91 protein-coding genes, 3 rRNA genes and 2 pseudogenes (2 of these 96 only partly in view) are annotated in these 115,343 nt (G+C 51.8%); 73 read left to right on the top strand and 23 right to left on the bottom strand.

The features are described from left to right. Window positions 1-196, bottom strand: partial view of a glycosyltransferase gene (locus MKX42_RS06270; protein WP_340751749.1) — the 5' portion only. The gene continues 1,655 nt to the left of window position 1, outside the view; the window shows 196 of its 1,851 coding nt (coding positions 1-196); the start codon lies at window positions 194-196; its stop codon lies beyond the left edge, outside the window. Window positions 197-495: 299 nt separating this feature from the next. Here MKX42_RS06270 and MKX42_RS06275 point away from each other — a divergent pair, with 299 nt between their 5' ends. From MKX42_RS06275 to MKX42_RS06320, 10 genes are all read left to right on the top strand, one after another. Next, entirely contained in the window at window positions 496-798 is a 303-nt protein-coding gene (locus tag MKX42_RS06275; RefSeq protein ID WP_036731138.1) for a LiaF transmembrane domain-containing protein, read from the top strand. Between the two features lie 47 nt (window positions 799-845). Beyond that, on the top strand, window positions 846-1,523 hold the full coding sequence (locus MKX42_RS06280; protein WP_036731140.1) for a PspA/IM30 family protein: 678 nt from the start codon (window positions 846-848) through the stop codon (window positions 1,521-1,523). 4 nt (window positions 1,524-1,527) lie between these two features. Beyond that, entirely contained in the window at window positions 1,528-2,007 is a 480-nt protein-coding gene (locus tag MKX42_RS06285) for a PspC domain-containing protein (RefSeq protein ID WP_340751750.1), read from the top strand. Window positions 2,008-2,010: 3 nt separating this feature from the next. Next, on the top strand, window positions 2,011-2,718 hold the full coding sequence (locus MKX42_RS06290; protein WP_036731144.1) for a PspA/IM30 family protein: 708 nt from the start codon (window positions 2,011-2,013) through the stop codon (window positions 2,716-2,718). Window positions 2,719-2,901: 183 nt separating this feature from the next. Then, window positions 2,902-3,549: a cell wall-active antibiotics response protein LiaF gene (gene liaF / locus MKX42_RS06295; protein WP_340751751.1), complete on the top strand. Its 648-nt coding sequence runs from the start codon at window positions 2,902-2,904 to the stop codon at window positions 3,547-3,549. A gap of 38 nt (window positions 3,550-3,587) precedes the next feature. Further along, on the top strand, window positions 3,588-4,622 hold the full coding sequence (locus tag MKX42_RS06300) for a sensor histidine kinase (protein WP_340751752.1): 1,035 nt from the start codon (window positions 3,588-3,590) through the stop codon (window positions 4,620-4,622). A 15-nt stretch (window positions 4,623-4,637) separates the two neighbouring features. Further along, complete coding sequence (locus MKX42_RS06305) at window positions 4,638-5,297, top strand: response regulator transcription factor (RefSeq protein ID WP_340751753.1); 660 nt, start codon at window positions 4,638-4,640, stop codon at window positions 5,295-5,297. A gap of 146 nt (window positions 5,298-5,443) precedes the next feature. Continuing rightward, window positions 5,444-6,250, top strand: a complete 807-nt coding sequence (locus MKX42_RS06310; RefSeq protein ID WP_340751754.1) for a hypothetical protein — start codon at window positions 5,444-5,446, stop codon at window positions 6,248-6,250. A 209-nt stretch (window positions 6,251-6,459) separates the two neighbouring features. Beyond that, window positions 6,460-8,010 carry a glucose-6-phosphate dehydrogenase gene (gene zwf / locus MKX42_RS06315; protein WP_036731156.1) on the top strand — a complete coding sequence of 517 codons (1,551 nt, stop codon included), beginning with the start codon at window positions 6,460-6,462 and terminating at the stop codon, window positions 8,008-8,010. A gap of 333 nt (window positions 8,011-8,343) precedes the next feature. Continuing rightward, complete coding sequence (locus tag MKX42_RS06320) at window positions 8,344-9,930, top strand: peptide chain release factor 3 (RefSeq protein WP_340751756.1); 1,587 nt, start codon at window positions 8,344-8,346, stop codon at window positions 9,928-9,930. 122 nt (window positions 9,931-10,052) lie between these two features. On the opposite strand, the gene MKX42_RS06325 is transcribed toward MKX42_RS06320, so the two are convergent. Continuing rightward, complete coding sequence (locus MKX42_RS06325) at window positions 10,053-10,289, bottom strand: small acid-soluble spore protein SspI (RefSeq protein ID WP_036700271.1); 237 nt, start codon at window positions 10,287-10,289, stop codon at window positions 10,053-10,055. 194 nt (window positions 10,290-10,483) lie between these two features. Between MKX42_RS06325 and MKX42_RS06330 the strand changes: the two genes are divergently transcribed. The 9 genes from MKX42_RS06330 to MKX42_RS06365 all read left to right on the top strand — a co-directional run bounded on the left by MKX42_RS06330 (window position 10,484) and on the right by MKX42_RS06365 (window position 26,695). Then, window positions 10,484-11,143 (top strand): potassium channel family protein, encoded by a 660-nt coding sequence (locus MKX42_RS06330; RefSeq protein WP_036700269.1) that lies wholly within the window; start codon window positions 10,484-10,486, stop codon window positions 11,141-11,143. A gap of 37 nt (window positions 11,144-11,180) precedes the next feature. Next, window positions 11,181-11,978: a TrmH family RNA methyltransferase gene (locus MKX42_RS06335; RefSeq protein WP_340751757.1), complete on the top strand. Its 798-nt coding sequence runs from the start codon at window positions 11,181-11,183 to the stop codon at window positions 11,976-11,978. 672 nt (window positions 11,979-12,650) lie between these two features. Further along, on the top strand, window positions 12,651-13,037 hold the full coding sequence (locus MKX42_RS06340) for a hypothetical protein (protein WP_340751758.1): 387 nt from the start codon (window positions 12,651-12,653) through the stop codon (window positions 13,035-13,037). Window positions 13,038-13,191: 154 nt separating this feature from the next. Then, window positions 13,192-14,187 carry an FRG domain-containing protein gene (locus tag MKX42_RS06345; protein WP_340751759.1) on the top strand — a complete coding sequence of 332 codons (996 nt, stop codon included), beginning with the start codon at window positions 13,192-13,194 and terminating at the stop codon, window positions 14,185-14,187. A gap of 1,018 nt (window positions 14,188-15,205) precedes the next feature. Next, window positions 15,206-15,634, top strand: coding sequence for a hypothetical protein (locus MKX42_RS06350; RefSeq protein WP_340751760.1), 429 nt, complete (start codon window positions 15,206-15,208; stop codon window positions 15,632-15,634). 15 nt (window positions 15,635-15,649) lie between these two features. After that, the gene (locus tag MKX42_RS06355; RefSeq protein ID WP_340751761.1) at window positions 15,650-16,099 is read left to right on the top strand and encodes an LA2681 family HEPN domain-containing protein; all 450 of its coding nucleotides are present in this window, start codon (window positions 15,650-15,652) and stop codon (window positions 16,097-16,099) included. A 548-nt stretch (window positions 16,100-16,647) separates the two neighbouring features. Further along, a complete protein-coding gene (locus MKX42_RS06360; protein ID WP_340751762.1) occupies window positions 16,648-18,201 on the top strand; it encodes a Cthe_2314 family HEPN domain-containing protein in 1,554 nt (517 codons plus the stop codon). Between the two features lie 923 nt (window positions 18,202-19,124). Next, window positions 19,125-19,352, top strand: a complete 228-nt coding sequence (locus MKX42_RS33385; RefSeq protein ID WP_445669300.1) for a histidine phosphatase family protein — start codon at window positions 19,125-19,127, stop codon at window positions 19,350-19,352. Between the two features lie 1,631 nt (window positions 19,353-20,983). After that, complete coding sequence (locus MKX42_RS06365) at window positions 20,984-26,695, top strand: fibronectin type III domain-containing protein (protein WP_340751763.1); 5,712 nt, start codon at window positions 20,984-20,986, stop codon at window positions 26,693-26,695. Window positions 26,696-26,831: 136 nt separating this feature from the next. On the opposite strand, the gene MKX42_RS06370 is transcribed toward MKX42_RS06365, so the two are convergent. Further along, entirely contained in the window at window positions 26,832-27,383 is a 552-nt protein-coding gene (locus MKX42_RS06370) for a helix-turn-helix domain-containing protein (protein ID WP_340751765.1), read from the bottom strand. 159 nt (window positions 27,384-27,542) lie between these two features. Between MKX42_RS06370 and MKX42_RS06375 the strand changes: the two genes are divergently transcribed. The 16 genes from MKX42_RS06375 (at window position 27,543) to MKX42_RS06450 (ending at window position 43,274) form a co-directional block, all read left to right on the top strand. Next, a complete protein-coding gene (locus MKX42_RS06375; protein ID WP_340751766.1) occupies window positions 27,543-28,202 on the top strand; it encodes an alpha/beta hydrolase in 660 nt (219 codons plus the stop codon). A gap of 6 nt (window positions 28,203-28,208) precedes the next feature. Next, the gene (locus MKX42_RS06380; RefSeq protein WP_340751767.1) at window positions 28,209-28,979 is read left to right on the top strand and encodes a dioxygenase family protein; all 771 of its coding nucleotides are present in this window, start codon (window positions 28,209-28,211) and stop codon (window positions 28,977-28,979) included. A 156-nt stretch (window positions 28,980-29,135) separates the two neighbouring features. Next, window positions 29,136-30,020 (top strand): hypothetical protein, encoded by an 885-nt coding sequence (locus tag MKX42_RS06385; RefSeq protein ID WP_340751768.1) that lies wholly within the window; start codon window positions 29,136-29,138, stop codon window positions 30,018-30,020. A 265-nt stretch (window positions 30,021-30,285) separates the two neighbouring features. Then, window positions 30,286-31,846 (top strand): 16S ribosomal RNA (locus MKX42_RS06390). A gap of 233 nt (window positions 31,847-32,079) precedes the next feature. Continuing rightward, window positions 32,080-35,006: ribosomal RNA gene (locus MKX42_RS06395) — 23S ribosomal RNA — on the top strand. A 158-nt stretch (window positions 35,007-35,164) separates the two neighbouring features. Beyond that, window positions 35,165-35,281 (top strand): 5S ribosomal RNA (gene rrf, locus MKX42_RS06400). The 16S, 23S and 5S rRNA genes sit together here, the layout of an rRNA operon. 156 nt (window positions 35,282-35,437) lie before the next feature. Continuing rightward, window positions 35,438-36,523, top strand: a complete 1,086-nt coding sequence (locus MKX42_RS06405) for a hypothetical protein (protein WP_340751769.1) — start codon at window positions 35,438-35,440, stop codon at window positions 36,521-36,523. A 200-nt stretch (window positions 36,524-36,723) separates the two neighbouring features. Beyond that, window positions 36,724-37,383, top strand: coding sequence for a response regulator transcription factor (locus MKX42_RS06410; protein ID WP_340751770.1), 660 nt, complete (start codon window positions 36,724-36,726; stop codon window positions 37,381-37,383). A gap of 80 nt (window positions 37,384-37,463) precedes the next feature. Then, the gene (locus MKX42_RS06415; RefSeq protein ID WP_340751771.1) at window positions 37,464-38,738 is read left to right on the top strand and encodes a HAMP domain-containing sensor histidine kinase; all 1,275 of its coding nucleotides are present in this window, start codon (window positions 37,464-37,466) and stop codon (window positions 38,736-38,738) included. 103 nt (window positions 38,739-38,841) lie between these two features. Then, window positions 38,842-39,933, top strand: coding sequence for a hypothetical protein (locus MKX42_RS06420; protein ID WP_340751772.1), 1,092 nt, complete (start codon window positions 38,842-38,844; stop codon window positions 39,931-39,933). Between the two features lie 126 nt (window positions 39,934-40,059). Next, window positions 40,060-40,770, top strand: coding sequence for a type 1 glutamine amidotransferase (locus MKX42_RS06425; protein ID WP_340751773.1), 711 nt, complete (start codon window positions 40,060-40,062; stop codon window positions 40,768-40,770). A 29-nt stretch (window positions 40,771-40,799) separates the two neighbouring features. Beyond that, window positions 40,800-41,597: a dihydrodipicolinate synthase family protein gene (locus MKX42_RS06430; protein WP_340751774.1), complete on the top strand. Its 798-nt coding sequence runs from the start codon at window positions 40,800-40,802 to the stop codon at window positions 41,595-41,597. A 72-nt stretch (window positions 41,598-41,669) separates the two neighbouring features. Continuing rightward, window positions 41,670-42,254 carry a DUF421 domain-containing protein gene (locus tag MKX42_RS06435; RefSeq protein ID WP_340751775.1) on the top strand — a complete coding sequence of 195 codons (585 nt, stop codon included), beginning with the start codon at window positions 41,670-41,672 and terminating at the stop codon, window positions 42,252-42,254. A 33-nt stretch (window positions 42,255-42,287) separates the two neighbouring features. Then, complete coding sequence (locus MKX42_RS06440) at window positions 42,288-42,446, top strand: metallophosphoesterase (RefSeq protein ID WP_340751776.1); 159 nt, start codon at window positions 42,288-42,290, stop codon at window positions 42,444-42,446. 81 nt (window positions 42,447-42,527) lie between these two features. After that, complete coding sequence (locus MKX42_RS06445) at window positions 42,528-42,737, top strand: hypothetical protein (RefSeq protein WP_340751777.1); 210 nt, start codon at window positions 42,528-42,530, stop codon at window positions 42,735-42,737. A 63-nt stretch (window positions 42,738-42,800) separates the two neighbouring features. Further along, window positions 42,801-43,274: an OsmC family protein gene (locus MKX42_RS06450; protein ID WP_340751778.1), complete on the top strand. Its 474-nt coding sequence runs from the start codon at window positions 42,801-42,803 to the stop codon at window positions 43,272-43,274. 26 nt (window positions 43,275-43,300) lie between these two features. On the opposite strand, the gene MKX42_RS06455 is transcribed toward MKX42_RS06450, so the two are convergent. The 4 genes from MKX42_RS06455 to MKX42_RS06470 form a co-directional block, all read right to left on the bottom strand. Beyond that, entirely contained in the window at window positions 43,301-44,719 is a 1,419-nt protein-coding gene (locus MKX42_RS06455) for a sensor histidine kinase (RefSeq protein ID WP_340751779.1), read from the bottom strand. A gap of 2 nt (window positions 44,720-44,721) precedes the next feature. Beyond that, window positions 44,722-45,408 (bottom strand): response regulator transcription factor, encoded by a 687-nt coding sequence (locus tag MKX42_RS06460; RefSeq protein ID WP_340751780.1) that lies wholly within the window; start codon window positions 45,406-45,408, stop codon window positions 44,722-44,724. A 15-nt stretch (window positions 45,409-45,423) separates the two neighbouring features. Beyond that, on the bottom strand, window positions 45,424-46,896 hold the full coding sequence (locus tag MKX42_RS06465; RefSeq protein ID WP_340751781.1) for a hypothetical protein: 1,473 nt from the start codon (window positions 46,894-46,896) through the stop codon (window positions 45,424-45,426). Between the two features lie 541 nt (window positions 46,897-47,437). Beyond that, a complete protein-coding gene (locus MKX42_RS06470) occupies window positions 47,438-48,859 on the bottom strand; it encodes a glycoside hydrolase family 1 protein (RefSeq protein ID WP_340751782.1) in 1,422 nt (473 codons plus the stop codon). 139 nt (window positions 48,860-48,998) lie between these two features. On the opposite strand from MKX42_RS06470, the gene MKX42_RS06475 reads away from it, so the two are divergent. Further along, on the top strand, window positions 48,999-49,970 hold the full coding sequence (locus MKX42_RS06475; RefSeq protein WP_340751783.1) for a LacI family DNA-binding transcriptional regulator: 972 nt from the start codon (window positions 48,999-49,001) through the stop codon (window positions 49,968-49,970). 74 nt (window positions 49,971-50,044) lie between these two features. On the opposite strand, the gene MKX42_RS06480 is transcribed toward MKX42_RS06475, so the two are convergent. The 3 genes from MKX42_RS06480 to MKX42_RS06490 all read right to left on the bottom strand — a co-directional run bounded on the left by MKX42_RS06480 (window position 50,045) and on the right by MKX42_RS06490 (window position 52,899). After that, complete coding sequence (locus tag MKX42_RS06480; protein WP_340751784.1) at window positions 50,045-50,743, bottom strand: DUF6710 family protein; 699 nt, start codon at window positions 50,741-50,743, stop codon at window positions 50,045-50,047. Window positions 50,744-50,856: 113 nt separating this feature from the next. Beyond that, complete coding sequence (locus MKX42_RS06485) at window positions 50,857-51,825, bottom strand: carbohydrate kinase family protein (protein ID WP_340751785.1); 969 nt, start codon at window positions 51,823-51,825, stop codon at window positions 50,857-50,859. Between the two features lie 33 nt (window positions 51,826-51,858). Then, window positions 51,859-52,899, bottom strand: a complete 1,041-nt coding sequence (locus tag MKX42_RS06490; protein WP_340751786.1) for a LacI family DNA-binding transcriptional regulator — start codon at window positions 52,897-52,899, stop codon at window positions 51,859-51,861. Between the two features lie 453 nt (window positions 52,900-53,352). Here MKX42_RS06490 and MKX42_RS06495 point away from each other — a divergent pair, with 453 nt between their 5' ends. The 4 genes from MKX42_RS06495 (at window position 53,353) to MKX42_RS06510 (ending at window position 58,335) form a co-directional block, all read left to right on the top strand. Further along, window positions 53,353-54,291 carry an ABC transporter permease gene (locus MKX42_RS06495; protein WP_076085341.1) on the top strand — a complete coding sequence of 313 codons (939 nt, stop codon included), beginning with the start codon at window positions 53,353-53,355 and terminating at the stop codon, window positions 54,289-54,291. 12 nt (window positions 54,292-54,303) lie between these two features. Next, window positions 54,304-55,185, top strand: a complete 882-nt coding sequence (locus tag MKX42_RS06500) for a carbohydrate ABC transporter permease (RefSeq protein ID WP_036732509.1) — start codon at window positions 54,304-54,306, stop codon at window positions 55,183-55,185. A gap of 18 nt (window positions 55,186-55,203) precedes the next feature. Further along, entirely contained in the window at window positions 55,204-56,823 is a 1,620-nt protein-coding gene (locus MKX42_RS06505; RefSeq protein WP_340751787.1) for an extracellular solute-binding protein, read from the top strand. A 66-nt stretch (window positions 56,824-56,889) separates the two neighbouring features. After that, complete coding sequence (locus tag MKX42_RS06510) at window positions 56,890-58,335, top strand: glycoside hydrolase family 32 protein (RefSeq protein WP_340751788.1); 1,446 nt, start codon at window positions 56,890-56,892, stop codon at window positions 58,333-58,335. Window positions 58,336-58,446: 111 nt separating this feature from the next. On the opposite strand, the gene MKX42_RS06515 is transcribed toward MKX42_RS06510, so the two are convergent. Continuing rightward, window positions 58,447-58,920 (bottom strand): DUF2798 domain-containing protein, encoded by a 474-nt coding sequence (locus tag MKX42_RS06515; RefSeq protein ID WP_340751789.1) that lies wholly within the window; start codon window positions 58,918-58,920, stop codon window positions 58,447-58,449. A 143-nt stretch (window positions 58,921-59,063) separates the two neighbouring features. On the opposite strand from MKX42_RS06515, the gene MKX42_RS06520 reads away from it, so the two are divergent. The 3 genes from MKX42_RS06520 to MKX42_RS06530 all read left to right on the top strand — a co-directional run bounded on the left by MKX42_RS06520 (window position 59,064) and on the right by MKX42_RS06530 (window position 62,516). After that, window positions 59,064-59,480, top strand: coding sequence for a MarR family winged helix-turn-helix transcriptional regulator (locus tag MKX42_RS06520; RefSeq protein WP_036732520.1), 417 nt, complete (start codon window positions 59,064-59,066; stop codon window positions 59,478-59,480). A 280-nt stretch (window positions 59,481-59,760) separates the two neighbouring features. Further along, on the top strand, window positions 59,761-61,590 hold the full coding sequence (locus MKX42_RS06525) for an APC family permease (protein ID WP_340751790.1): 1,830 nt from the start codon (window positions 59,761-59,763) through the stop codon (window positions 61,588-61,590). A 161-nt stretch (window positions 61,591-61,751) separates the two neighbouring features. Continuing rightward, window positions 61,752-62,516 carry a hypothetical protein gene (locus MKX42_RS06530; RefSeq protein WP_340751791.1) on the top strand — a complete coding sequence of 255 codons (765 nt, stop codon included), beginning with the start codon at window positions 61,752-61,754 and terminating at the stop codon, window positions 62,514-62,516. Here the strand turns inward: MKX42_RS06530 and MKX42_RS06535 are convergent. Beyond that, window positions 62,491-64,830 carry an AraC family transcriptional regulator gene (locus MKX42_RS06535; RefSeq protein ID WP_340751792.1) on the bottom strand — a complete coding sequence of 780 codons (2,340 nt, stop codon included), beginning with the start codon at window positions 64,828-64,830 and terminating at the stop codon, window positions 62,491-62,493. The two genes, MKX42_RS06530 and MKX42_RS06535, sit on opposite strands and share 26 nt — an antisense overlap. Before the next feature lie 185 nt (window positions 64,831-65,015). Here MKX42_RS06535 and MKX42_RS06540 point away from each other — a divergent pair, with 185 nt between their 5' ends. From MKX42_RS06540 to MKX42_RS06560, 5 genes are all read left to right on the top strand, one after another. Then, on the top strand, window positions 65,016-66,536 hold the full coding sequence (locus MKX42_RS06540; RefSeq protein WP_340751794.1) for an extracellular solute-binding protein: 1,521 nt from the start codon (window positions 65,016-65,018) through the stop codon (window positions 66,534-66,536). Continuing rightward, on the top strand, window positions 66,467-67,375 hold the full coding sequence (locus MKX42_RS06545; protein ID WP_340751795.1) for a DUF4037 domain-containing protein: 909 nt from the start codon (window positions 66,467-66,469) through the stop codon (window positions 67,373-67,375). Before MKX42_RS06540 ends, MKX42_RS06545 begins: the two co-directional genes overlap by 70 nt. Window positions 67,376-67,403: 28 nt before the next feature. Then, window positions 67,404-67,847: a GNAT family N-acetyltransferase gene (locus tag MKX42_RS06550; RefSeq protein WP_340751796.1), complete on the top strand. Its 444-nt coding sequence runs from the start codon at window positions 67,404-67,406 to the stop codon at window positions 67,845-67,847. A 250-nt stretch (window positions 67,848-68,097) separates the two neighbouring features. Continuing rightward, window positions 68,098-69,495 (top strand): helix-turn-helix domain-containing protein, encoded by a 1,398-nt coding sequence (locus MKX42_RS06555; protein ID WP_340751797.1) that lies wholly within the window; start codon window positions 68,098-68,100, stop codon window positions 69,493-69,495. 644 nt (window positions 69,496-70,139) lie between these two features. Beyond that, on the top strand, window positions 70,140-70,544 hold the full coding sequence (locus tag MKX42_RS06560) for a GNAT family N-acetyltransferase (RefSeq protein ID WP_340751798.1): 405 nt from the start codon (window positions 70,140-70,142) through the stop codon (window positions 70,542-70,544). Between the two features lie 100 nt (window positions 70,545-70,644). On the opposite strand, the gene MKX42_RS06565 is transcribed toward MKX42_RS06560, so the two are convergent. Together MKX42_RS06565 and MKX42_RS06570 are read right to left on the bottom strand one after the other, a co-directional pair. Continuing rightward, on the bottom strand, window positions 70,645-70,929 hold the full coding sequence (locus MKX42_RS06565) for a DUF6809 family protein (RefSeq protein WP_340751799.1): 285 nt from the start codon (window positions 70,927-70,929) through the stop codon (window positions 70,645-70,647). A gap of 141 nt (window positions 70,930-71,070) precedes the next feature. Continuing rightward, window positions 71,071-71,250: a CopG family transcriptional regulator gene (locus tag MKX42_RS06570; RefSeq protein WP_340751800.1), complete on the bottom strand. Its 180-nt coding sequence runs from the start codon at window positions 71,248-71,250 to the stop codon at window positions 71,071-71,073. Window positions 71,251-71,717: 467 nt separating this feature from the next. On the opposite strand from MKX42_RS06570, the pseudogene MKX42_RS06575 reads away from it, so the two are divergent. The 8 genes and pseudogenes from MKX42_RS06575 to MKX42_RS06610 all read left to right on the top strand — a co-directional run. Next, window positions 71,718-72,052: pseudogene (locus tag MKX42_RS06575) on the top strand (ArsR/SmtB family transcription factor). A gap of 21 nt (window positions 72,053-72,073) precedes the next feature. Then, window positions 72,074-73,078: an NADP-dependent oxidoreductase gene (locus MKX42_RS06580; protein ID WP_340751801.1), complete on the top strand. Its 1,005-nt coding sequence runs from the start codon at window positions 72,074-72,076 to the stop codon at window positions 73,076-73,078. A 709-nt stretch (window positions 73,079-73,787) separates the two neighbouring features. Next, window positions 73,788-75,350: an extracellular solute-binding protein gene (locus tag MKX42_RS06585; RefSeq protein ID WP_340751802.1), complete on the top strand. Its 1,563-nt coding sequence runs from the start codon at window positions 73,788-73,790 to the stop codon at window positions 75,348-75,350. 114 nt (window positions 75,351-75,464) lie between these two features. Continuing rightward, a complete protein-coding gene (locus MKX42_RS06590; RefSeq protein ID WP_445321824.1) occupies window positions 75,465-76,433 on the top strand; it encodes an ABC transporter permease in 969 nt (322 codons plus the stop codon). Between the two features lie 21 nt (window positions 76,434-76,454). Beyond that, on the top strand, window positions 76,455-77,330 hold the full coding sequence (locus tag MKX42_RS06595) for a carbohydrate ABC transporter permease (protein WP_340751803.1): 876 nt from the start codon (window positions 76,455-76,457) through the stop codon (window positions 77,328-77,330). A gap of 50 nt (window positions 77,331-77,380) precedes the next feature. After that, a complete protein-coding gene (locus tag MKX42_RS06600) occupies window positions 77,381-78,508 on the top strand; it encodes a glycoside hydrolase family 88/105 protein (RefSeq protein ID WP_340751804.1) in 1,128 nt (375 codons plus the stop codon). Window positions 78,509-78,609: 101 nt separating this feature from the next. Further along, window positions 78,610-79,953, top strand: a complete 1,344-nt coding sequence (locus MKX42_RS06605; RefSeq protein ID WP_340751805.1) for a glycoside hydrolase family 28 protein — start codon at window positions 78,610-78,612, stop codon at window positions 79,951-79,953. Window positions 79,954-80,124: 171 nt separating this feature from the next. After that, window positions 80,125-80,295: pseudogene (locus tag MKX42_RS06610) on the top strand (winged helix-turn-helix transcriptional regulator); the annotation flags it as partial. Window positions 80,296-80,428: 133 nt separating this feature from the next. Here the strand turns inward: MKX42_RS06610 and MKX42_RS06615 are convergent. From MKX42_RS06615 to MKX42_RS06630, 4 genes are all read right to left on the bottom strand, one after another. Beyond that, window positions 80,429-80,848 (bottom strand): hypothetical protein, encoded by a 420-nt coding sequence (locus MKX42_RS06615; protein ID WP_340751806.1) that lies wholly within the window; start codon window positions 80,846-80,848, stop codon window positions 80,429-80,431. A gap of 157 nt (window positions 80,849-81,005) precedes the next feature. Then, window positions 81,006-81,644, bottom strand: coding sequence for a hypothetical protein (locus MKX42_RS06620; protein WP_340751807.1), 639 nt, complete (start codon window positions 81,642-81,644; stop codon window positions 81,006-81,008). Continuing rightward, entirely contained in the window at window positions 81,641-82,150 is a 510-nt protein-coding gene (locus MKX42_RS06625; protein WP_340751808.1) for a flavodoxin family protein, read from the bottom strand. The genes MKX42_RS06620 and MKX42_RS06625 overlap by 4 nt, the downstream gene beginning before the upstream one ends. 12 nt (window positions 82,151-82,162) lie before the next feature. Then, the gene (locus MKX42_RS06630; RefSeq protein ID WP_340751809.1) at window positions 82,163-82,732 is read right to left on the bottom strand and encodes a TetR/AcrR family transcriptional regulator; all 570 of its coding nucleotides are present in this window, start codon (window positions 82,730-82,732) and stop codon (window positions 82,163-82,165) included. 204 nt (window positions 82,733-82,936) lie between these two features. Between MKX42_RS06630 and MKX42_RS06635 the strand changes: the two genes are divergently transcribed. Continuing rightward, the gene (locus tag MKX42_RS06635) at window positions 82,937-83,947 is read left to right on the top strand and encodes a ketoacyl-ACP synthase III (protein ID WP_340751810.1); all 1,011 of its coding nucleotides are present in this window, start codon (window positions 82,937-82,939) and stop codon (window positions 83,945-83,947) included. A gap of 233 nt (window positions 83,948-84,180) precedes the next feature. On the opposite strand, the gene MKX42_RS06640 is transcribed toward MKX42_RS06635, so the two are convergent. Next, window positions 84,181-85,215: a LacI family DNA-binding transcriptional regulator gene (locus MKX42_RS06640; protein WP_340757629.1), complete on the bottom strand. Its 1,035-nt coding sequence runs from the start codon at window positions 85,213-85,215 to the stop codon at window positions 84,181-84,183. Between the two features lie 314 nt (window positions 85,216-85,529). Between MKX42_RS06640 and MKX42_RS06645 the strand changes: the two genes are divergently transcribed. After that, complete coding sequence (locus MKX42_RS06645; RefSeq protein ID WP_340751811.1) at window positions 85,530-90,557, top strand: carbohydrate binding domain-containing protein; 5,028 nt, start codon at window positions 85,530-85,532, stop codon at window positions 90,555-90,557. A 418-nt stretch (window positions 90,558-90,975) separates the two neighbouring features. Here the strand turns inward: MKX42_RS06645 and MKX42_RS06650 are convergent, their stop codons facing one another. Beyond that, entirely contained in the window at window positions 90,976-91,530 is a 555-nt protein-coding gene (locus tag MKX42_RS06650) for a GbsR/MarR family transcriptional regulator (protein ID WP_340751812.1), read from the bottom strand. A gap of 256 nt (window positions 91,531-91,786) precedes the next feature. Between MKX42_RS06650 and MKX42_RS06655 the strand changes: the two genes are divergently transcribed. The 15 genes from MKX42_RS06655 (at window position 91,787) to MKX42_RS06725 (ending at window position 110,398) form a co-directional block, all read left to right on the top strand. Beyond that, complete coding sequence (locus MKX42_RS06655) at window positions 91,787-92,986, top strand: quaternary amine ABC transporter ATP-binding protein (RefSeq protein ID WP_340751813.1); 1,200 nt, start codon at window positions 91,787-91,789, stop codon at window positions 92,984-92,986. Continuing rightward, window positions 92,983-93,819: an ABC transporter permease gene (locus MKX42_RS06660; protein WP_340751815.1), complete on the top strand. Its 837-nt coding sequence runs from the start codon at window positions 92,983-92,985 to the stop codon at window positions 93,817-93,819. The genes MKX42_RS06655 and MKX42_RS06660 overlap by 4 nt, the downstream gene beginning before the upstream one ends. A 15-nt stretch (window positions 93,820-93,834) precedes the next feature. After that, entirely contained in the window at window positions 93,835-94,719 is an 885-nt protein-coding gene (locus MKX42_RS06665) for a glycine betaine ABC transporter substrate-binding protein (RefSeq protein ID WP_340751816.1), read from the top strand. 221 nt (window positions 94,720-94,940) lie between these two features. Further along, on the top strand, window positions 94,941-95,555 hold the full coding sequence (locus tag MKX42_RS06670; protein ID WP_340751817.1) for a TVP38/TMEM64 family protein: 615 nt from the start codon (window positions 94,941-94,943) through the stop codon (window positions 95,553-95,555). A 577-nt stretch (window positions 95,556-96,132) separates the two neighbouring features. Next, window positions 96,133-96,969 carry a sporulation protein YunB gene (gene yunB / locus MKX42_RS06675; protein ID WP_340757630.1) on the top strand — a complete coding sequence of 279 codons (837 nt, stop codon included), beginning with the start codon at window positions 96,133-96,135 and terminating at the stop codon, window positions 96,967-96,969. Window positions 96,970-97,245: 276 nt separating this feature from the next. After that, entirely contained in the window at window positions 97,246-98,841 is a 1,596-nt protein-coding gene (locus tag MKX42_RS06680; RefSeq protein WP_340751818.1) for a response regulator transcription factor, read from the top strand. Beyond that, window positions 98,838-100,604 (top strand): cache domain-containing sensor histidine kinase, encoded by a 1,767-nt coding sequence (locus MKX42_RS06685; protein WP_340751819.1) that lies wholly within the window; start codon window positions 98,838-98,840, stop codon window positions 100,602-100,604. The genes MKX42_RS06680 and MKX42_RS06685 overlap by 4 nt, the downstream gene beginning before the upstream one ends. A 128-nt stretch (window positions 100,605-100,732) precedes the next feature. Then, window positions 100,733-102,136, top strand: a complete 1,404-nt coding sequence (locus tag MKX42_RS06690) for an ABC transporter substrate-binding protein (protein ID WP_340751820.1) — start codon at window positions 100,733-100,735, stop codon at window positions 102,134-102,136. A gap of 13 nt (window positions 102,137-102,149) precedes the next feature. After that, window positions 102,150-103,037, top strand: a complete 888-nt coding sequence (locus tag MKX42_RS06695) for a carbohydrate ABC transporter permease (RefSeq protein ID WP_340751821.1) — start codon at window positions 102,150-102,152, stop codon at window positions 103,035-103,037. Further along, entirely contained in the window at window positions 103,034-103,864 is an 831-nt protein-coding gene (locus MKX42_RS06700; protein ID WP_340751822.1) for a carbohydrate ABC transporter permease, read from the top strand. The genes MKX42_RS06695 and MKX42_RS06700 overlap by 4 nt, the downstream gene beginning before the upstream one ends. Before the next feature lie 18 nt (window positions 103,865-103,882). Continuing rightward, a complete protein-coding gene (locus MKX42_RS06705) occupies window positions 103,883-105,724 on the top strand; it encodes a glycoside hydrolase family 127 protein (protein ID WP_340751823.1) in 1,842 nt (613 codons plus the stop codon). Between the two features lie 33 nt (window positions 105,725-105,757). Continuing rightward, complete coding sequence (locus MKX42_RS06710) at window positions 105,758-106,648, top strand: glycoside hydrolase family 43 protein (protein WP_340751825.1); 891 nt, start codon at window positions 105,758-105,760, stop codon at window positions 106,646-106,648. Window positions 106,649-106,795: 147 nt separating this feature from the next. Continuing rightward, on the top strand, window positions 106,796-108,334 hold the full coding sequence (locus MKX42_RS06715; protein WP_340751826.1) for a glycosyltransferase family 2 protein: 1,539 nt from the start codon (window positions 106,796-106,798) through the stop codon (window positions 108,332-108,334). After that, window positions 108,331-109,671 (top strand): hypothetical protein, encoded by a 1,341-nt coding sequence (locus MKX42_RS06720; RefSeq protein ID WP_340751827.1) that lies wholly within the window; start codon window positions 108,331-108,333, stop codon window positions 109,669-109,671. The genes MKX42_RS06715 and MKX42_RS06720 overlap by 4 nt, the downstream gene beginning before the upstream one ends. Further along, a complete protein-coding gene (locus MKX42_RS06725) occupies window positions 109,664-110,398 on the top strand; it encodes a glycosyltransferase (RefSeq protein ID WP_340751828.1) in 735 nt (244 codons plus the stop codon). Before MKX42_RS06720 ends, MKX42_RS06725 begins: the two co-directional genes overlap by 8 nt. Before the next feature lie 146 nt (window positions 110,399-110,544). On the opposite strand, the gene MKX42_RS06730 is transcribed toward MKX42_RS06725, so the two are convergent. The 3 genes from MKX42_RS06730 to MKX42_RS06740 form a co-directional block, all read right to left on the bottom strand. Beyond that, window positions 110,545-112,503 carry a glycosyltransferase family 2 protein gene (locus tag MKX42_RS06730; protein ID WP_340751829.1) on the bottom strand — a complete coding sequence of 653 codons (1,959 nt, stop codon included), beginning with the start codon at window positions 112,501-112,503 and terminating at the stop codon, window positions 110,545-110,547. A gap of 319 nt (window positions 112,504-112,822) precedes the next feature. Further along, entirely contained in the window at window positions 112,823-114,427 is a 1,605-nt protein-coding gene (locus MKX42_RS06735) for a tetratricopeptide repeat-containing glycosyltransferase family 2 protein (RefSeq protein ID WP_340751830.1), read from the bottom strand. After that, on the bottom strand, window positions 114,424-115,343 hold the final stretch of the coding sequence (locus MKX42_RS06740) for a tetratricopeptide repeat-containing glycosyltransferase family 2 protein (protein ID WP_340751831.1). Its footprint extends 1,153 nt past the window's final position; the window shows 920 of its 2,073 coding nt (coding positions 1,154-2,073); its start codon lies beyond the right edge, outside the window; the stop codon is at window positions 114,424-114,426. The genes MKX42_RS06735 and MKX42_RS06740 overlap by 4 nt, the downstream gene beginning before the upstream one ends.

Below are 115,343 nucleotides of genomic sequence, written 5' to 3' on the forward strand. Positions count from 1 at the left end.
CGGATACACCGATTCGTTCCTTGGTTGAGAAGGATCGCGCTTTTTTGAGGAGAGTCAAGTAGCTGCTGATCGCTTCATCGCCTCCATCGTTAATCACAATCAGTTCATAGGGGGCTTTTGTGAATAATTCAATACTGGCAAGGCACGATTTGAGCAGTCGCAGATGTTGAGCCAAAATGATGATGGATACTTGCATTTAATCCCTCCAATCTATTGTGAAATGATATATATCACATCATCTCACTTTACCATAGGAAAGTGGACAAATACTGAACATGATTCGACAAAAGCTTCTATTTAAAATATAAGCGCTTAACAATACTTTGCTGCTTTAAGCAATAGAATATATTTCAGGATGTATTGCCGCTTCCAGTCCTGCAACCATCCCCGACTAAGGTCCAGTACATAAAACCGTCCACAGTCTGTTTTGAAAGATGCGGGATTGCCCTAGAATAAGGATATAAGAAAGAGAGCAGCGAAAGGCGGTGATAACAAATGCAAAGAAACAAAGGTAACGGACTTGCGATTGCGCTGATTGTAATCGGAGCGGTAATGCTGCTTGGCATTCTGCCTCACTTGATTTCAGGAATCTTCGGTATCCTGTTCCCGGCAGTGCTGGTTGTGCTCGGATACTACGGAATTAAGAGCGGCCGCAAGATTATCGGCTGGGTGGTGCTGTTCATCGGTGTCATGTCCCTGATCTCCAAGCTTTCCTGGATTATCGGTCCGCTGCTGGGTATTGCTCTGGTAGTGTGGGGCATCTCGGTACTCAGGGGCAAACAAAGCAGAACATACTAATACACACTGTCCATACTTATTAAGAAGCAGGGAGGGAGCAGGAAATCATGAGTGTTTTTCGCAGAATGAGGGACATCACCGTAGCGAACTTGAATGAACGACTGGAGCAGAGCCAAGATCCGGTGAAGCTGATTGATCAATTTCTACATTCAACCCGTGAAGAGATCGGGGAGGCCGAACGGCTGTACCAGCAGTACGCTTCTCATACGAAGCAATTGCAGCAGCAGGTGAATCAGGCTACCGCCATGAGGAACAAACGTGAAGAGCAGGCGCTCCTCGCACTCAAGGCAGGCGAAGATCATCTGGCCAAGCTGGCATTGCAGGAGAAAATTATCCACGAGGAAAAGCTGGAGCAATACAGCGGGCTGCTGGAGACGAGCCAGCAATCACTTTTCGAACTGGAATCCCAGCTGAACGAGCTCAAAATGGAGTATCAGACGGTATACAGCAAACGCCAGTTCTATGCAGCACGGATGGAGTCGCTGCGGCTGCAGCAGCGCATGAATCAAAGAGCCGGTGCTTATGGCGGCGGAGATGTTCCCAAAATGTTCGGCCGTCTGGAAGACAAGATGAACGATTGGGAGCTTGAAGCCAAAAGCCTGAGCGACTTGCGCCGGATGGGACAGGAATATGCGGTGCAGGCTGGAGAGACTGTGGCAACCGTACTCGAAAGAGAAATGGCCCGTCTAAAGGAGAAGCTGAACAATGATGGCAGAAAGGAGTAGTCGTATGACCCGATTGTATCGTTCAACAAGAGACAAAGTATTGACAGGGCTGGCAGGCGGATTGTCCGAGACTCTCGGCATTGACTCTACACTGTTCCGGATTCTGCTGGTGATCAGTATTCCATTTAGCGGTGGAGCTACAATCCTAGTATACTTTATCGCAGCAATGGTGATTGCCAAGGAGCCTAACCAGTACAATCCCTTCGGTCCCGGACCTGGTGGGCCGGGCGGCCCGTACGGCGGACCCTACTCCGGCGGATCTGAATATGGCCGCGGGCCACAGGCTCCTCACCAAGGACCTCAGGGATATGGCCCCTATGGCGGACAGCCGGGCTACAATCCCGGTTATGAGAAGGCAGGCGCTCATGCGGCTCCTGATTCCGGCCTGGATGCCATGATGAAGGATATCGAGAAGAAGGCACTGCAAAAAGAAGTGGAAGAGCTCAAACAAAAACTTGCTAAATACGAGAAGGGAGAAGTGTAAATTATGGGAGTATTCAAACGGATTAAAGATATGACTAAGGCGTCGGTAAATGATATGTTGGATAAGGTAGAGGACCCGATTGTGATGCTTAATCAGTATCTGCGCGATATGGAGGCTGAGATTCATGAGGCTGAAGTAACGGTAGCGAAGCAGATGGCTAATGAACGCCGTATGAAACAGCGTGTGGACGAAGCTGCCAAGGTTGCCGGACAACGTGCTGCACAAGCTGAGCTTGCGCTCAAGAACGGGCAGGAGGAAGTTACCCGCAAGCTGCTGGAAGAGAAAATCTATTTCGACCAGAAGTTTACCGAGTATGGCGAGCTTCACGCACAGGCTGAAGTACAGGCCAAGGAACTGGTGCAGCAGCTTCATGATATGAAGGATGAGTTCTACAAGATGCGCAACAAACGTAATGAACTGGTATCCCGTGCTCAGATGGCTAAGGCCAAGAAGCAAATGTCCCAGATCAGCAGCGTACATTCCATTGAGAGCGGAAGTGCCTCCCTTGGATTCCACCGTATGGAAGAAAAGATCATGCAGCTCGAAGCGGAAGCAGATGTGATGCGCGCTCCGTATAGCCCTTCGGCAACCGCATATGCTAAGCCGGTAGATCCTGAGAAGGAACTGAAAGTAGAGGAGCAGCTTGCCGCACTCAAGAACAAGCTGAACTCAACTCCTGCAGCCCCTCCTTTGAATAAAAAAGAACAATAATCCCTGTTCCTAAAGAACAGCCGGATATGATATGCTGATCAAGGTAAAGCCATACGGTATGGATTCTCCATACCGGTATGGCTTTTGTAGCGGATGCAGTATATTGAAGATGTAGCTTCGCGATACTTCAGCCAATGCTTACGAAGTAAGTTTTGCTTTGCAAAACTTTAAGGAGGTGCGGAAATGGATAAACGGAACCGTTTGATTGCCATCGGATTGATTGGTGTAGGCTGCTTGATGATATTTGGCAAATGGCTCGGCTTCTTCTCCATTGTCGCACTCCTGTTCCTGCTGCTGGGAATCTACCGGACGACGTCGGGCAAGGTCAAGCAAGGCTATAAGCTTATGGGAGTCGGTGCGGTACTGCTGCTGCTGGATCATTTGCTGCTGGTGCTTGGCATCTGCCTGCTTTCGCTGGGGATGTTCTTTGTCAAATCGAAAAGAATGCAGCGCAAGGCCGGTTTTGTGCAGAAGCAAAGCTTTTCTTCCCGATTCGACTGGGATCTCTCGCCGTGGGTGATGCGCAGCCTGAGCGCCTGGCATGTGCTGGGTGAGGTGGATGTGGATCTTTCCCTGGCCATGGCGGAAGAGCAGGAGACGATTATGCTGTATCAGGGGATTTTTGGTGATGTGGATATTCTGCTGTCTGAGGATTACGGGGTAGAGATTGAGGCATTCGTGCTGTTCGGCTCGATTGAGTCCGGCAGTAACCGAGATACGGGGATACTGAACCGGCTGAACTGGAAGTCACCCAACTATGACAGCTGCGAGCATAAAGTGAAATTTAACATTTCTTATCTGATGGGGGATCTGGACGTACGCTTCCCTTAAGAGTATGTTAGACCAAGAGAGAAGGGAGAGCTCCCGGCATGGAGAAAAAAAGTAGTAACATGATAACGCGCAGTATGGGTGAGGGAGCTCTGTTCTCTTTTATCATGCTGCTCGTTATTACATATATTATGTATACATATGGTTTATTACGGCCATTCGAGGATTGGCGGATTGGCGTAAGGACAGGATTGACACTAATTCTGCTGCCGATGGCTTTTGGGATCGGGTACGGCTTCTATCAGGGCTTCCGCAGCAAGCGCAAGCTGGAATTACTGCGGGCCACCCTGGTCGCCTGGGAGAAAGGCAATCTCACCCCGGCCATGCCGGACCTCGGCAACGATGAGCTGGGGCGGCTCGGGGAACAGCTCGGGCGGATCAGCGGCAAGTGGGAGAATCAGGTGAATACGCTGCAGCGGCTCTCCACCAATAACGCGAAGCTTGCCGAGCAGGCACGGGTCACGGCAATCATCGAGGAGCGGCAGCGGCTGGCACGGGAGCTGCATGATGCGGTATCGCAGCAGTTGTTCGCCATCTCGATGACGGCAACGGCCGTAGGCCGGACGCTGGAGAAAGACTTTGACAAGGCACAGCGGCAAATTGCACTGATCGAGGAGATGTCGGCAGTAGCCCAGTCGGAGATGAGGGCACTGCTACTGCATTTAAGACCGGTGTATCTGGAAGGCAAGGGGCTGGAGGAAGGTCTGCAGGAGCTGATTAAGGAACTTAAGATCAAGGTGCCGATTGATATTGTGTTCGAGATGGATCAGGGTGTAGAGCTGCTGAAGGGCGTGGAGAATCATTTGTTCCGTATTGTGCAGGAGGCTATCTCGAATACGCTCCGCCATGCCAAGGCAGAGAAGATGGAGATCCGCCTGCATCGCCGGGGGGATACGGTCCGGCTGACGCTGCGCGATGACGGAGTCGGCTTCGAGATGGATGACAGCAAGCAGACCTCCTACGGTCTGTCGAATATGCAGGAGCGGATTACTGAGATCGGGGGCTCGATCCAGTTCATTACCGCTCCCGGCAAAGGCTTGCGGATCGATATTACCGTACCGGTAGTCAATGAATAGGGGGCAGGTGTAACGATGGAGATCGAAGAAGATGATGCAATCAAGGTCTTGCTTGTAGACGATCATGAAATGGTCCGGATCGGACTTGCTGCGGTGCTCGGCACCGAGGATGGTATTGAAGTCGTCGGTGAAGCGGGAAGCGGCGAGGAGGGTATCCGTCTGGCCCAGGAGTATACGCCGGATGTGGTGCTGATGGATCTGGTCATGGATGGCATGGATGGAATCGAGACGACCAGACAGCTGCTGAAACTGTACCCGGATTGCAAGGTTATTGTGTTGACCAGTTATTTGGATGATGAGAAGATGTATCCGGTGATTGAAGCCGGAGCCTTCAGTTACCTGCTCAAGACCTCACGGGCCAGCGAAGTCGCAGATGCGATCCGGGCAGCCGCAAGAGGCCAGTCCGTGCTGGAGTCGCAGGTGGCGTCCAAGATGATGAACCGTTTCCGTTCCAATGCAAGAGGAGAGTCACCGGCTTACAAAGAGCTTACCGAACGCGAGATGGAAGTACTGAAGCTGTTAGCCCAGGGCAAATCCAACCAGGATATTGCCGATCAATTAATTATTGGAATCAAGACGGTGAAATTCCATGTCACGAATGTTCTTGCCAAGCTGGGGGTTGAAGACCGGACCCAGGCGGCTATTTATGCATATAAGAATGGACTGGCGGAGTAAGACCGGCCTATTGAAGCCACACAGCACTTTCAAGTGAGTCCGCCCGGATGATCTTGGAAGTGTTTTTGCATGCGCTCGTATATCTTTCTCTGAAATTGGATAACCTGTCTAGTAGATTACTAGAACGGTTGAGAGGGAGATGCGAAGTGGGGAATAAAGGGCAGAGTAAGGGGATACTGGTGTTGGTGCTGGCGGGGATATGTGCGCTGCTGCTGTTGAGCGGATTCCGCAGCGCGGAACCCGCAGTAGGAAGCGTTGTACAGAAGAGTACTGTTGCTTCTACAACTGCCGGAGAGCTTCAGGAATCCCTTGCTCTGCTGACCACACTGGGCGGACAGGCCTCCGCTCCCGGCGCGCCGCTCCGGCTCGTATTGAAATGGCAAGGGGAATACAGCGGCGAAGAGGCTGCTGGGACTGCCGTACAGAGCCTTTCCGCCCGGCTTGGGCTCGGTGAAATTAGCAGCGCAGATGATGAAGGACACCTGGCTTGGCGTTCTGCCGCGCAGCTCAGTGGAGGTATGCAGGTCTCCCTGTTCTGGAGTGAGCTTGGCGGCGGCCGCAGCTACTGTATTGTTACGCTGGAGACAGCTGATCTTCTGGGCTCCCCGGAGCTGCCGGCCGCAGCGGCGGACGCCGGAGAGGCGATGCTGCAGGCAGGAATTGCTGCTGAGTGGAATGCTTCGCTGCAGGCACCTGCGAAGGAGCAGGGCGGAACGCAGGCAGCACTCCTTGCTACGGAGCAGTTACTGGGCGCAGAGCTTCCCGGAATTCAGGCAGAGGAGAGCTACGCCGACGTCTCTACATCCAGTCATTCGTATAGTGTGCCAGGTCTTCAGCGTACAGTCAGCAGCGGTAGCCACAGCCTGGCTCTCCAACTCGCAGTTCACAACAACATCAACGCGAACGAGAATCGGATAACCCTTGGAATGCCATTAATTACAATCGAATACTGAGGTTAAAGGACGTAATATAAGCGTAATCCGGCGAAGGCATAAGAAAGAGTAATGGAAAAGTGCGAAATCCCGAGAAAAACTGTCAGGAATGTGATGGCATCCTCCGTGCAATTATGATAAAATGACATCACGCCTATAGTCGTATGTTGTTTCATACCAGGCGATGAGAATGAATGTCAACTATATTACATACAGAGAGATGAGGAGCCATGGCTGAAAATCAAACCCTTGATGCACTGCATACACCCGGTGCTGTATTCTTTATCTTCGGGGCAACCGGAGATCTGGCCCGGCGTAAGCTTTTCCCGGCGATTTACAGTTTGTATCGTGAAGGCAAGCTGACCCAAGATTTTGCGGTCATTGGCGTGGCTCGGCGTCCCCGCACCCAGGATGAATTCCGGGAAGATGTGAAGGAATCCATCCGCGAGTTCTGCCGTTATCAGGCAGGAGATGCTGCGGAATGGAACGAGTTCGTGCAGCATTTTGAATACAAGTCACTCGACATCAATAATATTGACGGCTTCCGTGAGCTGAATGAGCAGACGGAGCGGCTGGAAGAGAAGTTCCATATTCCGGGCAACCGCATGTTCTATCTGGCGCTTGCGCCTGAGCTGTTCGGCAGCGTATCCTTCAACCTCAAGGCAGGCGGGATGCTGCAGGCCAGAGGCTGGAATCGTCTGGTCATCGAGAAGCCGTTCGGCTACAATCTCGAATCCGCTGAGGAACTGAACGAACAGATCCGCCAAGTCTTCAAGGAAGAGGAGATTTACCGGATTGACCACTACCTGGGTAAGGAAATGGTTCAGAATATTGAAGTGATCCGGTTCGCCAATGCCTTCTTTGAGCCATTGTGGAACAACAAGCATATCGCCAACATTCAGATTACACTCGGCGAGACGGTGGGTGTGGAAGAACGCGGCGGGTATTACGATCATGCGGGGGCGCTGCGCGATATGGGCCAGAACCATATTTTGCAGCTGCTGACAATGATTGCTATGGAACCGCCTAGCCGTCTGCTGGCTGAAGATATCCGTGATGAGAAGGTGAAGGTACTTCGTTCACTTCGTCCGTACGCCACCGCTGATGAAGTCCGCGAGAACGTAGTCCGCGGCCAATACACGCAAGGTCTCTACAAGGGCAAGACACTTCCGGCTTACCGCCAGGAAGACAAAGTGGACCCGGAATCGAATACAGAGACGTATTTCGCAGCCCGTGTGTTCGTGGATAACTTCCGCTGGGCCGGAGTTCCCTTCTATATCCGCACCGGCAAACGCCTGCCTGTGAAGACCACCGAAGTGGTTGTAGAATTCAAAGGAATGCCGACCAACGTTTACTTGGGCCAGAAGCACAAGCTCGAGCCGAACCTGCTCGTCATCCGCGTCAATCCGATGGAAGGCATCTATGTGAAGATCAATGCGAAGAAGCCGGGCTCGGAATCCGAGATTCAGCCGCTGGCCATGGATTTCTGCCAGAGCTGCATGATCGGTATTAACTCGCCTGAGGCTTATGAGCGTCTGCTGCATGATGCTGCACGCGGCGATTCCACCTACTTCACCCGCTGGGATGAAGTATCCTCGGCCTGGTCCTTCGTGGACCGGATTGCCAAGGCGTGGAAGGAAGAGAGCAACGATTTGGCTTCCTATCCTGCAGGCTCCTGGGGTCCGGTTGAAGCCGACCAATTGCTTGCCGGAGAAGGCTTCCACTGGTGGCCGGTTAACGGCCAGGATGAAGACAATGTGGTCTGGCAGGTTAACCGCTAGTCCCTGAAGAAGAACTGTTACAGATCCTCCTGCATTTCGCTGCAGGGGGATCTTTTTGCTGAACGTGAATTTATATTACAAGATATTTCACTACAGGCGCTTTTTTGTAGATAATCTCTGCCGGATTTTGCTATACTGAGAAGGATGCTTTCAACATAAAGATTTCTAAGCCTAGCGATATAGATGATCCTATACATGGTAAACGTTACGTTCAAGAAATAGACGTTGAATCTCTAAGGAAAGGATCTGAATTCATGAATAGCAGACCGATTTGATCGATCCGGCAATAGAGGCAGAAGCAAGCATGAATTTATAGATGAAGGGATATGTGTAATGAATAAAGCAACGGACCATAAGCTTCAGAGTGAAGTCGACAAACGCAGAACCTTTGCGATTATTTCCCACCCGGATGCGGGTAAAACTACGCTGACAGAGAAACTGCTGCTCTTCGGAGGTGCCATCCGTCTGGCAGGTACAGTCAAAGCCCGTAAGGCAAGCAAGCACGCCACCAGTGATTGGATGGAAATTGAGAAGCAGCGCGGAATCTCGGTTACGTCTTCTGTGATGCAGTTTGATTACCTGGACCACCGGGTGAACATTCTGGATACTCCGGGTCACCAGGATTTCAGTGAAGACACCTATCGTACGCTCACTGCGGCTGACAGTGCGGTCATGCTGATCGACGTAGCCAAGGGTGTGGAGACACAGACAATCAAGCTGTTCCAGGTCTGCGCGAAGCGCGGCATTCCGATCTTCACCTTCATTAATAAGCTGGACCGTGAAGGCCGCAGCCCGTTTGATCTGATGGAGGAACTGGAGAATGTGCTGGGCATCCGCTCGGTGCCGATGAACTGGCCGATTGGGATGGGCCGGGAGCTGTGCGGCGTTTATGACCGGATGAAGAATCAGGTCGAGCTGTTCCAGGGCGATGACCATTCCGTAATTAAAGTACAGAAGGTGGAGAGCTACCGCGACCCGATTATCCGTGAGATGGCGGGGGAGTACCTGCATGATCAGCTATGCGCGGATCTGGAACTGCTGGATGTGGCGGGCGATCCTTTTGACTATGAAAAGGTGCTGCGCGGGGAGATTACTCCGGTATTCTTCGGCAGTGCGATCAACAACTTCGGTGTGCAGACGTTCCTGGATAATTTCCTGGAGCTTGCACCGAAGCCTGAACCACGCCGCAGTACAGCGGGCTCTGTAGAACCGACTAACGAGAAATTTACCGGCTATGTATTCAAAATTCAGGCGAACATGAATCCCGCACACCGTGACCGTATCGCCTTCCTGCGTATCGTGTCCGGCAAGTTCGAGCGCGGAATGAGTGTGAAGCATGTACGTGCCGGCAAAGACATCAAGCTATCCCAGCCGCAGCAGTTCCTTGCCCAGGACCGGGACATTGTTGAAGAGGCGTATCCGGGGGATATTATCGGTCTGTTCGACCCGGGCATCTTCCGGATTGGCGACACGCTCAGTCAGGCCGGAGATATCGAATTTGATGAGCTGCCGACCTTCTCACCGGAGATTTTCTCCAAAGTCACCATCAAGAATGCACTGAAGTCGAAGCAATTCCAGAAGGGGATTGACCAGCTGACCGAAGAGGGCATGATCCAGGTGTTCCGTACCGTCAACTTCGACGATATTCTGCTGGGTGTAGTCGGACAACTGCAGTTCGAGGTGTTCGAGTACCGCATGAAAGGTGAGTATGGCGTGGATGTGCAGCTGCAGCGCATGAGCTACCAGTTCGCACGCTGGATCGTGGATGAGAACAAGCCGGATGCCAGCAAGTTCCGGATCAACTCCACTCTGGTTACGGACAAGAAGGGCAATTACGTAGTGCTATTCGAGAACGAATACGCCATGCGGACCGCGATGGAGAAGAATCCGACCGCGAAGTTCCTGGAGACTGCACCTTGATGGGTGTAATAGAAGTAGGATGAACAGTTAAGCATATGTATGATTAGGCTATAAAAAACCTCCGCCTCCACCTGTGCAGCAGCACGGTGGGGTGCGGAGGTTTTTGGCGGGAGGGGCCTCCTCTAGGAGGTGATGGACCCTGGGGTAAGCTTGTCCAGGTGTCTGTGCAGCATAGAGAGAACCCGGTCCTGCTTAGCAGGGTCAAGGTCCTTCCAGATCATCTCAAAGACGACACCCAGTCCGGGAAGCGCGGCTTCCGGCCCGTCCACGGAATTCTCGATAACCTCCCGCAGACCTTCTTCGGACTGGCCGTGTACCTTGTGAATGATGGCCTGGCGCAAATCAAGAGTGACTGGCATAATCGGCCTCCTTAAAGTTTTGTGAGCATCTGCTTCCTGAATCAGCATCGCAAAACTGACTTCGAAAGCAGGGGCTTAGTCAAGTAAGCAGCCTTCTTATAAGGTGCCCTGCGGGAGCGCTGAACATTCAAGTTTATAACGGCTTATGCTATACTGTGTGAGATGTATTATATGGGCGGGAGGGACAAGGCTTCATGGCAAAAAAACAGTATGCGATCATCGGCATGGGCCGCTTCGGCTCAAGTGTGGCCAAAGCGCTCAGCGGGATGGGCTATGAGGTGCTGGCCATTGATGCGGATGAACAGCGCACCCAGGAAATCTCCAACATTGTGACGCATGCCGTATCTGCAGACTCCACGGATGAAGAGGCGCTGCGCGCGCTGGGCATCCGTAACTTCGATGTGGTGGTAGTCGCCATCGGGGAGGATATCCAGGCCAGCATTCTGACAACGCTGATCTTGAAGGATCTGGGCGTACCTGCCATTATCGCTAAAGCCAAAAGTGAGCTGCACGGCAAGGTGCTGGGCAAAATCGGAGCAGATAAAGTGATCTACCCGGAGCGGGACATGGGGATGCGGGTGGCGCATCATCTCGCTTCTCCGAACATCCTCGATTACATCGAGCTGTCACCCGAGTACAGCATCCTCGACATGAAAGTCTCGGGGCCGATGCTGGGCAAGAACCTGCAGGAGCTTGATATACGCGCCAAATATGGGTGCAATGTTATGGCGATCCGTCAGGGCGAGGAAATGAATATCTCCCCCAGAGCGGAGGACCGCCTGACCGATGGAGATGTCCTTGTCATTGTCGGACGGAAGGATAATCTGACGAAGCTGGAAATGGCTTATCAATAGGAATAGGAATCTGTAAGCAACAGAAAGGTAGGACCCTATGGAAATTATGTCGCCGCAGAACACGCGGGTGAAGGAATGGGCCGGACTGCAGGAGAAGAAGCACCGTGACCGGTCTGGTAAATATATCGTTGAAGGCATTCATCTGGTGCAAGAGGCGTTGCAAGCCGAAGCGGATGTGGAATGCCTGGCCTATGATCTCGATAAAGGCATGCCGTTTGAACTGAAGCCGCTGCTTCAGGCGGTGCAGGGTATGGAGGTCATCGGCGTGTCGGCGGCGGTGGTTGCCAAGTGCAGCAGCACAGGCACACCGCAGCCGGTGTTCGCTATTGTGCGGAAGGAGCAGAAGGGGATAGAGGCCATTCTGGCGAAGCCGGACAGCCTGGTTGTGGTGCTGGACGGGGTCCAGGACCCCGGCAATGTGGGCACCATCATCCGCAGCGCGGATGCGGCCGGTGCGGACGGCGTGATCCTCGGGCGGGGCTGCGCGGATCTGTTCAATCCCAAGACCATCCGGTCCACGATGGGTTCGATGTTCCATCTCCCGGTAGTGGAGGGAGAGCTGGGTGAAATTCTGCCGCAGGCACGTGAAGTTGGTGCACTGCTGGTCAGCACCTCGCTGACGGCCGAGGATTCCTGCTACACTCATGATTTTCACGGCAGCCAGTGGCTGCTAATCGGCAGCGAAGGCCAAGGCATCTCGCCCGAGACAGCACGGCTTGTCGACAAAAGCATCCTCATCCCGATGGCTGGCCGCGCCGAATCGCTGAACGCCGCGATGGCCGCGACGATCCTGCTGTTCGAGGGGATGCGGCAGCGGGGTATTCACAGCAAATAAACCCATCCCGCAGCAAATAAAGTCGTCCCATCTACCCATTTCCCACTCATTTCCCAAACCAACCCCGGGCAAATGGGATAAGGGCGGCAAAGGGCGACAACTGCGGCAAAGGGCGGCAAAAGCGACAAGACCAAACACGTCCACAACCCCCGCCACATGAAGGAAAACCCAAGGGAAGAGCATCAGGGAAAAGCCAGAAGGCGGCCCCTGCCCAACACGCTCTTTCCTATTTTTTCTTCAATTATTAACCCATTTTCTTCTCAATTTTTCCTCAATCCTTTCCCTTTCCCAAATGGTTTTCCCATCTCTTCTCCTGCTCTAAAAGACAGCAATTATTATTCGTTTTCGTTCACAATTGAACCAGTCTCCTTCCAGTTTTGACTCGGTTAAACCTCACATGGGCGGACATTAATTATTATCTCAGAATAAGGGTGAGGCGGCGTGGGAGTGGGGGAGAGAGCGATTGGGACAGAGGACATTAATTGTTATGTTTCTACAAAGAATTTTATGGGATATTCAGCCTATTCTGAAGCCAAGTCGTTTCCAAAAGAAGGAATCTTAATAATTTTGTCGAATGAAAATAGAGATTATTTGACATATAGACAATAATTCGACTTGAATGATTCGTTTATCAAACAGTATTAGTAGACAATGAACAAGGAGGTGAAAGATATGATTATATCAACTGTATTACAGTTGTCAGGGGGCTTATTACTTGCATCAGTTTTTACTATGTTTGCATATCCAATACTTCCAGTACATAACCAAAAACCTCATGGATTAAGGCTTTTTCTATTTTCCCAACTACAGGCTTTATGGGGGGCATTATTACTAATACTGGGATATTTTCTTCCCTACTTTGAAGTAGAGATAAAAGCACCATTGGATTTCTGGGATAAATGGATTTGGCTATTCGGTGGATTAGGGGCTATCGGGTGTGTGACATTCTTGTTAAGTCATTATATCTCATGTTGGTTATACAAAAAAGCTCCAGTATACCAAGGAGGTCAAGAACCACCTACGTATAATGTATTTCATATCCTTTTTAGTCGTCATTGAGAAGAGTTGGTTAGATCCAAGAGTCAAACAATCATTATGGTATTTACCTTAATAATTGCTTGGCTTTTTTAGTTAGTTTCAAAATGATTTTTTGGGGAACGTGTCTTTTCGACAATTTTTTATATATACATACCAATATGAAAGGTCGGATTATATGTGGTGGAATGAAGAAGAAGTAGTTGATGATTTTAATAAACACGTAGTGAGAGGTTTTGATGATTATCTGAGGCTGATTAAGAAAATTAAAAGTGAAAATGATTTAGTGTGGTTCAGAGGACAAGAAAAGGCTAATTATAGATTATTACCAAGTGCGATGAGAGAAGGTTATGAAACTCATGATCAATGGGGTAGACCTATTGAACCACAATTGGTTCGTAACTATAATAATAGAGGAAAGACAGTTCATTATGTTAATGTGGAACATTTATTAGAACAGTTTAAAGAAGAAGCATCTTCATATTTAAAAATTCAACCTGAAAATGATTTACAGTGGTGTTTTTTGGCGCAACATTATGGTGTTCCAACTACTTTACTGGACTGGAGCACTGACCCTTTAGTTGCATTGTATTTTTCACTTCCCTCGGAATATAAAGATTCATTAAGTAGAGCTGGCATAGAGGAAGCTATTGAAGATTTTGAAGAAAATTCTTATAGCAACTACGGAGCGGCGGTTTTTGCAATGAATCCTGGTAAATTGAATAGTGTCTTCAGAGAGTTTGTTAGAGGAGAAGAAAATGAGCCAATTAACTTCCCTCTTGATTCCGATAAGCACTACGAGAATCTCAAAGGCTATATTCATCCATCAGAAAAAGAGCAGCCTATTTTACCTTGTTGTATAATAGGAAAAGAAATAGATAGAAGAATTTGCAGACAGTCTGGTAATTTTACAATTCATGGACATATGATATGGCCGATCGACCATAGATCAATTGTTCAAAAAGAAATACATAAAATTTTCATTCCATATAATTGCATTGATGAAATAGGTGAATGGTTAAGATCGTTGGACATTACAAAAAAAACGATTTATGGTGAGTCGTATTTGGATTCAATATCAAAAAAAATTAGTGAAGAGGAGAATAAGAAATTTAAATCTTCTATACAAGAAATAATACAAAACCATGTTGCAGTCAATAAGATAACTAAGTGATACTTCCTTTTAATTAACTAATAATTCCTGTCTAAACCCGAAATAACTGTCCTCAAACTCACCAAAGACTGGAAATTGATCGACTCCTTCAGCCAATCAAACTTCCAGTCTTTTCTCTGCTTTTTAAAGACCTTCTCAAGCCTTTCCTCAATCATTCCCTCAAGCATAAACCCAGTCCCAACAAGGCTTTTCTCCAATTTTTACTCCAGCATTAACTCGATCTTCTCCGCAATCCATTCTCTTCCCCAATGATCTTTCCAGCCTTTCTCCTGCTCTTCCAGGACACTAATTATTATTCGTTTTCGTTCACAATTGATCCAGTTTTATTTCAGTTTTTAACCGGTTATACCTCACATGGGGGGACAACAATTATTGCCTCGAAATTGGCGTTGAGGGTAGTTATTATTATGTTTTTACAGGGGTATTCACAGCAGATAAACTCATCCCACAGCAAATAAAGTCGTCTCACCCCACCCATTTTCCCACTCATTTCCCAAACCAACCCCTGGCAACTGCGGCAAGTAGGACAACGACGGAAAAACCGCAACAACCCTCGCCACATCAAGGAAAACCCAAGGGAAGAGCACCAGGGAAAAGCCAGAAGGCGGCCCCTACTCCCACGCTCTTCCCTATTTTTCTTTTTAATCATTCCTCAAATTTCTTTTCAATTTTTCCTCAATTCCATCACGACATTATTTTATTTCTCGAGCCATTCCCAATCCCCAATCCCTTGGTTATTCAATTTCTTGATGCGACAATTATTTCCAGGTTATAGCTCGGATACCTTGTGGGTAGCTTTCGTTGAGCAAACGCAAGGACGGCAAAAAGAAAATGCTTTAATAATAATTGATTGGAACAGGTCGTTACCTAAAATATTCGGTTTTTCTTTGCGTGGTTTCATTGGATTAATATCGAATGTCAAATTCACCACCCTTATCAACGTGTCATTTGTGTCTGTTGACACAAATGACACGTTTGGGTAGAATGGACTTGTAGAGATTATAAGGAGGATCAAAAAATGAGTAGCAAACAATATCGTCTTAAAAATTGCGAGTACGAACTGATCCAGTTAATTAGAATGATGGAAAGTGGTAATATGATTAGGATTCGACGGATTCTTATGGAAGAATCCATAAAAGAATTAGAGGACGCTCAAAACTGTAGTAGAAATCTTGAAAAACTTTATGCTTATAAAGAAGTTCTTCATAGTGGGGAAAAGCCAGAAAAGGAGGATGTTGAATCTGAGATTGATGAATTACTAAAGAAGTACGCTCCAATAATACATTTCAGAAATCCCATTAAAAGTTTTCCAAAGGAAGAAGAACTAGAGTATGCAATTGATTACTTTTCCGACATGATGACAGACTCAACAGAAGAAGCATCGTTACTAAGTAAGCTATCGACATTAATCGAAAAGGTAAATTCAAAAAATAAGAAAATTGAGTAACTGGGCAGTAATGAGATGTATGGGACCAATTCGTTACTATTTGTGGTTCGAACAGATCTTGCTCAACCAACTACCGATCAAGCATATCTTGCAGAACAACTGAAATTGAATTTTGTTCAAATTTATGGACTCTTTGATAAAATATCGATTGTACTAAACGATTATTTAGAATTCGATTCAAATAAACCAAATTATCGTACTATTTGGTTGAAAGATAGAAACAATTGGAGACTTGGTGCCCATAATAAACTTGTCCCCAAATTACGGAATCAGATTGTACATGACTACGTAAAAGTATTCTTAAAGGGGACAGGATCAGCAGAATATCGAGAGGGGATACTATTTATTTCTTTGGACGATTTATTTAAAAAAACGGAATCTCTCTTATTCAGAGCACACGATGTTATGTTGTATTTTATTTTATTCTTCCATGCTGAGGAAAGTATATATAGAAAAGATCTGTAGACTAAGTTACCGTCTCTAATATACCCAAGAGATGATTGTGGAGTTAACCATAACTTCCATTATAAAGACCTTGAATACAGCAAATAAAGTTTAACGGAAAGCCGATCTGATTTTAGGGATTTGCCCCTGAGTTCACTCGGCTTTTTCTTTTACAACAAAGTTTGTGAATATCTTCAAATAGGTCCAATTTCCTTCTCAATAGATTTCTAAGTCACCTCGACAATACTTAATTTTGTTATTAACATCTTTTCAGAAATTTAGAATGAAATGAATTACAATGTTAGGCTATAATTTCAGTATTGATTCGTATAACAAGGCTGTGGAAATGTTGTATTGAAGAGCCTAAAGATATAATTGAAGCAGATTGAATTACAATTTCACAAGATGTGGTTGGGAATTTGCTGCACAGAAAAACAGTATACACAAAGTTAATACGAATATTTGAAAATAGAATATTTTTTTGTTTTTGGAAGCTCGATAATTAAGTGAAAGCTTAATTAACTACAAATCTTTGCTGGTGTTGTTGATTATGAAAGGATGGATAGAGATTGGATGATTACATTAAATCATGTCTAGGATGCGGGAGGACTTTAGACACTTCTGTACCATTTGAAATATTTACGTTTACACCTGGTCAATATACATGTTCCGATTGCAATAAAACTTTGAAAAAGAAACTCCCAGAGATCAAGAACGCTGCTCTAGAGATAATCACTCGAAATAAATCACTAAATGAAAAGTTTGATGAATTTGTTGAAAATGAAGAGATTTTCAATCATCCTGTTAAGGAAACCGATTTTTTATATGGATCACATCAAGCAAGAGAATATATGTTCTCTTTACTTGAAGAAGTGCATCGGTTTACATATCATGCAACCTTTGAATGCTATTTGTTCTCTGATATGTTTGAAAATGCTGATCCTTTGTTCTTCTCGGATCGCTATTTTCTTACTAACAGTGTAATTAAAACGATCGGTGCATGGGAGAAATTGTTGAGATTTCACTGTTTATTTTTTGAGGTACAATTAGATAGGGATTCCAAAAACAATTCTATAAGTCGACTACAAAAGAAAATGAATAAAACGGAGTTTAAACAAACAAAATTGTACAATGATTTTATTAGACTGAAGAGTAGTAATAGTTTTGGTGAAATCGATAAAGCAAGAAAAAATAATGATCATAACGTTTCATACCATTTAGGTGGGAAAAATTTTTTAGAACTATTTGAATTAGTTAAAATGATATTGGATAATTCTAGTGCTCTCTATTATGGAATAGAAGAGGCTCTTGAGTTGTTAACAAAGAGGACACGTTTGGCTACAAGAAAATTTAATGAAGATTTTGGACTAATAAATAAAATAGAAGAGAACGATAAAGTGTTTAAAAAGAAAGCTTTGAAGATAAAATCTAAGTTTAGTCATGAGGATATACGGAGAATAAATGAAATTTCTGTGAGATATATAGGTTGGGCAAACAATAGGATAGGTGAGGTGATTAGCTGGAAAGTTAGGTACTCATATCCTCCTATGGTTTCAATATACTATAGGCTGATTGATGTTGTTTCAAGGCTTCACGAGAGTGCAAGAAGTCTTGGGTTTGCGGCTGAACTTTTTGCAGAGGCTGTAAGATTAAATTATGTTGATTTGGATAAACATTGGACACAATTCGATGGTATGAATTACCGATACTTTATTCATAGTGCATTGTTAAGGATATATGGCGTGTATGATAAGTTGGGAATGATCATTCAAGATTTATTTGAAGTTGAGTTGGGAAATGTTACTTTTGAGGCCGTTATTGAACATCTTCGAGTAACAGATGGAGAGAATCGTTTTCTTAATTCATTACCTCCCTTGAAGATATGTAATCGAATTTTAAGTACAGCTTCATATAAAAGATTGTATGATTCCCGACAAGATTTTTTTCACTTATTAATTATGCAAGATTTTATGAAACCTCAATACAAAGAAATTATCGACACTGAACTGATGATTGCCATTATCGACAATTGCAATATGATTTATGAACTTATCGATAGTCTTGATATTGCACTTGTACATTTTCATCAAATTGGTACTTATCATCAGAACACAAAGGCATAAAAGGGTATTGTGATTTATAGATATCCAAAACTTCTACTGTATTCACAGCAAATAAACCCATCCCAAAGCAAATAAACTCATCCCGCAGCAAATAAAGTCGTCCCATCTACCCATTTCCCACTCATTTCCCAAACCAACCCCGGGCAAATGGGACAAGGGCGGCAAAGGGCGACAACTGCGGCAAAGGGCGGCAAAAGCGACAAGACCAAACACGTCCACAACCCCCGCCACATCAAGGAAAACCCAAGGGAAGAGCATCAGGGAAAAGCCAGAAGGCGGCCCCTGCCCAACACGCTCTTTCCTATTTTTTCTTCAATTATTAACTCATTTTCTTTTCGATTTTTCCTCAATCCTTTCCCAATTCCATCACGACTTTATTTTCATTTCCCAAGTTTGATCCCATTGTTTTTACTAGGTATTTTCCAATGTGCGACATGACTTTATTTGCTTTGGTGTTTTTTGGGAAAAGGGAGAAAACGGGGAAAGCTAGGCGGGGCATGGGGTTGGGGAGATGAGTGGGGGAGGGGTGGTGAGACGACTTTATTTTCGGTGCATAGGGGGGTATCCACCGCAAATCCTGAATAAAAATCAGATTCTTGAAATTACGAAAGCTGGATAATGCGGGGTGCTACGCACCAAGCATTTCTTTATTCTTTTTTTAATCCTCTGCGGCGAACAAATGCAGGGGGTTTTAAATTTTTCCCGAACCATTAATTAAGCTGAATCCAGGCGGCTCAAGGTTGTTGGAAGTCTTCTGCTCAAGCCATTGCTCTGGTGAGAGCCTAATCTCAGCTTCCCTCCACATTTCCCCCCTGCGTTATCGAACCCAATTTTATTTCCGTTCATAATTGAGCCGGTCCCTTCCCCTCATACATAAATTTTTCAAACAGGAGGCTGAGTCATAAAATTAATCATTGTGCGACATGGTGAGTCTATGGGAGATATTGAACAACGTTTCGAAGGAAAAGCGGAAACGGGCTGTGCAAACGGCTGAATACATTTCTGCCACGACAAATGCCCCTATTATATATGAAGAATTGTTATCCGAGATAGATCTTGGTTATGTTACGGGGCTACCCAAAAAGAAGCGAATCGCTTATATCCTGTCCCTGACGGTGGGTTTAAACACGATACAAAGCGGGGAGATATAGGTGAGTCGGAAATGGAGTTGAGCTTTCGGTGTAATCAGTTTTTAGAAAAACTTGCGGAAATTCATAGGCAATTCATTTCAACCTTGTATCAATGTTTCACTAACCAACGTCTGCAATTGGCCAAGGGCTATTCTACAGGAGATACAGGAGTTCATTTATGGGAGATAAACGGAAGTGCTTTTTTCTAATTCGCAAGAACACCTAAAAGCTTTAAATTAAAGTGCGCAAGGGCGAAATAGAGTGGAATGTAGTTATTGGACTCGCCCCTTTCATCAATCAAGGGACTTTGAGCAGACTGGTGACAAGTTTATTAAAAAAAGATAAGTAAATAGATTGGCCATCCTGAACTTTCAGGGTGGCTTTATTATTATTTTGAAACGGAGAAATGCAAGGAATAGGGCTAAAGATGGAGGCAGAAATGCCGATTTTCTCAGATGGGAGACGTAGGGGGTATTCTAGCATGTAGATTGCAGTCGAAAAATAGTTATAATTGGAGAATTTCTAGTTAAAATCATTAAAAATAATGATATAATTTCGGAATATAGCACCCATGTAATCTATGTAATTATCCTTGCAGAATCTAAGATTCACTACAAAGGAGAATGAGAACAACTATGAAGAAGGCCACAGCAGAAAGAAGCAGGGTACAAAGACATTTTTTTTATTCAGCAAAACACACGAGCAACTACCTTAATAAGGCATTCACTTCATTCATGGCGATCGTTCTTGTTCTCGTTAGTCTATATTCTGTTCCTGCATCGGCCTCAGGTGCAATTACAAGCAGTACTTACCCTAACTTCTATGGCATCCCATCAGCAGTGGCCCAAGCGCCGAATGGAGATATGTATCTTGCCTATCCTGAAATGGGGGCTGTTCAAGGTGGACAGGGTACTCGCGATTTTAAGATCTATAGATGGAGCTCGGCTAGCAATTCTTTCTCGTTAGAAATGAATATTAACGCAGTAGCGGGGCTGGACCAGCTTAACGATTATTACAGTGAATTGAAAATGGCAGTCGATTCAACCGGAATAATGCACGTTGCGTTCCTGAAAAAAGGCTCTATATATTACGGGAATTGGTACTCCTACTCCAAAGGTGTATTTTACGGTACTTACAATACAAACAGCAGATCATGGCTGAGCGGATTTACTGGGGTTGAGACGCAGAATCTTCCTACCCAAGCTGTTTCGGTGGTTCACGACTATTATGAATCGCTGCAACTGCAAGTAAGTTCATCAGGTACGGCAGCTATGGCCTATATGAAACATACAAACGGAACTCCGCAAAATTATCATGTGAAAATACAAACCGGATCAAATTCAAATACCACGTGGTCGGATAAGAAAATTGATTTGCCGAAATATGGAGAAATCTATAATCTTCTGAGTGATAAGAACGGAAACTTCAGTGTTATTTATTACGTTACTGCATCCTCTAGTATGAACTTATACGTATCCAGCGCTCCATACTCATCATCCACAGAATTGTTCAATGGAGAAAGTAATTATTATTCTTATTATGGATCGGCAATAGATTCTTCGGATCATATTCATATTCTTTACGGAGACTTTGTTAATGGTGGTCTTGAAATCGCATCTAATACCGGAATTGGTGGCTCCTGGCAAACGTCAATGATTGATAATGTTGACTTTGCCGCAAATGCGATGCTATCCCAGCATCCTATGCGCGCTTTGGTGATTGATGCAAGCGACAATATGTTTATTCTTGCTGCATCCGTTGATTTAAGTGAGTATGCTCCTACTTCCTTTTACTATTACCGTAAATTCGCAGGAAGCAGTACCTGGGACAAAGGCTTGATCGATATTCCCGAATTAAATAACCTGCTTAGCAAGCCAATTGAGGGCCTCTATCCGTTTGTCCCTTCAACTGGAAATTTGATGCTGCAGTACTTTGACGGGACAAATAATGAAGCAGGGTATGTTCATGGCAAACAAACCGATTACTTCACTTCTTCCGGCTTGAGCAGCGATGCCAGTCTGACCAGCGTATTAGGGGAGACCCTAACGGCAGGTGCGGAAGCGGGGACAAGCACGGAGCCGAAGAAGGCAAGCATCAGTGTAGCAAGTGGAGTATCCATGATATCTGCCGTGGATATCGACAAACATGACGCAGGTGCAACGGTAACGTTCTATGGGAAGGACAGCACTTTCACGACGCCTGCCGCCGGCAGTGTGAACCTTACGTCCGGCTCCGAAACAGATATATACATCAAAGTGGTTGCAGCAGACAGCATGACTTTGTATTACAAGGTTGGAATCAACAGGATGGCAGCGATAAGTGATTTTGCCAGCACGGCGGTGACGAGCAAGACAGCGAGCTTTAGCTGGACCGCAGCAAGCGGAGCGACGGGAATTGTAGTTGAACAATCGCCAGCGGGAGCGAATACGTGGACGACAGCGACGACAAGCGGAGCCATTGCGGCGAATGCAGCGAGTGTGATAGTTACAGGGTTGAGCCCGTCAACGGCGTATGACTTCCGTCTGGTGGTAACGGGAGGCACGAATGCGGGTACCTCCAATGTCGTCACGAATGTGACGACGGAAAGTGCGCCAAGCACAGCGCTGACCGACTTCGCCAAGACAGGAACGACAAGCACGACAGCTACCTTCAGTTGGACCGCGGCAAACGGAGCGACTGGGCTTACCGTCGAGCAATCTCCGGCGGGGGAGAATACGTGGACGACAGCGACGACAAGCGGAGCCATTGCGGCGAATGCAGCGAGCGCAACAGTTACAGGGCTGAGCCCGTCAACGGCGTATGACTTCCGTCTGGTAGTAACGGGAGGAGCGAATACGGGTACGTCGAATGTCGTCACAAACGTGACAACGGAAAGCGCGCCAACGACGGCGCTGAGCGACTTCGCCAAGACAGGAACAACAAGTACGACAGCGAGCTTCAGTTGGACCGTAGCAAGCGGAGCGACGGGGATTGTCGTTGAGCAATCGCCAGCGGGAGCCAATACGTGGACGACTGCGACGCCAAGCGGAGCCATTGCGGCGAATGCAGTTAGCGCCACGGTCACGGGGTTGAGCCCGTCAACGGCGTATGACTTCCGTCTGGTAGTAACGGGAGGAGCGAATACGGGTACGTCGAATGTCGTCACAAACGTGACAACGGAAAGCGCGCCAACGACGGCGCTGAGCGACTTCGCCAAGACAGGAACAACAAGTACGACAGCGAGCTTCAGTTGGACCGCAGCAAGCGGAGCGACGGGAGTTGTGATTGAACAATCGCCAGCGGGAGCGAATAATTGGACGACAGCGACGCCAAGCGGAGCCATTGCGGCGAATGCAGTTAGCGCCACGGTCACGGGGTTGAGCCCGTCAACGGCGTATGACTTCCGCCTCGTAGTAACAGGAGGTACGAATGCGGGTACGTCGAATGTCGTCACAAACGTGACAACGGAAAGCGCGCCAACGACGGCGCTGAGCGACTTCGCCAAGACAGGAACGACAAGTACGACAGCGAGTTTTAGCTGGACCGCAGCAAACGGAGCGACGGGAATTGTCGTTGAACAATCGCCAGCGGGAGCCAATACGTGGACGACGGCGACGCCAAGCGGAGCCATAGCGGCGAATGCAGCGAGCGCAACGGTCACGGGGTTGAGCCCGTCAACGGCGTATGACTTCCGCCTCGTAGTAACAGGAGGTACGAATGCGGGTACGTCGAATGTCGTCACAAACGTGACAACGGAAAGCGCGCCAACGACGGCGCTGAGCGACTTCGCCAAGACAGGAACGACAAGTACGACAGCGAGTTTTAGCTGGACCGCAGCAAGCGGAGCGACGGGGATTGTCGTTGAGCAATCGCCAGCGGGAGGGAACACGTGGACAACGGCGACGCCAAGCGGAGCCATAGCGGCGAATGCAGCGAGCGCAACAGTTACAGGGCTGAGCCCGTCAACGGCGTATGACTTCCGTCTCGTGGTAATAGGCGGGACGAATGCGGGTACGTCTAATGTCGTCACGAATGTGACGACCGAGAGTGCGCCAAGCACAGCGCTGACCGACTTCGCCAAGACAGGAACGACAAGTACGACAGCGAGCTTCAGTTGGACCGCGGCAAACGGAGCGACTGGGCTTACCGTCGAGCAATCTCCGGCGGGGGAGAATACGTGGACGACAGCGACGACAAGCGGAGCCATTGAGGCGAATGCAGTTAGCGCCACGGTCACGGGGTTGAGCCCATCGACGGCGTATGACTTCCGCTTAGTGGTAATAGGCGGGACGAATGCGGGTACGTCGAATGTCGTCACGAACGTGACGACCGAGAGTGCGCCAAGCACAGCGCTGACCGACTTCGCCAAGACAGGAACGACAAGTACGACAGCGAGTTTTAGCTGGACCGCAGCAAACGGAGCGACGGGAATTGTCGTTGAACAATCGCCAGCGGGAGCCAATACGTGGACGACGGCGACGCCAAGCGGAGCCATAGCGGCGAATGCAGCGAGCGCAACGGTCACGGGGTTGAGCCCGTCAACGGCGTATGACTTCCGCCTCGTAGTAACAGGAGGTACGAATGCGGGTACGTCGAATGTCGTCACAAACGTGACAACGGAAAGCGCGCCAACGACGGCGCTGAGCGACTTCGCCAAGACAGGAACGACAAGTACGACAGCGAGTTTTAGCTGGACCGCAGCAAGCGGAGCGACGGGGATTGTCGTTGAGCAATCGCCAGCGGGAGGGAACACGTGGACAACGGCGACGCCAAGCGGAGCCATAGCGGCGAATGCAGCGAGCGCAACAGTTACAGGGCTGAGCCCGTCAACGGCGTATGACTTCCGTCTCGTGGTAACGGGAGGGACGAACGCTGGCCCATCTAATATCGTCACAAACGTGACGACCGACAGCGCGCCAAGCACGGCACTGACGGACTTTGCGAAGACAGCGGCGACAAGCACAACGGCGAGCTTTAGCTGGACCGCAGCAAGCGGAGCAACCGGGATTACCGTCGAGCAATCGCCAGCGGGAGCGAATACGTGGACGACAGCGACGACAAGCGGAGCCATAGCGGCGAATGCAGCGAGTGCCACGGTCACGGGATTGAGCCCGTCAACGGCGTATGACTTCCGCTTAGTGGTAATAGGCGGGACGAATGCGGGTACGTCTAATGTCGTCACGAATGTGACGACCGAGAGTGCGCCAAGCACAGCGCTGACCGACTTCGCCAAGACAGGAACGACAAGTACGACAGCGAGCTTCAGTTGGACCGCGGCAAACGGAGCGACTGGGCTCAGCGTCGAGCAATCTCCGGCGGGGGCGAATAATTGGACGACAGTGACGACAAGCGGAGCCATTGCGGCGAATGCAGTTAGCGCCACGGTCACGGGGTTGAGCCCATCGACGGCGTATGACTTCCGCTTAGTGGTAATAGGCGGCACGAATGCGGGTACGTCGAATGTCGTCACGAACGTGACGACCGAGAGTGCGCCAAGCACAGCGCTGACCGACTTCGCCGAGACAGGAACGACAAGCACGACAGCTACCTTCAGTTGGACCGCGGCAAACGGAGCGACTGGGCTTACCGTCGAGCAATCTCCGGCGGGGGCGAATAATTGGACGACAGCGACGACAAGCGGAGCCATTGCGGCGAATGCAGTTAGCGCCACGGTCACGGGATTGAGCCCGTCAACGGCGTATGACTTCCGCTTAGTGGTAATAGGCGGGACGAACGCGGGTACGTCTAATGTCGTCACGAACGTGACGACCGAAAGCGCGCCAACCGCAGCGCTGACCGACTTCGCGAAGACTGCGACGACAAGTACGACAGCGAGCTTTAGCTGGACCGCAGCAAGCGGAGCGAACGGGATCATCGTTGAGCAATCGCCAGCGGGGGCGAATGCGTGGACGACGGCGACGACAAGCGGAGCCATTGCGACGAATGCAACGAGTGCCACGGTCACTGGATTGAGCCCGTCGACGGGGTATGACTTCCGGCTGGTGGTAACTGGAGGGACGAACTCTGGCCCATCCAATATTGTCTCGAACGTGACAACTGATTCGGCATTCAGCGGTGTGACGACCGAACCGGTATACAGCGGCTCCGGAAATGTTACTCCACCGAGCGGTAGTACCGGTGTGGACATTTTGGTCAACGGAAAAGTGGAGACCGCGGGAACAGCCACGACATCGCAACGCAACAGCCAAACCGTCACCACGATCTCTGTCGACCAGAACAAGTTGGATAATAAGCTCGCAACGGAGGGCTATGGCGCGGTAGTGACCTTGCCGGTTAATGCCAAGTCCGATATCATAATCGGTGAATTGAACGGCCAGATGATTAAAAATCTGGAGAATTATCGGGCAACGCTGGAGATTAGAACAGCAAGAGCGACATATACGTTGCCAGCTCAACAAATCAATATTGATGCTCTATCCGCCCGTATGGGCAAAGAGTTGAAGCTGCAAGACATCAAAGTTCGCATCGAAATTGCTACGCCGACTACGGATAGCATAGAAACGGTAAACCGTGCCGCAGAGAAAAACGCGTTCACGCTAGTCGCGCCACCGACGGATTTTACGATCAGTGCAACGTATGGCAGTAAGACCATTGATGTATCGAAATTCAATGCATATGTTGAAAGAACCGTTGCCCTTCCGAGCGGTATGGACCCGAACAAAATTACAACGGGCGTGGTGGTAGAGCCGGATGGATCGGTAAGACATGTGCCGACAAAAATTATTTTCGAAAATAGCATGTACTCCGCCCAAATTAACAGCTTGACGAATAGTACTTATGCTGTTGTCTGGCATCCGCTGGAATTCAGTGATGTTGCGAAGCACTGGGCGAAAAAAGCCGTGAACGACATGGGTTCCCGAATGATTGTCAGCGGTATCGGGAATGAGCAGTTCGGTCCTGATCAGGACATTACGCGCGCCGAATTTGCAGCCATCATCGTCCGGGGACTAGGACTCCAACTTGAGAACGGGGCTACATCCTTCTCGGACGTTAAGACTTCGGATTGGTATAGCGGCATGATTAATACGGCATATGCCTATCATCTGCTTGACGGCTATCCAGACGGAACTTTCCGTCCGCTGGAGAAGATCACGCGTGAAGAGGCGATGGTGATTCTCTCTAAGGCGATGACCCTGACCGGGTTGAAGGAGAAGCTGCCTGCACAATCATTAGAGGCTACGATGCTTACATTCCAGGATGCGGCAAAAGTCTCTCAGTGGGCGCAAAGCAGCGTTGCGCAAAGTGTGCAGGCAGGCATCGTATCCGGCAGAAGTGCTACAATGCTTGTTCCGAAGGCGAATATTACAAGAGCTGAAGTGGCCACGATCATCCAGAAGCTTCTACAAAAATCGGAATTGATCTAACGGAAGCTTAAAAAGACAGTTAAACGAAAAAGATGATCTCTGTATCTTACAGAAATCATCTTTTTTGGCGTGGTATACCGAGCATTAAAAAAGCCCGCACTCCGCCTATCAGGCCAGAGTACGGGCTTTTTATTGTTCAGAGGACATCCTGTCCGTTTTCGCTTTCAGTGTAGATGGAGATTAGCACAATCGCAGTGTCCTCTCCCGTATTTTTGACGGAATGGGGGGTGCAGGCATTCCAGCTAAAGGAATCACCCTCAGTAAATTCAGCTCCATCTTCCCCTTGCTCCGCATAGATGGTTCCTTTAATGACAACATGGACCTCCTGTCCTTCATGCGCATGGGGGGCATCCCCAATCATGGCACCGGGAGGGAACTCGACGATTGACATCCGGACGTTTTGGGTGGAGCTGAGGTGTTCGACCTTTAGCTCGGCTGCGCCGCTGGTGGTGATTCTCCGTTCATCCTTGCGGACAATCTGCATGCGTTCTTCTTTTTTGAGCAGCAAATAAGCAAGAGGAACCTTCAGAGCCTGGGCGATATTCTCAAGTGTAGAGATGGAAGGTGATGTCTTATTGGTTTCGACCTGGCTCATGAAGCCTTGGGAGAGGCCGGTAGTGTCGCAGATTTGCGCGATGGTGATATTTTTCCGCTTGCGGATTGCCCGTATTGTAGCACCGATATCCATGGGATCACACCTTCATGATATTTGTAATACTAAAATTATTTTTATATTAACAATTTTATTGTTGACAAGTCAATGTGCATTGCGATAAATTACTCATATAGAAAATATATTTTTATAACTAATATTTAAGTGAGAATCTTCAGTATGGAGGAAGATAAGATGAATCCTAAGTATTCATATGATATTCATTTACCGGATAAGCTGGAGCAGGGCAAAAAATACCCGGTGATCTTTACTTTTCACGGCAAAGGCTCTAATGAACGCAATATGTTCGGTCTGGTGGCGCCGCTGGCTGAGGAGTTCATTATTATCGGGGTTCGCGGGAATTTGCCGCTGGGTACGGGGTATCAATATTATGATTTGAAAAGCCTGGGCAACCCCATCCGCGAGATGTTTGATCAAGCTGTCAGCGATCTTGAGGCCTTCATTTATTATGCAACGCAGCGGTATCCGGTCGATCCGGACAAACGTTATTTGCTCGGCTTCAGCCAAGGGGCCATTCTGTCCATGACGCTTGCGCTTACGATAGGGGAGCAGATAAGGGGGATTGTCGCGCTGAATGGATATATTCCTGAATTTGTGAAAATGGAGTATAGCCTCCGTAGCCTTAAGAACGTGTCTATTTTCGCTTCCCATGGTGAATACGATTCGGTGTTCCCGGTGCGCATTGGACATGAGACTGCCGCCTATCTGGAAGGGCAAACCGAACGGTTGACCTTCAGACTATATCCATCCGACCATGGCGTAACTGAAGAGAACCAGCGTGATTTCTTGCAATGGCTCAAGCAGGATGCCGGATTAACCATTAATAAGGAGTGATTGTCGATGATGCCTTCCTATTTTTTTGCACACGGAGCTCCATCTATTGTTCTTGAAGATAATGCCTACACCAAGCTGTTAAAAGAGTTCAAGGACCAGATGCCCAAACCGAAAGCTATCGTTCTCTTCTCGGCGCATTGGGAGGAAACCGTGCAGTCAGTGGGCGCGGCGGCAACGTATGATACCATTTATGACTTTGGCGGATTCCAGGACGAGCTGTACCAGATGACGTATCCCGCACATGGCGATCCGGCTCTCGTGGAGCAGATTCAGCAGCTTTTGACCGCGGGTGGTGTGAAGAATGTCAGGGATGAACAAAGAGGACTCGATCACGGTGCATGGGCAGTGCTGAAGCTGCTCTATCCGGAGGCGGATATTCCGGTTGTGGCGATGTCTGTGAATCGTGATCTGCCTAATGCGCAGCAGTATGAGATCGGCAAGGCGCTGGCGGCGCTGCGTGAACAGGATGTGCTTATCATCGCCAGCGGGGGAACCGTTCATAATCTGCGGAGGTTGAACTGGAATTCGGATGAGGTCAACGGTTGGGCTGAACAGTTCGATCACTGGATTCAGGAGAAGGTGGAAGCATGGGATACAGAAGCGCTGTTCCAATATGATGAGCTTGCTCCCTATGCAGAGATGGCGGTCCCAACGAGTGAGCACTTTATTCCGCTGTTCATCGCTATGGGAGCCGGAGACCCGGGGCGTAATGCGCAGCTGCTTCACCGGAGTTATCAGTATGGTAATCTAAGCTTGAGCTGCTGGCAGTTTAATTAAAATGTGGTGAACTCTGAATGCTACGCTTCGGCAATCTCATTGGCATACTTCCGAAATCAGGCAGGCCAAGCTGTGGGGGAGGAAGGAATTTCCGGTCCACTTTTCAATCCATTCTTGGTAAGGTAGGGGGACTGCTATTCTGAAGAGGTGATGGTTATGCAAAAAAAACATTGTGCATTCTGCGATCAGATTGTCCGCATTACAGCAGACGGTGAGTACGATCAGTATATCGACTGCTCCTGCTCTCCTGGCGGAAGCTACAGCCTGCTTAGAGACAGCTATGAATCGATTCTTGCGCTCTCGTTCCAGCAGAAGCGGGACATGCTGCATCTGATCTCAGGCTATATCCGCGAAAAAACGGATTGTGGCGAGAAGGTGAGCCTTGCGTTCAGCGATCTGGAGGAGATTGTGAATGCCCCGGGTATTCCGGTAACGGCTGAGGATAAAGGAGACCGGCTGTTGCAGTATCTGTATAGGCATTGTAGTGGCCCCGGGGAGCCGGTGGTCATTCATCCCCTGTCCCGCAGCTACAATCTGACGTACTCTCCCAATCTGCAGGAGCTGGTCTATATTATTGACAGGCTGCAAGGTGAGAATCTGTTAGTCCGGGAAGGTATGAACTTCATATTGACTCCCTTGGGGTGGGAGGAAGCAGTGGCTGCCGCAGGAGGGCGAACATTACAGCAATGCACCGTTCTTCTGTCGGATGATGAGAAGCTGCAGGCGGAGTGGCAAGACAAGCTTTGGGCCAAAATCGAGCAATTTGGCTATTTGCCCCGTTTGCTTGCCTGCAGGAACGAAGCTGCGGATTCCCTGGAGCCTATGGAGGGCAGCAAGCTGGTTATTGCGGACCTCACAGGCCAATCCCCTGAGGTATATCTGGCAGCGGGCTATGCGCTGGGGTTGGACATTCCGGTGATTTGGACGATCAGAAGCGATGAGGCAGATAAGTTAAGGATATATCTTCAAGAGATACGTCCTATGGTTTGGGATACTGCGGAAGAGCTGATAGTATTGCTTCAGCAGAAACTTTTGAAATAATAGTTGCATAGTTGTTTGATCCATGTTATATTATAAAAGTTGCTGGTGACGCGGTGAGCGGCGCTGACAACGAGCTTGATCTTTGAAAACTGAACAACGAGTGAGTACCTGGAAATCACTTCGGTGAGATCCAAATTAGAGAATGTAACAATTCTCGTCAGATGTTTCAAAATGAGCAATCGCTCTTTCTATACTGCAATCTCTTCGTCCGCTCAGCTGAGCTGGACCGAAGAGATTGCAGGTGACGCTTACTTCGTAAGCGTCCTAATTGGAGAGTTTGATCCTGGCTCAGGACGAACGCTGGCGGCATGCCTAATACATGCAAGTCGAGCGGAGTTTGAGAGGAAGCTTGCTTCCTTTCAGATTTAGCGGCGGACGGGTGAGTAACACGTAGGCAACCTGCCCTCAAGCCTGGGATAACTACCGGAAACGGTAGCTAATACCGGATAATTTCTTTTTTCTCCTGAGGAGAGAATGAAAGGCGGAGCAATCTGCTGCTTGGGGATGGGCCTGCGGCGCATTAGCTAGTTGGTGGGGTAACGGCCCACCAAGGCGACGATGCGTAGCCGACCTGAGAGGGTGAACGGCCACACTGGGACTGAGACACGGCCCAGACTCCTACGGGAGGCAGCAGTAGGGAATCTTCCGCAATGGGCGCAAGCCTGACGGAGCAATGCCGCGTGAGTGATGAAGGTTTTCGGATCGTAAAGCTCTGTTGCCAGGGAAGAACGTCCGGTAGAGTAACTGCTGCCGGAGTGACGGTACCTGAGAAGAAAGCCCCGGCTAACTACGTGCCAGCAGCCGCGGTAATACGTAGGGGGCAAGCGTTGTCCGGAATTATTGGGCGTAAAGCGCGCGCAGGCGGTTATTTAAGTCTGGTGTTTAAACCTTGGGCTCAACCTGAGGTCGCACTGGAAACTGGGTGACTTGAGTACAGAAGAGGAAAGTGGAATTCCACGTGTAGCGGTGAAATGCGTAGATATGTGGAGGAACACCAGTGGCGAAGGCGACTTTCTGGGCTGTAACTGACGCTGAGGCGCGAAAGCGTGGGGAGCAAACAGGATTAGATACCCTGGTAGTCCACGCCGTAAACGATGAGTGCTAGGTGTTAGGGGTTTCGATACCCTTGGTGCCGAAGTTAACACAGTAAGCACTCCGCCTGGGGAGTACGGTCGCAAGACTGAAACTCAAAGGAATTGACGGGGACCCGCACAAGCAGTGGAGTATGTGGTTTAATTCGAAGCAACGCGAAGAACCTTACCAGGTCTTGACATCCAACTAACGAAGCAGAGATGCATCAGGTGCCCTTCGGGGAAAGTTGAGACAGGTGGTGCATGGTTGTCGTCAGCTCGTGTCGTGAGATGTTGGGTTAAGTCCCGCAACGAGCGCAACCCTTGACTTTAGTTGCCAGCAGGTTGAGCTGGGCACTCTAGAGTGACTGCCGGTGACAAACCGGAGGAAGGTGGGGATGACGTCAAATCATCATGCCCCTTATGACCTGGGCTACACACGTACTACAATGGCCGGTACAACGGGAAGCGAAGCCGCGAGGTGGAGCCAATCCCAGCAAAGCCGGTCTCAGTTCGGATTGCAGGCTGCAACTCGCCTGCATGAAGTCGGAATTGCTAGTAATCGCGGATCAGCATGCCGCGGTGAATACGTTCCCGGGTCTTGTACACACCGCCCGTCACACCACGAGAGTTTACAACACCCGAAGTCGGTGGGGTAACCCGCAAGGGAGCCAGCCGCCGAAGGTGGGGTAGATGATTGGGGTGAAGTCGTAACAAGGTAGCCGTATCGGAAGGTGCGGCTGGATCACCTCCTTTCTATGGAGAATCGTCTTCTGCAATGAAGACATTCAAATCTTAAATCTAGCCGGTCGGCTAGTTACTCACTCGTTGGTCAGTTTTGAGAGTTTAAGCTCTCATCTTTAACTTGATCCTTGAAAACTGGATACCGAAACGAATTTGCGTTTTAGAACATTCCTTTAAGCTGAACTTGTGTAAACAAGTTTCATATTAATGGCGATACTAGCGATTTTCTTTAGGGAAAACGCATTGGTTAAGCTACTAAGAGCACACGGAGGATGCCTAGGCGCCAGGAGCCGACGAAGGACGTGGCGAACAACGAAACTGCCTCGGGGAGCTGTAAGCAAGCTTTGATCCGGGGGTGTCCGAATGGGGAAACCCAGCTGTGGTAATTCGCAGTTACTCGTATCTGAATACATAGGATACGCAGAGGCAGACCAGGGGAACTGAAACATCTAAGTACCCTGAGGAAGAGAAAACAATAGTGATTCCGTCAGTAGCGGCGAGCGAACGCGGAACAGCCTAAACCAAGGGGCTTGCCTCTTGGGGTTGTGGGACGTCTCACATGGAGTTACAAAGGAATATGGTAGGCGAAGAGGTCTGGAAAGGCCCGCGATAGAGGTAAAAGCCCTGTAGCCTAAACTGTGTTCTCTCCGAGACGGATCCCGAGTAGTGCGGGGCACGTGAAACCCCGTATGAATCCAGCAGGACCATCTGCTAAGGCTAAATACTACCTGGCGACCGATAGTGAAACAGTACCGTGAGGGAAAGGTGAAAAGCACCCCGGAAGGGGAGTGAAATAGAACCTGAAACCGTGTGCTTACAAAAAGTCAGAGCCCTCTTTATGGGTGATGGCGTGCCTTTTGTAGAATGAACCGGCGAGTTACGTTTAACATGCAAGGTTAAGGTGAGAAGCCGGAGCCGCAGCGAAAGCGAGTCTGAATAGGGCGACTAAGTATGTGGACGTAGACCCGAAACCGTGTGATCTACCCCTGTCCAGGGTGAAGGTGCGGTAACACGCACTGGAGGCCCGAACCCACGCATGTTGAAAAATGCGGGGATGAGGTGGGGGTAGCGGAGAAATTCCAATCGAACTCGGAGATAGCTGGTTCTCCCCGAAATAGCTTTAGGGCTAGCCTCGGTGAATGGAGTGGTGGAGGTAGAGCACTGATTGGGTGCGGGGCCCGCAAGGGTTACCAAGCTCAGTCAAACTCCGAATGCCATTAACTTCTTGCCGGGAGTCAGACAGTGAGTGCTAAGATCCATTGTCAAAAGGGAAACAGCCCAGACCATCAGCTAAGGTCCCCAAGTGTGTGTTAAGTGGGAAAGGATGTGGAGTTGCACAGACAACCAGGATGTTGGCTTAGAAGCAGCCACCATTGAAAGAGTGCGTAATAGCTCACTGGTCGAGTGACTCTGCGCCGAAAATGTAACGGGGCTAAACACACCACCGAAGCTATGGCTAGATGCGTTGCATCTGGGGTAGGGGAGCGTTGTATGTGGGTTGAAGGTGTACCGTAAGGAGCGCTGGACAGCATACAAGTGAGAATGCCGGTATGAGTAACGAAAAGATCAGTGAGAATCTGATCCGCCGAAAGCCCAAGGTTTCCTGAGGAAGGCTCGTCCGCTCAGGGTAAGTCGGGACCTAAGGCGAGGCCGAAAGGCGTAGTCGAAGGACAACAGTTTGAAATTACTGTACCACCGTAATCCGCTATGAGCGATGGGGTGACGCAGGAGGGTAGTGACGCGGACTGATGGATGTCCGTCTAAGCAGTGAGGCTGGTGTGTAGGCAAATCCGCACACCGCACAGGCTGGGCTGTGATGGGGAGCGAAAATTACAGTAGCGAAGGTCATGATCTCACACTGCCAAGAAAAGCCTCTAGTCAGGAGAAGGTGCCCGTACCGCAAACCGACACAGGTAGGCGAGAAGAGAATTCTAAGGCGCGCGGAAGAACTCTCGTTAAGGAACTCGGCAAAATGACCCCGTAACTTCGGGAGAAGGGGTGCCTCGGTAGGGTGAATAGCCCGAGGGGGCCGCAGTGAAAAGGCCCAAGCGACTGTTTAGCAAAAACACAGGTCTGTGCGAAGCCGCAAGGCGAAGTATACGGGCTGACGCCTGCCCGGTGCTGGAAGGTTAAGGGGAGCGGTTAGGAGCAATCCGAAGCTGTGAACCGAAGCCCCAGTAAACGGCGGCCGTAACTATAACGGTCCTAAGGTAGCGAAATTCCTTGTCAGGTAAATTCTGACCCGCACGAATGGCGTAACGACTTGGGCGCTGTCTCAACGAGAGATCCGGTGAAATTTTAATACCTGTGAAGATGCAGGTTACCCGCGACAAGACGGAAAGACCCCATGGAGCTTTACTGCAGCTTGATATTGAATTTGGGTACGATCTGTACAGGATAGGTGGGAGCCGTGGAGGCAGGAGCGCAAGCTTCTGCGGAGGCGCCGTTGGGATACCACCCTGATCGTATCTAGGTTCTAACCTAGTGCCCTCATCGGGTACGGGGACCGTGTCAGGCGGGCAGTTTGACTGGGGCGGTCGCCTCCTAAAGAGTAACGGAGGCGTTCAAAGGTTCCCTCAGAATGGTTGGAAATCATTCGCAGAGTGCAAAGGCATAAGGGAGCTTGACTGCGAGACCTACAAGTCGAGCAGGGACGAAAGTCGGACTTAGTGATCCGGTGGTACCGCATGGAAGGGCCATCGCTCAACGGATAAAAGCTACCCTGGGGATAACAGGCTTATCTCCCCCAAGAGTCCACATCGACGGGGAGGTTTGGCACCTCGATGTCGGCTCATCGCATCCTGGGGCTGAAGTAGGTCCCAAGGGTTGGGCTGTTCGCCCATTAAAGCGGTACGCGAGCTGGGTTCAGAACGTCGTGAGACAGTTCGGTCCCTATCTGTCGTGGGCGCAGGAAATTTGAGAGGAGCTGTCCTTAGTACGAGAGGACCGGGATGGACGTACCGCTGGTGCATCAGTTGTTCCGCCAGGAGCATGGCTGAGTAGCTACGTACGGACGGGATAAGCGCTGAAAGCATCTAAGCGTGAAGCCCCCCTCAAGATGAGATTTCCCAGTATGTAAGACCCCTTGAAGACGACGAGGTAGATAGGTTGGAGGTGGAAGTGCAGCAATGCATGGAGCTGACCAATACTAATCGGTCGAGGGCTTATCCAAATTTCTAACAACGCAGATTCGTTTCGGATTCAGTTTTCAGGCGATCAAGCCTGGCAGGATGTTAAACCGATGGTTTGATATTTTCTGTAGCGATTATTTTGGAAGGTTGATTATTTTCCTGAAGAAGTTCAGGGAGTAAGCCGACCGGAAAAAATCCGTTTGGTGGCGATAGCGGAGGGGTTCCACACGTACCCATCCCGAACACGACCGTTAAGCCCTCCAGCGCCGATGGTACTTGGACCGAAGGGTCCTGGGAGAGTAGGACGTTGCCAAGCACACAAGACCACTGTTGAGAAATCAACAGTGGTCTTTTTGTATTACGGGCGAGGCTCTCATTTTACAACTCCATAACAACTGTCACTCTACTTTATAACATGTTGAGAGTAGGGTAGTGGTAGAGAAATTACTATATTCCTGTGGAGGTTATCCTATTGAATAAGAAGAAGCGATCTGTTTCTATAGCTGTCCTGTTATGTGCCGGAGGGTTATTCGCCATTAGTGCTGTTGCCGTCCCGAACTTAGTGAACTCTGCTGTTGTCGCCAAGGACAGCACAGCTGCAACACAGGAAGATGTCAGACTAAGTCAGCCCAAAATTACGGTTCCTGTATTGAAAGTAGAGGCGCCCGTGCCGGTATCTTCTGTGGATGATTACCTGCGGAAGAATATGACCCAGGAGCAAATTCAGCAAATTAATGACTACATGGATACAGGACTTGAGCCCCAGGGTGTTGGCGTCCGCCTCACAGAAGCGGAGACTAAACGCCACTTGGTGCTGCACGATCAGTATGTGTATGATGGAGTTCGGCCTCAGAAGCCCATGCCCTTCAAGGAGGGACAAGGGGACTTATATCTGGATCTAATGACCAATACTCTCTACGCTCCAGATCGGGTTTGGACCGATGAGGAGCTGCTGCAGCTAATAGACTGGACTTATCGGCAGGGATACGTATCCTCTCTACGCTTTCCGGAAAAACCTGTTTTTCTTCAAAAGTATAGCGAGTCTGAATTCATCATGCGTGCGGCTGAAAGTGTACGTAAGCTCTATGATGCGGATGTGTCCAAGTTAAAGGTATCAACTAGTCTGCATAATCCGGGATTTGGCTATCCTTCCCAATGGTGGGTGGATTTTTCTCCCTACAAAGAGCGCACCATGCGGGGACAAGGGCAGGAGGTCTGGACATATAATGTGTGGATTGATCCAGAAACAGGAGTGGTAGTGGATACGACAGCAGTTAATCTGGCAGCGATAAGAACACCTATTGATGAGGCTGCGGCTGCCACTATCCAAAAGGATGATCGCTGGATCAAGGAAGCTAAGCGGATTGTTAAGGACAAGCAAGGAGAGCAACGGAGAATCGTAAAGGCGTATCTGACTGATACTGAGGTGAATAATAAGCGTGGTATGGTTGCGATAGATGTGCTATTAGAAGACGGCAGCAAATATAACGCGGAATTCCGCTATCCGAGTATGATGCTGCGTTGTCTGATTTATGAGCCTGCGGATAAGGGGGAATAAGTAGGGAGCCGTATGTTCAATGAACTCAACTAGTCCTGAAGATCAAGCAGTTCTTGATTTTTCAGGATTTTTTGGCAGGCGGTTGTGTAAGGTCAGGTTCGGCTTATAGCTTATGGATGCTCTGGAATCTGGTATGATTAAGATTAGGTTACCTATGAAAGGGTATTCTGTGGCTACAGAGTTAGGAGGATATTCGACAGATGGCTCATATACTTGTTGTTGAGGATGAACAGGCGATTAATGATTTAATAACGATGAACCTTAAGCTGGTAGGACACACGTATTCCAAAGCCTATAGCGGCTCGGAGGTAGCGGACATGCTGGAGAAGGAACGTGCGGATCTGCTCTTGCTGGATGTCATGCTTCCCGGTCTGGACGGGTTCGGGGTGATGGAGCAGATTGCACCACTGCGGATTCCGGTGATTCTGATTACGGCCCGGGGTGCACTCTCTGACCGGATCAGGGGTTTCGAGCTGGGTGCAGATGATTATATTATTAAGCCTTTTGAGATTCTGGAGCTGCTGGCCCGGATTAATGTCGTGCTGCGGAGGAATGAACAGGCTGCCTCTGCTTATGTATGCGATGGGGTTGAAGTCCGGTTCACGGAGCGTCAGGTGTGGGTGGATCAGCTGCTGGTGGATCTGACGGCCAGAGAATTCGAGCTGCTTGAAGTGCTGATCCGTAACCGGAATATTGCTCTTTCCAGAGAGAAGCTGCTGGAGTTGGCATGGGGTTATGATTATGCGGGTGATACCCGTACTGTGGATGTACATATCCGGCAGCTGCGCAAAAAGCTGGGCTGGGAAGAACGGATCAAAACCGTGTTCAAGCTGGGCTACCGGCTGGAAGTTCAGGTCTAGCGATGCGGTTCTGGCATAAGATACTCCTTGCTGTCCTGGTGCTTTTTATAGCGGCACTTGATGTAAGTGTCGTAATGGTGATGAAAAAAAGCTGGCAGCTGAACATGGCCAGTGAGAGCAAACGCGCGGCCAGTGAACAACTGCTAATTACGAATAATATCTATGAGAATCTGGATTCCATTCGGGCAAGAGGCGTCTCTCTTACCCCGGCACTACTGCTTAGTGTGGCCAAGTCCTATGGAGAGCATTACCGCAAGCAGGGCATCCGTCTGGAGCTGCGGGAGGATGAAAAGCTTCTCTACCCCGGTGAGGGTGGAGATAGTCCTGCAAGGGAAGAGCATGTTATGACCTTAGCGATGCCGCTGCCAGCTCCATACCAGCATCTGGAGCTGGTGTACAAGCGCGATATTAGTGGGCTGTATGCCCAGAAGCAGGAGCTGAACCGTTTTTTCGTGATGATTAACTGGATTGTCGGCCCGCTCCTGGTGGTGCTGCTCTATCTGCTGATCCGGCACCTGACTAAGCCGCTCAAGCTGTTGTCGGAGACAACGAAGACGATTGCCGAAGGTGACTATTCCAATCGTGTGGAGCTGAACAGCAGGGATGAATTTGGGGAACTGGCCGTAAACTTCAACCGGATGGCTTCAGTGATCGAGCAACGGATCACCGATCTCGCAGGCATGGCTGAGGATAAGCAGCGGATGGTCGATAATCTGGCTCATGAGCTGCGGACACCGCTGACCAGTATGCAAGGATTCGCGGAGCTGCTGACCATGGCTAACATAGATCAGGAGGATCAGGTCAAGGCGGGCCGATATATTCTCAGTGAGACGGTGAGGCTGAAGAATCTGGCTTTTAAACTACTGGATCTGTCCGTTCTGCGGCATCAGCCGCTGGTGTTGGCAAAGGTAGACGTAGTTTCGCTATTCGACACTGTGGCCCAGACCGAGCAGCAGAGGGTGACAGATAACGGATTACTGCTGGAGATGAATAGCTCGATTCCTTCCGTATGGGGAGATGCTGATCTTCTGGCAGCTTTACTGGTGAATCTGATCGAGAATGCGATTCCGGTGTCCCCGCCAGGGCAGACGATCCGTATGCTGGCCTATCAGCAGGACGGAGAAGGGGTTCTTGAAGTACAGGACAGCGGGAGTGGAATGACAGAAGAGCAGAGCAGGCGGGCATTTGAGCCGTTCTACCGTGCAGATCCGGCGCGATCGCGGGCCTATGGCCATGCAGGTCTGGGTCTGTCTCTATGCCGCCAGATTGCTGAAGCGCATCAGGCCAGAATTGAGCTGCTATCTGCTCCTGGGGAGGGAACGCGCATCCGCCTTTTTTTAAGCTCCACTCTGTGAAGCTATTTTACAATTCCATAACAACTGCCTCTCTACTCTATAATATCCCGGGATTAAGCTATGGAAAGAGTTCATATTCTGAATCCCGATGGAGGTAATACAATTGAACAAGAAAAAGTGGTCTGTTACTATGGCTGTTGTCCTATGCTCAGGCGGTATGTTTGCATTCAGCGGACTCCTTGTCCCCAGTCTGGCGAACTCAGCAGTCATTGCGAAGTACAGTACGGCAACTGAAGTCAATGCTAAGGCAAGTCCGGCAGAAAGCGCTGTTCCGGTACTAAAGGTAGAGGCACCCGTGCCGGTATCTACCGTGAATGATGATCTGCTGCTGAAGCAGATGACAGAGGAGCAGATCCAGCAAATCTACGAATATATGGAGCTACCGGGCGATCCGAACACTTCAGGCCGGGAAATGACCGATGCGGAAATCAACCGTCGCCTGGTACTGGAAGATCAGTATGTCTATGATGGTGTGCGACCACAGAAGCCATTGCCGCTACAGGCGGGGCAGGGAGAAGTGTATTTCGATATAAAGACCAATACGTATGTTCAACCGGAGCGCACCTGGACAGATGAAGAGCTGTTGCAAATGATTGACTGGTACTACCGGCTTAATCTTGTGGCATCCAAACGTAATATCACTGCTCCGGCCGTTGCCGTACCGGAGAAATTCAGCAAGGATGAAGTACTGGCACGGGCGGCTGAAAGTGTAGGTAAGCTGTTCGATGCCGATGTCTCCAAGCTGAAAACAAATGTTATGCTGCATGAACCGGGCTATGGCATACCATCATTTTGGTCGGTTCACTCTGAACCATATAAGTCGCTTACTCTGCGTGGACAAGGTCAGGAATACTGGCAATATAGTGTGCAGATCGATCCGGACACTGGAGTGGTAATAGATACGACAGCCATTAACTCTGTGATTAAAAGAACCCCTATCGATGCAGCGGCAGCGGCTGCCATGAAGAAGGATGACAGCTGGATAAAGGAAGCTACCCGGATTGTAAAGGACAAGCAGGGAGAGAAGAGAAAGATTGTGAAGGCGTATTTGACGGGCACAGAGGTAAACAATAAACGCGGGATGGTGGCCGTGGATGTATTACTGGAAGACGGCAGCAAATATAATGCTGAATTACGCTATCCGGGTAAGCAGCTGCGTTGTCTGATCTATGTGCCTGCCGGCAAGGCGAAATAAGCGGGAAGCTGAGTGGTTATAGAAGTGAAATTGTCCTGATGATCAAGTATTTCTTGATTCATCAGGATTTTTTGTTACATTGGAGATAGAAGATGAACGTAAAAAAATGTAAAGCGGGTGGAGTGCATGAGAATTCATTGCTTGCAGCATGTTCCGTTTGAAGAGGCAGAGGAAATTGCAGGTTGGGCAGAGGTCAAGGGGCATGAGCTAACAACAACACGGCTGTATGAGAATCAGGCTCTGCCTGCCATAAGGGATTTCGATATGCTCGTGGTGATGGGCGGCCCCATGGGCGTGTATGATGAAGCACTATACTCTTGGATGACGGCAGAGAAATCCTTCATTAAAGACGCGATCCACTCGCACAAGCTGACGCTGGGTATCTGTCTGGGGGCCCAGCTTATTGCTGAACAAATCGGCGGTGAGGTCTACCCTAACAAGTGGAAGGAGATCGGCTGGTTCCCTGTCAGGTTGACGGGAGATGCGCAGACCTCGGCTTTTTTCAAAGGATTCCCGGAGCAATGGGTGCCGTTTCACTGGCATGGAGATACCTTCAGCCTGCCTGCCGGAGCGAGGAGGCTTGCTTCCAGCCTGGGCTGTGCCCATCAGTGTTTTGAATATGAGGATTATGTAGTCGGCCTGCAGTTCCATCTGGAGGTCAATGAATCCAGCATCCGCAAAATCATTACCAATTGTGCCGGAGAGCTGGAGCCTGGTGAGTATATTCAAGCACCGTCCGAAATGACAGATCAGGCGGAGCGAATTACAGCGGCGGGTACCCTGCTATTCATGCTGCTGGATGCGATGGAAGAGAAGCATTTGTCCAGAACTTCTTAAGTACGGCTACTAACAGTAAGGGGTGTAATATGAAAAGATTAAGTGTAGCGATCCCTACGCCTTTTCACAGAGATGAAGGTCTGAATGTAGAAGGATTCGAAGCCATTGTCGCCTACCAGAAGCAGAACGGCATCGAATCGCTGCTTATCTCAGGAAGCACGGGTGAGCAGCATTCGATGAGTATCGGAGAGAGACTGGAGATCATTGAGTACTTCAATCAGCAGCACTTCCAAGGGATAGAGCTGGTCTTCGGGGCTTCTGCGATTAGAACCCGTGACGCGGTAACGCTGGTTCAGGCGCTGGAGACATCGGTGATGGATGCCATTATGATTGGCTTCCCGCCATACATCCGGCCTACGCAGCAGCAGGCAATCGCTTATGTGGAGGAGCTGCTTAATCATACTTCTAAGCCTGTTGCCCTCTATAATAATCCGGGAAGAACCGGATTCGATCTGACCCCGGAGTCGCTGTACACGTTAATCCGCCGTTATCCGAACATTGTAGGGTATAAGGAAACAGGCGATTTGCAGCGGCATGTGGGGGTGGAGTACCCGGAGGAATTCATTCTTTTTGCCGCGGGGGATATGAAGCTTGTGGAGAATTTCGCCTCAGGCCCTTGCAAGGGTCTCTCCAGTGTGGCTGGAAATATATACCCCCGGGAGATCAAGGCCGCGGTAGAGCGGCTGCTGCGGCAGGAACAGGTGGAGGTTGGTCCCATCGAAGGGATGGTCTCCCGGGTGTTCAACGGTCAGGCCCTAATTAACATCAAACAGCATTACAACAGCTTAGGTATTCATGCGGGGATCTGCCGGTCGCCCCTTCTCTAATCCTACAATGAATATTAATCTTCTAAATGACAAAAAATAGCTGGAATCAACCCTATCAAAGGAGACCTGGCTATGCATGAAATTTGGAGTGAAGTATGGAAGGCGTTGGTCCTGATTGTAGTTGGAATGCTGGTGCTTCGGCTTGCCGGACGCAAATCTATCTCGCAAATGACCATTCCGACGACGATCGCGATGATCTCGATAGGAACCATTATTGTGCAGCCGATAGCGGATCACAGTATCTTGATCACGATGGTGGCAGCAGCAGTCTTCATTGCTGTATTAATCGTGGTGGAATGGCTGCAGGTACGGTGGAATGCTTTGGAGCGGCTGATTAAGGGGCCTGCGGTTATTGTTATTGCGGAGGGACAGCTTCAGCCTAAGAATCTGAGAAAGCTCAGATTAACTGTCGATGAGCTGGAAATGAGCCTGCGGGGACAGGGCATCTCCAGGCTCAGCGATGTCAAAACGGCGACGATTGAGCCTAACGGCCAGCTGGGCTATGAATTGCAGGATTCCGCAAAGCCGGTCACTATGGCCCAGGTAGAGGCGCTCCTTGCTAAATACCTGGGTGGAAGCGGTCCGGCGGGTGAGACTGCATACCTGGATCAGCCTGATCGGCAGACGGGGCTTTTTGAGGAGATTAAGTTGCAGTAGAGGTAGAATGGATGCTGAAGGAGGAGGGAGTTCATGCGCAAATTCTTCATAACGGACATCCATGGGGATCTAAAAGGGCTGGAGCTTCTGCTCCGGCATTCTGGATTGGACTGGGAACAGGACCAGCTGGTCATCGGTGGAGATATGATCAACCGGGGGAAGGACTCGGCTGGAGTTGCTTGGTTACCTTAAGCAGCTTACAGAGCGGCATCCGGGCCAGGTTCATGCACTGATTGGCAATCATGAAAATGATGGGGGATTATATAATCAGCGGTGATAAGCGGCAGGCCGGTGATTCACGGGCTTACGCCGGTTGAACGGATCTATGGTGACGGCGCCAGGATGAACTGCGATCTGGGATCTAATACCTACCCGATACTTGAAGAAAGGTCGCTTGGGCTGGTGAATCTGACGGAGATGACTTGCCATGTGTGTAGACAGGCAGACCAGCGGCTGGAGACCAGACGGATCGGGTGTATCTAGCCTCAGGAGTGATACAAGACAATAGCACTTATTTGATATGGAGAAAAGAAAGGACGGAATGAGATGAAGCATCCTTTTCACCTGAAGGCGGTATGGAATGGAGGGCGGAACAGCGAAGGGCATATTGATGCAGGCGGACTGCGGACGGTCATATCGATTCCGCAGGAGATGGGCGGGCCGGGAACCGGCACGAACCCGGACGAGATGCTGCTGGGCGCAGCAGCGACCTGTTACCTGATTACCCTGGCCGCGATGCTGGAGCGTTCGGAGATTGTTCCAGAGGGGCTGACCCTGGCGTCTGAGGCGACAGTAGATGTCACGAATAATGTGTTTACGTACGAGCGGATCGTGCATAAGCCTAGCATTGTGCTTCAGGCTGAGGCGACACCGGCGCAGCTCAAGATGGCAGAGCGGCTGGCACATAAGGCTGAAGCCTCCTGCATGATCTCCAGAGCTGTGGCCGGGAACGTCTCTATTGAGACTCAGCCAGTAGTAGAAATCGCGCGCGGGAATGGACAAGCCCGGGTAGAGTCATAGAAGCACAGCGGGATACTGAGCTAGAGCTACACTGGTGAGGCAAAATGCTGCTCCACCTCGTAGCGCGGCAGCTCTACAATTACCGTGGTTCCCTTGGTGAATTCACTCTTGATCCGCAGCTGCCCGTCATGCAGCTCGATAATTTCTTTGCAGATGGCGAGGCCCAGGCCGCTGCCGGATTGACGGGAGCGGCCTTTGAAGAATTTGGTGCCAAGCTGTGCCAGATCCGCAGCCTCGATGCCTTCGCCGTTGTCAGCAACGGTGACGGTTATCCGCTCACCTTCCAGCACTGCGGTAAGACGGATCTCACCCCCCGCAGGGGTGAACTTGAACGCATTATCCAGCAAATTGACAAACACCTGCTTCAACCGGTTAAAATCACCGTCCACCGGCAGCGGCTGATCGGGAAGGTCGGCATAGAGGTGAATCTGCTTCGTCTGCCCCCGGTATCTGAACTGCAGCAGCAGATCCTCCAGCAGGCCTCTGAGATCATATGGCTGGCGTATAATGCGTATCTCTCCGGCCTGGAACTTGGAGAAGTCGAGCAGATCCTCCACCAGGCCGATCAGCCGGTCTGTCTCCCCGGTCATGACTTCAAGACCCTGGAGCATCTCCTGCCTGTCCGACAAATCACCGACCAGCAGCGTCTCCCCCCAGCCTTTGATAGAGGTAAGCGGGGTCCGCAGCTCATGGGTGACGGAGGATATGAAATCATATTTGAGCTTCTCGCTCTTGAGAATTTCCTCCGACATATAATTCAGCGATACCGCGAGGGTGCCCACTTCATCGTCATAGCGCTTCTCTGCCCGGACGTCAAAATTACCGGTGGCCATTTCCTTGGCGACCCGGGTCAGTTGCTGGATCGGCCCTACGATCCGTTTGGCGATAATCAGGCTGAGCATGAAGCCGAATCCAATGACGAGCAGCCCGATGATGGCTGCATTGAGCGCGATCCGTATAATTACATGATAAAAAGGCTCTGCCGAGACCGAGTAACGCAGCAAGCCGATCGTGCTCCCCGACTCCTTCAGCGCAATAGAAACTGCCATAATTCGTTCCCCGTTCACCGGCTTGATGCTCTGAAAACTTCCTTTGCCGCTGGTCAGAGCAGCTCTGACATCAGGGGTATTCACCTGCTCTGTACTGGAGAAGCCGAAGGAATTAATGACCACCTGCCCGGCCGGACTCAGCACTTCCACCTTACTGCTCTCCTCAGAGGAAAGATTCTCCAGAATATAACGCGCCCGCTCATTCAAGCTATAACTCTCCAGATACTTATTGAAAAAGGTCGCTGAAGTCGTGGCCCTTGTATTCAATGTCTCCATCGCACTGCCCAGATAATAATAGTGGACAGCGGCAATGAACACCCCCTCCAGCAGCAGTACGATCAGGAGCAGCATAAGGGTAATATAGACGATAAGTCTGGACCTGATTCCCTTCAGCACGATTAGCCCCTCCAAATATATCCGAATCCCCACACCGTCTCAAGGAACTGCGGTCCGGAGGACTCCTGTCCGATCTTCTGGCGGATTCGGCTGATATTCACATCAACAATTTTAAGATCACCCATGAAGTACTGCCCCCATACGGCTGTTAGAATATCGTCCCGGTTCATGGCCTTATTCGGCTGCTCCATCAGCAGCTTCACGATCATAAACTCGGTTGGGGTCAGTGGGATATCCTGCCCGTTCTTCAATAATTTCCGTTCATCCAGCATTAGAGAAAAAGGCGGAAGCTCGATGAGATTCTCCTGCGGCAGCGCTTCTCCCGGATACAGCCGGCGGTAGAGCGAGCGCACCCGGGCGACCAGCTCCACCGGACTAAAGGGTTTGACCACGTAATCGTCTGCGCCGGATTCCAGGCCCATGACCTTGTCGATTTCCTGGCTTTTGGCGGTGAGCATAATAATTCCCAGCCGGGGGAACTGTGTCCGCAGAAGGGTACACACCTCGAACCCGCTGAGTCCGGGCAGCACCAGGTCAAGAATCGCGATGTCGAAATCCCTCTGCTCCCGGGCAATGCTCAGCGCCTCTTCACCGGTAGAAGCCTCCGCGATCTCGAAGCCTGCCCGCTTAAGGTTGATGCACAGCAGATCACGGATAGGCTTCTCATCTTCCAGTATCAGCACTTTCATGAACAGCTCTCCTTCTTATTGCCGGGGCATCTGGGGTGTGCCGGCCAGCTGAACGACTTCATCCAATGTCAGCTTCAGCTGATTATAATTCTGCAGATCGGCCCCCTGCAGCTTGCCGGCGGCATCCGGTGCGGGCATTACGGCAACGAACAGGGTAGGCTCTGTGTCATTGTTAGAGTTCCCTTGCTCATACAGCAGCTTATACTCTCTATTCTCAGCCTTCAGCTGGACCTCTGCGGCAGCCCAGGCCTTCTTCGTCAGCAGGCGAAGCTCCAGCAGCGGAGCCTTCACAGCAGCCCCGGCATTCTTGTAGCTGAATTGGAGCTTCTCCCAGGGCTGGGGGGATTCTCCCGGAACCTCCAGCAGGGTCTGGCCCGCCCAAGACTTAGGAATACGGAAGTTAAAGCCCCAGCGGTCGAACTGCTCCTGCACGAACGTCAGGCCGGACTGTCCGTCCCACTGATAATACTTGGTAATGAACGGGGTCGCCAAGGGAGCCATGCTCTCCGTACCGGCAGGCGGCACCAGGAAGCTGAATTCCATGATCCCGTCATTGTTCACATCCAGGCTGGCCTGGGGGTAATCCTTAATTGCAATACTGCTGCTGCCCAGCAGGTCGGGAGAGACGGCCGGCGGAGTAAGCACCAGATCCTTGCTTGCAGCAAGTGCGGTACGCTGATAATCATCTGTTGCCAGTATATCAGTAAACCTGTCATTTTCCCAAGTCAGCAGTGAAGTATAGGAAGCGTGTGCGCCGATGGCAGCGTCGATGACGATTGCATTCCGGGTAGGGGATGCCTTGCCGAACTGGGCTTCGAGCACATTACCATCCAGCTTCTGGTCGGATAACGTCTGAAGCACACCGTCCTTGAGCCGGAGCAACAGGAGATGGGTCTCCCGGATGTTATCTGTTGTGTACGTACCCTGAAGCAAGGCAATGTCGGTATGCCCGCCCCCGGTCAGGTCGCCAAGGACCAGCTGGTCGTAAGGCTGCTTGAGCAGCTCTGTCAGCTTGCCGCCGCTTAGGCTGTAGACCGCCAGCTCCTTGCTTAATCCCTCCCCGCCGCCGTATCCGAGCAGTAGCTCCTCCGCTCCGTCACCCGTAACATCAGTGAAGGATACTTGATTCAATTCGCTGCCCACTCCGGTAAGGTTAGCCAGCTTGGTCCACTTGCCGTCCTGCTGCGAGAGGAGGAGGGTGTTGATCTCGTAATCGGTTTTGTCTGTCTTGTAGAAGGCCAGGAGTTCCTCCTGCCCGTCCTTGTCCAGATCCTGTAATTGAATCGCACTGCCGGATTCCGAGTGGATGGGTACCGTTAAATGCGCGTTGGCCGGTAGAAAGGATTTGACGATTCCGGTAAGATTGCCGTCGCTATTCCCCTGGGACGGGGCTTGAAGAAGATCGCTCGGCGTCTTCATGGTGCCACAGCCGGACGCTATCAGGCTTAAGAATAAGAGGCTGCTGAGGCCGAAGGTATATTTGTTCATTGCAGGTACGCTCCTTAAGATTCATCTGTGGCTAGTATATCCCAACCTTTCGGGCAATTAGTTTCAAAATGGTAAAGGAGGATAACTGAAAGATATTCATATGAGGTGGGATATGAGATGAAAAAGGCGGTAACACAAAGCATTAACGTCGTCGCTGCGGTGAACATTTGGACTTCCGGCCGCTGTTGTATACAGATTTCCTGATTCAAGCCGCTGTTCGCGGTTGAAATCCGTATACAAAGGCGGACGCTATCGCTCCTACAGTTCCAAATTTCCCCTCCGCTCCTTCCTGCTTTTTGTTGTTAAGTACATTCAACTGAAATTGATATCTTCAGTTACGGGGGAGGGCAGGCAAAGACCGGCGGAATGGGCCGCTGTCGCTACCCTTCCTACAGTCTAATCCAGGCTGGGCGGAATGGGTCTTGCAGCCTGTATCTGAAGACATGAAGAACGTCAGAAGCTTATCTTTCCATATGTAAAAAAAGCTGTCCCAATCAGCCTTTTTAAGGCTTTTCGGGACAACCTGTATTGTCTGGTTATTCTATTGGCCTGAGCGCCGCAGGCTTTGTCCATTGGTAGCAATAACATCCTTATACCAGTGGAAGGATTTCTTGCGGTAGCGCTCCAGTGTTCCTGTATTGTCGTCGTGGCGGTCTACATAGATGAAGCCGTAGCGTTTACTTAGTTCAGCGGTTGACGCACTGACCAGGTCAATACAGCCCCAAGAGGTGTAGCCCATGACTTCAACGCCGTCCTCGATAGCTTCGCCCACCTGCACCAGATGGTCGTTCAGGTACTCAATCCGGTAGTCGTCATTAACGGTCGGCACGCCGTCTTCACCGGTGATCAGCTCATCCTTGGCCCCGAGTCCGTTCTCTACAATGAACAACGGCTTCTGGTAACGGTCATAGAACATATTCAGCACATAACGCAGGCCCTGCGGGTCAATCTGCCAGCCCCATTCGGAAGCCTTCAGGTATGGATTCGGCGCGCCGCCGATCAGGTTGCCTTCCTGGGTGCGTTTGCTGCGGTCTCCCGTCTCACAGATGCTCACATAGTAGCTGAACGAGATAAAGTCAACGGTATGCTTGAGAATGTCTGCATCTCCAGGCTCCATGTGAATCTCAATGCCGTTCTCTCTGAAGTAACGTTTCATATAGCCAGGGTACACGCCTCTCGCATGCACATCTCCGAAGAAGTAATTCATATGCTCCGACTTCATCGCCGCAATCACATCGTCCGGGTTAGGTGTCAGCGGGTAGGTTGGCATGCTTAGGATCATACAGCCGATCTGGGCCTGCGGATTGATCTCATGTCCGATTTTGACCGCTGTAGCACTTGCGACCAGCTCATGATGAATCGCCTGATACAGATCCTGCTTGCTCAGCTTGTCCTTCGGTGTATAGATCCCGCCGCTCATGAACGGCTCGTGCAGGATGGAGTTGATCTCGTTGAAGGTCAGCCAATACTTCACTTTATCCTTGTAGCGGGTGAATACCGTTCTGGCATACCGTTCATAGAAGCCGACTAATTGCCGGTTCACCCAGCCGTCATACTGCTTGGATAAGTGCAGCGGAGTTTCGTAGTGGGAGAGGGTCACGAGCGGCTCAATGCCGTATTTGTGACATTCATCGAACAGGTCGTCGTAGAATTGCAGACCTTGCTCATTAGGCTCCAGCTCGTCGCCGTTCGGGAAGATCCGGGACCAGGCGATCGAAGTGCGGAAGACCTTGAAGCCCATTTCGGCAAAAAGCTTGATATCTTCCTTGTACCGGTGGTAAAAGTCGATGCCGACCAGCTTCATATTATCCTCTGTAGGCACCTCGGTGATGGGGCCCTTGATTCCTTGCGGAGCTACGTCCTGGGTGGACAGGCCTTTGCCGTCTTCGTTATATGCGCCCTCCAATTGGTTCGCAGCGACTGCGCCGCCCCACAGGAAGCCTTCAGGAAATGGTGTATTCATCGATAATCCCGCCTTTTATTAGTTATGGATTCAAATATGGTAAGCTGTTCATAGGTCCTATAATTCAATGCTAAATGTTGTAACGCGTTACATGTCAAGTATTATTATAAAGATGAAAATTTATGTAAGGAGAGCCATCATGTCGAATCTGGATCAAATCGCCAAACTGTCGGGATTCTCCAAAGCTACGGTATCGAGAGTGCTGAATCGTTCTCCCCATGTGAGCCAGGCAACGCGGGAGATCATCCTGAAGATCATGGAAGAGCTGGACTATGTGCCGAACGGCAATGCCATCTCCTTGTCCAGAGGGGAGACAATGCAGATCGGGATGGTGACGGAGGGGATCAACGAGGTGATGCTGCCCTTCCTGAACAGCTTCGTGGAGACTGCGAGCCGGCACGGATATCAGACGATCATCTATACCTCCGGGGGCGATCCGGCCAAAGAGCTGCAAGCCTTCGAGGATATGCGGCGCAAAAGAGTCGATGCGCTGGTCATCAGCACCTGCGTCAACGATCAGGCGCTCCTTGGCTCCTATTGCAAATACGGGCCGATTGTGTCCTGGCAGCGGATGGAGCTTCCGGAGATTCAGAGTGTCGCCATGAATCAATATGACGGATATATGCTGGGGCTTGAGCATGTGATCGGACAGGGTTATACGCGGATTGCCAATGCCTGGGGCAGGCCGGCCAGTATGAATACCTCCGGGCGGATACAGGCGTATCAGGATGCAGTGCGCACACACGCTCTGACGGTTAACCCGGACTGGTCACAGACAGGCATCCACTCCATCCGCCAGGGCGAAGGGCTGATCCGGGAGCTGCTGCTGAGGTCCGGAGAGCGTCCGAATGTCATCCTCTGCGCGAATGATATGGTAGCGGCAGGGATACTGAGCGAGGCCCGCAGGCTTAAAGTGAAGGTGCCGGAGGAGCTGGCGATTGTCGGCTTCGACAATACGGAGCTGGCCCATACGCTGGGAATCACCTCGATAGATAATCCGATTGCCGCGCAGGCGCAGAATGCGCTCTATCTGATTCTCGGCAAGCTGAAGGGAACAGAAGCCGGGCAGCAGCGGCTTGAATTCCAGCTCGTACAGAGAGCTACTACTTGAATAAGCCGTGAACCGTCCGATTTGGGCGGGTTCGCGGCTTTTGTGCTGTTTAGGAAATTATGGTTTGTCGTCCCTCAGAAAATAATCTTCTGCGCCGCCATGATCCGGCCGATCTCAAAGATGGCGGCGCATTCCACGAAATGAACCTCGGAGATAATTGAATGGTCATGCGTTCTGTAGTAATACCTGCCGTCGGTATACACGTGATCATAGATGGGACTGATGTCATACACCGAGGTGGGGTAGAGCTCTCCTTCACCCTTGGCGATTCCCGCTGTTATGGAATGATGCCCTGAGCCTTCCACGAAGGAGATGCCGAGGGGAAGCCAGAGGGTAACCAGATGATCCTTATCCTGCCTCCAGCTTCCGTTCAGAGTACCTTCACCGATGCGGATCAGACTGTCGCGCAGCTTGCGGGGAATCCAGGGGGAGGGGAAGACGAGGTCACGTGCGAGGTTGATGATCCTGCTGCTGTTGTCGATCTGCCTCATCAGGAAGTGGAAGCTCCGTCCATCCAGCGTAACCTCGGCCCATTCATCAAAGAACAGATTGTCCGAGAACATCCGCTCCATCTGGTCGACCTCCCCGTAGAGTGCGGGGGTCAGCATGAGCTGGCTCTGAATACGTCTGCCGATCAGCCGGATGAAGTCCACAATCGGATGGGTCTCGGGCTGGAAATAACCATAATTGATATCATAATAAAAGCCGAGATTCTCATTGATTAAATCCTTGGCAAACGCCATGAGATTATCGAATTCTTGTTTCATCGTCATGCAAAAGCTGCTCCTTCAACCATATGATAATGTGCTTATCATATTACGTGCCATGCTCCCCTGTCTGTGATGAAAACAGCAGGTAAAGATTGGTTCAGCAGCAGCTCCGCAGCTTACCCGGCAAACTCCTGGACCTCGTCCAGTGTCGGCAGCGCGGCAATCGCTCCGACCTTAGTGCAGACGATGGCGCCCACCCGGTTGGCGAAGGTGACGAATTCTTGCTGCAGCTCCGCGCTGCGGGTGAAGTCTGCCGGATGGGCCAGTTGGCTGATCCGGCAGAGCAGCGCTCCGATGAAGGCATCGCCGGCACCGGTGGAATCGATGGACTTCACGGTGATGCTCGGAATCAGCAGCCGGGAGTCCGGGGAGGAGATGAGGGTACCGTCTTTGCCCAGAGTAACGGCTACTGCTCCGGCTCCCCACTCATGCAGCATATCAAGGGCGGCATCACGGTCCGCTTCGCTTGTAATCAGCTGCAGCTCCTCGTCGCTGACCTTTACCAGATCGGCCTTGGAGATACCGGCTCTGGACAGCGCGATGAATTCCTCCTGACGCCCGGTCCACAGGTCGCCCCGGTAGTTGGGATCGAAGGAGACGAACTGTCCGTTCGTCTTCGCTTCATCCATGAGCGTCATATAGACCTCGCGGAAGGGATCAGCCAGCAGAGCTGTCGCCGAGCCGAAATGAAGCATGGCTGCCTCACGGACGGCTGCCCGGTCAAGCTCTTCCAGCCTGAGCAGCCGGTCTGCCCCGCGGTGGAACACGAAATCGCGTTCCCCGTTCGCTGAGCGCGAGACGAAAGCCAGTGTGGTCGGGCTTGCGGGATCAAGCAGCAGCATCGAGGTATCCACGTTCTGTTCTTCCAGCGTCTGCTTCAGGAAGAAGCCGAAGGGATCGGCTCCGACTTTGCCGAGGAAGGCGGAATGGCCGCCGAGCCGGGCAATGGCTGCACTTACGTTCGCCGGCGCTCCGCCGGCCTGCTTGGAGAAATGCCGCCCTGCGGTCAGGCTGACGTCAACATCGGTGCAAAAGAAATCAATGAGCAGCTCGCCCGCACAAAGGACTGAACCATGTAGTTTCATTGTGAAATAACCTCCAGGCAGAATGGGTTGGTATTAGCTAAGAGCGGGGGTAGAGTCTCTGAATACAACGTCTGTAGCGACATGCGTCACCTGATAAGGCTTGGCAGGGTCCTTGATCCTGGAGAGCAGCATTTCGGCAGAGACAATCCCCATATGACCGCTGTAAATATGTACCGTTGTCAGATGGGGTTCGATGATCCGGGATTCCGAGGCATCGTCGAAGCCGCAGACCGCAACCTGCTCCGGCACCTTGATTCCTCTGTTCTTAAGTGACTTCATGACACGGATTGCGATGAAGTCATTGGCGCAGATGAAGGCTGAGGGCCATTCGCCAAGAGCATCCAGCTGCTGATCCATCCAGTCCGCTTCCAGCAGGTAGTCCCGGTCCTGACCGACAATGCAGGATTCGGGATTCAGCGGGATACCGGCTGCGGAGAGTGCCCGATTGAAGCCGATCCAGCGCTCATTGAAGCTGCGGCAGTGGTTGTAATCGCCTACAAAACCGAAGCTCTGCAAGCCCTGATTGATCAGGTTACGGGTCATGGAGCACACGCTGTACTCATTCTCCATGAGCAGCAGGTCGGCCTTCAGCTCGGGATAGATAATATCGGACGCGCAGTCGATGAAGATCGTTGAAATGCCGAGGCCGGTAATCAGCCTGCTGTATTCTTTGCTGAACATTTCAATACAGATGATGCCGTCCACGTTCGCAGGTTCGAAATTGCCGGGCAGAGTCATGCCGTTAATATCGTTCTCGCGGACAAAATAAATGGACAAGGTATAGCCTTCGGTACTGATACGCTTCTCCAGTCCGCTGAGCAGCTGGGAACCGAAGTGGGAGCTGTTGGGGAGATTGCTGGTCAAAAGGGCGATATTGCCCTGATTCTCGGAGGCGCTGCCTGCTGCTTCCAGATAGGAGAATTGTTTATATTTGAGCTCGACGGCCTTGTTGATTACCTTCTCCCGGGTCTCGGGAGGAATGCTCTCTGCACCGTTCAGGGCTTTGGAGGCCGTATTTCTGGAGATGCCTAGCGCATCTGCAATATCTTGAATGGTGACCTTTGCTTTCTTCATCACTGTGTTCCACCTTTGTTTCCCCGTATTAGTAACCTCTGCTACCTAATATATAGCATTTACTCAAAATTGACAACGTAATTTTACAAATGCACAAATTAATTTTACAATTCAAAAATTAAAGACACCGGTAAGTGCTTATATCTATGTTAATGTTACATTTGCACTGTATAATGCACGGTTTTAAATATTTTTTGTGCAAAATGTATTGACTTATAATCGCAATCTCTGATAAATTGTAAAGGCAAAACATGTTCAAATGTAAATTTGAAAACCTATTCATTTTGTTAAATGTAAATTAATAGTTAGACCGGAGGTGGGTAACCTAACCGTCAGGAGGATAGACAGATCCGGGCGGACCTATGCCATGTGAATGGCAAGCTAGCAGCGGCCCTGTTGCACAGCAGCATGAGCACAGCCGCACTGTAAGGAGGGGGAAAATTGGCAAATCCGATGGTTCAACAAAGGGGTACTGAACTCAAATCACGCAAATCAATTCTAAGTTATCTGCGCCGGAATTATATCCTGTATTTATTCTTGGCTCCGGCCGTAATTCTTACCGTTATATTCAAATACGTTCCAATGTACGGCGCTATTATTGCCTTCAAGGATTTCAGCCCGCGCAGAGGCATCCTGGGCAGCGCATGGGTGGGCTTCGAGCATTTCGAGCGGTTCCTCTCCTCGCCGAATTTCTACGATATTCTAATGAATACGCTTAAATTAAGCGCCTACGGGCTGATTCTGGGTTTTCCGGTGCCGATTGTGCTGGCGCTTATGCTGAATCTGATCCGCAGCGCGAAGCTGAAGAAGAACATCCAGCTGATTGTGTATGCACCTAACTTTATCTCGGTTGTGGTTGTCGCAGGGATGCTGTTTGTCTTTCTGTCGCCGACAGGAGTGGTGAACGCGCTCATCACTACTTTTACAGGTAAGCCGGTGTCCTTCATGAGTGATCCCGCTTACTTCCGTACCGTATATATTCTGTCAGGCATCTGGCAGACGGCAGGCTGGTCCTCGATTATCTATGTAGCCACGCTGGCCGGTGTAGATCCGCAGCTTCATGATGCGGCGACGATTGACGGTGCCTCCCTGCTGAAGCGCATCCGCCATATCGATCTGCCCGCGCTGAGGCCGGTGATGGCCGTGCTGTTCATCCTTGCCGCAGGCGGCATCATGTCCATCGGCTATGAGAAGGCCTTCCTGATGCAGACGGCGCTCAATACCCCGACCTCGGAGATCATTGCGACCTATGTCTACAAGGTGGGTCTGCAGGCCGGCGATTATGCCTATTCCACCGCAATCGGATTATTCAATTCCGTCATTAACGTAATCCTGCTGGTCTTCGTCAATACGGTCGTCAAGCGGCTGAACGAAGGGGAAGGGCTGTATTAAAAGGAGGTAAGTATGGATATTCAATATTCCGGGAAGGACCGGATTCTGGTTGTTATCACGTATATATTGCTTGGTTTGTTCATCCTGGTCATTCTATTTCCGCTGGTGTATGTCGTGCTGGCCTCCTTCTTAACACCGAATGTGCTCATTACCAAGGGGCTGGCCATTGCGCCGTCGGACTGGACCATCACAGGCTACGTCAAAATTCTCAGCAACGACGCGATGATCCGCGGCTTCTTCAACGCTTTGTTCTACTCTGCCGCCTTCGCGCTGGCTACGGTATTCTTCTCCGTCTTCGCGGCGTATCCGTTGTCCATTGAGGGGCTGGCCGGGAAGCGGCCGGTCATGATCTTCTTCCTGATTACGATGTTCTTCGGCGGCGGCCTGATTCCGACCTATCTGGTCGTGAAGGATCTGGGGATGCTGAATACGGTGTGGGCGGTGATCCTGCCGGGGGCGATCAGCGTGTTCAATATTATTCTGGCGAAGACCTATTTCCAGGGCCTGCCCAAGGAGCTGTTTCAGGCGGCGAGTATCGACGGGGCGTCTGATCTGGGCATTTTCTTCCGGATCGTATTGCCGCTGTCCAAACCGATTATCTTCGTGCTGGCTTTGTATGCCTTCGTGGGGCAGTGGAACTCTTATTTCGATGCCATGATTTATCTGGACGATTCGCGTCTGTTCCCATTGCAGTTGGTGCTGCGTTCAATTCTGATTCAGAATCAGGTGCAGCCCGGCATGATTGCGGATGCACTGGCCCAGGCGGAGCTTAAGAAATTGTCCGAAATGATCAAATATTCTGCCATTGTTATCTCCAGTCTGCCGCTTATCGTGATGTATCCGTTCTTCCAGAAATACTTCGAGAAGGGCGCCATGGTAGGCTCCATTAAATAATATTAGGGGGAATCTCATATGAAAAAAACATTGCAAACCTTGTCTGTGCTGGCACTTTCGGCTTCCGTGCTTGCCGGCTGCGGCGGAGGAAACAGCAAATCTTCGGCCTCCGAGGATTACAAGCTGGAGAATGTGACACTGCCGCTTAAAGAGAAGGTATCGCTGCACTTCATGTCCCAGAGTTCAGCGCTGGCGCCTGCCGATCCGAACGAGAAGCTGATCTACAAGCGGCTGGAAGAGAAGTCCGGTGTGCACATTAATTTCACCAACTATACGAATGACTCTTTTGTCGAGAAAAGAAATCTGGCGGTAGCCAGCGGAGACCTGCCGGATGCGATCATTGATGCCGCCTACTCGGACTACGATCTGCTGACCCTGGGCAAAGATGGGACGATCGTTCCGCTTGAGGAGCTGATTGAGAAGTACATGCCGAATCTGCAAAAGGTGCTTGCAGCCGCGCCGGAGTACAAATCAATGATGACGGCGCAGGACGGCCATATCTACGCTTTTCCATGGATAGAGGAGCTGGGCTCCGGCAAGGAGAGCATTCATTCGGTCAACGGGATGCCTTGGATCAATATGGAGTGGCTGAAAAAGCTGGGACTGGCGATGCCAACCACGACGGAGGAGCTGAAGAAGGTGCTGGTCGCCTTCAAGAATGATGACCCGAACGGGAACGGCCAGAAGGATGAGATTCCGCTGTCTTTTGTGCTGAATAACGGCAATGAGGATATGAACTTCTTGTTCGGTTCGTTCGGTCTCGGGGATAACGGCGATCACACGGTGGTTACCAATGACGGTAAAGTGCTCTTCACCGCAGGCCAGGACGGATATAAAGAGGGCATTAAGTATCTGAACGAGCTGTACCAGCTGGATCTGATCGACGAAGAGGCTTTCGAACAGGACTACAATACGTATCTGGCCAAAGGGCAGAGCGGGCGATACGGTCTCTATTTCCAGTGGGATAAAGCCAATATTACCGGGTTCAACGATAAATATGATCTGATGCAGCCGCTTGCCGGGCCGGACGGAGAGGTCAATGTAGTCCGTACGAACAACTTCGGTTTTGACCGTGGACGGATGGTTATTACCGGTTCAAACAAGAATCTGGAGCTTACTGCCAAGTGGATTGACCAGCTCTATGAGCCGCAGCAGTCGGTTGAGGACAACTGGGGAACGTACGGGGATGAGACGCAGCAGAATATTTTTGAATACGATGAATCGGCCAAAATGCTGAAGCATCTGCCGCTGGAAGGCGCGGCTCCGGTTGAATTGCGCCAGAAAACCAGCATCGGCGGTCCGCTGGCGATCCTCGATGAATACTACGGTAAGGTGACTACGAAGCCGGATGATGCCGCTTGGCGGCTGGACCTCATGAAGGAGAAGCTGGTGCCTTATATGAAGGCCGATAACAACTTCCCGCGTGTCTTCTACTCCCTGGAGGATCAGAAGGAATTGACCGCCATTGAGACGGACTTGTTCGCTTATGTGAACCGCAAGCGCGCGGAATGGACCAAGACCGGTAAAGTGGAAGAGGAATGGAAGGATTATCAGGCAGAGCTGTCCAGACTCGGGCTGGACAAATGGCTGGAGATCAAGCAAAGAGGATATGACAGCTATCTCAAGAACAAAGGCTGAGCCAGCAATAGCTGGGGCATAGGATAAACATATAAATAGATAAAGGTGGTAATTGGAGTGGAAATTATGGGGAGAACCAAACACAGGCCGGCGCTGCATTTTACGCCGGCGCAGCATTGGCTGAATGATCCGAATGGACTGGTTTATTACGAAGGAGAATATCATTTGTTCTATCAGTATCATCCGCATTCCTCCATCTGGGGGCCGATGCACTGGGGTCATGCGGTCAGTAAAGATCTGATTAACTGGGAGGAGCTGGACATTGCGCTGTACCCGGATGATTACGGCTATGCGTTCTCCGGCAGCGCAGTCGTTGACTGGAATAATACCAGCGGATTGTTCCCGGAGAAGCCGGGTATCGTTGCGATCTACACCAGCCATCTGGAGCCGACGGAGATGTCGCCTTCTGTGCAGAGACAAAGCCTGGCCTACAGCCATGACAATGGCCGGACCTGGAGCAAGTATGCAGGTAACCCGGTCCTGACCCATCCTTCCAAGGCGGATTTCCGTGATCCGAAGGTGTTCTGGTCCGAAGCTCACGGGAAATGGATCATGGTACTGGCAACCGATCAGACAATCACCTTCTACTCCTCCCCGAATCTGCGGGAGTGGAGCCTGGAGAGTGAATTCGGCAACGGCGCAGGCTCTCATGATGCGGTATGGGAATGCCCGGACCTGTTCCAGCTACCGGTGGAAGGGACAGGAGACAGCAAGTGGGTGCTGCTGGTCAGCATCGGTGATAACAGCGGGGCGAGATACGGCTCGCGGACGCAATATTTCGTGGGTGAGTTCGACGGCTCCGTCTTCACACCCGAGCACAGCGACATCCGCTGGCTGGATTATGGCAAGGACAATTACGCAGGGGTCAGCTTCTCCGACATTCCGGCTGCGGACGGGCGGCGGATCTTCATCGGCTGGATGAGCAACTGGCGGTATGCCAATCAGGTTCCAAGCGATGGCTGGCGCGGAGCGATGACGATTCCGCGGGTACTGACGCTGCGTGATGCGGCAGACGGCCGGATGTTGATCCGCCAGCAGCCGGTAGCAGAGCTGGATCGTTACTTCGCGGCAGAGTCTGCGGCATTGCCGGAGATGCTGCTGCTCCCGGGGGAGCGCCAGGAGATCAAGTGCAAGGATTCTGCCCTGGAGCTGCGGCTTGCGCTTGCGGACAATGAAGCGGAAGAATTCGGTCTTATTATTCATCATACAGCTACTGAGTATACTGAACTCATCTACTCTGCTGCTGAAGACACTCTAACCCTGCACAGAGATCAGTCCGGCGAGACCGGCTTCTCGGACATATTTCCCGATCTCCAGAGTGCAGGGGGAATCGGCAGCCTGAAGAGCCTGCGTATCCTGCTGGATGCCTGTTCAGTAGAGGTCTTCGCCAATGATGGCCTCACCGCCATCACCAGCCTGGTCTTCCCTGGAGGTATCTGCTCGGGCCTAAGCTTCTATGCTAAGGGCGGCAGTGTACGGCTGCGGGATGGACGATTATCTTTCATGGAATAAATAATCAATAGGATGAATCGCAAAGAAGGGTGTTCCGCACAGCCATGAGATCATGGCTGGCTGAGCACCCTTTTTGGTGTGGCGGGAACGCGGCACCGGTCCACGCCAGCTCTAGACGCCCGGCGCTGCCGTACGGACCGGAAACATCCGGCTGAACAGGAACCGGGTCAGCGGACCGGCCACCAGCAGCTGGAGCGGCAGGGCGCAGATGAAATTAAGCCCCAGGATGGAGAAGTAATGACGGAAGAAGTTGTCCCCGAATCCGAAGTGTGCTAGTGTGCCGTATAGAGACATGAGGATGACCATGCCGCAGACCATGAAGCATGAGATCGTTAGAATTTTGCGGATCTGGGGTGCGGACGGCTTCACTATTTTGAAGGCTAGCCCTTTGGCAATTCTGCCAACGACCACAATGTCGCAGAACAGGGCAACGGCAAGTGCCGGGAGCAAGCCCGCAGCCACATCCGTGAACAGCCTGCTGTTGAATCCGTTAGAAATAATTACATTATAGAAAGACATAAAGACGACCATGCAAAAACACATCATACTGGTGAAAATTAAAGCTTCTTTTTTGTTAGTGCCCATGTTTCCGAACTCCCTTAAATGTAAGTTTGTCAAACTTCACTTATAGTAGCAGTGGGATGGATTATTGTCAACCTAGTTGACAATAAGGACGGCAGGGATTTCCGGTAAGACGGAACTGCATTTCTATAATGGAGGTCTTGTAAATGAAGGAATATATGAGCGGGTTGAATCTGGTCGACATGATCAGCGAGAAGCATAAGGTGCTGCGGGACAAGGTGAACCAGATGAGCGGGGAGCCGCTGAATAAGACGGAGACGCATATTCTGGCGATGCTGGAGCAGCACGGCGTTCTGTCCATTTCGGAGATCAGCAGGCTGATCAGCATTTCCCGCCAGGGAACGCAAAAGACGATCAACAATCTGCTGGCTGAAGGTTACGTGGATACTGCTGCTAAGGAAGGGAATAGCCGGGACAAGCCTATCGTGCTCACTGCGAAGGGGACAGCGGCTTGCCGGAGTATGCTGGAGATCAAGCAGAATATTGAAGCCGAAATCACGGCACGGATCGGCAGGGAGCAGGTGGAGCTGCTGCGGACGCTGCTTACACAGGACTGGCTCTGAGACTTCCTGAAAATGGCTGAATATAGCAAAAAAAGCTGAAATAAGCAAAAGGGACGAAGCGGAAAGCCTGCTTGGTCCCTTTTGCTGTGTCTTTCGGCGAATATCATTTGTTATTCATGGTTTAGGGTTTGTCTAGGATATCTGCATATATACAGATGGTGATAAAAGAATTAATGTAGTATCGAACGGCAGCAAAAATAGTGTCTGTACCCAATTATAGGTCTAGATTTTATTTGTGCACTAGGGGTAATATAACTACAAAAAAAGTCGGTGAGTGATAATGATGTCTTCGGTAAAAAGGTTCCTGATCGGACGGCCGCTGAAGTCCGATCAGCTGGGAGAACAGAAGCTTAACAAAACCAAGGCCTTAGCCATTCTGTCCTCGGATGCCTTATCCTCTGTGGCCTATGGTCCGGAGCAGATTCTGCTGGTGCTGATCACGGTTAGTACAGCCGCATTCTGGTATTCCATTCCGATTGCGGGCGGGGTACTGGTGCTGCTCCTGGCTCTGATACTCTCCTATAGGCAGATCATCTTTGCCTATCCCCAAGGCGGCGGAGCTTATGTCGTATCCAAGGAGAATCTGGGGAAATATCCGGGTCTGATTGCCGGGGGTTCCTTGCTCGTCGATTATATACTAACCGTAGCTGTCAGTGTCTCTGCGGGAACGGATGCGATTACTTCAGCTTTTCCGAGTCTGCATCCTTATAATGTAATAATTGCCATTATATTCGTCCTGCTGATCACGACACTGAATCTGCGCGGGGTCACCGAGTCGGCCTCTTTCCTGGCGTACCCGGTCTATCTGTTCGTCCTGGCGATGTTCATTATGATCGGACTGGGCCTGTTCAATGTGCTGACCGGAAGAGTACCGGCGGAGCTTCACACCTCACTGGGAACACCGGTGGCCGGAATCAGCCTGTTCCTGCTGCTGCGGGCGTTCTCCTCAGGCAGCTCGGCGCTGACTGGGGTGGAGGCCATATCGAATGCGATCCCCAATTTCAAGGCGCCGGCACCGAATAATGCAGCCAAAACCTTAGCGGCGATGGGAATTCTGCTCGCGCTGTTATTCTCAGGCATCGTGTTCCTGGCGTATTATTACGGCATTGCTCCGCGTGAACAGGTTACGGTGGTGTCCGATATTGCCGAGCATGTCTTTGGCCGCAACTTCATGTATTATGTCGTGCAGGGAACAACAGCCTTAATTCTGGTTCTGGCAGCGAACACCGGATATTCCGCGTTTCCGCTGCTGGCTGTGAATCTGGCGAAGGATAAATTCATTCCCCGGATGTTCACCGTTCGCGGAGACCGGCTGGGGTACTCGAACGGAATTCTCAGCCTGGGTATCTTGTCGATTATCCTGATCATTGCCTTTAAGGGGCGGACAGAGCATCTTATTCCGCTGTATGCAGTCGGCGTCTTCATCCCGTTCACCCTGTCGCAGACGGGCATGATCGTCAAATGGCTCCGGCACAAGCCGGAAGGCTGGCTGCCCAAGCTGATCATCAATGCAATCGGGGCGCTGATCAGCTTCATTGTTACGATGATGTTCTTCCTGACCAAGTTCACGCAGGTCTGGCCGGTTCTGGTCTTCCTGCCGCTGATTATCCTGTTCTTCTACCGCATCTACAAGCATTATGAATCGGTCGCCGACCAATTGCGGGTAGCCACCTGCGGGGAGCCGCCGCTGGCGATTGAAGGGAATATCATCATCCTGCCGGTGGCCGGTATTACTCATGTGGTGGAGAATTCTCTGCGGTATGCCAAGTCGCTGGGCGCGCAGCAGATTATTGCCGTCCACATCCCGTTCGAGCGGGAGGATGACGTCATCTTCGAAGAGAAGTGGAAGAAGTTCCACCCGGAGGTGCGGTTAGTGACGCTGTATTCGCCTTACCGCAGCATCATTCATCCATTGACCAAGTTCATTGATACGGTTCAGCGCAAGGCCAGCGAGTCGAATTATCAGGTGACCGTCATTGTCCCTCAATTCATACCGAAGAAGGGCTGGCATAACATTCTGCATAACCAGTCCAGTCTGCTGATCCGCGCGCATCTGCTGTACCGGCGCAATGTCATTATCACTACCGTCCCTTATCATTTGAAAAAATAACAGGATTATGCGCAGGGAAGCCTCCAGCTTACGGATATCCGCAGGCTGGGGGCTTTCTGTATCTCCCCGGCATGTGATAAGCTTGACTCTATGGGCGAAGATTCGCTTCTTCAAGGTTCGGTTAAGCTAGTAGCAACAGTCAGCGGATGGAGGGACAGAGGTTGAAGAAACGCAGGTTGAACGGGACTCGAATTAAGGCAATACTGATGATGCTTATGCTTGTCCTGCTGCTTACAGGGTGCGCGCAAGGCACGGCCCATGTAACCGTGAAGAAGGACGGCTCTCTGGATCTGGCCTTCAGTCTGTTGCTGGATGCCCGGGCTGAGAAGCTGGTCAGCGGCAAGGTGGAGGAGCTTCTAACCACCCGGCTGGCGGCCGCAGGCATAGAGCTGAAGAAGACAGCAAGCGGCAAATCAACGGAATATCAATTTCATAAATCGTATGCTTCAATGGAGGAGCTGAAGAACAGCAGCAGCGGCTTTGATATTGTGGAGGCTGAAGTGGGACAGACGCACAGGTGGCTGTATACCAAATACGATGTGGTGGCCCAGCCTAAGCTGAACGCCTACTCCGATGAGATTATCGACGGCATCGGCAGCTTGAATGTCCCTAAGTCCCTGGTGCGGCTGCTGATGGGCAGCTTCTCCGTCGATTTCAAATTAACGATTCCCTATGATCTATACGGGGCTAATAATGCGGCCGAGCAAGACGGCAACACGTTAACCTGGCATGTGTCGCTTGCGGATTCCGAGCCGATTCAGCTGGTAGTCTATGTACCGGATATCAGGAATATTGCGATTACTGCAGGCGGCATCTTGCTTATTCTGGCTGTACTTCTTACATGGTTTATCAGAAAAAGAAAGCTGAAGAGGCTCGAGGCCCCGCCTGAAGGCAAGGCCCCTACTCATCGCCCGGGACCGCTCTAAGCTTCGTATGGAAGCTGTCACGGTACTGGCCGGGGGTCATCCCCTCCTGCTTACGGAAGGAACGGATGAAATTCTGTGAATTATTGTATCTCAGGCGGGAGGCGATATCCTTCACGGGCATATCGGTCTCCTCCAGCCATTTCTTGGCCATTTTGAACCGGTACATGGTCAGGTAATCACTGAAATAATACTGCGTCTCCTTGCGGAATACACTGCTGATGTAGTTGGCGTTATAATGCAGCCGGGAAGCACACTCCTCCAGCGTCAGATCCTGGTCATACTCATGCTGGACGATGTCGATCAGCTTCTCGGAGATATTATGATACTGGGCGTTCTGCCTGCTGTGGAAGATGACGATGACCGGCTGAATCACAATAGTCCAGAACCAGTCTTCAATCTCGGCCACGATATGCAGATCGGTCAGCTCCTCGAACAGGGAACCGCCCGCGTGGTAGATCTGATTCAGCGTAATTCCCGATTCCTGCATCATAATGAGCGTATTGTTCAGCAGCCGGGTCAGCGGAATCTGATATTCCTGCGGCGACAGTCCCAGCGCAAAAATACACTTGAACAGCTTATGCAGCAGCTCCTTCGCCTTATCGCTGTCCGCCAGCTTGATGGCATCCATCAGGTCATTTTCCGTGTGGGTCGGGTAGTTCAAATTGAGATAATGCTTGCCGGAATTGATATTCTCGTACTGGATAATGATACCTTTGCCCAGGGTAATCCGGTGCTTCAGAGCCTCCAGGCTTTCCCGGTAGGCAATGGACATTTTGTCAAACGAATGAAACGGCAGGCTCAGCCCAATGCTGACCTGCAGCTTCAGGACCCCGTTAATCTCCTGCTGCAGCTTCTCCGTCAGCGCATAGAGCATCCGGTGAAAAGCTTCCGTGCTCTCCTCCTCACTGCCGATGACGACTGTCAGCGCATGCCCCATCATCACAGGGGTTAGCCTGTGCTGCGCAGAGACCAGCTCCTGAGTCATATTATGCGCTGCGAATAACAGCAGATTAAGATCCTTTTTCTCATAGCTGTTCTCCTCGGAGAAGTCGATGCTCAGCGTAATCACAGCCATCGTCTTCCATTCCTCGACTTGCTTGCCGTACCCGTATTGCTCCAGCTCCTCCATCAGCTCGCGTCTTCTCAGATTGTCTCCGAACGCCTGAATCAGAAAGAAGGTCCGCACCTGTCCGAGATGCTGGCTGACCTCCTTCTCCAGCTGCGACTTCGATTGGAACAGGGAATGCACCTGTTCGCCAATAAGCTGGAATTCATCCGTACGCCCTGCCCGCAGACCGGGACGGCGCAGTCCAATCTGGGTGAGCAGCCGCTCGATAGGTGTATACATGCGCCGGGAGCCCAGCCAAGCCAGCAGGACAGACAACAGCAGCATGAATGTGCAGACGAATACCGTGTAGGTGCCAATTTTGCCGGATTCGCGGGTCAGGCTCTTGATGGAGGTGGCCGACAAATAGATCCAGCCGTTCAACTGGGAACGCATATAGGTGATCGAGTAATCGGCTTCATTAAGCTTGGTCTTGAATTGTCCCGACGGCTCGGCGGCAGTGGCGATCTGCTCGAAGCCCGTGAAGCCGGCCGCTGTGGCAGGCTCTCCGATCAGCTTGCGGTCCGGATGCAGCAGAATCCGTCCGCTTTTATCCAGCACCATAATACTGTCCAGCGGCTGCATATCGGGATTAATGAAGTCCTGAAGACTGCAGGCCGGAATATTGGCCAGAGCCAGTCCGTATTTCTGCAGCTTGGTGGTCGGCAGCTTCTTAATCAGGCTGATGCTGTAATTGCAGCCGGTCACGTTAATGCTCTCTTCACTGTAGAACAGGGAGGAAGGGTTCAGCACCCAAGAAGAGCTGCCTTCCACATTCAGCAGATTCGTCAGCTGCTCGTAATTACGGTATTCATTCAGCCGGTAGAGCCCGGAATTCTTGATCATCCAGTTCTGGCGCTGATTGAGCAGGATGACATCCTCCAGCTTCGTATCGAAGGACTGCATATTGCGGATTTCATTGCGGATGTCGTTATATAAAATGAAATCGTTTTCACTAAGCGGGTTGTTCAGCGCCTTCTTCAGCACCGAAGAGTTCACGACCTGGTTCAAGGTCTGGTTGACAGTATTCAGCTTATGTTCTACATTTGAGGTAATTTGTAAAATGAGTTCCTTTTTGCTTTCGTTAACATTTTTTTGAATTTCGCTGGAGGATGTGAAGTAGGAGAATGAGCCAATGAACAGCACCGGCAGGATGCTGATGGCGAACGCGAACATAGTTAATTTACTGAGAAAGCTAAGACGTTTCAACAGAGTTCAGCACCTTTGCATGAAATAGGAAAATCACTGTCTTAAGTGTATGCATCACGAAGGATAATAACAATAATCATCTGGTGCCGCAATAATCATTTTCTCTAATCATTCATACATAAGCTGCATTATTCAATAGATAGGCTTCTAAGGCAGATAAATATTACGCTTCAGGGGGTTATGGAATGTTCAACCGGTTAACGGGCAGAAAGAAAGCTCTTGCGGGGTGCTTCATCCTGTTCTTATCGTTCATGATGTTAAGCGCTTGCAGCGGGGGGGAGTCTGAGCGTTCCGATTCAGCGGGTGCCCCGGCACCGATCTCGATTCTGGCACCGCTGCATTTTCCGCAGACGCCTTCAGCGGAGCTGATCGCCGAGATTGAGAGACTGACCGGGACTCAGCTCGATATTACCTGGGTGCCGGAAGGCGTCTACACGGACAAAATGAATACCGCACTGACTACCGGCTCGCTCGGCAAAGTGACGTTCGTGAAATTCACCGATTATAATCCGGTTAAGAATATGATCCGCTCCGGCGCTTTTTGGGAGATTGGTCCCTATCTGGCGGAATTTCCGAATCTCAGTCAGCTGAATGCGGCGATTCTTAAACAGACTTCGGTGGATGGGGGAATCTATGGACTTTATACAGAAAGACCGGCCTCCCGGCAGGGCATTATTATCCGCAAGGACTGGCTGGAGAAGCTGCATCTCAGTCCGCCTAGTACGCTGGAGGAGCTGTATGAGGTGATGAAGCAGTTCACCATGAAGGACCCGGACGGCAACGGCAAGGCAGATACCCTCGGACTGGTGGACCGCAACGATCTGGTGTACGGGGTATTCAAGACGTTAAGCTCTTATTTCGGCACGCCGAATAACTGGGAAATCGAAGATGGACAGTTCATCCCGGAATTCGCCACGCCCGAGTATATGGACACGATGAACTTCATGCGCAAATTATACAAGGAGGGGATCATTAACCAGGATTTCGCCCTGACCAGCAAGGAAGTGCAGCGGGACAAATTCATCCGGGGAACCGCCGGGATCTTCATCGGGAGTATGACGGATGTGCAGCGGCTATCCATTGAGGCCAAGGCGATCAACCCCAAGGCGGAGCTGACGCTGATTAACCGGATTAAGGGACCGGACGGATATAAGGTATGGTCTATACCCAAGTACAACGGCTTGTACCTCTTTTCACGTAAAGCCATTGCTACCGAGCAGGAGCTGAAGCAGGTGCTCGGATTCTTCGACCGCACGATGGATGAGGATGTAGCCAACCTGATGGCTTACGGCTTCGAGGGCCGCCACTATAAGCTGGACGGGGAAGGCAAAGTAATTCTTCCGGAAGAAACGTCCCAGCTGCGGGTGTATGAGGTCAATCCGCTCAATTCCCTGATGATCGCCGATGTAGGCAATACCCATATCAAGGAGGTCGCGCAAAAGGAGCAGCTCACCGCCCTGGCCGACCAGCTCAGCCGGGATAACGAGCAGTTTCTCGTCGATGACCCCACCGTGTCACTCACCTCGCCGACCTATGACGAGAAGAACGCCGAGCTGTCCGCGATCATCGTGGATGCCACCTACAATTATATTCTCGGCAACATCGACGCCGCCGGCTTCGCCGGGGAGGTGGAGAAATGGAAGACCAGCGGCGGCAGCCTGATTATTCAGGAGTACGGGGAGGCGGCGAGGGGGTTGGAGGAGTGAGGCAGAATGAGTTCGTAAGAAAGGGTAAGGAACATTTCGAAACGGTAATACTTCCAAAACTCCGATTGATTTCTGAACAGGTTGTCAATAATATGATGATCTTCATTGAAGGTTCGGTTGCATATGGATTCTGTGATGAAAAATCGGATGTTGATTTAGATTATTATATCGACATGGATATTGATGAGGATATCCGTCAAAGAATCAGAGAACTTTTTACGGGCGAAACCTATTGGTATCAAGGGGTACGAGTATCTTACGGGTTTAGCGGAGCGTATTGGAAATTTGATCTCCTTATGAATGATGAAATGGATAGATTCTGGAATGAGTTTGATCCTTATGCGTTAAACAATATTATGAGAGCTATTCCAGTATGGGACCCCAAAGGAATCTTAGCATTATCGCAAAAAAGGGTTGAATGCTATCCGGATGAGATAAAAAAGAAGATTATTCGTGGTCTATGGGTTACAATTAATGACAGTGGCGAGTACAATTTCTGCGAAGCATTGAAAAGAAATAATATAATTGAAGGGCGGATCTATCAATATAGAGCAATAGAAGCAATGCTTCGACTGGTATATATCTTAAATAATCAATATTTTTATCCAACTAAATGGTTATCTGCGGGATTAGATCATGTACAGGAGGATTTTGGGCTAAAAGAGGCTTTTAATAAAATAGCTGCATCACATTGTGAAGAAGATGATTATAAAGAGTTTAAGAAAGTCTATGAAAATATGAAGCAATTTATGGTTCAGTATGATTCGATTGAATTAGAGTGTATTGACAACTACAGTATGATTTTTCAAAAACCATTTCATGTTTTTAGTGCATTTTAGATCAGACAATATGGAGGTAGATTACACCGTGAATATTCAATTACATAAGATTACCCCTGAGATGGAACAGGAGTGCACCCAATTGAGTGTAAGTGCCGGGCAACTGGATTTGGTGGCAAGTAATGCCGACTCACTTGTACATGCGACCAACGAACCTACCTCTGTACCCTATGGTATTTTCAATGAAGAAGAGATGGTCGGATTTATCCTGTTTGACAATGAAGCATATACAGACGGCTACTATTGGATTCTGAGATTTATGATTGACGGAAGATTTCAGGGCAAAGGGTACGGGAAAGCAGCAATTAAAGAGGTTATTAAGATGCTGAACAACCGCGAGGATTGCACACAGATTAGGGTATCGCATATCCCGATTAATCTAGCGGCTAATAAGCTCTATAAGAGTGTGGGATTCACCGAGACTGGGGAGTTTGAGGACAACGGGGATATTATTTTGGGTTATAGGATGTGAGCATTTTTTTAGGCCTTGAGTGAATCCTCAAGGTCTTTTTTTTGTGCCCGAAACTATTCATAACTCTATTCATGAAAGTGAGCAGGATGGCCATTGTACCAATAGTGGCAACCCTAATGCCAAAATTTTAAAGTTTAGGAAAAATACATAATCAGTACTTGATTAATGAATCGACCGCTGGTATATTTTGTATAACAGAAAAGGGATTTTATTCTATAAATACAAATTAAATAGGGAGGGTGGTTAGGACTTGCAGGCAACGACTACGATGTTATCGGAACTGGAGGAGTATTTGCGGCAGAAGGGATTATCGATCACGGAATTCGCCAAGCGTTCTCAGCTTCATTCGGGGACACTCAGCAATATTCTTCGCGGACACCGGCCTATTGCGATGCAGCAGCTAGATCGGATTACCGAGGCCATGGGACAGGAGAAAGGATACTTCTATGACTTGTATATCGATGATTATATTATCCGTGGTTCCTCAGACTGGAGAAGGATTGGACCGCTATTGCTCCGCTGTGCTGACCTGAACAGATTGGGCAGTATTCAGCGCCTGGCCCGCCATATTATGGACAATCTGATGTACGCTCCATTGTTGTTTGATAGTGCGGAAGAACTCTTCAAAGCCCGGAAAAAGGAAGCTGCTGCTGCTATCTACGAGATTGTTGCTGAAGCCGAACGCTACCAGCATTCAGAACGTTTGGCGCTATGCCAATTCAGGCTGTTTATTATTTCGCTCAGCGATGACCAGAACCGGAACCTGTGGGCTGCGAACCGGTTTGAGCCTTTTGTGGAACGGCTCGATGAAGTCGATCAACTGGATGCACTCAAAGAGCTTGCCAATACATACCGGTCTTTACAGCGCTGGGACAAGGTCGATGAATGTGCAGCCAAGATGGGGCATAAGGCTAGAATACAGTATGACCTGAAGGTCCAGCACGAACACAGAGCATCAGAACCCGTGAAGCTCCCCGGCAGACCGCTGTTCTTTTACATTGCATACAGTGATTTGTTGCGGGGGAATGTTTGTGATGAGCTTGGGGATTATGAGGGAGCTTTGGGTTACATAAGCCGTTATTCTGATTTGGGCTGGGTGAGAGAGCAGGAAGATGAGGTCGAGCGTTGGAAGAGTCTGTTTATGGAATGGTCCGAGGCTAATACTTGTCTAGCAAGGCTTTGGAGCGGGGAAAACGAAATTATTGAACGATATAAAATTTATATAGAGAAGCATAAAGAAGAACAGGTAACGGGGCTTCTAAATGTTGTTAGGGTAGCTAATAAGTATCAATTAAATGTTGATGATATACTAAATTATTTCAATCAAGAAATTCAAGAAGATATCAGTGAACTAATAGCGGGGAGATATAACCGGAAGTTGGCACTTGATCGTCGGGCTACATTAATGTATGAACTTGCATTTTACCATTTGCATAAAGGCGATTATCCTAAAGGTTTTGATTTGTTGTTAAAAACAATAGAAAATTTCCAGCAGATAAACAATGAGAAGTATATACTGGAAAGTGTAACTCTGTTTGAAAGGTTTAGAAATATTGCCAGTCAAGAGATAAGGGAGCAATATCAAACTTTACTTTTGGGAGGGAATTCTCATGAAGAAAAAGGCAGTTATACTTCTTACGGTTCTTAGTATTATTTTTGTTCCGATTGTGACAGTGCCAAGCATACCAATTTCGTCTGGCATAACTTTATATACCCATGGTGACGGTTAGCTGATTAATCCCTCCAACCCTTAGAACAGTATCATCCTATAAGCTCAACCTAAAGTCCTGCTACAGCTTCTTGTGGTGGGATTTTTCAGTGACATCAGCCAACCCGTTTCCCCACTTTACCTAAATTGTACATCTTAAATAAAAAAAGATCCGCCTTATTGGCGAACCATTACAGCAGATTGACCCTGCTATAATTTAGCTATTGCATCGCTAACCATTTTGTCACGCTCGGGATTGGCGCCGGGCATCGATTGCTCAACGTAATGACCGCCTGCAAACTGAATGGTGCTTTCATCTTTGATTGGAAAGCAACTTCAAAACCAATCTCCATGCTGCATTTGCATGCAAAAGCCATCAGGTGTTCACCAATTAAATCAAACTCTTTGCGCTCTCAAGAGCCACTCCTTTGACCCTAATGATTCTTCATTAAGCTAACAGGCAGCTATGCAGATTAGTACAAAAGTTTCTTCAAACATTCCATTATCTTTATACCTATTTAATGTTAATCTGACCAGAGGAAAAGATCTGGATCTAATAAACATTAAGGAAAGATGGTGCTGAGATGAGTATACGTTACGCTTCAAATATTGAGTTTATCACTAAGGAGGTACTTCAAGAGTTATTTCTATCGGTCAATTGGGAATCCGGTAAATATCCGAATGAGCTTATGCAAGCAATTCAAAACTCTCATTCAATTGTGGCGGCATGGGATGGAGCGAAGCTCGTTGGCTTGGTAAATGCTCTGTCTGATGGTGTTCTAACAGTGTATTTCCATTATATGCTTATCGATCCAAGTTATCAGGGGAAAGGAGTAGGTAAAAAAATGATGACCACTATGCTCGATCGATATAAAGAATATAAACAGAAAGTGCTGATTTCTTATCCGAGTGCAGTGGATTTTTATTATAAGTGTGGATTTTCGAGTGAGCATGGAACTACGCCTATGTTTATTTCAGAGTTGGTCTAATGCCACACTTCTCCTGATAAATAATCATCACTGAATATATCGAATCCGGGGCAATCCGGCCTGTGATTGACCGGATTATTCGCGACTAGATGGATACCCCTTAGGATAACGGGGCTTCCCGATTACTCATCACTTCAATTAATAGGTTTGCCCCCAACTTGAACCCATGATGAAAGGCAGCTTCCACATGCATGCTGTTCACGCTGTCGCACAAGTCCAAATATTCCTCCAGCTCTCTAAACACTTCCTCGCCCAACCGTTCGCGCCATTGCTGTGTCTCTGCTGCTACCTGTTTGCATGCGGAACGATACTCTGGATGTGATGGCACAATGGTCATATCGGGTTGAAGCTTCCCGTGGTACAAGGCTTCCAAAATTGTTTTCATGTTCGTCCTCCCATTATGTTCATCGCATCGCTTGAATGAGATTCCTGCACATGGTAGGATATTTATGCAGTCTGCTTATCCAAGCGGATGTGTGGGTAGGAAGTAGCGGTGTTCTTTGCGGGATTTACGCTGCTTCCTTCTTTAATTTTGGAGCTCGTCAAACACCTTTTCAATTCCCTTGCGAATCACATCGGAACGGGTCGTTTGGAGTTTTTCGGTGCAAGCATCTAGCTTGCTCAGAATCTCTTGATCAACACGTATCTCAATCTTTTTGCTTTTGGGATTGTCAGATAGAGGACGCCCCATCTTCTTAGCGGACATTTCATCACCCCTTTTTTGCCCTGACAATAATATATTATTGCCTGGACAAAAAGTCAATGAGATCCTGCATGGTTACCTTGCTTTTTCATACAAAGAATGCGGATAACTACGATAAAACTATAGAACTATACAAGCACAGGTGTTTTAGAGACTGAAGTAGTTGGATTTTTTCGAATGCAGCCGCTTGAAAATCGATTTTTTCAACAGTCTGTAAATCTATAAATCATTTCAATGCGAATAGTAAGAAGCACAGGAGATACAGCGGGGAACCTTGGACGAAAGATGTTCGAGGTTTCCTTTATTTTGCATTACAAAAATTCTTCACTTGAAAGATTAAGCGAAATGTAAAATATATCCTTGTGGTCTCGATTTTCTTTCCCAATATTGCAGCGTGTAACTGGGTGTGGCATACTCATCAGCAAAAGGTTCGTTTTTTTGAACGGGGAAGCGGATTGAGGGGGAGTAACATGGATAAGCAGCAAGTGGTCCGAAGGATTAGAGAAGATTTTAAAACATGCCAGCAGATCTTGTCTGCCATTGGGAATGATACACGCCAGTCGATTATTACGGCACTTATGGAGACTACATGTACAAACGGCCTGCGTGTAGGCGAGATTACGGAGCAAACCCATCTGTCGCGCCCGGCGGTGTCGCATCATCTTAGAATTCTCAGAGAGGCAGGGATTATTATGGTCAGGGAGGAAGGGGCCAAGAACTATTTTACATGGACGTCAGAACCAACCTCGGGACGCTGAGGAATGTAGTCACTCATATCGATGAGTTCATTGAACGGTTCTATTAGACAAAAGCTGGAGGGTCCATCATGAAAGCAATGGTTATCGAAAAATACGGAAAAACCCCGCTTCGTTTAGCGGACCGCCCAATGCCTGAAGTCGGCGAGCATGAGGTGCTTGCGGAAATCCGTGCGGCCAGTATTAATCCGATTGATTTTAAAATCCGGGATGGAAAATTACGGATGCTTTTGAAATATGAGATGCCGCTTATTCTGGGCAATGATTTCTCAGGTATCATTACCCGGGTCGGGGACAAGGTGAAGAAATTCAGGGTAGGGGATGGAATCTACGGCCGGCCCAGAAAAAGCAAAATTGGCACCTTCGCGGAGTATATTGCCGTTCATGAGGATGATATCGCGCTGAAGCCCCGCAACCTCACTTTTGAAGAAGCAGCTTCGATCCCGCTTGTTGGGCTGACCTCTTATCAGGCACTACATGATACTCTTCAGCTCACGGCTGGGCAAAAGGTATTGATTCAGGCAGGAGCGGGCGGAGTAGGCACCTTTGCCATCCAGCTTGCCAAAGTGATGGGGATTTACGTTACAACCACTGCCAGTGAAGCTGGAACTGAACTCGTTAAATCCCTTGGGGCCGATCAGGTCATCAACTATAAAACAGAGCAGTTCGATCAGGTGCTGCACAATTATGATGGAGTATACGATACCCTCGGTGGTGAGGCGCTGGAGCGAGCATTTCGCATCGTCAGACCGGGAGGGCAGGTCGTATCCGTATCGGGTCTGCCCAACGCCCGTTTTGGTGCAGAGTATGGGGCTGGTTTTCTGAAAACAACGGCTCTCCGGCTTGTTACCCGTAAGCTCACCAAGCTGGAGAAACAGTACAATGTCAAATACAGCTTCTTGTTCATGAAGCCAAGCGGCGGGCAACTGGGCATCATCACTGCATATCTGGAATCGGGCGCAATCAAGCCTGTTATTGACCGGGTTTTTCCTTTGGATGAAGCCCAGCAGGCGATGCAGTATTCCGAATCCGGCCGGGCTAAGGGGAAGATTATTTTGAGAGTAAAATGCGAATAACTTTGGAACGGGTCGTATGGAGCTTTACGGTGCAAGCATCAAGCTTGTTCAAGATCTCTTGATCGGTACGTACTCGGATCATGCGGCCCGAGATAGTTGGAATTCTTCCACTTGCTGATGAACTAATAAACGTTACAAGAATGATAGTTGGAAAAACAACACTTAAATCCGTCCAATTCAGCAGCAGTAGGCAAAACTAACATAATTAGATGCCTTTTTTCCAACTACTTCTGCCTTTTCTCAAAAAACGGCTAAATTAAGATACATTTTTCCACCTGTTTGTTGCAGGAGAAGGTAACTTACAAGGCCCCGCCGCGCGAAGCGGCGGGGCTATTTCCTTTGCCCCTTTCAAGGATAGGCCTTGGAAGCCACCAATCTGGAGCGGCAGAAAGGGACGGAGGGAGGTTTGGAGCTGGAGGAGCGGTAGCGTCCGCCTTTGTCTCCGGATGTTATCTGCTGCAAGCATATAATCAACAACATCTGGAGACAACAGCGGCAGGAAGTCCAAAGCTCACGCAGTCCCGCCCCCCCGCCGCTCCCGCCCCCCACACACTAGCTTTCGATGCCTATCCCCCCATCACACGATAATCATTAACCCACACCCCCACGCCCAGCCCGCTTTTATGAGCAAATGATTGTTTTCGTAATCCAGCGCAGAGCGTAATGTGAGGCTTGTAACCAATACAAGTTAAACGGAGGTCAAAAAGGAATGACGAAAAAATCCTTCACCCTGCTCCTAAGCACGCTGCTGACCCTCAGCATGTTGTCCGCTTGCGGCGGTAACAACAACAAAGAGGCGGCAGCTACGAAAGACCCGGGCGCCAACACCGGGACCAACACCACCGCAACCACGGACCCAGCCACTGCTGAGCCGGAGAAGCCGACTGAGATCAAAATCATGCTCCCGCTGAACACGACAGATACTCCACCGGATACGATCAAGACGGAAGTGGAGAAGTTGACGAATACGAAGCTGACCTACCAGTTCTTCCCAGCCGATACGTATGAAGAGAAGCTGAACTCCTCGTTCGCCACAGGCTCCCTGCCGCAGGTGACGTATCTGAAGAATCAGACCACTTTCCTGCAGATGAAGGAAGCGATCAAGGACGGGCAGTTCTGGGAGATCGGGCCGCTGCTCAGCGAATTCCCGAACCTGAACAAGCTGAAGCCGGAGATCCTGAATAATACGAAGGTAGACGGCAAGCTGTATACCCTGTATATCGGCCGTCCGCTGGCGCGCCAGGGCATCATCTACCGCAAGGACTGGGCGGATAAGCTGGGACTGAAAGCGCCGGCCAACACGGAGGAATTGTTCGCGATGGCTAAGGCTTTTACCGAGCAGGACCCGGACGGCAACGGGAAGAAGGATACCATCGGTGTTGTTGACCGCAACGAGCTGGTGTATGGTGCGTTCAAAACCGTCTCCTCCTGGTTCGGCACGCCGAACAACTGGGCTGAGAAGGACGGCCAGCTTGCGCCGGAGTTCACTTTTCCGCAATACATCGACACGATGGATTTCTTCAAAAAGCTGCGTGAAGGCGGTTATATGAACCAGGACTTCGCGGCAACCAGTAAGACGGATGCGGTCAATATGTTCACCAGCGGCAAGGCCGGGCTGTATATCGGCGGCTCGATGCAGGACATCGATTCCCTGAACAAGGACTTGATCAAGAACGTGCCGGATGCCGTACTGGATACACATAGCATGGTGGCTGGACCTGACGGCAAATTCGCCCAGTGGATGATTCCCGGCTATAACAACGTAGTGCTGTTCCCGAAATCGGCAGTCAAGGATGAGGCGGAACTGAAGAAGATTCTGAAGTTCTTCGACGCGATGATGACCCCTGAGGTAGCCAATCTGATGTACTGGGGTATTGAAGGCACACACTACACCGTCGTGGACGGCAAGGCCAAAGCGACCGACAATAAAGAGCTGATCGAACGTGAGGTCAAAGGCTTCAAGGACAGCGTCATCGGCGAATATGAAACGAACGGCATGTACCAGAGCTTGAACGTGCTGCCGGGCCGGATTCATGCAGAGGAGCTGGTACTGGAGAATGTGAAGTACGGGGTCGCAGATCCTACGGCGGCGCTCGACTCGGCAACCTATACGTCCAAGGGCGTAGAGCTGCAGCAGATTATTGCGGATGCGACTTACAAGTACATGTATGGTCAGCTCGATAAGGCCGGCTTCGAGAAGGAAGTCGAGAACTGGAAGAGCCGGGGCGGGGCGAAGATTATTGAAGAATACAATGCCGCGTACAAAAAATAAGCAGAGCATAGCCGCTATAGCAGCGGACTGAACAGGAAGAGGGCTGACCCGGGTTAGCGCTCCGGCAGCCTTTTTTTCTACTAACGAATAATTTACAGAGAAAGGAAGAGAATCATGCAGGAAGTAACCGCCCCGCCCCGCGTAGTTCCCGAACCCATGCCGAAGAAATACAAGAGCAGCAGTGAGCTGAAGAAGCGGCTGTGGCGCAACAAATTGCTCTATGTAATGCTGATCCCCGGCGTGCTGTATTTCATTATCTTCAAATACTTGCCGATGTACGGACTGATTATTTCCTTCCAGGATTACAAGCCTTACCAAGGGATTACCGGGAGCGAATGGGTGGGCATGAAGCATTTCAGCCGGCTGTTCACCGAGCCTGATTTCTTGAACATATTAGCCAATACGCTGATTCTGTTCGGGATGAATATTCTGATTTATTTTCCGATTCCGATTATTCTGGCCCTGATGCTTAATGAACTCAGAGGCACCTTCTTCAAAAGATTCTTCCAGACCCTGGTGTATCTGCCGCACTTCATGTCTTGGGTTATCGTCGTCTCAATCTCCTTCGTCATGGTGACGATGGACGGGGGGATTATCAACGAGCTGCTCGCTTACTTCGGATTCGCCAAAATCAATTTCCTGCTGAGTCCGGGCTGGTTCCGGCCGATGTATATCCTTCAGGTCATCTGGCGGGAAGCAGGCTGGGGCACGATTATTTATCTGGCTTCCATTGCGGCTATTGATCCGGGGCTCTATGAAGCTTCCCGTATGGACGGAGCCGGACGGCTCAGACAGGTCTGGCATATTACGCTTCCGGCCATCCGGGGAGTGATCATCACCCTGTTTATTCTGAAAATCGGTTCCGTTCTCGACCTGGGCTTCGAGCATGTCTACCTGCTGCTCAACTCCATGAACCGCGAGGTTGCGGAAATTATCGATACGTATGTCTACACCGCCGGTCTGCGGCAAGGGCAGTTCAGCTACAGTACAGCCATCGGCTTCTTCAAGTCGATTGTGGGCCTGATTATGGTCATGACCGTCAACAAGGTGTCCAAGAAAATAGGAGAAGAAGGCGTTTATTAAAATGCCGCAGGAGGAATTCAAATGGTAGAAGACCGCACATTCAGCGGCAGACTATTCTCTGCCGTCAACTTTATACTGCTCGCCCTGATCGCGCTGGTAACGGTGCTGCCTTTCGTCCACGTCGTTGCAGGCTCATTCACAACCAGTGCTGAGCTGGCTGCCAACAAGTTTGTGCTGATTCCGAAGGTATGGAGCCTGGAGGCGTACAAATTTATTTTCTCCACGAATACGATCTTCAGAGCCTTAGGGGTATCGATTGGAGTCACGCTGGTAGGCACGCTGTTCAGTATGTTCATCACGGCGCTGATGGCCTACGGTCTCTCCCGCAAGGATCTGGACGGCCGCCGGGTGTTCAACTTCCTGGTGGTGTTCACGATGCTGTTCCACGGGGGGATGATTCCTACGTTCCTCGTGGTGAAGGAGCTGGGGCTGATCGACTCGTATGCGGCACTGATTCTGCCTTCCGCGATCAGTGCGTTCAATATGATTATACTCAAGAACTTTTTTCAGAACATTCCGGAGGGGCTGGAGGAATCGGCCAAGATTGACGGCTGCAATGACTTCGGGATTCTGTTCAAAATCGTGCTGCCCCTGTCGCTGCCGGCGATTGCCACGATCTCTCTGTTCTACGCCGTGACGTACTGGAACACGTATATGAGCGCCATTCTCTATCTGGATAACAGCGCCAAATGGCCGATTCAGGTCCTGCTGCGGCAGATTGTCGTGCTGGCCAGCGGGATGGATCACAGTGCGACACTGGACGGCACGGTTCCGCCGCCGGATCAGACGATCAAGATGGCGGTTATCGTGGTCGCTACGCTGCCGATTCTGATGGTGTATCCGTTCCTGCAGAAGCATTTTGCCAAGGGTGCGATGCTGGGCTCGATGAAGGGCTGATGCTGACGGGGGAACCGCTGATACTAAGGGAAGACCGGATATTCTGAATTATGGAAAGGGGTATTACGATGATAGGCAGTCTGCCGCAAACACCGATCGAATGGGCGCAAAAGGCCTGTGATTCACTAATGGAGACGTATGAGGCGGGAGAACTCCCGCCTGCGCACCGCTGGCATTATCATCAGGGCGTGTTCCTGTGCGGGATGGAGCTGCTGTGGAAGACGCTCCGGGAGGACCGCTATATTGATTATATTAAGCAGTATGTGGATGATCTGGTGGATGAGCAGGGGAATTTCGACTTTGCCCGGGATGAGCTGGATGCCGTACAAGCGGGGCTGCTGCTCTTCACACTGTATGAACGGACCGGCAAGCGGAAATACCGCGAGGCGGCAGTCAAGCTTCGCCATCTGCTGCTGACGCTGAACCGGACCACTGAGGGCGGGTACTGGCATAAGGACAAATATCCAAACCAGATGTGGCTGGACGGGCTGTACATGGCCGGGGTGTTCTCGCTGAAGTACGCGAATACTTATAGAGACGATGCCTTGCGGGCCGAAGTCCTTCATCAGGAGCGCCTAATGCGCAAATATATGAAAGACGAGGCGACCGGCCTGCTCTACCATGCCTGGGATGAGAGCCGCCGTATGCCATGGTCGAATCCCGCCACCGGCTGCTCGCCGGAATTCTGGAGCCGCTCGCTTGGCTGGTACGGGCTTGCCGTCTCACAGTTCATGGATGAACTGCCGGAGACTGATCCTGGACGGGCAGAGCTTGCAGCCGAGCTAAGCGGATTCGTACAGGCGTTGATCCGTTATCAGGACCCGCAGAGCGGTCTGTGGTATCAGGTGGTGGATAAGGGACATGAACCTGATAATTGGCTGGAGACCTCCGGCTCCTGTCTGTTCGTCTACACGATTGCCAGAGCAGTGAAGCTGGGTATCCTTCCGGCTGAAATTGCGGATAAAGCGGCGGAAGCAGCGCGTAAAGGCTACGAAGGCTTAATTCAGGTGCTCCAGTGGGATGAGCAGGGCCGGCTGCTGCTGCCGGATATCTGCATCGGGACCTCGGCCGGAGATTACCGTAACTATGTAACCCGTCCGAAGGTCAGCAATGATCTGCACGGCGTGGGCGCGCTGGTGATGGCCTGTGTGGAGATGCAGGATTTGTATCCGGCATAAGCGGAGTGGAGCTAGAGGGCTGCCGGTTCAGACATAGGCACAATAGAGCCGGAAGCTGCCTGGATCAGCCCGGCAGCGGATGACAAGAATGGAGGCGGACAGTGTATAACATAATAGACTACGGAGCGCAGCGGGACAGCGGGTTGCCAGCAACGCAGGCGATTGTAGATGCTATTGCAGCGGCGGACCGTGACGGTGGAGGTACAGTGTATATTCCGGCCGGTACTTTCCTGACAGGCGCGGTTAGGCTACGCAGCAACATTGAGCTGCATCTCAGTCCTGGTGCGGTATTGTCCTTCAGTACCAATCCGGCGGATTATCCTGCCGTGGAATCACGGTGGGAAGGGGTGAAGCGGGAGGTTCATGCCGCCTGCATCTACGGAGCGGGCCTGAGGAATGTCTCGATTACCGGGAGCGGAACCATTGACGGGAATGGAGAACCTTGGTGGAAAAAGCATTGGGACCGCCCGGAAGAGCTGGAGTATCCCCGTCCAAGACTGATTGGTTTCGACGATTGCAACCGGGTGACGCTCCGCGATCTGACGCTGGTGAATTCCCCGAGCTGGACGGTGAATCCGATTAATTGCAGCAATGTGATGATCGATAATCTGTCGATTCTGAATCCGGCAGATTCCCCGAATACCGATGGAATCAATCCCGAATCCTGCCGCGATGTGCGTATCAGCAACTGCCATATCGATGTCGGTGATGACTGCATTGCCATTAAGGCAGGCACCGAGGATACTAAGGAGCGGATTCCCTGCGAGAATATCACGATTACGAACTGCGTGATGGTTCACGGCCACGGAGCGGTGGTGCTGGGAAGTGAGATGAGTGGCGATATCCGCAATGTGACGATCAGCAATTGTGTATTTAAGCAGACGGACCGCGGCATCCGCATGAAGTCCCGGCGGGGACGGGGCGGGATGATTGAGGATATCCGGATCAGCAACATTGTGATGGAGGATGTGATCTGTCCCTTCACGCTGAATCTCTACTATTTCTGTGGGCCCCGGGGCAAGGAGAAATACGTCTGGGACAAAAATCCGTATCCGGTGACAGCGGAGACGCCGCAGTTCCGGCGGATTCATTATGCCAATATTACGGCCCGCAATGTCCATGCGGCGGCGGGTTTCCTGTACGGGCTGGCTGAGCAGGCCGTCTCGGAAATCACCTTCACCAACATTGATATCTCGATGGCGGAGCAGGCGGTGCCCGGCCAGCCGGACATGATGGCAGGGCTTGAGGACATGCAGCGCCGTGGCTTCTTCCTCGGCAATGTCCGCGAGGTGCAGTTCCAGCAGGTCAGCATTGAGAACCATGACGGCCCGGCCTTTTACGTTGAGAACGGGGAAGATGTGGAGTTCCTGAACTGCCGCTCCAGGAACACGGCGAAGCCGGAGAAGCTGGTGGAGCAGGTTACGGTGGCGGTGGCGGAACGATAACGCCTGGGGTTCGAATATTCGAATAGAGGTTGTAAGTGAAAGAGCCTGGTCCTGTTGGGAGACCGGGCTCTTTGTGCGAAATCCGGCGGTGCCGATGGACAGGCTTGAAAATGAATGATAAAAGTGTTATCAATTGTGCTAAGGTTTAAAGTAGGGAGGCGATTCACAGCTATGCAAGAAGATGAAAAAATTTATAATACTGCAGTCGAAGCAACGCTTGAAGTCATCGGAGGCAAGTGGAAGCCGGTCATCCTGTTCCATCTCACTTTCGGCAAGAAACGTAATGGCGAACTGATGCAGCTTTTGTCATCCATGTCGCAAAAAATGTTGACCCAGCAGTTATATCGATTTTCCAGCCTCCATTGCCTAAGTAATGCTCAAGGAATAATTTTACGCTGACGGAAATCTTCAAAACGCACTTTGAACTCATCTAAGCACTTAAAAGTAATCATAATCAAGGCTCAGAAGTTTTGTTCTATTTAACTTGGATTTTTAAGGCGTAAACCGCAGTACCTTTCTTCCAGGTGGCCATTACCCCGTAGATGTAGGTACCGGCACTACCCGGTACATTGAATTGATTCAAGTCAGTAATATCTTTGAATTTATACTTACTGAAGTGTTCTCTTACGAGCATTGAATCCGGCGGATTATCGAATTTGATTTGAATTTCAGCTCCAGCAGGAATAATTGCCGCATCTTTCTCCTCCATAGCTTCCCATGGACCACCGTATAATTCTTTGGCACCCCAACTATATGTACTAATCTCCACAGGAACAACTTCACCGGTATCCAAAGTAGCGCTCATTTCGGGTAAAGACATAGAGCTAAGCTTACTACACCCAGTGATCATCACTATAAGAATAAGTGCTAACAATAACTTTCTTATTCTGTTCATAGGCATCCCCTTTCTCAGGAGACTAAAGAAGATAGCTGTATTCCAAACATTTAAACACAGTGAAAAGGAAGGTTTTCTGCTTCTAACTATTAAGTCCTCCCCTTCTACCTTAATCAGGTACGGCAACCCGCCAGTATGCGATTGGCTACAGTATATCCTACATCCGCCGCCGCAGATCCTTCGGCTTCAATCCGTTCTTCCGGGCCGTTCCGTGCCAGAAGAAGTGTGTGGCATTGAATTTCCAGGCGAAGCGCGGGAAGTTGGGGTTAATCAACAGAGATTCCCCGGAATTCCGGGACTGGATGCTTCCGGCCAGGCTGTACATGGCACGGCCCAGGTTCTTCAGCGGGCCCCGGCCGAGCGGTACCTTCCCCAGAGAACCCAGCATTTCACCGGCGCCGTGGCCGATGCCTTGCCCGAAGTGAACACCAGCGCGCGCGCACCAGTGTCTGAGGATATCCAGCGCAATCTGGTTCTGCTCGCCCTCATAGAAGCCGTTGTTAATCAGCACATAGACGTATATCTCACGTTCGCGTTCCGTCTTCAGATAACCTTCGAGGGTAACCAGGAGCTGGAACAGGTGCGATGGAATGCCGTCATTATAGAGCGGGAACGCCAGGACCAGCACATCCATGCGGCATAGCTCGCTGTACTCTTCAGGAGTGAGCGGTCTTTTATTCGGCGTATAGGCGTGCAGTTCGTTCCCGTCCGCAATCAGCGGCTCCAGCATCCCCAGCAGAAGACCTGAGTTACTGCCGGTAGGCTTGGGGCTGCCGTTAATCATAGCAATGTTCATTGCAGGACCTCCTTGATACTCTGCGGACTGGTGTGGAAAAATACGTTGTTGCCTGTCGAATACAGATTCATGCTGTTAGCCGCAACGAGCCTTCTCGCTGTATCCTGCTCAGCCTCTGTAATGTCGTCACCATAGAAATGCACCGATAGTGTGAACTGGTGATCATAGCGGCGGCGGTGACGGGTCGCTCCATCCTCGGTTTCAAAATAGGGTAGGACGTAGGAAATGCTCCGGTTCAGCACGTTCAGCACAAAGGGGCTATAGCTGCCGTACATACATTTACTGATGATCGTGAGTTCATCGCTACGGGAGAACAGCTCCCCCAGATTGTCGTAGCCATCTCTCTTAATGACGCATGTCCCGGGAGTCCGGGTCCAGCAGCCGAAGCAGCCCATGCAAGAACGGATCGTACCGCTATCTGAGATAACCGTTACTTCCTCTTGCGCCATATCCCCCAACCAGCCCGCGAATTCTTGCTCCTGCAGATCGTGAATGATCGTTCTCAAGACTTCATCTCCTTAAAAGATAGATTTAAGCTCCAGCAGATCGCGCCATTTGCCCGAATACTTGACCCCATTATTGGTAAGCAATGCCGTAATTCCGTGCACCATGGACCAGAGTGTGAGTAGCTGAGGGGTGAACTCGGTCTCTGGCAGACCGTTGCTGCGGAACACTTCAAAGGCTGTAGTCCTGAACAGGACGAATGGCGGATAACTGTCAGTATCATAATTGTCCAGATCAATGGTTATGCCGGAATGGTAGAACAGAAACTGGAAATACTGTGGATGCTCTACGAAAAAATCAATATAGGCCTGCCCAAGCCGGGAGACCGCTTCAAACTTACCTTCCTGGCCTTGGATGGAGATACGCAGCGAATCCATAAATTGCCCGGTAACATGTTCCCCCATGGCGGCTACCAGTTCATCTATATTTTTGAAATGGCTGTAGGGGGCAGTGTGGCTGACTTCACATTCGGCGGCAACCTTCCGCAGGGAAAAGCTGCTGATGCCGTCCGAGTTAATTAGCCTGATACCCGCTTCTATAAGCTGATTGCGCAGATTGCCGTGATGGTAGGGTTTCTCCTTCAAGGTATGCATTCTTCCTTTCATACTTGCCTGACATCTTAACGTTGTAAAGATTGTAGCATGTGTTTTCGATCTTTACAATGTTAAGATGTGATTGCTGTTGGGGGATTCCGGGTATACATTTTGCAAAACAGTCAGGAGCAGGTTATAATTAGTACCAAGTACTAATATCAGATACTAATAAACTTAAAAGCTGAGGTGGATCTAATGACAGGTGCAAAAATAACAGCGATCGGATCTTATGTGCCGGCCCGGAGACTTACGAATCAGGATCTGGAGCAGATGGTGGATACCAATGATGAGTGGATTGTGCAGCGGACAGGTATCCGTGAGCGCAGAATCAGCCGCGGGGATGAATATACCAGTGATCTGTGTGCAGCCGCCGCCTTGGACATGATGAAGCGTTATGGCAAAAGCGTGCAGGATGTCGATATGGTGCTTGTGGCGACCAGTACGCCTGACTTCTCTTTTCCATCTGTAGCGTCCATTGTCCAGAATACCCTTGGCATTCCGCTGACTGCGGGAGCGATGGATCTGAGTACCGCCTGCGCCGGATTCGTATATGCTCTGCATACGGCTCATGCGCTGGTGTCCTCGGGACTGCATCATAAGGTACTGGTCATTGGTGCTGATACGCTGTCTAAGATCACAGATTATACGGACCGCAGTACTTGTATTCTGTTCGGGGATGGTGCAGGGGCTGTGCTGGTGGAGAGCGGCGGGGCGCAGGACGACTTCATGGGATACCATCTCGGCAGTGACGGAAGCGGAGCGCAGCATGTCTACCGCACAGGGCTTGCGGACAAGGTGAACGGAGTAGAGCTCTCCGGGACAGGGCTTCTGGTGCAAAATGGCCGGGAAGTGTTCAAGTGGGCGGTCCGTACGGTTCCGCAGGGAGTACAACAGGTGCTGAAGAACGCCGGAGCAAATCTTGCGGAAGTAGACTGGTTCATCCCGCACAGCGCCAATCTGCGGATGATTGAACCTATCTGCGAACGGCTGAATTATCCGCTGGAGCAGGCCCTATACAGTCTTGAAGCCTTCGGCAATACCTCGGCAGCCAGTATTCCGCTGGCGCTTGATCTGGGTATTCGCGAAGGGAAGGTGCTTAGCGGCCACCAGGTTCTGCTGTACGGATTCGGTGCAGGTCTTAGTCATGCGGGTCAACTGGTCAGATTGTCGCTGGACCCTCAGGTAGCTGCGCCTGCTCCGCTGTGATGTGTTCAGACTAGAGAAGCAAGGACAGGCCAATGTGGGGGCCAAGCCGAAAAATGGTCCCCAAAATCAGAAAAACGGTGCCTTGAAGCAGCCCGCTAAATGAGCGATTATAGTATCGAAAGCGTTTTCGGGTGGGTGCGTAATGCAGCCAAGCGAAGTTCTGAGCTGGAGGGGAGGGATCGCAGGGCAGATCCGGGAGAGACAAAAGTTCAGCGTTACGGCGATCCGGTGGTTCAGGCGTTCAGCGGTTTCAAATGTTTCAGCCCGCTGCCGCAGGATTCACGGACGATCAGCGCCGGTTCAACTACAAACGAGCCGCCTTCAGACTGGTTATTAATGAGATCGAACAGCATATGGGCGGCGAGCACACCCAGTCGTTCCTTGTTCTGGCGGATGGTAGTCAGCGTAGGGCTGGTATACTTGCAGGCCTCGATATCGTCACAGCCGATGATGGCCACATCCTCGGGAACAAGCAGACCCTGCTCCTTCAAGGCGCGGACTGCGCCGAGGGCGAGCAGATCGGAGGCGGCGAAGACCGCTTTTGGCAAATCACCCGATGCAATTAACGAATTCATTGCCGCATACCCGCTGGGCTCGAAGAAATCGTCGCCATGCACGAACCACTTAGGATTCATAACTAGGCCGAAGCCGGCAATGGCTCTGACATACCCTGCTTCCCGCAGGTTAGAGATGTCCGAATCTGCTGTACTGCCTATGAAGCCAAGCTCCCGGTGTCCGAGCAGGTAGAAGTGCTCCACCACCTTGGATGCAATCTGGTAATTGTCCGACATGACGTACCCGGATTTCTTGCCGGTCAGCTCCAGGTCAACCCCGATGCAGGGAATATGGCTCCGGTCGAGTTCCTGTATTGCAGGCTCCATCTGCTCTCCCGAGATAATGACACAGCCGTCCACATGGAAATGCAGGCAACGGGAGTAGTAATCGCCGCTGTTAATGAACTTTTCATTTGAGAAGAAAATCAGGTCATACCCCAGCACCCCCATCTGCTTCTTGAACGAATTCAGCACCTCTACAAAAAAAGGATGGGTAAATTCCACATTCAGCTCACCGGCAAAAATAACCCCGATCAGATTCGATTTCTTGGTAGCCAGCGTTTTGGCGGAGCTTGAGGGGGTATATCCGGTTTGTTCGATGATTTCGAGCACTCTTCGTTTCGTTTTTTCGGAAACATCGCTGTAATTGTTCATGATTTTGGATACAGTCGATACAGAGACCCCGGCCATTTCGGCAATTTTTTTGATATTCATTTGCATGGCTATGCTCACCCCCGCTTCATAGGTATAACAGGGCCAAAAGACGGGTATGCCAGGGTTTCTCTAGGCTACTGACCGTTCACTTGGACACTTTCTGCTGTCAAACAGCAGTCCTTTCTAGAGTCTATTCAACTTGCCGAAACAAGTCAAAGGTTAATTGTATTCAGAGGAATGGCATGGAAATAATCGAAACCGATTTCGGTCAGGGAGCTTGAGGGTCTTTAGATGGATCTGAGAGTAACTTGAGGGCAGCCGGGCGATGGAAATGCGGTAAGAGGAGACTCTAATCCTGAGGAGGCATACACGGAATGAAAAGGAATATATCGGTATTGTTAGCAGCCGCTGTAATCGTTACCGGACTTCTATCCCCGCTGGGCAGCGGCGGGGCTGAGGCGAATTCTGTTCAGGGCAGGCTTGCAGCGCCTGCGAAGACTAAGGCTGCCTTGCAGGGCGGGAACTTGGATGCTAGTGGTTTGAAAGCGTTTACTGATGTAAAAGAGGGCAGCTGGGCGGCTCATGCTGTGCAGCGCTGGAGCCGCAGCGGGGTGATCTCCGGCTACGGGGACGGCAGCTTCCGGCCGGAGCAGCAGGTAACCCGGGCAGAATTCACGGCAATCGTCAACCGTATATTCGGCTATAAGGATATGGCGGCTGTGCTTCCGGCAGATGTCCCGGCGGGGGCCTGGTATAAGAACGATATTGCCAAAGCGGTAGCAGCGGGGTATCTGAGCGCAGATGCAGATCAGCGTATCGGACCTGCGGCTCCGCTGAAGCGCGGGGAGGCAGCTGTGGCGCTGCAGCGGATACTGAGGCTGGAGACTGAGCGTCAAGCCAAGGGCTTGTATAGCGACCTGGCGGGAGCCGATAGTGCGGTAAGCGCTGCGGCGGATGCTTTTACGGCAGCCGGTTATATGCAGGGCTATCCCGGAGCCTTATTCAAGCCGGACGGGAGAATCACACGTGCCGAACTGGCGAAGCTGGCGGATATGCTGGTGCCGGAGCTTCGCTCCGCCGCCGGGGAAGTGAAGCTGGGCGTGGTGAAGGGCAATGTGGTGCTGAGCCATGAGGATATTACACTGAGGGACACTATCATAGAAGGAAATCTCTATCTTACCGAGGGGATCGGGGAAGGAGTGATCCGGCTTCAGGGGGTGCAGGTTACAGGCACCACCTATATCCGCGGCGGCGGGGATCAGGGCGTGAGCCTTACGGACAGCAGTCTTGGGGCTGTTCAGGTGGCGAAGCCGAAGGGCAGCGTCCGCATCGTTGCCAGCGGGACCACAACCGCCGGAAGGGTGCACCTTGATTCCGGTGCTATCCTTGAAGAAGGGGCGCTTACCGGGGAGGGATTCGCTGGTGTTGTACTCCCGGCAGGGGAGCAGGCGGTCACTCTTATTGGCAATTATGGGGTGGTATCCACCGCTGATGCGGCCGGAGGCAACCTTACGCTGAGCTTGTCAGGCAAGCTATCCAAGCTGATCTGGGGCACTCCCGGCAAGCTGGTGCTGATGAATCAGGCGCAGGTGGCTGAGCTGCTCCTTACTGCCGGTGCCCGGGGCACTACGATTACAGGCAGCGGCAGCTTCGGCACTGTGCTGAATCAGGCCGAGGCTGTGACGGCCGGGGGCGTCGCTCTCAAGCCGGGCAGCCGCAGCAATCTGAATTTGGCCTCGCCGCAGGCCAGCCAGCCGCCTGTTGCTGCCGGTGGCGGGGAGACGGTGACGGCTACACCGGCTGTTACCCCTTCGCCGGAGCCGACAGCGAAGCCGACGCCGGAACCAACGCCAATACCGACACTGGAACCAACGCCCACGTCAACACCCGCGCCGACCACTGATCCGTGGAGTCTGGTGTGGAATGATGAATTCGATGACAATGTGATTGATCCCGCAAAGTGGACCTATGATCTCGGTGATGGCACCGTTGTCGGGAATCCGGGCTGGGGCAATAATGAGCTGGAGTACTACACCAATGACGCGAAGAACGTGAAGGAACAGGACGGCAAACTAATCATCACCGCGCACAAAGAAGCGGTAGGCGGCAAGCCGTACACTTCCACCAGAATTAAGACCAACGGCCTGTACAGTAAAATGTACGGCAAGTTCGAGATCCGGGCGAAGGCGCCGGCAGGCAAGGGGCTGTGGCCGGCGATCTGGATGCTGCCGGAGAATTATGTCTACGGCAATTGGGCGGCCTCCGGGGAACTGGATATTATGGAAGGCTGGGGCAGCCGTCCAAATGTGGTTGCCGGCACGATCCACTATGGTTCCCAGTGGCCGGATAATGTCTATTCCGGCAAGGAATATGTGCTGCCGGGCGGTTCCACTATTGAAGACTTCCACACCTACTCCATTGAATGGGAGCCGGGAGAGATCCGCTGGTATGTGGACGGGGTGCTGTTCTCTACCAAGAATGACTGGTACAGCAAGAGTAGCGGACAGCCTGCGGTGAATGCGTATCCGGCACCGTTCAACCAGAAGTTCCATCTGCTGATGAACCTGGCAGTCGGCGGCAACTTTGACGGTAATCCTACGGATGAGACAATATTTCCGAGTTCCATGGAGATTGACTATGTCAGAATCTATGAGCTGACCGGACGCGAATACCGGCAGCCGGTACCGGTGGAGCTGGCGAAGGAGCCTTATCTGGAGGGAGCAAAGCCGCCGCTGGCGGACGGAAACTTCATATATAACAGCGGGTTCACTCAGCAGGTGGAGGGAGATCCGGGGATGGGCATCCCGAATACTGCGCACTGGGTACTCTACACAGATGAAGGCGCAGATGCGGCTCTGTCTTTGGAGCAGGCAGGCGGCATGAACCTCCTCAAGGTGAAGATTAACAAGCCAGGCGGAAACGCCTATTCGATTCAGCCGCAAGCCATTGTCTCGCTGGCAAAGGGCAGATTCTACAAGCTGAGCTTCGACGCCAGAACGGATACGGCCAGGGAGTTCACAGCCCGGCTGACCGGAGGCGCACCGCTGGGCTTCCCGTCCTATTCCCCGGCGTTCAAGGCGGTGCTGACCCCGCAGCTTCAGCATTACGAGACGCTGTTCCAGATGAAGGAGAGCTCGGACAATGCCGCGCGGATTGAGTTCAATCTGGGGACCAATGCTTCCCCAGTCTGGCTTGGCAATGCACGGCTTGAAGAAATCGATAGCATTCCCTTCGATCATGACAGCGCCAAGACGCCGCTCGGCAGCGGCAACCACCTCTATAACGGCAGCTTCGATCTGGGCGAACCAGACCGGATGAGCTATTGGCATATCGATGCTTCAGGAGGTGCGGAGGTTAATCCGCAGGTTGACATTGAAGGCCGCCTGAAGCTGGACATTACAGGCGCGGACTCTGGCGGCAGCGAAATTACGCTGCAACAGAAGGGGATCTTCCTGGTGCAAGGCCAGGATTACAAGCTGACCTTCGAGGCGGATAGCTCCTCTCCAAGGACAGCGGTAGTTGAACTGCGCGGCCATGATGGCGTAGTCTATGCTTCGGAGCCGGTACAGCTGAGTGCGGGACATCAGCAGGCTGAAGCGGTGTTCAAAAACTTCCCTGGAGCCAGCGACCGCCTTGGACAATTCGTCCTAAGCCTCAGCGGTGGCACCGGAACGGTGCTGCTGGACCAGTTCGTACTGGTACGCACCAGCTCCTATTATGATCCTGATCTGACCTATTACCCGCTCTTAAACGGGGATTTCAGCTTCGGGCTTACGAGCTGGGAGCGGCTGCTGACAGAAGACGGCGGCCAGAGCACTGCGGCAGCGGTGGACGGAGCAGCGAAATTCAGCATTACGAATACCGGTAATCAGGCGTATTCGGTGATGCTTTTCCAGAATAATCTGAAGGCAGCGGCGGGCCTCGATTATGTCATTGAATTCGATGCCAGTGCCAGCGTGGCCCGGCAGATCAATGTGAAGGCAGAGAATGCGAGCTATTCCCCTTCCATTGATAAGACGGTGGAGCTGACACCAGAGATGAAGCATCACCGGTTCGAATTCCGGCAGGGTACGAATGATACGCTGTCATTGAAATTCCTGCTTGGCAAGGTAGGCGGAATGAGTGTTCCGCAGAGTCATGACATCATCATCGACAATGTGCGATTCGAGATCAAGGACGCCCCGGCGAAGCCGCAGGAGCTGCTTGCAGATTCCACAGCCAACCGGGTATCCCAGCCGATTGAGCTGGCCTTCATCCCGAAAACAGAGTGGTCCGGCAGCATTAAGTCTGTTAAGGTGAATGGCGCCACGCTTGCGGCGGAGCTGTACCATGTAGGGCCGGGAGCAATCACAATTCAGCCTGCCGCCTTCCAGGCAGAGGGGAGCTATATCATTACCGTGGAAGCTGAGGGGTATGTCAACGCTAGTGTGGTTCAGACGATATTGGCGAATGATAACAATCTGGTCGTCAACGGATCATTCACCAGCGGCAGCTCAGGCTGGTCTACCTGGTCTGGCGAAGGCGGAGCTTCGTCCTTCCATGTGGTGGATGGAGCGGCGGAGGTGCTGATCACGGCGGCCGGGTCACAAGCCTGGCACACCCAGCTCTATCAGGAGAAGATTCCGCTGGAAGCCGGCGCAACCTATGAGCTGAGCTTCAGAGCGAAGTCTACCGTACCCCGGCAGATTATCGTGGAATACAGCGGAACCTCTGCCCAGGCGGCTCAGGCGAAGTTCGACATTACTGCCACATGGGCGGCTTACAGCACACAGTTCAGTGTGACGAACGGCAATCCGCTGAAGCTGAATTATCTGATCGGCGCGACGCTGGGTGAGGATCAGACGGCGAACCATACGGCGCATACGATTTCTTTTGACGATATCGTGCTTAGGAAGTTAACGGACGGACCGGGTACTGAACCTGCCAGCGGCACGCTGGATAACGGCACATTCGATGCGCAGCCGGTTCTTAAGGGCTGGACCCAGTACTTCGAGGGCGCCGGAAATGCTGCAGTTCAGAATGGGGAGCTTGAGGTGTCGTTGGCCTTCACGGGATCTGCCAACTACGCCGCCCAGGTAGATTACAGGGATCTGAAGCTGGCTCAGGGTAAAAGCTACACCTTGAACTTCAGCGCACGTTCGGATATCAACCGGCTGATTGAAGTAGCCGTCGAGCATTTTGGAGGGGATTATACGAAATATTTGCAAACAACCGCCGCTGCATTAACGGGCGAAATGCAGCGCTTCAGCTACACCTTCACCATGAACGGCGGAACGGATGCAGGTGTTCATCTGGTCTTTCTGCTGGGGCTGAACCCCGGAAACAGCGCAGAGACGAATGCAGCCATCGAGGCAGGAAATCATATCTATATTGATGATGTCACTTTGGTGGAGAACCCGTAAAAATAAAGAAAAACGGCGTGATCTGCCGGTAGTATAACTGCCGAAAGACAGCACCATAGCATGTGACAACGGCCGCGATCCTTGATTCAAGGGTCGCGGCCGTTTTGACACTTGTATGGAAACTATAGTTTCCTGGTAGAGCATCCTATGGCCCTAATGTATGCGGAAAACAACATACATTTGGCAGCGTTCGCCTTTGTCCCCGGATTTTCACCGCTAAGGAGAATCAACAAATCTGGGGACAACAGCGATTGGAACAACGGTCCGTTCACGCAGCGTCCACCCAAGCGCTTACGTTAATCCTGCTCCTCAATTCCTTCAACTCCAAATATAAAAAGCTGTCCCAAGCGCCATTGCATGGCTTTTGGTGACAGCCTTTTCAGGTTGGGCAGAATAGTTTGAATGCCTATAGCTGATATTATTCTTTAGGGATTAATTCGAAGATCTTGCCGGTCTCCAGCGCTTCGATCAGCTTCAGCAGCCAGCGGTAATATTTGATAGCTTCCTCAATCTTGATCTCGTCGGTGTGGAGCAGGCGCGACAGGTCGGGCTCGTCCGCATAATCGGTTTGCATCTGCCGGATTTCGGCGAGTGATTTGTTAAGGGCGGTCATATTCCCTTCAACTGCTTTTCTCCATTTAATAGAGAAGTAATCGCTGAAGTTCTGATGCCAGTCGGGAACCACCTCGAACAGATCCTTGCGGGTGCCCTTGCCCCAGACTTTATCGATCATCTTCAAATCCAGCAGGGTACGTACTCCAGTACTCATGGAGGTCTTACTCATGCCCATGGTGCTGCTTAGCTCATCCAGTGTAACCGGGCCCTCATTAAAATACATGTAACCGTATAAATGCCCAATGGACAGGGTGATGCCGTATAAATCCATATTTTTGCCGATAGAGTCGATGACCCGTTCACGGGCTTTGCTGATTTTTTCTATTTGCTCGGGCAAAAGCCCCTCTAAATCGTTCATGATGTCCCTCCTGAGGAATAGGCTGACATTCTGCATGTCTCTCCTAGTGTATTGTAATCAAATCCCCGGCAAGAAGTAAAGAATTCATCCGGAACGGAATCCGGCGTTAAACAGAGTATACTATACGTAAAGTGCGTAAAGTTAAAACTGTACACTCATTTCTTAGCGAATATGAGCTTTGCGTATTTTTTCGTAAGTCCGTTACACTAGGTCAGTAGCGTTAACCCGAAAGTAAAAGGGAGAGAAGGAGGTCACCATGGCAATTATAGAGGTGAAACAGTTAACCAAAGTATTCGGTCATGATGCAGGACGGGCACTTCCATTATTAGAACAGGGCTGGTCCAAAGAAAAAATCGCCCGGGAAGCCAAGCTGACCGTCGGTGTGAACAAAGCCGAATTCAGCATTGAAGAAGGAGAAATATTCGTCATTATGGGATTGTCGGGCAGTGGTAAATCCACGCTCGTCCGTCTATTGAACCGGCTGATCGAGCCTACCGGGGGGCAGGTGCTCTTCAAGGGCAAGGATGTCGTGAAGATGAATCCCGAGCAGCTCCGGGAGTTCCGGCGTAAGAATATCGGTATGGTCTTTCAAAAGTTCGCGCTGTTCCCGCACCGCAGTGTGCTGGCCAACGCAGAATACGGACTGGAAGTTCAAGGTGTGGAGAAAAGCAAACGAACTCGGCTGGCGATGGAGGCTCTGGAACTTGTGGGTCTGAAGGGCTGGGAGAATCACCGTCCGGATCAGCTCAGCGGGGGCATGCAGCAGCGTGTCGGCCTGGCGCGCGGTCTGGCCAATGATCCCGACATCCTGCTGATGGATGAAGCCTTCAGTGCGCTTGATCCGCTGATCCGCAAGGATATGCAGCAGGAGCTGCTGGAGCTGCAGTCCAGAGTGAAGAAGACGATTGTGTTCATCACTCATGACCTGGATGAAGCGCTGCGGATCGGGGACCGGATTGCCCTGATGAAGGACGGGGTCATTGTCCAGATCGGATCGCCGGAAGAAATCCTTATCCAGCCTGCGAACAAGTATGTTGAGCGCTTCGTGGAGGATGTTGATCTGTCCAAGGTACTGACCGCTTCCCATGTCATGCGCCAGCCGGAAATGATCCGCCCGGAACGCGGTCCCCGGGTAGCCCTGCAGCTCATGCGGGATAGCGGGGTCTCCAGCTTGTATGTCGCCGATAATGAAATGCGGCTGCAGGGTCTCTTGACGGCGGATAATGCCTCACAGGCCTTGAAGGAGAACCGCAGCATCCTGGATGTGATGCTCCGCGACATTCCCCGGGTTCAGCCGGATACCCTGCTGAACGATCTGTTCGAGCTGATGTCGGAGACGCATCTGCCCGTAGCTGTAGTGGGGGAAGGCGAGAAGCTGAAGGGGATTGTGATCAAAGGGGCCGTGTTGTCTGCCCTGGCCGGTAACGCGGTTCCAGAAGGAGGAATTGGTTCATGAATCTACCCAAAATACCGCTCGGAAAGGGCGTAGAATGGATCGAAAACTGGTTAACGACCTACTTCGGACCTGTATTTGATCTCATCCATGCTGTGATCGGCGGAATGGTGAGCGGGATTGATGCGGCGCTGAATTTCCTGCCCGCAATTGTGCTGACCCTTCTGATCGCCGCTCTGGCCTACTGGATCGGCAAATGGCGGATGGCGCTGTTTGCGGTAGTCGGACTGCTCCTGATTGATAATCTTGGATTATGGGGTCCTTCGATGCAGTCGCTGGCCCTTGTGTTGACAGCCTCCATATTGGCGGTGGTCATCGGGGTTCCGCTGGGCGTGCTATGCGCGCAGAGCCGGACCTTCCAGAATATTGCCACGCCAATCCTGGACTTCATGCAGACGATGCCGGCGTTCGTGTATCTGCTTCCAGCCGTATCATTCTTCTCGCTGGGGGTTGTTCCCGGTGTCATTGCTTCTATTATATTTGCGATTCCGCCAACCATCCGGCTCACTAACCTGGGTATTCGTCAAGTCTCGCCCGAGCTAGTGGAGGCGGCGGATGCCTTCGGTTCAACGACAGGGCAGAAGCTGTTCAAGCTTCAGCTGCCCATCGCCATGCCGACCATTATGGCTGGTATTAACCAGACGATTATGCTGTCACTGTCTATGGTCGTCATCTCGTCGATGATCGGAGCTCAAGGTGTCGGTGCCTATGTCTACCGTGCGGTATCGCAGGCCAAGACTGGTGCGGGCTTCGAGGCGGGGATTGCCATTGTCATTATAGCGATCCTTCTGGATCGTCTGACCCAGAAGCTGTTCAAACCCAAACAACAAGGATAGGAGTGTATAATTAATATGACAAGAACTCATTCGATAAAGCGCAGACCGCTCATGCTGCTCATGCTGCTGCTGGCAGTAATTCTGGTAGCGGGTTGTTCGTCCAATAATAACAGTACGGTGAAGCTGGCTTATGTAGCCTGGGATTCCGAGATCGCCAGTACTAACGTAGTCAAGGAAGTGCTGGAAACGAAGCTCGGCGTGAAGGTGGAGATGCTGCAGGTCGATGCCGGACCGATGTGGGCAGGGATTGCTGACGGCAGCGCAGATGCTATGGTAGCCGCCTGGCTGCCAAGTACGCATGCCTCTTATCTGGAGAAATACGGCAAGGATATTGAGGATATAGGGGTTAATCTGGAGGGTACGAAGACGGGTCTTGCAGTTCCGGCCTATATGGACATTAACTCCATCGATGACCTGAAGAATGCCGATGTAGCCTCTTCTCTGAATCAGACGATTATCGGGATTGAGCCGGGGGCCGGAATTATGACGGCTACGGAAAAAGCGCTCGAAGCCTACGGCTTGAGCGATTATACGCTGCTTGAGAGCTCGTCTGCGGCGATGGCACAGGAGCTGCAGAAGGCTTTTGACAAGAATGAACCGATTGTAGTTACCGGCTGGACTCCACACTGGATGTTCGCTAACATGGACCTGAAGTATCTGGATGACCCGCAGAATGTATATGGCGGAGCCGAGCAGATTCACACCATGGCCCGCAAGGGACTCCAGGAGGATATGCCGGATGTGCACAAGTTCCTGAGCCAATTCAAGTGGACCGCAGAGGATATGGAGCAGGTTATGGTCAAGATTCAAGGCGGACAGTCGCCTGAAGAAGCAGCCAAGGAATGGGTAGAGAGCAATGAAGCCAAGGTGAATGAGTGGACGGCCGGCATCTCTGCATAGGTGAAAACTGGAGGGTCCAGTGATCTGGCGGCGATGACCGATGTGTGCTATGATGAGAGAAAATAAGCAACAATTCTGTAACTTGTACGTTTATGTCGCAGAATCTAATAGTTAGATGTTTTTTAAACACCCCGCAAGGGGTGTTTTTCTTCAACAATTAATCTTTCGTTAATGAGCGGTTCCTTTACATGCTGTTAAGAGTCAGGAAAGGAGAGCGCTCTATGACCGAGATCATCAATACCTGGATTGACTGGCTGCTGCAGAGTCTTGGACTTAGCGGCCCGTATATTGTTTTCGCTACCTTTCCGCTTGCCGTGCTGCAAAGCTTGTTCGGATTTTTCCCCTTGGCGATTCTGATTGTGCTCCATGTCTCTGTATTCGAAGTGATCGGCGGGATGGCTGTCAGCTGGCTGGCCTGTAACCTGGGTGCGGTAGTTGTCTATTTTCTCTTCCGGCGTTATCTCTTCGACTGGTTCGACCGCAAATGGGGCTACAAGCTCAAGAAGTATGAGAAATGGCAGACCTATCTGGACCGTTACGGCATCTGGACCCTGGTGCTGCTGCGTACGATTCCGATTGTGCCCAGCAATATCATCAATCTGATGTCAGCTGTGTCTCCGATGAAGCCGGCGGCTTTTGTGTGGGGGACGGTGCTCGGCAATCTTTCTTTCATCTGGCTGTTCGGTACACTCAGCTCCTCGCTCATTGTTCCGCGTGAGGACTGGAACGGATTTCTGTTGTGGTATGGCGTATTCATGCTGATTCTGCTCGCTATCTTTGTCCGGCTGCATTGGGGGCATCTCCAGGAGGATAAGCACAGGCGGGCGGGGCATTAGGTTTTTCACTTTAAGGCTAACCTCACTTTTGTGGGGTTATTTTGCGTGTGCGCCGAATAGCCTATTAATACAGGGAGCGGCTTGACCGCAGGAATGTCGGGAGGGACTGCAGGGCATGGGCAGAATTAGAAAATGGGGGAAACGGAGCGCAGGCGTACCGCTCTTCGGGCGTCTGCGCCTGCCGGACTTCAGCGGAAGCGGCTTGAGGGGGCCGGACGGGCGCCGCCAGGCTTTCAAGGCCAAACCGTCCAGAGCGGGAATCCGGCCGCCGGGCGCGGGTTCGGGAGCAAGGTTCGAAGCGAAGCCGTCAAGAACCGGCGCAGGTCTGCCTGCCCGGAGCTGGGGGCGGAGCGGGGGCTTCGTGGCTAAGCCCTCCAGGTCCGGCGCCCGGCTGGACGGGAGCGGAGCGGATTACAAGGCAGCGAAGCCGTCCGGGAGAGCAGCGGGCGCTCCGGGCCAGCGGGTCTGGCGCAAGTCCGGGGGCGGCGGCTTCCGCTTGTTCGGCAGCAGGGACGGGAAGCGGCAGGGAGCTGCCGGGGGCAAGGGTCAGAAGCCGCGCAGACGGGGCAGATTCTGGATCGTTCTTAGCCTGCTGCTGCTTCTGGCGGTGCTGCAGGGACTTCGTTATGTAGAGCAGCATCTGAAGCCGCCGATTCTCCATCTCGCACAGATCCGGGTGAAGCAGATTGCAACCGAATCGATTAACAAGGCGATTACGTCCCAGGTGGCGGATGGCGGGAACGCAGAAGCGCTGATCGACTGGAAGACGGACAAGAACGGCAAAATCTCCGGCTTCATGCTCAACTACAAGGAGCATATGCGGATTACCTCGCAGGCCGCCGAGGTCATCCAGTCCACACTGCAGGAGCTGCACAACCGGACGGAATATATTCCGCTCGGGCAGGCGCTCGGCAGTCCGCTGATTGCCTCCTATGGTCCGGATATTCCGATCAAGGTCGAGCCTCAGGGGGCAGTGAAGGTTGAGCTGAACACAAGGCAGCAGAATGCCGGAATCAATATGATTCTCGTTGAAGTCTTTATTCATATTGTTACCGAGGTAGCCGTCGTCATTCCATTTGATATGGAGCCGCAGGTGGTGGATACAGAGATACCTGTCTCCTACCTGATGGTAGTCGGTGACGTTCCGATGTACTACTATAACAATCAGGGCAAGCCTGTCGGCGAGAACGGCAGCAGCGCTCCGGGCATCGCGATTCCTGCCCCCTCACTGAGTACTGAGAAGAATAGCACCGGCGCGGACAGCGCACCAGCAGGCGGCGGCAACAGCAGCTCCGGTTCCGGCGGAGCAGGCGGACATGCGGGCAGCGGGGAGAGCCCCGAGCCAGCAGCAGGCGGCAACAATGCGCCGGATACGTCCGGGGGAGGCGGGAATGCTGGGGAAGGGGCGGAGTAGGGGAGAAGCGGGGATAAGGTCGGGGTAAGGGCTCCTGTGGTCATTTAATGGCTGAATGGGGGTCCTTTTTTTTGTGCCGGAGAGGTTGGTACGGGCTTATGCGGATAAAGTTCGGAATTAGTTGGCAGGCTGCTGGTGCGATGAGGACGATGAGGGAAGTATTCAAATCCACCTTTCCAATATGAATCCACTAGGAATGAACCGGAATGGCTTCTATAATAAGGGCAACGCTGCGGCTGACAGGGGCTGTAAGCCAATCTGGGGAGGCTGAGACTATTGAGAATATTGATTGTAGATGATGAACCCAGGCATCTGAGGGGGATGGTCAATCTGATCGGACGCCTTCGGCCGGAGGATCAGGTGGTGGCGGTGAAGGATGGCTTGTCGGCTATGGAAATGGTGAAAGCCCACCGCCCGGAGGCCATATTGACGGATATCCGCATGCCCGGAATGGATGGGCTTGAATTTCTGGAACGGCTTAAGCTTGAAGGTATCCGGACCAGGGTTGTAATGGTATCCGCTTACAATCTGTTCGAGTATGCGCAGAAGGCAGTCCATTATGGGGCTTATGATTACCTGCTGAAGCCGGTGGAGATTGGCCAAGTTGCGGATGTCCTAAGCCGGATCGACCATCTGCTGACAGCGGAACAGAGGCAGCGCCGTGAAGAGGAAGAAATGCAGCAGCGGCTTAAGCTCGCTTCTTCCGCCTACCTGAACCGGCTCATGCTGTCCTGGCTGAACGGCAGTGCGTCCTTGGCCGAGCTGGCGGAGCTGAACGGTTATGATTGGCTGCGGGAGAGTGGTGTCGCTGTGTATTCGGAGCTGAACTCCTGCCAGGATAGCGGGGAGAGGCAGGACAGCGGCATGTTCATCCGTGCTCTGGAGCAGGCCTGGGGCAGGTGGGGGGAAGCCATCACGATTCCCTTGAGCGGGATGACGGAGGACGGTCCTTTTGCTGCCGTTACCTTGATTAGCCTGGAAGCTCTTACCGGAGACATGCGGGATGATGCCCGGTCCATCACCCAGTCCTTGGCGGCGGATTGGGCGCATACCGGACTGCTTACCCATGGGATTGGCCCGGAATGCCGTTCCCTCCGGGAGGAAGCGCCGCGGTCCTATCTGGCGGCCAGAACGGCCAACAGCTACAATTTCTATGATTTCCGGCAGGGGCTGCTGTTTTCAGATGAGATCAGGTCTTCTTCCCGTGAGGCCGTTCCTGACTGGAGCAAGGTCTATGAGGCATTGAAAATGGATGATGCTGCGCTTGTTCTGGAAGCTTGTGTGGAAGCCCTCTGCCAGCTTGCGGACGGTGGACATGCCAGCCCTATGCTGCTGAAGGAGCAGGCATCGCTTATGCTGCTGCAGGTCCGGAGTGAGCATCAGGACATTCTGGATAAGAGAGCGCAGCAGAAGCTGACCAGTACGGCTACGATGCTTATCCGCTCATGCCGATCGTACCCGGAGCTGGTGGCCCATTTGGGGCAGGCACTCCGGGAAGCGCATTTGGCCTTAACCGTATCCCGGCAGGATCAGGGGGAGAGCATGATCGCTGAATGCCTAAGCTGGATACAGCAGCATATGAAGGAGGAGCTTACACTGGAGCGGGCAGCCGAGCATTTCCATTTTAACCCCTCTTATTTCAGTACACTGATCAAGAACAGGACGGGAAAAACGTTCTCTGAGCAGGTGACGGCGGCCCGGATGAAGCGGGCCAAGGTGCTGCTCGCCGGGGAGCCGCTCCGAATATATGAAGTATCTCTGGAATGCGGATTTCAGGATACGAAATATTTTTGCCGCGTATTCAAAAAGTATTACGGCATGTCACCCAAAGCCTATAAGCACGCGCTGTCGCAAAGGAAACGTGAGGCATGAAGATCACCTTCCGTTACCGGCTGCTGGCCAGCTATATTCTGCTGATCGCCATTCCCCTGCTCGTTCTGGGGGCTTTGTTCTACCGGACCAGCCTGAAGATTATCACAGAGCAGGCGCAGAAGAATGTGTATGAGATTGTCAGGAAGAATAATGAAGTTATGGACACCAAGCTGCGGATCGTGGACCAGAACAGCATGTCCTTGTTCCTCGATAAGGACCTGTTCCGCATCTTTAGCCAGCTGGACCCCACGAATGAAGCGGAGCTGTTTGCAGCCGACCGGCAGGTGACGGCCGTGCTCGGCAAAACCTTTTCCCAGAACCAGGATATCTTTGCCTACCAGCTATGGACCTCCTACTTCACCTTCGGACAACCCCTGCCTCAAGGAGAACCGACGCAATCGGATATATACCGTTTGGCCCGGCAGGCGGGAGGGAAGCTGGTGTGGATACCGACTTATGAGTTCGCTTCCATGTTCAACCAGCCCTATCTGCAAGGCGGAAATCTGGAGTTCCGTTATCTCTTCTCGGCTACACGTCTGCTGGATTTCACCTATCTGAGCAATACGAAGCTTGCCAAAATGGATGCCGGAGTGGAACGTCCCGTACTTGCCATAAGCTTCAAATCCGAGGTGCTTAAATCCTTGTATGCAGACAGCCTTCCGGGGAACTCGCGCTACATGGTGCTTGATCCGCAGGACAGGGTAGTCGCCAGCAGTGAGGCGGGTCAGGTTGCACAGATCTATAAGGAGGCAGGGCTGGACGAGCTGCAGCGGGAGAACAGCGGGGCACGGAGAATGAAGCTGGACGGCGAAGCGGTGATCGTCTGCTTTGACCGATCAGAGGTGACCGGCTGGATGTCTGTGGTGTGGATACCGGAGGCGGGGCTGGTGAGCACCCTGGTGCCGGTGATCCGGACATCCATTACCGTACTGGCCGTAGTGATGGGGATTGTAGCTCTGATCTTCGCTTATTTCATTGCGGGTAAAATCACTAAGCCCATCAAGCGGCTGCTCAGCGCGATGAGATCGGTAGGCGAGGGCGATTTCCAGACCCGCGTGGATGTGGTGAGCCATGACGAGTTCGGTGTGCTGACGCAGCGCTTCAACCGGATGAATGACCGGATTCACCTGCTGGTGACGGAGAATTACGAGATCAAGCTGAAGGAGAAGGAGGCTGAGATTCAGGCGCTCAACATGCAGATGCATCCGCACTTCCTGTACAATACGCTAAATGTGATGAACTGGACGGCAATTGAGAACGATCAGCAGGAGCTTAGCAGGATGCTTGTCTGCCTGTCCAACATGCTGCACTATACCTCCCGGAAGACATGGGACGCCGTACCGTTGTCCGAAGAGATGAGCTGGATGAGTAATTACTTCTATATTATGTCGATCCGCTTCGAGGACAAGTTCACCGTGGAGTATGATATGGACCCGCGGCTATTAGCGTACGATGTGCCGAGACTGCTGTTCCAGCCCTTTGTGGAGAATGCGATTCTTCACGGCTTCGATCAGACCGGTTCTGGCGGACTCATCGGAATCCGCGGCTGGATTAACGGCAGAACCCGGTATTATGAGGTGGCCGACAACGGCCGTGGTATGAGTGCGGAGACGGTACACAGGATTCTGCATCAGAAATCTTCCTCCGTGGGCATCAAGAATACTATTGACCGCATTCAGATGACCTACGGCGGCGAGTACGGGATATCCATCTTCTCAACTCCGGGAACAGGCACGAAGGTAGTGATTACTTTGCCGCTATAAGCCAATCCTGGTCCACCAATCCAAAGAGATTAGGGTTATGTAAGCGCTATCTTATATTTTATAATAAAGGCATCATAGACTGCAGCTATGAACCCGTTGAACTTATAAATCGAGAGGGGCTTCCGAATATGTCGCAACCCAGGAAATCAGTCTTCATCACATTGGCTCTGGTTCTGATGCTTGCCGCTGTGCTGTCTGCGTGCTCGAAGTCAGATACTGCAAGCCCTGACACTTCCGCATCTTCCGGGAATTCCGGATCGAAGGAGAATATTAAGCTGCGGATGACTGTTTGGGGCTCACCGGAGGAAGTGGCTCCTTATAAAAAAGCGATTCAGAATTTCGAGGCCAAGCATCCGAGCGTTAAGGTCGAGCTTCAGCATATTGCCGCTGATTATGATACCAAGCTGACGACTATGGTCGCCGGGAATGATGTACCTGACATCGCCATGATGGAGTCGGGTACGATTGCTTTTCCGATGGCGGAGCAGGGCAAATTCTATAATCTTCAGGAATTCCTGGATACGGATACCGAGATTAGTCCCGATACGCTTGTTCCTAATATTACCTATTCCCTGGAGCCGGGCAATGTGATCGGAATCGGCCCCGGACCTGAATCCTTCGCCTTGTTCTACAATGAGGAGATCTTCAAGGACGCCGGCATTGAACCTCCTCCGTCGAATGTGGCGGATGCCTGGACCTGGGATGAATTCGTTGAGGTGGCCAAGAAGCTGACGGTGGATACCAATGGAAAAACAGCGGCAGACCCGGACTTCGATCCCAAAAAAATCAAGCAATATGGAGCAAACATCTCCACCTGGTGGGGGGTATACAGCAACTTCATCTATTCCAACGGCGGGGATTTCATCTCTGCAGACGGCAAAACCTTCGGGCTGAACCAGCCGGAGGCGGTGGAGGCGCTCCAGAAAATATCCGATCTGATGAATGTCCACCATGTCTCTCCTTCACCAGTACAGTCCAAGAACATTCCAGCGACGAATGTGGCGCTCCAGACCAAAAAGGTAGCGATGACAGTGGATGGACAATGGGCAAGTGCAGGCCTGGCCCAATCCAAGTTCAGTTTCAATGTCGGGGTCATGCCAGTGATGAAAGAGCCGGTTACCACTGTCGTCTGCGGCATGTTCTCCATCTTCAAATCCTCCAAGCATCCCCAGGAGGCCTGGGAGCTGCTGAAGGCACTGCTTGATCCTGAAGCATCCATTGACATGCTTACCGCCGGAACCTGGATGCCGTCTCCCAAGGACTGGTATACCGATCCTGCGCTGTTGGCCAAATGGACGGAGAATCTGGACGCCAGACCGTCCGGCTATAAGGAAGCCATTGTCGATGTGATTCTGACCAAAGGGCATCAGACTCCGACCGGCTATGTGAAGAATTTCAACAATATTATGGACTTGGTCAATCCTGCACTGGATAAGGTGTGGCTCGGCCAGCAGACTGCCCAGGAAGCGATGGACTCCATCGCGGCAAAGGTCCAGGCCCAGATTAAGGGACGCCGCGATATCAAGGAATAGACTGGAGGCCAGTATGCGAAAAGGAATGTTCTACGGGCTGCTGTTCACCGCTCCCGCCATCCTTGGGTTTGCCATTTTTACGCTGGGTCCCATGATCGCCAGCCTGGTGCTCAGCCTGACTAACTATAATGTGTTCAAAGAGCAGACCGCTTTCACCGGTCTGGATAATTACATGCGGCTGTTCTCAGGTGAAGATGAGCTGTTCTATAAATCGCTGGGGATCACCTTCTATTTCGTCGTGCTGCGTGTACCTGCGGTGATTCTCCTCTCCTTCGGGATTGCGCTGCTGCTGAATCTCAATGTAAAGGGAAGGGCTATCTTCCGTACGATCATCTACCTGCCGAGCATTGTTCCGGCGGTGGCCTCGGCCATGATCTGGATGTGGCTGCTCAACCCCGATCTTGGCCTCATCAATTCGCTGCTGAGCCGCTTGCATCTGCCGACCAGCAACTGGCTGTACGGCGAAGGCAGCGTGATCCCCTCGGTCGTACTTACCACGCTATGGGGGATCGGCAGCACGGTGATTATTTTCCTCGCCGGACTATCCGGCATCCCCCGGCAGTATTACGAAGCGATTGAGGTGGACGGGGGCGGCTGGTTCCGCAAGCTGAGCCATGTGACGGTGCCGATGGTCACCCCCACGATCTTTTTCAATACCATCATGACCATTATCGGGTCCTTTCAGGTCTTCAATGAAGCTTATATTCTGACGCAGGGCGGGCCGAATAATCAGAGTCTCTTCTATGTCTTTTATCTGTGGAGAACGGGCTTCCGGGATGCCGAGATGGGCTATGCGTCCGCGCTGGCCTGGATCTTGTTCGTCATTATTCTGTTCTTCACCTTCATCGTCTTCAGAACCTCGAAGTCATGGGTGTATTACGAAGGGGGGGACCGGGCTTGAGGCCATCGAAGCTTTCACTTACCGCAGGTTACGGGGCACTGGTCCTGATCTCCTGTATGTTCATCATTCCGTTTGTCTGGCTGATCCGCAGCTCGCTGATGAATTTATCGCAGATATTCACCATGCCCCCCGAATGGATACCGAAGCCGTTTCAATGGGGCAATTTCCATAAGGCACTTACGGTGCTGCCATTCGATGTCTTCTTCAAGAACACGCTCATCATCGTGGTTACCGTGCTGGTGGGAACCGTAATCACTAGCAGCATCGGAGCCTTCGGATTCTCACGGATTCAATGGAAGGGCAGGGATGCGGTATTCGCTCTCCTAATGACCAGCATGATGCTGCCGGCAGCGGTGACGATGATCCCAAGCTTTCTGGGCTGGCAGTTAATGGGGTTCTACGATACGCTGTATCCGCTGATTGTGCCCGCTTACTTCGGCGGGGGAATCTTCAACATCTTCCTGCTCCGGCAATTCTATCTGAGCATTCCGCGCGATTTCGATGAAGCCGCCTATGTGGACGGGGCGAATTATTGGCGGATCTATACCCGGATCATCTTTCCCTTAAGCCGTTCAGCGATTATCGTGGTGGCCTTGTTCAGCTTCCTGGCCTCCTGGAATGATTTTATGGGTCCGCTGATCTATCTGAAAAGCGACCATCTCTTCACCCTCGCTCTGGGCCTGCAAATGTTCCAGGGCACCTATACCGCGCAGTGGGATCTGCTGATGGCGGCCTCGGCGACCGTCGTTCTGCCCTGCGTCATTGTGTTTCTGGCCGGACAGCGTTACTTCCTGGAGGGAATAACCTTAACGGGATTAAAAGGATAAAGGAGGCGGGGAACAGAAATGGCAGAGCAACAAGCGGAGATTCATGCCTGGCAAGGCGTGTCCTTCACCCGTGTAACCATCAATGACGAGTTCTGGAGGCCGCGCCTGAAGGTGCTCCGGCAGACCACGCTGCCGGATTGCCTGTCCAAATGTGAGGAGACCGGCCGCATCAATAATTTCGCCAAGGCCGCAGGACTGCTGGAGGGGCATTACGAAGGCAAATATTATAACGACTCAGATGTCTACAAGGTGCTTGAAGGCGTTGCCTATGCACTGATGTCGGAGCGGGATGCGGCGCTGGAGGCGGAGGCTGACCGGATCATCGGGCTCATCTCGGCTGCGCAGGAAGAAGACGGCTATCTGTGTGCTTACTTTACCCTGGAGAATCCGCAGGGTAAGTGGACGGACATGGAGAAGCACGAGATGTACAACGGCGGCCATCTGATCGAAGCGGCGGTTGCCTACTATGAAGCCACCGGCAAGCGTGTGCTGCTGGAGGTGGCCTGCCGCCTGGCCGATCATTATGACAGGGTGTTCGGCCCCAGCAAGCGGCACTGGGTGGAAGGGCATGAGGAGATCGAGCTGGCGCTGGTGAAGCTGTACCGCGCCACGCAGACTGAGCGCTACTGGAAGCTGGCTTTGTGGCTGCTGGAGGAGCGCGGTCATGGCCATGGCTCGGGCGCGATCTGGGACAATCCCGAATGGGGACCGGCCTATTGTCAGGACGATGTTCCCGTCCGCGAGATTAAGCAGGTCACCGGCCATGCCGTCCGTGCGGTGTATCTGTATACGGCCATGGCGGATATTGTCCATACTTCAGGAGATTCTGCTTATGCGGAGGCTCTGCACCGGGTCTGGACACATACGGTGGAGCGCAACATGTATGTAACGGGCGGCATCGGGCCGTCCAGGCACAATGAAGGCTTCACCTCCGATTATGACCTGCCCAATGAGACAGCCTATTGCGAGACCTGCGCCGCCATTGCCATGGTGTTCTGGAATCACCGGATGAATCTGACGTTCGGGGACGGTAAATATGCCGATGTCGTAGAACGGGAAATGTATAATGGCGCTTTGTCGGGCATCTCCCTGTCGGGGGATCAATATTTCTATGAGAACCCGCTGGCCTCCCAAGGCGGGCATCATCGTGTCCCATGGTTTGAAACCTCCTGCTGTCCGACCAATCTGGCCCGTTTTCTGCCATCCCTGGGCCAGTACGCCTATGCAGTTACAGAGGATGGCCTGGCGGTGAATCAATATATGAACAACGAAGCGGAGCTGGTGCTGGGCAGCGGGCTGGGCGTCAGGCTGAAGCTAAGTACACGGTATCCCTGGAAGGGCCGGATTGAGCTTGAAGTGAATCCTGCTGCAAATGCCCGCTTCAGTATCCGGCTGCGTGTGCCGCAGTGGTGCAGGGGATACCGGCTGGAGGCTGGGGGCATCAGTATCGGCGGCCCCGAAGCCCTGACCGATCAAGGGTATCTGGTGCTGGACCGGAACTGGACGCGGGGAGATAAGGTTGTGCTTGAGCTGGATATGCCCGTGAATATCGTACGGGCCAAGCCGGAGGTGGAGGCGGACAGAGGGCGGGTTGCCATGCAGCGGGGACCCGTTGTGTATTGTCTGGAGCAGGCGGACCATGTCGGGCGTTCCTATGATACCTTCTCCATTCCGGCCGGGGCTAAGTTCCGGGTGGAGCACCTGCCGGAGCTGCTGGGCGGGGTAACGGTGCTGCATAGCCGGGATGAAGACGGCAGGCCGCTCAGGTTCATCCCCTATTATGCCTGGGACAACAGAGCGCCCGGTTTCATGCAGGTCTGGATTCGGGAACCGGAAGGAAGCGGCCTGTACAGGTTTTGAATTCGCTAGTGCAGTGCAAAGGAGGAGATTCGCTTGCGCGGAATTACGAACCCGGTGATCCCGGGCTGGTATGCAGACCCGGAGGCCAGAACTTATGGGGGCAGGCATTATGTGTATGCCACCAGATCTTTTACGGAATATACCCGGCAGATGAATCTGGATGCCTTCAGTTCCGGGGATCTGGTTCATTGGACGACCCACGAGGGAATCATCGAAATGGGGGATTTCCCCTGGATCTGGAGAGCGGTATGGGCTCCGACCCAGATAGAACATAACGGCCATCATTATCTGGTCTTTGCCTCCAACGATATCCAGAAGGACGGCGAAGCCGGCGGGCTGGAGATTGCTGTTGCGGATGCTCCCGAAGGCCCTTACAGAGGGTATCTCCACCAGCCGCTGATCGGCAGATTCATTCACGGCGCACAGCCGATTGATGCTCATCTGTTCAAGGATGATGACGGTGCGATCTATCTGTATTACGGGGGCTGGGGGCATTGCAATGTGGCCCGGATGAATGAGGAGATGACGGGGTTTGTTCCGTTCCCGGACGGAGAGGTCATCCGGGCCATTACTCCGCCGGGTTATGTGGAGGGGCCGTGTATGATCAAGAAGGACGGCCTGTATTATCTGATGTGGTCAATGGGCGGGTGGACCAATGGGACCTACCGGGTCGCTTATGGTGTAAGCGTAAGTCCGCTGGGACCTTTCGCGAACCACGGGACGATTCTGGAGAGACAGGAGCCGGTGGCGGAAGGCCCCGGCCATCACGGATATCTGCATCTGCCCGCGCGGGATGAGTGGCTGATTGTCTATCACCGGAGAATTATCGGAGACCGTGAGCCGGGCAATCGTATGTTATGCATCGACAGACTGGAATTCGGTGCAGGCGTTATCAAGCCGGTAAGAATGACGGATAGTTGGTAAGGATGTCTGCGGCTTGGAGCTGAGCAGGAGCGTGCAGCCTGGAGATATGCAACTTGGTTCGCAGAAAACAGTGTCACCAGGGATACCTGCCCGATTACGCTCATACATTATAGACAGCATAGTTTGACTAATGGAGCGTGATGCCGGGTGTCTTATGGAGCGATGGAGGACCGGAGTGCGGGGAAGGCTTGGGATGCTGCACAAGCGGACCGTACCGGGCGGTTGGCTGCAAGGTACAGCTATCTGGAACGGGAAGGTCTGCTGCCGCTGCCGGTGCAGGGAGGCATTACGCTGGTGGTGGAGCTGCGGCATGCGCCGTGGTCGGGGGAGTGCCTGCGGCTGCTGCTTCAGCATTCCGGGCCAGCGGTGCGGGTGACTGCGGTTGCCATGACCGCTGATTTTCCGCTGCAAGCGTTGTCGGAGCAGTTCTCCGGGGAAGCGGGAATGCGGTTTCTGCCTTGCAGCGAGGGTGAGTATAGGGTGAATGAGGCCTTGGCTTATGCCGAGACCTCTTTTGCTGTACTGCTGGAGGACTGTGTCATGGTGGCTCCGGGCTGGCTAGGGCATCTGCTATGGCCGCCGATTGATGATCCTGCGGTGTTAGTTGTGGCTCCTTGCTCCTCCACGGAGCGGGGAGACGGGCAGCGGCAGCTGCATTTTGCCGGATATACTGAGCTGTCTGCTTACACGGCCCATACACAGGAGAAACAGCAAGGGGAATGGAGTGATGCGGAGGTTCTAACCGGTTCCTGCCTGCTTATAGCCACAGAGCTGCTGCTGAAGGTAGGCGGATTCGATGCTTCTCTGGGCGAACGCCGCCTGATCATCGCGGACTGGTGTCTGCGGGCCCGGATGCTGGGAGCGGAGCTTGCGCGCAGTGACTCGGGGTATGTTCATGTGCTGCATAGGCTGGAAGCGGACAGTGTGAAGGGGGGCGGCAGTGAAGTCCGGGGGAAGGGGGAACAGGCTTATCTGCAAAAATGGAATCTGCACAGCACTCCCTCCCCTGCGGGTACGCTCCAGATTCCCCGTGATCTCAAGGCCTGCCCTCAGCAGCCGGTCATTCCGCTTAGCCGGGATACGGTTGCCGCTGCGCTGGTTACAACGGTCGTGTATTTTGAAGAGAACTGGACGGCGGCGGATTCCCGCGAACGGCAGCAGATGCTTCAGGAGAGTCAGAGCTACGGGAATATCCGCTGGGTGTGGGTGAGGGACAGCTGGAGTCAGTCTTTTCCGGAATTTCCGGTGCATGAGCGGGATGCCGTTATTACCGTTCACGGCGAGAAGGCCTGGCTGCATGCGCTGGAGAATATTTCGGCACTTTACGGCAGTGAGATCATAGTCTACTTATCGGCTTCCGCGTCGTACGATAACCGCTATGTGGAGAGAATGGTTCGGGTTCTTCAGCATAGCCGGGCGGATCTGATGGTCAGTTCAGATGATAATGCTGCAGAATCCGGGCTGCCGCGCACAAGCGAAGGGATTCCGCAGGTTCTTCCGCTTGAACGCATTGCACACCGAAGCGGAAGAACACCGGGGAGGATTGTGAAGCGGGAGGGCCATCTCCGCAGTCTGGAGCTTGTGCCGGACCCGGGGTTGTCTATAGATTATGCAGGAGAGACAGCAGCAACGGGCGCTGGACCGGGCAGCCTTGATGAAGCCATGCCGGGGGAGGGCCGCTTATGAACTATATTGTGCTCAGCCGCACGGCTTGGGAGGATTATGAGTATAAAAGAATGCTGGAGCTCCTTCCGGAGCGCGGGGAGGTCTGCTTCACCGGAGCAATGACCCCGGTCCAGCAGCGGAGCAGCCAGGTCAGGTCTGTGACTCTGCCGGAACTGTACAAACTGAATCTCCAGGAATATACGCTGCTGGTCTCATCGCCTTACTGGCTACCGGATGTGCTGGCTCTACAGCCGGCTTATACTGTGGCTCTGCTGGAGTCTTGTCCAGCTGGGGAGGATGCTGCGCTGTGGGATAAATATAGTGCGTCTCTTGGAGCGCTGGCTGATCTTGCCGGCACCTCCTCGGAACGGATCTATCTGGAGCAGAATCTGCGCCGGGGCCAAATCGTCTATCTGAATGGAGATGAGCCGGTGTCCTACGGACTTCTCCGCCGGGGGGAGCGGCTGTATTTTCTCTCGGATGCTGAAGCGATCTGGAACAGGGCACTGACGAAATTATGGCAGTCACCTGATTCGGTGGATGACGGGGAGTCGTATCTGGATATCCAGCGCAGGCTCCGTACCCGTTTCTATCTCTCGATGTGCGCCAAGCTGCCCGGGGAGCCTTCGGTGTATTATTTAGCGGCTTCGTATTTATATCTGCAAGGAGATGAGACAGCTGCGCAGCTTCTGGCCCAATCTTTTGAGCTGATGCTGCTGCATGGTTATACGGAGTGTCTGCATTCACATTACCGGTTCTTCTCAGCGATGGAAGCGAAAAAGGGGAATCTTGCGCTTGCACTCCGGCAGTATGAGATTACGGCCTTTACTGAAGAGGAGCGGGCAAGGGTTACGCAGATGAAGCTATGGCTGCACGGGGGTGAGGTCCAGCAGGGGCTGCTCTGTGCAGAGCTTATGACAGTGAATGAAGACTACGCCGCAGCCATTGAACTATTGGGCCAGTTGCCTGGGCCGGAGGCAAAGCAGCGGCTGCTGCACAATTATACCGCCACCTTCCAGTGGGAGAAGGCGCTGCAGCTTCATCAGGAGCTGGCGGGGAAGGCAGGGGATACGGGAAGCAGCAGCGCCGCCGAAAGCACGGAAGGAAAAGTGGGGAATATGCAGGGAGCAAGCCCGGGAAGGGAGACTTCTTCTGCGGATGAGCTGGCAGAACGGATTGCCGGGCAGATGTCTGTGATTGAGGGGACCCTGCATCTCCTGTACGGCAGGCGCCATGAGGCTATCCGCAGCTTCCTGCGCTGCGCGGGTGCGGATCAGGGGGCCCGGCAGCTTTTTGCCGAAATGGCAGATCTGGAAGAAGCGGTGCAGAAGTTAAGAGGAGGGGCTGCGGGTGGCTGACCACAGGAATGAACCGCTGCGCAAGGCTTCCGGCAACCGGCTGACAGCGATGATGCAGGTGCGCAATGAAAGCGGCCGGTATCTGGAGCAGGTACTGCAGGAGCTGAGCGGATTTACCGATGAGATCGTCATTGTGGATGACGGCAGCACGGATGATACGGTGCGCGTGTGCCGCTCTTTTGCCAAGGTGAGCAAGGTGGTGACGCTGGAGCACTCCCTCTTCGGGCGGGAATGGGAGCTGCGCCAGACGCTCTGGGATCTGGCGGTATCCACGCGGCCGGACTGGCTTTTGTCGGTAGATGCCGATGAGTTCTATGAAGAGCGGGCCAAGCAGGAAATACGGCGTCTGATCGACCAGGATGTCTACGATTGGGTGGCCTTCCGGATGTATGATTTCTGGGGCGGCACGACCCATTACCGGGAAGATGAGCTCTGGAACCTTCATACGAAGCATACACGCACGCTGGTGCGATATCTGCCCGGCTTCTACTATTTCACCCCGCAGATGGATCATCATGTCCCCCGCCTGCCGCTATCGTATGCGGTGCTGCCGGGCTTCCTGGCCGAGCTGCGGGTGAAGCACTATGGCTGGGCCCTCGAGCCTGACGCGCTGCGCAACAAGTACGACCGCTACCTGGAGCTCGACCCCGAGGGCAAATGGGGAAGCCTGGAACAATACCGCTCCATTCTGGATGAGCATCCCCGGTTGGTGGAGTGGGGGGATTAGGGGGCTTGGTTGCTGTCCTACTCAATAGAATCGTACCTAGATGGACTAATAATAATTGAAGTATGAGGTAAAAGTTTCCAGACATTGGGACTGCGATCCTCAAGGTCTTTTTTAAATTGAGTTGAGGGGTGAAGTCTAGCGCAGCTTCAGACATTGTTATCTCTGTCATCCCCACTCTGAAGCGCAGACTTCACAAGCAGCAGCCACGGAATGCTGCCTATAGGGGGGAGGTTGCCCTGTGGGTGAACCTCCGCCGCAAGAAGCAGCATGTAATAACTGAGGCCAGTGATTGCAGCAATGCTCCCGGATTGGCGAAGTGTCTGTTCATCGGCAGACGTAAGCTGCGGGACCTGCCCGCAAGACTGGGCGATGGCTGCATAGAGCAGCCATTCCGCAGCATCAGCAGGAAGGCTATAGCGTTGTGATTGCTCGATGTAATCCGCACACCATTGCATTCTAAATGAAACAGGTGCATCCAGTAGTCCTCGCAGCAGCGGCAGAGGAAGTTTGCTCCAGAGAAAGCGTATAGTGCCGAAGGGTCTGCCAAGCAGGAGCAATGTGTCCCAAGCGCCTGCCTGAAGGAGCAGTTGTGCTGCGTAAGAATAATCTGCAAAGCTTAGCGGTGTGTCTGCGCGGTGTTCCGAATCGGCCAAGCTGCCGGTATGAGGGGGACGAGTGGAGCATCCTGCCGCAGCGATTCCGCCGCTGCGGCAGGACAGGGCCCACAGATAGCCGGATACCCAAGGGTTATCCGGCGCATCTCTCTGCATCCGCGCAAGCTCGGCGGATGCAGCCCCGGGCTGTTCCGGGTCCCGGAACAGCGTCCCCAGCAGCACCTGAAGCACCTGCCGGATATTCTCCGGCAGATGCGGTGCTGCGAGAAGCGCCGCCAGCCATGGGGCGGCGCGGGCATTGAGTGCGGCAGGCACCAGCCTGCTCAGCACTCGCCGGGGCAGGGCAGGGAGCAGCTGACGCGTGAACACCGTCAGCTGCTCCGCTTGCCCGGACAGCAGGCACAGCGTGGCCAGCTGCTCCCAAGCGGCAAGATCGTCAGGCGAGCAGCCGGTCGCCTGCCTGTAATGCTCCATGGCTTCCTCGTAGAGGAAGAGCCGCTCGCAGACCCGTCCAGCAGATACGCGGGTGCGGTAGGCTCCGCTTCCGGAGGAGGAAGGGTATTTGTGCGCGGTATCCCCGCTGTCCAGCGCCTGCAGCAGCAGAGGGTACGCCCGCCATACCTGCCCTTGCTCCATGAGCAGCCCCGCATAGCTCTCCAGCAAATCGGTGAAATCTGCGTACAGCCCAATCCCCGCCTGATAGACAGACTCCGCGTCCGCAGGCCGCCCGCCCGCTTGGAGCGCAAAGGCTGTCTTGAGATACAGGTCAGGGGTATACCCGGAGTCTGGCGGAGCTTCCTCTAATAGTGGCAATAGAAGATCTGCCGCCGCCTGATATTGTCCCTGCTGGTAATATTCTGTGCCCAGTGCGTACCGCAGAGGAACGCTGTCCGGTTCAAGCCGCAGAGCAGCGTGGATCAGCTCCAGATTTCGGCTGGCTTTATTTTTGCGCTGAAGCTCATCATCCAGATAGCCGTAGTGATGGACAGGCAGACGGGCATAAGCGATATGTCCTCCGGGGAGGCTCCAGATGCTGGAGGCCGCCTCTTCATGAATGCTCCCGCGAAAATAGATGCGTGAATCATTACGGAACAGCCGGCACACATTGTCTGTCACGTATTCGCGCCTGGAGCCCTCCCCCACGTAATGGATAAAAGGCAGGAAATACCCGTCCGCACGCTCCGATTCCAGCAGAAACTCCAATGCCTCCACCTTCCAGTCAGCAAGGGCTTCATCTGCATCCAGCACCAGAATCCAGCCATAGGAGGCCAGCTGTAGGGTATGATTACGGGCTTTGGAGAAATCATGCTCCCAGGGCAACCGGATCACCCGGGCACCGAACCTGCGGGCGATAGCCCTACTGTTATCCTCTGATCCGGTATCTGCGATGATGATCTCCGAGACCATACCCTGAACAGACCGCAGGCATTGCTCCAGATGCTGCGCCTCATTCCTGACGATCATGCAGAGCGAGATTCCGGGAGTATCCATGGTCTGTAAGCTCCTCTCTAACAGTATCTGATTGAAAAAGTGGGAGTGCAACACAAACAGGTATACTCCTGACGGACTGGAGAGCCGTTATTTCCCCAAAATCAGCACTTTTTACGGAGTGGCGGACTGAGAGGACCCTAATGTCTCTCTAACCGATGATTTTGGACAGCAGATCCGCCTTTAAGCGCTGTGGAGTCCGTAACTCTTCCGAATCATGCGTTTTCTCCAAAATAAACGATCCTGTGTCCGCAACGCTCAGCGTTTTAGTTGTACCAATTACAATTAAGACCTATCGTAACTCGGATCATCTGTTGATGTACTAATCGGCCGATCTGGGAAGCGGAAGAGTAAGACGCACTGCCGCAGCCGCAGGTGAATATATTGCCGAAGGTAAGAGCGTAGCCAGAACTTTGTCAGCTAAAATGATCCAGGGCTGCACAGCCGCAGCCATAGCGGATACGGTGTTCCGGTCCGCCGGGGCAACTGCAGGATGATTAAGCAGCATGGTGATATCATCGTAGCCCAGCTCAGCTGCGGAAGCTGCTTCCGCCCGCTGCAACAGCTTCAACAAATCAGCAGCAGGCGACACCTTCGGTCCGGCATCATTCATTCCCTTACTCTGGATCGTCGCACCTAACGCTCCCGCACCATCCATCACTCCCGCCGCCATACCGCCCTCAAGCATATCAGCAGCCGCTGTGTAACAGCCATCCCTTACCAGCAGGCGCATAAGCTCCTGGCGCTGCTCCGTCAGGATGCCGGGCAGGTGCCCGGCCAACCAGCCGTGGAGCTCCGGCTCGCGGCCCGTGCATTTGAACAGGCGCGTGAGCCGGGGGATCAGCGGCCAGGGGTCCGGCTGGAGCTGAGCTGCCCTGGTGAAGCAGGCTGCTGCTTCATGCGCTTCGCCAATCTGCTGGCAGACCTGCCCCAGCAGCGTGTGGGTGAGATAGGTGCCTAACCCGGATTCCGTATGGTAGAGGGGAGGCGAGGCTCCAATCTTCAATGCCCGGCACAGCGCGGTCTTGGCTTCGGCTAAGGCAGACACCTGTAGCAGCAGCGTACCCTTGAGGTGGTGAAGATCGGGATAATCCGGGAAAAGCGTGCTTCCCTGCCCGCAAGTCTCCAATGCACCCGGGTAATCACCGGTTACCGCCAGGCAGCGGACTTTGTATTTATAGAGCAGGTGAACATAGCTGGTACCCGGCTCGGCCAGGTTCAGCGAGGTGCCGATATGCTCCAGCGCCTGCCCGTAATCGCCAAGCCGCATATATTCAACCGCCAGATTGAAATGCTGAAAAGCATCTCCGGGACTCTGCTCCAGCTGCTGCTTCAGCAGACCGAGATTACGGCTGATTTTATCTTTCCGCTCCACGACCCCGTCGGCATAGCCGTAGTGATGGACAATGACGGTACCCATATGCATCGCGGCATCCGGGGTCTCCTGCACAATGACAGCCGCAATCTGCTCATGAATAATACCGCTGAAGCGATAATTCAGGCGGTTCTTGAACATCCGGAGAATCGGGTTGACCGTAAGAGTCTGCGAAGCTCGCTCCGTCCCCTGATGATTATGAATCCGCACAAAAAAAGCCTCATACTCCGTATGCTTCGCGCACACCAGCAGCTCCTCCCGGCTCCCCGGCTCCAGCTCTTCGTCTGCATCCAGCACCAGAATCCAGGTGCCCTGCGCCAGGGCCAGACCGGCGTTGCGTGCGGCGGCAAAATCCCCGTTCCACGGGTAATCGATAATCCGGGCACCGAAGCTGCGGGCAATGGAGCGGGTGGCGTCGGTGGAGCCGGTGTCTACAATGATGATTTCATCCACAGTTCCGCGCACACTCCGGAGACAGCGCGCAAGGTTGTCGGCTTCATTTTTGACGATCATACACAAGGAAATCAGCGGTTGTTGTGGTTTCGTGGTCATAAGCTCAGATCCGCTCCTCTCTGCCGCTGGGTGTAATTCCACTTCGTATGCCAGGGAGTGCAGCGGAGCACCGCGATGGATTGGGCAACTGCTGCCCTGTCCTCCTGAAGCGGACCCTGAGCCGGCTGCCCCACTCCTTGGAGACGTTCTACAGCTTCTGCGAGCCGCTGCTCCGCCAGATGCAGATAACAGAGCGCCAGTCCGGTGCTGACTGCATCGTCCGCAGGGGTTTCCCCCAGGGCAACCCGGTACCAGCCGGCAGCCTCGGCATAATGCCCTTTATCGATGAGCAGTTCTCCGAGATACCGCAGGGTTGCGCCTGAAGCGTCTTTACTGTCTGCAAGGCTGATAAATAGTTCCCCCGCCTCTGCACGCCAGCCTTCCTCATAAAGCGCCTCTGCCAGAGTGCGTGTATGTGCCGGGAACCGTTCAACCAGCCGCTTGCCCAGTGCGATGAACTGGTGTTTCACAGCGAGCCTTATCACCTCGGCCAACACCGGGGAGTCTCCGGGGGAAGTGGATTCTGCTTGCGGTTCAGCGGAATCCGGAGACAATTCCCTGTCGATCTCAAGCACTGCGGAACGCACCTCCGCAGATAATTGCAGCCACAGCTCCTCCTGCAGCTTCCCGCCCAGCTCCCAGGTTAAGATGGCCTCAAGCAGGCAGAGCTGCCGCACAGTCTCCGCATTTAGGCCATCGGGTGACAGCTGGGTGGGGTTAGCCCGCAGCTTGGAGGCGGTCTTTCTGAACGTATGATATTTTCCGGTAATGATCCAGGAAGACAGCTGGAACAGCAAGGTGTCCTCTTCCAGCGGGCAGACTTCGGGCGGCAGCTCTGCAATCGCCGTATAAGCATCCAGCCGATACAATGTTCCGATAATTGCGGTTCTTGCAGCACGCTGCGCTGTACCGGTCA

The organism is Paenibacillus sp. FSL R7-0204 (assembly GCF_038002225.1).
In the GTDB taxonomy this organism is placed as follows: Bacteria; Bacillota; Bacilli; order Paenibacillales; family Paenibacillaceae; genus Paenibacillus_AQ.

Excerpts from the sequence above, each read along its gene's own strand:
- MKX42_RS06275 (WP_036731138.1), top strand. The coding sequence starts at position 496 with ATGCAAAGAAACAAAGGTAACGGACTTGCGATTGCGCTGATTGTAATC.
- MKX42_RS06280 (WP_036731140.1), top strand. The coding sequence starts at position 846 with ATGAGTGTTTTTCGCAGAATGAGGGACATCACCGTAGCGAACTTGAAT.
- MKX42_RS06285 (WP_340751750.1), top strand. The coding sequence starts at position 1,528 with ATGACCCGATTGTATCGTTCAACAAGAGACAAAGTATTGACAGGGCTG.
- MKX42_RS06290 (WP_036731144.1), top strand. The coding sequence starts at position 2,011 with ATGGGAGTATTCAAACGGATTAAAGATATGACTAAGGCGTCGGTAAAT.
- liaF (WP_340751751.1), top strand. The coding sequence starts at position 2,902 with ATGGATAAACGGAACCGTTTGATTGCCATCGGATTGATTGGTGTAGGC.
- MKX42_RS06300 (WP_340751752.1), top strand. The coding sequence starts at position 3,588 with ATGGAGAAAAAAAGTAGTAACATGATAACGCGCAGTATGGGTGAGGGA.
- MKX42_RS06305 (WP_340751753.1), top strand. The coding sequence starts at position 4,638 with ATGGAGATCGAAGAAGATGATGCAATCAAGGTCTTGCTTGTAGACGAT.
- zwf (WP_036731156.1), top strand. The coding sequence starts at position 6,460 with ATGGCTGAAAATCAAACCCTTGATGCACTGCATACACCCGGTGCTGTA.
- MKX42_RS06320 (WP_340751756.1), top strand. The coding sequence starts at position 8,344 with ATGAATAAAGCAACGGACCATAAGCTTCAGAGTGAAGTCGACAAACGC.
- MKX42_RS06325 (WP_036700271.1), bottom strand. The coding sequence starts at position 10,289 with ATGCCAGTCACTCTTGATTTGCGCCAGGCCATCATTCACAAGGTACAC.
- MKX42_RS06330 (WP_036700269.1), top strand. The coding sequence starts at position 10,484 with ATGGCAAAAAAACAGTATGCGATCATCGGCATGGGCCGCTTCGGCTCA.
- MKX42_RS06335 (WP_340751757.1), top strand. The coding sequence starts at position 11,181 with ATGGAAATTATGTCGCCGCAGAACACGCGGGTGAAGGAATGGGCCGGA.
- MKX42_RS06340 (WP_340751758.1), top strand. The coding sequence starts at position 12,651 with ATGATTATATCAACTGTATTACAGTTGTCAGGGGGCTTATTACTTGCA.
- MKX42_RS06345 (WP_340751759.1), top strand. The coding sequence starts at position 13,192 with ATGTGGTGGAATGAAGAAGAAGTAGTTGATGATTTTAATAAACACGTA.
- MKX42_RS06350 (WP_340751760.1), top strand. The coding sequence starts at position 15,206 with ATGAGTAGCAAACAATATCGTCTTAAAAATTGCGAGTACGAACTGATC.
- MKX42_RS06355 (WP_340751761.1), top strand. The coding sequence starts at position 15,650 with ATGTATGGGACCAATTCGTTACTATTTGTGGTTCGAACAGATCTTGCT.
- MKX42_RS33385 (WP_445669300.1), top strand. The coding sequence starts at position 19,125 with ATGGTGAGTCTATGGGAGATATTGAACAACGTTTCGAAGGAAAAGCGG.
- MKX42_RS06365 (WP_340751763.1), top strand. The coding sequence starts at position 20,984 with ATGATTGATAATGTTGACTTTGCCGCAAATGCGATGCTATCCCAGCAT.
- MKX42_RS06370 (WP_340751765.1), bottom strand. The coding sequence starts at position 27,383 with ATGGATATCGGTGCTACAATACGGGCAATCCGCAAGCGGAAAAATATC.
- MKX42_RS06375 (WP_340751766.1), top strand. The coding sequence starts at position 27,543 with ATGAATCCTAAGTATTCATATGATATTCATTTACCGGATAAGCTGGAG.
- MKX42_RS06380 (WP_340751767.1), top strand. The coding sequence starts at position 28,209 with ATGATGCCTTCCTATTTTTTTGCACACGGAGCTCCATCTATTGTTCTT.
- MKX42_RS06385 (WP_340751768.1), top strand. The coding sequence starts at position 29,136 with ATGCAAAAAAAACATTGTGCATTCTGCGATCAGATTGTCCGCATTACA.
- MKX42_RS06410 (WP_340751770.1), top strand. The coding sequence starts at position 36,724 with ATGGCTCATATACTTGTTGTTGAGGATGAACAGGCGATTAATGATTTA.
- MKX42_RS06415 (WP_340751771.1), top strand. The coding sequence starts at position 37,464 with ATGAAAAAAAGCTGGCAGCTGAACATGGCCAGTGAGAGCAAACGCGCG.
- MKX42_RS06425 (WP_340751773.1), top strand. The coding sequence starts at position 40,060 with ATGAGAATTCATTGCTTGCAGCATGTTCCGTTTGAAGAGGCAGAGGAA.
- MKX42_RS06430 (WP_340751774.1), top strand. The coding sequence starts at position 40,800 with ATGAAAAGATTAAGTGTAGCGATCCCTACGCCTTTTCACAGAGATGAA.
- MKX42_RS06435 (WP_340751775.1), top strand. The coding sequence starts at position 41,670 with ATGCATGAAATTTGGAGTGAAGTATGGAAGGCGTTGGTCCTGATTGTA.
- MKX42_RS06440 (WP_340751776.1), top strand. The coding sequence starts at position 42,288 with ATGCGCAAATTCTTCATAACGGACATCCATGGGGATCTAAAAGGGCTG.
- MKX42_RS06450 (WP_340751778.1), top strand. The coding sequence starts at position 42,801 with ATGAAGCATCCTTTTCACCTGAAGGCGGTATGGAATGGAGGGCGGAAC.
- MKX42_RS06460 (WP_340751780.1), bottom strand. The coding sequence starts at position 45,408 with ATGAAAGTGCTGATACTGGAAGATGAGAAGCCTATCCGTGATCTGCTG.
- MKX42_RS06465 (WP_340751781.1), bottom strand. The coding sequence starts at position 46,896 with ATGAACAAATATACCTTCGGCCTCAGCAGCCTCTTATTCTTAAGCCTG.
- MKX42_RS06470 (WP_340751782.1), bottom strand. The coding sequence starts at position 48,859 with ATGAATACACCATTTCCTGAAGGCTTCCTGTGGGGCGGCGCAGTCGCT.
- MKX42_RS06475 (WP_340751783.1), top strand. The coding sequence starts at position 48,999 with ATGTCGAATCTGGATCAAATCGCCAAACTGTCGGGATTCTCCAAAGCT.
- MKX42_RS06480 (WP_340751784.1), bottom strand. The coding sequence starts at position 50,743 with ATGACGATGAAACAAGAATTCGATAATCTCATGGCGTTTGCCAAGGAT.
- MKX42_RS06485 (WP_340751785.1), bottom strand. The coding sequence starts at position 51,825 with ATGAAACTACATGGTTCAGTCCTTTGTGCGGGCGAGCTGCTCATTGAT.
- MKX42_RS06490 (WP_340751786.1), bottom strand. The coding sequence starts at position 52,899 with ATGAAGAAAGCAAAGGTCACCATTCAAGATATTGCAGATGCGCTAGGC.
- MKX42_RS06495 (WP_076085341.1), top strand. The coding sequence starts at position 53,353 with ATGGTTCAACAAAGGGGTACTGAACTCAAATCACGCAAATCAATTCTA.
- MKX42_RS06500 (WP_036732509.1), top strand. The coding sequence starts at position 54,304 with ATGGATATTCAATATTCCGGGAAGGACCGGATTCTGGTTGTTATCACG.
- MKX42_RS06505 (WP_340751787.1), top strand. The coding sequence starts at position 55,204 with ATGAAAAAAACATTGCAAACCTTGTCTGTGCTGGCACTTTCGGCTTCC.
- MKX42_RS06510 (WP_340751788.1), top strand. The coding sequence starts at position 56,890 with ATGGGGAGAACCAAACACAGGCCGGCGCTGCATTTTACGCCGGCGCAG.
- MKX42_RS06515 (WP_340751789.1), bottom strand. The coding sequence starts at position 58,920 with ATGGGCACTAACAAAAAAGAAGCTTTAATTTTCACCAGTATGATGTGT.
- MKX42_RS06520 (WP_036732520.1), top strand. The coding sequence starts at position 59,064 with ATGAAGGAATATATGAGCGGGTTGAATCTGGTCGACATGATCAGCGAG.
- MKX42_RS06525 (WP_340751790.1), top strand. The coding sequence starts at position 59,761 with ATGATGTCTTCGGTAAAAAGGTTCCTGATCGGACGGCCGCTGAAGTCC.
- MKX42_RS06540 (WP_340751794.1), top strand. The coding sequence starts at position 65,016 with ATGTTCAACCGGTTAACGGGCAGAAAGAAAGCTCTTGCGGGGTGCTTC.
- MKX42_RS06545 (WP_340751795.1), top strand. The coding sequence starts at position 66,467 with ATGGAAGACCAGCGGCGGCAGCCTGATTATTCAGGAGTACGGGGAGGC.
- MKX42_RS06560 (WP_340751798.1), top strand. The coding sequence starts at position 70,140 with ATGAGTATACGTTACGCTTCAAATATTGAGTTTATCACTAAGGAGGTA.
- MKX42_RS06565 (WP_340751799.1), bottom strand. The coding sequence starts at position 70,929 with ATGAAAACAATTTTGGAAGCCTTGTACCACGGGAAGCTTCAACCCGAT.
- MKX42_RS06570 (WP_340751800.1), bottom strand. The coding sequence starts at position 71,250 with ATGTCCGCTAAGAAGATGGGGCGTCCTCTATCTGACAATCCCAAAAGC.
- MKX42_RS06580 (WP_340751801.1), top strand. The coding sequence starts at position 72,074 with ATGAAAGCAATGGTTATCGAAAAATACGGAAAAACCCCGCTTCGTTTA.
- MKX42_RS06585 (WP_340751802.1), top strand. The coding sequence starts at position 73,788 with ATGACGAAAAAATCCTTCACCCTGCTCCTAAGCACGCTGCTGACCCTC.
- MKX42_RS06590 (WP_445321824.1), top strand. The coding sequence starts at position 75,465 with ATGCAGGAAGTAACCGCCCCGCCCCGCGTAGTTCCCGAACCCATGCCG.
- MKX42_RS06595 (WP_340751803.1), top strand. The coding sequence starts at position 76,455 with ATGGTAGAAGACCGCACATTCAGCGGCAGACTATTCTCTGCCGTCAAC.
- MKX42_RS06600 (WP_340751804.1), top strand. The coding sequence starts at position 77,381 with ATGGAAAGGGGTATTACGATGATAGGCAGTCTGCCGCAAACACCGATC.
- MKX42_RS06615 (WP_340751806.1), bottom strand. The coding sequence starts at position 80,848 with ATGAACAGAATAAGAAAGTTATTGTTAGCACTTATTCTTATAGTGATG.
- MKX42_RS06620 (WP_340751807.1), bottom strand. The coding sequence starts at position 81,644 with ATGAACATTGCTATGATTAACGGCAGCCCCAAGCCTACCGGCAGTAAC.
- MKX42_RS06635 (WP_340751810.1), top strand. The coding sequence starts at position 82,937 with ATGACAGGTGCAAAAATAACAGCGATCGGATCTTATGTGCCGGCCCGG.
- MKX42_RS06640 (WP_340757629.1), bottom strand. The coding sequence starts at position 85,215 with ATGAATATCAAAAAAATTGCCGAAATGGCCGGGGTCTCTGTATCGACT.
- MKX42_RS06645 (WP_340751811.1), top strand. The coding sequence starts at position 85,530 with ATGAAAAGGAATATATCGGTATTGTTAGCAGCCGCTGTAATCGTTACC.
- MKX42_RS06650 (WP_340751812.1), bottom strand. The coding sequence starts at position 91,530 with ATGAACGATTTAGAGGGGCTTTTGCCCGAGCAAATAGAAAAAATCAGC.
- MKX42_RS06655 (WP_340751813.1), top strand. The coding sequence starts at position 91,787 with ATGGCAATTATAGAGGTGAAACAGTTAACCAAAGTATTCGGTCATGAT.
- MKX42_RS06660 (WP_340751815.1), top strand. The coding sequence starts at position 92,983 with ATGAATCTACCCAAAATACCGCTCGGAAAGGGCGTAGAATGGATCGAA.
- MKX42_RS06665 (WP_340751816.1), top strand. The coding sequence starts at position 93,835 with ATGACAAGAACTCATTCGATAAAGCGCAGACCGCTCATGCTGCTCATG.
- MKX42_RS06670 (WP_340751817.1), top strand. The coding sequence starts at position 94,941 with ATGACCGAGATCATCAATACCTGGATTGACTGGCTGCTGCAGAGTCTT.
- MKX42_RS06685 (WP_340751819.1), top strand. The coding sequence starts at position 98,838 with ATGAAGATCACCTTCCGTTACCGGCTGCTGGCCAGCTATATTCTGCTG.
- MKX42_RS06690 (WP_340751820.1), top strand. The coding sequence starts at position 100,733 with ATGTCGCAACCCAGGAAATCAGTCTTCATCACATTGGCTCTGGTTCTG.
- MKX42_RS06695 (WP_340751821.1), top strand. The coding sequence starts at position 102,150 with ATGCGAAAAGGAATGTTCTACGGGCTGCTGTTCACCGCTCCCGCCATC.
- MKX42_RS06705 (WP_340751823.1), top strand. The coding sequence starts at position 103,883 with ATGGCAGAGCAACAAGCGGAGATTCATGCCTGGCAAGGCGTGTCCTTC.
- MKX42_RS06720 (WP_340751827.1), top strand. The coding sequence starts at position 108,331 with ATGAACTATATTGTGCTCAGCCGCACGGCTTGGGAGGATTATGAGTAT.
- MKX42_RS06730 (WP_340751829.1), bottom strand. The coding sequence starts at position 112,503 with ATGGATACTCCCGGAATCTCGCTCTGCATGATCGTCAGGAATGAGGCG.
- MKX42_RS06735 (WP_340751830.1), bottom strand. The coding sequence starts at position 114,427 with ATGACCACGAAACCACAACAACCGCTGATTTCCTTGTGTATGATCGTC.